General features: G+C 40.3%; 106 protein-coding genes and 1 other annotated feature (1 of these 107 running past the window's edge). Of the genes, 6 read left to right on the top strand and 100 right to left on the bottom strand.

The genetic code is table 11. The features are described from left to right. The 33 genes from DWV68_RS00530 to DWV68_RS00370 form a co-directional block, all read right to left on the bottom strand. Positions 1 to 1,109, bottom strand: the 5' portion of a protein-coding gene (locus DWV68_RS00530) for an MATE family efflux transporter (protein ID WP_330419920.1). It extends 241 nt beyond the left edge of the window; the window shows 1,109 of its 1,350 coding nt (coding positions 1-1,109); the start codon lies at positions 1,107 to 1,109; its stop codon lies off the left edge, out of view. Between the two features lie 15 nt (positions 1,110 to 1,124). Beyond that, positions 1,125 to 1,652: a hypothetical protein gene (locus DWV68_RS00525; RefSeq protein WP_117946103.1), complete on the bottom strand. Its 528-nt coding sequence runs from the start codon at positions 1,650 to 1,652 to the stop codon at positions 1,125 to 1,127. A 51-nt stretch (positions 1,653 to 1,703) separates the two neighbouring features. Continuing rightward, positions 1,704 to 2,237, bottom strand: a complete 534-nt coding sequence (locus DWV68_RS00520) for a hypothetical protein (RefSeq protein WP_147404524.1) — start codon at positions 2,235 to 2,237, stop codon at positions 1,704 to 1,706. A 214-nt stretch (positions 2,238 to 2,451) separates the two neighbouring features. Next, positions 2,452 to 4,746 carry a hypothetical protein gene (locus tag DWV68_RS00515; RefSeq protein ID WP_147404523.1) on the bottom strand — a complete coding sequence of 765 codons (2,295 nt, stop codon included), beginning with the start codon at positions 4,744 to 4,746 and terminating at the stop codon, positions 2,452 to 2,454. 4 nt (positions 4,747 to 4,750) lie between these two features. Next, complete coding sequence (locus tag DWV68_RS00510) at positions 4,751 to 7,378, bottom strand: GH36-type glycosyl hydrolase domain-containing protein (protein ID WP_197420786.1); 2,628 nt, start codon at positions 7,376 to 7,378, stop codon at positions 4,751 to 4,753. 124 nt (positions 7,379 to 7,502) lie between these two features. Further along, complete coding sequence (locus DWV68_RS00505; RefSeq protein WP_022243665.1) at positions 7,503 to 8,360, bottom strand: carbohydrate ABC transporter permease; 858 nt, start codon at positions 8,358 to 8,360, stop codon at positions 7,503 to 7,505. Positions 8,361 to 8,363: 3 nt separating this feature from the next. Beyond that, positions 8,364 to 8,714, bottom strand: a complete 351-nt coding sequence (locus tag DWV68_RS00500; RefSeq protein ID WP_243089423.1) for a carbohydrate ABC transporter permease — start codon at positions 8,712 to 8,714, stop codon at positions 8,364 to 8,366. After that, positions 8,657 to 9,049 carry a carbohydrate ABC transporter permease gene (locus DWV68_RS14505; RefSeq protein ID WP_197420803.1) on the bottom strand — a complete coding sequence of 131 codons (393 nt, stop codon included), beginning with the start codon at positions 9,047 to 9,049 and terminating at the stop codon, positions 8,657 to 8,659. Before DWV68_RS14505 ends, DWV68_RS00500 begins: the two co-directional genes overlap by 58 nt. A 55-nt stretch (positions 9,050 to 9,104) precedes the next feature. After that, positions 9,105 to 10,382 carry an extracellular solute-binding protein gene (locus tag DWV68_RS00495; protein WP_117697217.1) on the bottom strand — a complete coding sequence of 426 codons (1,278 nt, stop codon included), beginning with the start codon at positions 10,380 to 10,382 and terminating at the stop codon, positions 9,105 to 9,107. A gap of 227 nt (positions 10,383 to 10,609) precedes the next feature. Continuing rightward, positions 10,610 to 11,551, bottom strand: a complete 942-nt coding sequence (locus DWV68_RS00490; protein ID WP_117697219.1) for a helix-turn-helix domain-containing protein — start codon at positions 11,549 to 11,551, stop codon at positions 10,610 to 10,612. A gap of 28 nt (positions 11,552 to 11,579) precedes the next feature. Beyond that, complete coding sequence (locus tag DWV68_RS00485) at positions 11,580 to 12,287, bottom strand: YjjG family noncanonical pyrimidine nucleotidase (protein WP_022243669.1); 708 nt, start codon at positions 12,285 to 12,287, stop codon at positions 11,580 to 11,582. A 32-nt stretch (positions 12,288 to 12,319) separates the two neighbouring features. Then, complete coding sequence (gene mgtE, locus DWV68_RS00480; RefSeq protein ID WP_118664695.1) at positions 12,320 to 13,711, bottom strand: magnesium transporter; 1,392 nt, start codon at positions 13,709 to 13,711, stop codon at positions 12,320 to 12,322. An 873-nt stretch (positions 13,712 to 14,584) separates the two neighbouring features. After that, on the bottom strand, positions 14,585 to 15,148 hold the full coding sequence (locus DWV68_RS00470) for a helix-turn-helix domain-containing protein (RefSeq protein WP_022243671.1): 564 nt from the start codon (positions 15,146 to 15,148) through the stop codon (positions 14,585 to 14,587). Between the two features lie 109 nt (positions 15,149 to 15,257). Beyond that, positions 15,258 to 16,442 (bottom strand): iron-containing alcohol dehydrogenase, encoded by a 1,185-nt coding sequence (locus tag DWV68_RS00465; protein WP_118664693.1) that lies wholly within the window; start codon positions 16,440 to 16,442, stop codon positions 15,258 to 15,260. Positions 16,443 to 16,528: 86 nt separating this feature from the next. Beyond that, entirely contained in the window at positions 16,529 to 18,052 is a 1,524-nt protein-coding gene (locus DWV68_RS00460) for an APC family permease (protein WP_118664691.1), read from the bottom strand. A gap of 12 nt (positions 18,053 to 18,064) precedes the next feature. Further along, the gene (locus tag DWV68_RS00455) at positions 18,065 to 18,670 is read right to left on the bottom strand and encodes a cytidylate kinase-like family protein (protein ID WP_022243674.1); all 606 of its coding nucleotides are present in this window, start codon (positions 18,668 to 18,670) and stop codon (positions 18,065 to 18,067) included. Between the two features lie 215 nt (positions 18,671 to 18,885). Then, a complete protein-coding gene (locus DWV68_RS00450) occupies positions 18,886 to 20,103 on the bottom strand; it encodes an aspartate aminotransferase family protein (protein ID WP_117697227.1) in 1,218 nt (405 codons plus the stop codon). A gap of 443 nt (positions 20,104 to 20,546) precedes the next feature. Next, positions 20,547 to 21,491, bottom strand: a complete 945-nt coding sequence (locus DWV68_RS00445) for a GTP-binding protein (RefSeq protein ID WP_118664689.1) — start codon at positions 21,489 to 21,491, stop codon at positions 20,547 to 20,549. 17 nt (positions 21,492 to 21,508) lie between these two features. Further along, the gene (locus tag DWV68_RS00440; RefSeq protein ID WP_118664687.1) at positions 21,509 to 24,172 is read right to left on the bottom strand and encodes an ATP-binding protein; all 2,664 of its coding nucleotides are present in this window, start codon (positions 24,170 to 24,172) and stop codon (positions 21,509 to 21,511) included. A 232-nt stretch (positions 24,173 to 24,404) separates the two neighbouring features. Further along, a complete protein-coding gene (locus tag DWV68_RS00435) occupies positions 24,405 to 25,070 on the bottom strand; it encodes a cytidylate kinase-like family protein (RefSeq protein ID WP_118056661.1) in 666 nt (221 codons plus the stop codon). 15 nt (positions 25,071 to 25,085) lie between these two features. Continuing rightward, positions 25,086 to 25,826 (bottom strand): amino acid ABC transporter ATP-binding protein, encoded by a 741-nt coding sequence (locus tag DWV68_RS00430; RefSeq protein ID WP_022243679.1) that lies wholly within the window; start codon positions 25,824 to 25,826, stop codon positions 25,086 to 25,088. Positions 25,827 to 25,837: 11 nt separating this feature from the next. Further along, entirely contained in the window at positions 25,838 to 26,593 is a 756-nt protein-coding gene (locus tag DWV68_RS00425; RefSeq protein ID WP_117841442.1) for an amino acid ABC transporter permease, read from the bottom strand. Between the two features lie 49 nt (positions 26,594 to 26,642). After that, the gene (locus DWV68_RS00420) at positions 26,643 to 27,548 is read right to left on the bottom strand and encodes a transporter substrate-binding domain-containing protein (protein ID WP_197420785.1); all 906 of its coding nucleotides are present in this window, start codon (positions 27,546 to 27,548) and stop codon (positions 26,643 to 26,645) included. 181 nt (positions 27,549 to 27,729) lie between these two features. Then, a complete protein-coding gene (locus DWV68_RS00415; RefSeq protein ID WP_242988671.1) occupies positions 27,730 to 28,926 on the bottom strand; it encodes a helix-turn-helix domain-containing protein in 1,197 nt (398 codons plus the stop codon). 107 nt (positions 28,927 to 29,033) lie between these two features. After that, entirely contained in the window at positions 29,034 to 30,221 is a 1,188-nt protein-coding gene (gene tuf, locus DWV68_RS00410; RefSeq protein ID WP_117697235.1) for an elongation factor Tu, read from the bottom strand. A gap of 116 nt (positions 30,222 to 30,337) precedes the next feature. Beyond that, positions 30,338 to 32,455 (bottom strand): elongation factor G, encoded by a 2,118-nt coding sequence (gene fusA / locus DWV68_RS00405; protein ID WP_117841443.1) that lies wholly within the window; start codon positions 32,453 to 32,455, stop codon positions 30,338 to 30,340. A gap of 50 nt (positions 32,456 to 32,505) precedes the next feature. Then, positions 32,506 to 32,976 carry a 30S ribosomal protein S7 gene (gene rpsG / locus DWV68_RS00400; protein ID WP_207659146.1) on the bottom strand — a complete coding sequence of 157 codons (471 nt, stop codon included), beginning with the start codon at positions 32,974 to 32,976 and terminating at the stop codon, positions 32,506 to 32,508. Between the two features lie 191 nt (positions 32,977 to 33,167). Then, positions 33,168 to 33,587: a 30S ribosomal protein S12 gene (gene rpsL / locus DWV68_RS00395; protein WP_022242941.1), complete on the bottom strand. Its 420-nt coding sequence runs from the start codon at positions 33,585 to 33,587 to the stop codon at positions 33,168 to 33,170. Between the two features lie 697 nt (positions 33,588 to 34,284). Next, positions 34,285 to 34,839 carry an acyltransferase gene (locus DWV68_RS00390; protein ID WP_117697243.1) on the bottom strand — a complete coding sequence of 185 codons (555 nt, stop codon included), beginning with the start codon at positions 34,837 to 34,839 and terminating at the stop codon, positions 34,285 to 34,287. Between the two features lie 36 nt (positions 34,840 to 34,875). Then, positions 34,876 to 35,577: a DNA/RNA nuclease SfsA gene (gene sfsA / locus DWV68_RS00385; RefSeq protein ID WP_117841444.1), complete on the bottom strand. Its 702-nt coding sequence runs from the start codon at positions 35,575 to 35,577 to the stop codon at positions 34,876 to 34,878. 28 nt (positions 35,578 to 35,605) lie between these two features. Beyond that, positions 35,606 to 36,094, bottom strand: coding sequence for a GNAT family N-acetyltransferase (locus DWV68_RS00380; RefSeq protein ID WP_118056662.1), 489 nt, complete (start codon positions 36,092 to 36,094; stop codon positions 35,606 to 35,608). A 238-nt stretch (positions 36,095 to 36,332) separates the two neighbouring features. Then, positions 36,333 to 37,097, bottom strand: a complete 765-nt coding sequence (locus tag DWV68_RS00375) for a hypothetical protein (protein WP_118056663.1) — start codon at positions 37,095 to 37,097, stop codon at positions 36,333 to 36,335. A 139-nt stretch (positions 37,098 to 37,236) separates the two neighbouring features. Beyond that, positions 37,237 to 38,322, bottom strand: a complete 1,086-nt coding sequence (locus tag DWV68_RS00370; protein ID WP_118056664.1) for a serine/threonine-protein kinase — start codon at positions 38,320 to 38,322, stop codon at positions 37,237 to 37,239. A 91-nt stretch (positions 38,323 to 38,413) separates the two neighbouring features. Between DWV68_RS00370 and DWV68_RS00365 the strand changes: the two genes are divergently transcribed. Continuing rightward, positions 38,414 to 38,836, top strand: a complete 423-nt coding sequence (locus DWV68_RS00365; RefSeq protein WP_118056665.1) for a hypothetical protein — start codon at positions 38,414 to 38,416, stop codon at positions 38,834 to 38,836. Between the two features lie 2 nt (positions 38,837 to 38,838). On the opposite strand, the gene DWV68_RS00360 is transcribed toward DWV68_RS00365, so the two are convergent. The 28 genes from DWV68_RS00360 to rpmG form a co-directional block, all read right to left on the bottom strand. Beyond that, entirely contained in the window at positions 38,839 to 39,315 is a 477-nt protein-coding gene (locus tag DWV68_RS00360) for a PTS sugar transporter subunit IIA (RefSeq protein ID WP_117841448.1), read from the bottom strand. Beyond that, a complete protein-coding gene (locus tag DWV68_RS00355) occupies positions 39,315 to 40,184 on the bottom strand; it encodes a PRD domain-containing protein (protein WP_117697257.1) in 870 nt (289 codons plus the stop codon). Before DWV68_RS00355 ends, DWV68_RS00360 begins: the two co-directional genes overlap by 1 nt. Positions 40,185 to 40,223: 39 nt before the next feature. Next, positions 40,224 to 41,174, bottom strand: a complete 951-nt coding sequence (locus tag DWV68_RS00350) for a nuclear transport factor 2 family protein (protein ID WP_118056666.1) — start codon at positions 41,172 to 41,174, stop codon at positions 40,224 to 40,226. Further along, positions 41,158 to 42,624, bottom strand: coding sequence for a glycoside hydrolase family 1 protein (locus DWV68_RS00345; protein WP_118664685.1), 1,467 nt, complete (start codon positions 42,622 to 42,624; stop codon positions 41,158 to 41,160). The genes DWV68_RS00350 and DWV68_RS00345 overlap by 17 nt, the downstream gene beginning before the upstream one ends. Further along, positions 42,611 to 43,990, bottom strand: coding sequence for a PTS transporter subunit EIIC (locus DWV68_RS00340; protein WP_118056668.1), 1,380 nt, complete (start codon positions 43,988 to 43,990; stop codon positions 42,611 to 42,613). Before DWV68_RS00340 ends, DWV68_RS00345 begins: the two co-directional genes overlap by 14 nt. 306 nt (positions 43,991 to 44,296) lie before the next feature. Beyond that, positions 44,297 to 45,445, bottom strand: coding sequence for a glycerate kinase family protein (locus tag DWV68_RS00335; protein ID WP_118056669.1), 1,149 nt, complete (start codon positions 45,443 to 45,445; stop codon positions 44,297 to 44,299). 18 nt (positions 45,446 to 45,463) lie between these two features. Beyond that, entirely contained in the window at positions 45,464 to 46,096 is a 633-nt protein-coding gene (gene pgmB / locus DWV68_RS00330) for a beta-phosphoglucomutase (RefSeq protein ID WP_118056670.1), read from the bottom strand. Positions 46,097 to 46,100: 4 nt separating this feature from the next. Continuing rightward, positions 46,101 to 48,407, bottom strand: a complete 2,307-nt coding sequence (locus tag DWV68_RS00325; protein WP_118056671.1) for a glycosyl hydrolase family 65 protein — start codon at positions 48,405 to 48,407, stop codon at positions 46,101 to 46,103. Positions 48,408 to 48,416: 9 nt separating this feature from the next. Then, complete coding sequence (locus tag DWV68_RS00320) at positions 48,417 to 49,463, bottom strand: Gfo/Idh/MocA family protein (RefSeq protein ID WP_118664683.1); 1,047 nt, start codon at positions 49,461 to 49,463, stop codon at positions 48,417 to 48,419. Positions 49,464 to 49,497: 34 nt separating this feature from the next. Beyond that, positions 49,498 to 50,289, bottom strand: a complete 792-nt coding sequence (locus tag DWV68_RS00315; RefSeq protein ID WP_117697271.1) for a sugar phosphate isomerase/epimerase family protein — start codon at positions 50,287 to 50,289, stop codon at positions 49,498 to 49,500. Between the two features lie 32 nt (positions 50,290 to 50,321). Beyond that, complete coding sequence (locus DWV68_RS00310; RefSeq protein ID WP_118056673.1) at positions 50,322 to 51,377, bottom strand: zinc-dependent alcohol dehydrogenase; 1,056 nt, start codon at positions 51,375 to 51,377, stop codon at positions 50,322 to 50,324. A gap of 23 nt (positions 51,378 to 51,400) precedes the next feature. Further along, entirely contained in the window at positions 51,401 to 52,255 is an 855-nt protein-coding gene (locus DWV68_RS00305; protein ID WP_242986059.1) for a carbohydrate ABC transporter permease, read from the bottom strand. Then, positions 52,239 to 53,120 carry a carbohydrate ABC transporter permease gene (locus DWV68_RS00300; RefSeq protein ID WP_118056728.1) on the bottom strand — a complete coding sequence of 294 codons (882 nt, stop codon included), beginning with the start codon at positions 53,118 to 53,120 and terminating at the stop codon, positions 52,239 to 52,241. Before DWV68_RS00300 ends, DWV68_RS00305 begins: the two co-directional genes overlap by 17 nt. Positions 53,121 to 53,199: 79 nt before the next feature. Continuing rightward, entirely contained in the window at positions 53,200 to 54,534 is a 1,335-nt protein-coding gene (locus DWV68_RS00295; RefSeq protein ID WP_118056674.1) for an ABC transporter substrate-binding protein, read from the bottom strand. Beyond that, a complete protein-coding gene (locus DWV68_RS00290; protein WP_118056675.1) occupies positions 54,531 to 56,240 on the bottom strand; it encodes a sugar phosphorylase in 1,710 nt (569 codons plus the stop codon). Before DWV68_RS00290 ends, DWV68_RS00295 begins: the two co-directional genes overlap by 4 nt. 113 nt (positions 56,241 to 56,353) lie before the next feature. Continuing rightward, entirely contained in the window at positions 56,354 to 57,382 is a 1,029-nt protein-coding gene (locus DWV68_RS00285) for a LacI family DNA-binding transcriptional regulator (protein ID WP_117841460.1), read from the bottom strand. A gap of 242 nt (positions 57,383 to 57,624) precedes the next feature. Then, on the bottom strand, positions 57,625 to 61,296 hold the full coding sequence (rpoC, locus tag DWV68_RS00280) for a DNA-directed RNA polymerase subunit beta' (protein ID WP_117697278.1): 3,672 nt from the start codon (positions 61,294 to 61,296) through the stop codon (positions 57,625 to 57,627). Positions 61,297 to 61,316: 20 nt separating this feature from the next. Beyond that, positions 61,317 to 65,174, bottom strand: coding sequence for a DNA-directed RNA polymerase subunit beta (gene rpoB / locus DWV68_RS00275; RefSeq protein WP_118056676.1), 3,858 nt, complete (start codon positions 65,172 to 65,174; stop codon positions 61,317 to 61,319). A 378-nt stretch (positions 65,175 to 65,552) separates the two neighbouring features. After that, positions 65,553 to 66,707, bottom strand: coding sequence for a DUF4179 domain-containing protein (locus tag DWV68_RS00270; RefSeq protein ID WP_118056677.1), 1,155 nt, complete (start codon positions 66,705 to 66,707; stop codon positions 65,553 to 65,555). A 4-nt stretch (positions 66,708 to 66,711) separates the two neighbouring features. Further along, positions 66,712 to 67,263 (bottom strand): sigma-70 family RNA polymerase sigma factor, encoded by a 552-nt coding sequence (locus DWV68_RS00265; RefSeq protein WP_117697282.1) that lies wholly within the window; start codon positions 67,261 to 67,263, stop codon positions 66,712 to 66,714. Positions 67,264 to 67,429: 166 nt separating this feature from the next. Beyond that, the gene (locus DWV68_RS00260) at positions 67,430 to 67,750 is read right to left on the bottom strand and encodes a hypothetical protein (RefSeq protein WP_118056678.1); all 321 of its coding nucleotides are present in this window, start codon (positions 67,748 to 67,750) and stop codon (positions 67,430 to 67,432) included. Positions 67,751 to 67,912: 162 nt separating this feature from the next. Next, the gene (gene rplL / locus DWV68_RS00255) at positions 67,913 to 68,287 is read right to left on the bottom strand and encodes a 50S ribosomal protein L7/L12 (RefSeq protein WP_117697286.1); all 375 of its coding nucleotides are present in this window, start codon (positions 68,285 to 68,287) and stop codon (positions 67,913 to 67,915) included. Between the two features lie 54 nt (positions 68,288 to 68,341). After that, the gene (gene rplJ, locus DWV68_RS00250; protein ID WP_118056679.1) at positions 68,342 to 68,917 is read right to left on the bottom strand and encodes a 50S ribosomal protein L10; all 576 of its coding nucleotides are present in this window, start codon (positions 68,915 to 68,917) and stop codon (positions 68,342 to 68,344) included. A 47-nt stretch (positions 68,918 to 68,964) separates the two neighbouring features. Then, positions 68,965 to 69,110 (bottom strand) — a sequence feature (ribosomal protein L10 leader region). A 34-nt stretch (positions 69,111 to 69,144) separates the two neighbouring features. After that, positions 69,145 to 69,837, bottom strand: a complete 693-nt coding sequence (gene rplA / locus DWV68_RS00245) for a 50S ribosomal protein L1 (protein ID WP_022242926.1) — start codon at positions 69,835 to 69,837, stop codon at positions 69,145 to 69,147. A gap of 65 nt (positions 69,838 to 69,902) precedes the next feature. Beyond that, positions 69,903 to 70,328 carry a 50S ribosomal protein L11 gene (gene rplK / locus DWV68_RS00240; protein ID WP_117841463.1) on the bottom strand — a complete coding sequence of 142 codons (426 nt, stop codon included), beginning with the start codon at positions 70,326 to 70,328 and terminating at the stop codon, positions 69,903 to 69,905. A 15-nt stretch (positions 70,329 to 70,343) separates the two neighbouring features. After that, a complete protein-coding gene (gene nusG / locus DWV68_RS00235) occupies positions 70,344 to 70,862 on the bottom strand; it encodes a transcription termination/antitermination protein NusG (RefSeq protein WP_022242924.1) in 519 nt (172 codons plus the stop codon). Between the two features lie 17 nt (positions 70,863 to 70,879). Next, positions 70,880 to 71,089 carry a preprotein translocase subunit SecE gene (gene secE, locus DWV68_RS00230; RefSeq protein ID WP_022242923.1) on the bottom strand — a complete coding sequence of 70 codons (210 nt, stop codon included), beginning with the start codon at positions 71,087 to 71,089 and terminating at the stop codon, positions 70,880 to 70,882. Between the two features lie 45 nt (positions 71,090 to 71,134). Further along, positions 71,135 to 71,284 (bottom strand): 50S ribosomal protein L33, encoded by a 150-nt coding sequence (gene rpmG, locus DWV68_RS00225; protein WP_117697288.1) that lies wholly within the window; start codon positions 71,282 to 71,284, stop codon positions 71,135 to 71,137. 309 nt (positions 71,285 to 71,593) lie between these two features. Here rpmG and fliD (DWV68_RS00220) point away from each other — a divergent pair, with 309 nt between their 5' ends. Next, positions 71,594 to 72,895: a flagellar filament capping protein FliD gene (gene fliD, locus DWV68_RS00220; protein WP_118664681.1), complete on the top strand. Its 1,302-nt coding sequence runs from the start codon at positions 71,594 to 71,596 to the stop codon at positions 72,893 to 72,895. Between the two features lie 67 nt (positions 72,896 to 72,962). Here the strand turns inward: fliD (DWV68_RS00220) and DWV68_RS00215 are convergent, their stop codons facing one another. The 4 genes from DWV68_RS00215 to DWV68_RS15135 form a co-directional block, all read right to left on the bottom strand. Then, positions 72,963 to 73,208 carry a DUF2442 domain-containing protein gene (locus tag DWV68_RS00215; RefSeq protein WP_022242921.1) on the bottom strand — a complete coding sequence of 82 codons (246 nt, stop codon included), beginning with the start codon at positions 73,206 to 73,208 and terminating at the stop codon, positions 72,963 to 72,965. Positions 73,209 to 73,234: 26 nt separating this feature from the next. After that, positions 73,235 to 73,501: a DUF4160 domain-containing protein gene (locus tag DWV68_RS00210; protein ID WP_118664679.1), complete on the bottom strand. Its 267-nt coding sequence runs from the start codon at positions 73,499 to 73,501 to the stop codon at positions 73,235 to 73,237. 271 nt (positions 73,502 to 73,772) lie between these two features. After that, positions 73,773 to 74,987, bottom strand: coding sequence for a CgeB family protein (locus tag DWV68_RS00205; protein ID WP_118664677.1), 1,215 nt, complete (start codon positions 74,985 to 74,987; stop codon positions 73,773 to 73,775). A gap of 116 nt (positions 74,988 to 75,103) precedes the next feature. Then, positions 75,104 to 75,217 carry a hypothetical protein gene (locus DWV68_RS15135; RefSeq protein WP_442970094.1) on the bottom strand — a complete coding sequence of 38 codons (114 nt, stop codon included), beginning with the start codon at positions 75,215 to 75,217 and terminating at the stop codon, positions 75,104 to 75,106. 33 nt (positions 75,218 to 75,250) lie between these two features. Here DWV68_RS15135 and DWV68_RS00200 point away from each other — a divergent pair, with 33 nt between their 5' ends. Beyond that, positions 75,251 to 75,466, top strand: a complete 216-nt coding sequence (locus DWV68_RS00200; protein WP_147404522.1) for a hypothetical protein — start codon at positions 75,251 to 75,253, stop codon at positions 75,464 to 75,466. Positions 75,467 to 75,525: 59 nt separating this feature from the next. Here DWV68_RS00200 and DWV68_RS00195 read toward each other — a convergent pair whose 3' ends face one another. From DWV68_RS00195 to DWV68_RS00140, 12 genes are all read right to left on the bottom strand, one after another. After that, on the bottom strand, positions 75,526 to 77,274 hold the full coding sequence (locus DWV68_RS00195) for a 1-deoxy-D-xylulose-5-phosphate synthase (RefSeq protein WP_022242917.1): 1,749 nt from the start codon (positions 77,272 to 77,274) through the stop codon (positions 75,526 to 75,528). Positions 77,275 to 77,289: 15 nt separating this feature from the next. Further along, positions 77,290 to 78,336, bottom strand: a complete 1,047-nt coding sequence (locus DWV68_RS00190) for an NAD-dependent epimerase/dehydratase family protein (protein WP_118664673.1) — start codon at positions 78,334 to 78,336, stop codon at positions 77,290 to 77,292. Continuing rightward, a complete protein-coding gene (locus DWV68_RS00185) occupies positions 78,337 to 79,053 on the bottom strand; it encodes an IspD/TarI family cytidylyltransferase (RefSeq protein ID WP_117697299.1) in 717 nt (238 codons plus the stop codon). 47 nt (positions 79,054 to 79,100) lie between these two features. Next, positions 79,101 to 81,074, bottom strand: coding sequence for a CDP-glycerol glycerophosphotransferase family protein (locus tag DWV68_RS00180; RefSeq protein WP_117697301.1), 1,974 nt, complete (start codon positions 81,072 to 81,074; stop codon positions 79,101 to 79,103). Positions 81,075 to 81,076: 2 nt separating this feature from the next. Further along, positions 81,077 to 82,210, bottom strand: a complete 1,134-nt coding sequence (locus DWV68_RS00175) for an FkbM family methyltransferase (RefSeq protein WP_118173123.1) — start codon at positions 82,208 to 82,210, stop codon at positions 81,077 to 81,079. Between the two features lie 19 nt (positions 82,211 to 82,229). Further along, positions 82,230 to 83,264 carry an FkbM family methyltransferase gene (locus DWV68_RS00170; RefSeq protein ID WP_117697305.1) on the bottom strand — a complete coding sequence of 345 codons (1,035 nt, stop codon included), beginning with the start codon at positions 83,262 to 83,264 and terminating at the stop codon, positions 82,230 to 82,232. Between the two features lie 3 nt (positions 83,265 to 83,267). Next, entirely contained in the window at positions 83,268 to 84,791 is a 1,524-nt protein-coding gene (locus DWV68_RS00165) for a hypothetical protein (protein ID WP_117697307.1), read from the bottom strand. After that, the gene (locus DWV68_RS00160) at positions 84,781 to 85,836 is read right to left on the bottom strand and encodes a glycosyltransferase (RefSeq protein ID WP_117946030.1); all 1,056 of its coding nucleotides are present in this window, start codon (positions 85,834 to 85,836) and stop codon (positions 84,781 to 84,783) included. Before DWV68_RS00160 ends, DWV68_RS00165 begins: the two co-directional genes overlap by 11 nt. A gap of 1 nt (position 85,837) precedes the next feature. Next, positions 85,838 to 86,980, bottom strand: a complete 1,143-nt coding sequence (locus DWV68_RS00155) for a CgeB family protein (RefSeq protein ID WP_117697311.1) — start codon at positions 86,978 to 86,980, stop codon at positions 85,838 to 85,840. A gap of 56 nt (positions 86,981 to 87,036) precedes the next feature. Then, the gene (locus DWV68_RS00150) at positions 87,037 to 87,423 is read right to left on the bottom strand and encodes a molecular chaperone (protein ID WP_242988670.1); all 387 of its coding nucleotides are present in this window, start codon (positions 87,421 to 87,423) and stop codon (positions 87,037 to 87,039) included. 61 nt (positions 87,424 to 87,484) lie between these two features. After that, complete coding sequence (locus DWV68_RS00145) at positions 87,485 to 88,744, bottom strand: glycosyltransferase family protein (RefSeq protein WP_117841483.1); 1,260 nt, start codon at positions 88,742 to 88,744, stop codon at positions 87,485 to 87,487. Between the two features lies 1 nt (position 88,745). Next, on the bottom strand, positions 88,746 to 90,323 hold the full coding sequence (locus DWV68_RS00140) for a glycosyltransferase (protein WP_118664671.1): 1,578 nt from the start codon (positions 90,321 to 90,323) through the stop codon (positions 88,746 to 88,748). A 118-nt stretch (positions 90,324 to 90,441) separates the two neighbouring features. On the opposite strand from DWV68_RS00140, the gene DWV68_RS00135 reads away from it, so the two are divergent. Both DWV68_RS00135 and DWV68_RS00130 read left to right on the top strand, forming a co-directional pair. Next, entirely contained in the window at positions 90,442 to 91,608 is a 1,167-nt protein-coding gene (locus tag DWV68_RS00135) for a CgeB family protein (RefSeq protein ID WP_118664669.1), read from the top strand. Between the two features lie 13 nt (positions 91,609 to 91,621). Beyond that, positions 91,622 to 92,791, top strand: coding sequence for a CgeB family protein (locus DWV68_RS00130; protein WP_117697317.1), 1,170 nt, complete (start codon positions 91,622 to 91,624; stop codon positions 92,789 to 92,791). On the opposite strand, the gene DWV68_RS00125 is transcribed toward DWV68_RS00130, so the two are convergent. From DWV68_RS00125 to DWV68_RS00015, 23 genes are all read right to left on the bottom strand, one after another. Further along, positions 92,775 to 94,607, bottom strand: a complete 1,833-nt coding sequence (locus DWV68_RS00125; protein WP_197420784.1) for a motility associated factor glycosyltransferase family protein — start codon at positions 94,605 to 94,607, stop codon at positions 92,775 to 92,777. The genes DWV68_RS00130 and DWV68_RS00125 overlap by 17 nt on opposite strands. Before the next feature lies 1 nt (position 94,608). Continuing rightward, positions 94,609 to 94,908, bottom strand: coding sequence for a hypothetical protein (locus DWV68_RS00120; protein WP_022242370.1), 300 nt, complete (start codon positions 94,906 to 94,908; stop codon positions 94,609 to 94,611). 260 nt (positions 94,909 to 95,168) lie between these two features. Further along, entirely contained in the window at positions 95,169 to 95,996 is an 828-nt protein-coding gene (locus DWV68_RS00115; protein WP_117946013.1) for a flagellin N-terminal helical domain-containing protein, read from the bottom strand. A gap of 188 nt (positions 95,997 to 96,184) precedes the next feature. After that, the gene (gene flgN / locus DWV68_RS00110) at positions 96,185 to 96,670 is read right to left on the bottom strand and encodes a flagellar export chaperone FlgN (RefSeq protein WP_118664665.1); all 486 of its coding nucleotides are present in this window, start codon (positions 96,668 to 96,670) and stop codon (positions 96,185 to 96,187) included. After that, the gene (fliS, locus tag DWV68_RS00105) at positions 96,654 to 97,031 is read right to left on the bottom strand and encodes a flagellar export chaperone FliS (protein WP_118664663.1); all 378 of its coding nucleotides are present in this window, start codon (positions 97,029 to 97,031) and stop codon (positions 96,654 to 96,656) included. The genes flgN and fliS overlap by 17 nt, the downstream gene beginning before the upstream one ends. Positions 97,032 to 97,096: 65 nt before the next feature. Further along, positions 97,097 to 99,409 carry a flagellar filament capping protein FliD gene (fliD, locus tag DWV68_RS00100; protein ID WP_118664661.1) on the bottom strand — a complete coding sequence of 771 codons (2,313 nt, stop codon included), beginning with the start codon at positions 99,407 to 99,409 and terminating at the stop codon, positions 97,097 to 97,099. A 12-nt stretch (positions 99,410 to 99,421) separates the two neighbouring features. After that, entirely contained in the window at positions 99,422 to 99,844 is a 423-nt protein-coding gene (locus DWV68_RS00095; protein WP_118664659.1) for a flagellar protein FlaG, read from the bottom strand. Between the two features lie 87 nt (positions 99,845 to 99,931). Next, positions 99,932 to 100,147: a carbon storage regulator CsrA gene (csrA, locus tag DWV68_RS00090; RefSeq protein ID WP_022242364.1), complete on the bottom strand. Its 216-nt coding sequence runs from the start codon at positions 100,145 to 100,147 to the stop codon at positions 99,932 to 99,934. 1 nt (position 100,148) lies between these two features. Further along, entirely contained in the window at positions 100,149 to 100,610 is a 462-nt protein-coding gene (fliW, locus tag DWV68_RS00085) for a flagellar assembly protein FliW (protein ID WP_117841491.1), read from the bottom strand. A gap of 16 nt (positions 100,611 to 100,626) precedes the next feature. After that, positions 100,627 to 102,138, bottom strand: a complete 1,512-nt coding sequence (locus DWV68_RS00080) for a flagellin N-terminal helical domain-containing protein (protein ID WP_118088067.1) — start codon at positions 102,136 to 102,138, stop codon at positions 100,627 to 100,629. Between the two features lie 14 nt (positions 102,139 to 102,152). Beyond that, positions 102,153 to 104,003, bottom strand: a complete 1,851-nt coding sequence (gene flgK / locus DWV68_RS00075; RefSeq protein WP_118088066.1) for a flagellar hook-associated protein FlgK — start codon at positions 104,001 to 104,003, stop codon at positions 102,153 to 102,155. A gap of 18 nt (positions 104,004 to 104,021) precedes the next feature. Further along, positions 104,022 to 105,764 (bottom strand): flagellar hook-associated protein FlgK, encoded by a 1,743-nt coding sequence (flgK, locus tag DWV68_RS00070; protein ID WP_117841494.1) that lies wholly within the window; start codon positions 105,762 to 105,764, stop codon positions 104,022 to 104,024. A 17-nt stretch (positions 105,765 to 105,781) separates the two neighbouring features. Then, positions 105,782 to 106,294, bottom strand: a complete 513-nt coding sequence (locus DWV68_RS00065) for a flagellar protein FlgN (protein ID WP_022242359.1) — start codon at positions 106,292 to 106,294, stop codon at positions 105,782 to 105,784. Positions 106,295 to 106,310: 16 nt separating this feature from the next. Beyond that, positions 106,311 to 106,592, bottom strand: a complete 282-nt coding sequence (flgM, locus tag DWV68_RS00060; RefSeq protein WP_117841495.1) for a flagellar biosynthesis anti-sigma factor FlgM — start codon at positions 106,590 to 106,592, stop codon at positions 106,311 to 106,313. A 204-nt stretch (positions 106,593 to 106,796) separates the two neighbouring features. Continuing rightward, positions 106,797 to 107,861 (bottom strand): polysaccharide pyruvyl transferase family protein, encoded by a 1,065-nt coding sequence (locus DWV68_RS00055; protein WP_117841952.1) that lies wholly within the window; start codon positions 107,859 to 107,861, stop codon positions 106,797 to 106,799. A gap of 36 nt (positions 107,862 to 107,897) precedes the next feature. After that, on the bottom strand, positions 107,898 to 108,617 hold the full coding sequence (locus tag DWV68_RS00050) for a DUF4190 domain-containing protein (RefSeq protein WP_118664657.1): 720 nt from the start codon (positions 108,615 to 108,617) through the stop codon (positions 107,898 to 107,900). 33 nt (positions 108,618 to 108,650) lie between these two features. Then, positions 108,651 to 108,881: a hypothetical protein gene (locus DWV68_RS00045; protein ID WP_022244117.1), complete on the bottom strand. Its 231-nt coding sequence runs from the start codon at positions 108,879 to 108,881 to the stop codon at positions 108,651 to 108,653. A gap of 24 nt (positions 108,882 to 108,905) precedes the next feature. Continuing rightward, positions 108,906 to 110,393, bottom strand: coding sequence for an AAA family ATPase (locus DWV68_RS00040; protein WP_118664655.1), 1,488 nt, complete (start codon positions 110,391 to 110,393; stop codon positions 108,906 to 108,908). Positions 110,394 to 110,506: 113 nt separating this feature from the next. Then, positions 110,507 to 111,061, bottom strand: a complete 555-nt coding sequence (locus DWV68_RS00035; protein WP_118664653.1) for an ABC transporter permease — start codon at positions 111,059 to 111,061, stop codon at positions 110,507 to 110,509. Between the two features lie 104 nt (positions 111,062 to 111,165). Further along, positions 111,166 to 112,038 (bottom strand): FtsX-like permease family protein, encoded by an 873-nt coding sequence (locus DWV68_RS00030; RefSeq protein ID WP_118639811.1) that lies wholly within the window; start codon positions 112,036 to 112,038, stop codon positions 111,166 to 111,168. After that, positions 112,028 to 112,120 (bottom strand): ATP-binding cassette domain-containing protein, encoded by a 93-nt coding sequence (locus tag DWV68_RS15030; protein WP_197420783.1) that lies wholly within the window; start codon positions 112,118 to 112,120, stop codon positions 112,028 to 112,030. The genes DWV68_RS00030 and DWV68_RS15030 overlap by 11 nt, the downstream gene beginning before the upstream one ends. 139 nt (positions 112,121 to 112,259) lie before the next feature. Beyond that, on the bottom strand, positions 112,260 to 113,123 hold the full coding sequence (locus DWV68_RS00020) for a hypothetical protein (RefSeq protein WP_118664651.1): 864 nt from the start codon (positions 113,121 to 113,123) through the stop codon (positions 112,260 to 112,262). 257 nt (positions 113,124 to 113,380) lie between these two features. Beyond that, positions 113,381 to 114,100, bottom strand: a complete 720-nt coding sequence (locus DWV68_RS00015) for a hypothetical protein (RefSeq protein WP_330419919.1) — start codon at positions 114,098 to 114,100, stop codon at positions 113,381 to 113,383. A gap of 164 nt (positions 114,101 to 114,264) precedes the next feature. On the opposite strand from DWV68_RS00015, the gene bioB reads away from it, so the two are divergent. Continuing rightward, positions 114,265 to 115,248, top strand: coding sequence for a biotin synthase BioB (gene bioB, locus DWV68_RS00005; RefSeq protein ID WP_118664649.1), 984 nt, complete (start codon positions 114,265 to 114,267; stop codon positions 115,246 to 115,248). Positions 115,249 to 115,343: the final 95 nt, after the last annotated feature.

Genomic DNA, 115,343 nt, shown 5'->3' with positions numbered 1-115,343 from the left:
ATGCAATCCCAGACATATCCCCTTAAGTATTGACCTCCCAGACGTACCACTTCCGCTCCTGATGCATCCGATGCATCTGTAAATAACGCCACCACCGGACTGGCGAAGAACTGCATGAAGATTCCTACGATAATTCCAAAGCCCACTGTAATCATCACAGCATAGCGCAGTGTTTCATTGGCACGCTGCCTCTTTCCCGCTCCGATATTCTGTGCACCAAGTGCAGATACTGTTGATAACATGGAGGACGGAATCAGGAACAGGAAGCTTATTATCTTTTCCACGATTCCCACAGCCGCTGCATCATTTAATCCACGCTGGTTCGCAATGATGGTGATAATCATAAATGCCACCTGAATGAAACCGTCCTGCAACGCAATGGGAATACCGATTTTTAAAATCTGTCCCATTACATTTCGGTTCGGTCTGAAATCTTTTCTGCTAAAAGAGAATTCTTTCCGCTGTCTGATAATCATACACAGGGAAATAACTACACTGATTGCCTGGGCACAAGTGGTTCCAAGAGCTGCACCTGCCGGTCCAAGATGCAGACCGCCGATAAATACATAATCCAAGACAATATTTGCCGCACATGCAATGGCAATAAAGTACATCGGACTCTTGCTGTCACCCATACCACGGAAAATTGCACTGATAATATTATATGCTGTAATAAAAGGAATCCCGATAAAGCAGATGGTAAGATAGGATATCGTTCCCATTACTGCTTCCTGTGGTGTAGACATTACTGTTACAATTGGTTTTGTCAGCAAGAGCAGCACCGTCATCAGCACAAGGGCAACTCCCATAAATAGGATTACCGTGTTTCCAATTCCTTCTGCCACCCGTTTCTTATCTTTGCTTCCAATCGCCTGTCCGATGCTGACCGTTGTTCCCATGGCAAGTCCCACCAGCATAACTGTTATCATATGCATGACCTGTGAGCCAATGGATACCGCCGTAGTGCTGGCAACTCCTTCAAACTGCCCGATGATAAATAAATCTGCCATTCCATACAATGTCTGTAAAAAATAAGATAAAAGGTATGGTAGCGAAAATATAATTACATTTTTAAATACACTTCCTGTAGTAAGATTCCGTTCCACCATTTCATTCTGCTTCCTCTAAGCCAGCGCTGCGCCCAGATGACGGGTCAGCAAATCCACCAGCCATGCATGGTCTTCTGCTGACAGCTCGCTCTGCCTTACCAGAATCACCTGATTGGACAGATTTCTGATATAAATATAATTTTCATAGAATCCCCAGTCCTTATAGGCAGTCCACAGATTCACACCCTCCGCTATTTCTGATTTTATGCTGATGCTTTCTTCACTGAAAATATACTTGCGGTGGCCACTTACCAGTGCCTTCTGTGCATTTGCATAAAATCTCTTAAGTCTTGCTCTCTGCTGTACCTTTTTCCCGCCGCATGCAAAATATAGAAAAGCTGCCCAAAGAATCATAAAAAGTGAACCCATTTCTGCCCTGCCAAGCATAAAGCTTAACATTCCGGACGGCAGACAGATTATGCACATAATCACAGAAGTAATCGTTACCACTTTTCTTCTCTTCCGGTATCCATCCGATTGCAAAGTTATTTCCAACAGCGCGTCTCGCTCTTCTTTTCCGATTTCAATTTCATATTCTAACATCTCTGTTCCCCCATTTTCTTTTCGTCTATTTTTTATTTATTTTCTTTCCATTCATTTCTCATTTACTGCTTTTCCCAGATGACGGGTCAGTAAATCAATCAGCCATGTCCTCTCTTCTGCCGACAATTTATCCTGTTTTACAAGAACATTTTCATTCGACAGATTCCTGATGCAGATGTAATTTCCATAGATTTCCCAATCCTTATAAAGTGTCCAAGCAGTATTTCCTTCTGAAACTTCTGATTTTAAAAGAATTCCATCTTCACTGAAAGTATACTTCCGATAACCGGATTTTAGTTCTTTATCCATTGCTGTAACAGATTTCTTTAATACCGTCTTCTGCATCAGCTTGCTTCCTCCGCATATCATAAAAAGACTATATGCAGCCAGGAGTGAGCAAAGTACAACAAGCCTTGTATCGCTATTTGTTACTCTCCATATTATAATCAAAATACAAGCTACAATCAGAATTGAAAATTTTATTGCTTCCACTTTTCTTTTCTTTCGATACTCCTTCGAATTCAAAGCGATTTCAAGCAGCGCATCCTGCTCTTCTTTTCCGATTTCAATTTCACATTCCAACATCTCTGTTCCCCCATTTCTTTTTTCTAAAAACATTGTAATGAACACTGCTTATTCTGTCAAACACTATCGGTTGTTATCTTTGCTGTTCTGCTTTTGCACGAAACTCTGACTCCTTTTGAAATTCCGGGAGCACTGCTGATACTAATCGGCACGATACCGACTTCTATAGAAAATGCCTCATAGACGCATAAAATGTCTATGAGGCATTATAACTTTACTCGGCAAATATCTGCTCAATTATTTTATCAAACTCTAATGTGTGATATCTTCTTTTTAATGAATCGAGATTGTAAAGTGCCTGACCATTTATCAGTCCATTACAAGTATCATTATCATCTCCTTTATTTTTTGCTACAGCTCCCGAAAATTCCAAATCATCTGTATCAGAAAGCCATAAGGATGTCAGAAATCCTTCACACTGAATTCCAGGCATTGTATATCCATACATTCTTTGTGGCATAGATAAACCGTGCTGCATTCCTAATGTTACAATTTTTCCCAATATAGCCAGTTTTTTATTCCCGCTATACTCTGCAATTCGCATTAAATCTGGTACGAATTCTACAAATTCATCGTCCACATAGCTACATCCCGGAATAACATCACACCCTGCCCAGCCAGTTGTTCCAAAATCATTCTTTCCAAGAAGTGTATTTTCATCAAACGGAATATCCCAAAGATAAGTCCATGATGCAAGAATCTGTGCTGCTGATTTTGCGCCATACAAATATCGTTCTTTTTTGGTAGTTTCATATGCCAACAACAATGTCCGCATATTATACATTACTCCAACAGCATCTATCTTTACAGACTTTTTATGTGTTGTATCATTTAATCCTCCCAGATATAAAACATCTTCTACATAATGTTCCATAATAAAATCAGTAGCTTTACACAATGCACTTCTATATTTCTCATTACCGGTGTATTCATGTACTAATGCTAATACTTCTCCCGGAAAAATTGTTCCTGACCCCTGCTCTATCACATTACTTCCAAACCATTCTTCCGGATATGTCATTGGAGTACCTTCCATCGTATATGCCCGATACCAGGAGCCATCTGTATTCTGAATTTCAATCATTTTATCACAAAATGCAACCACTACATCCAGCCAGTCTTTATGTAATGTTCCATTTTCCTTTTCCTCCAGAAAACAGAGCATTAAATAATACATAGCCTCCGTCATAGTCCGGCAATAATTTCCTTTTGTTCCTTTTAATTTTTCTGCAATTCCCATCATTGCACCTACGACCTGATTTCCCAGAAATTTTTCTAATTCTTTCCTGTTTTCCGAATACTGAAATGGCATTAATACGCCAGTCCACCAATAAACAAATTCTTCTTTTTCTACACTGTACATTGCATTCGGCAAACCACTTTCTGCAATACAGTGTTCCACAAAAAATTGTATTGTTTTTAATGCCCGTTCCCTATATTCTTCCTTTCCTGTTTCTTCTGCAGCCCGAAGCATTTCATAGCAAACCATAGTCTGATTTCCAGAAAATCCATATTCCAGTACATTCTGATTTCCATATTTTTCTCTTGGTGAGAAATGGCACACATAACCACAAGGATGATTTTTCTTTTCTGGAAAATCTCTAAAGCTATTGTGTAATAAGTCTCTTCTGTATGGTATTGTTTCTTCCAGACTAAATGGATGTCTGATATCATCATTAAGAATTCGTTCCATCTGAAATACGCTCGTCTTCCACGATGCTTCTGTCAGATTTTCAGCTTCTCCAAACTGCAGGATATATGAAACTTCCAATTCATCTCCCTGTTTTATCTTTCGATATGCAGCCCACTCCGATCCATCTACATTTAAGCAAAATGAATTTCTCTCATAAAATGGATAATCACAACGTAACAAAAATTCTTCCATTCTATTTGCAGATGGTGCAATTCCCAGGGATCCAATATCTGTATTATGAACAAAATGCCTTTCTGCTATCTGTTTTCTGGTTATTGTAGTATCCACCTTTGGAATATCTGCCCGAATTAGTGAAATAAATTGCTTGTCATTTTTTGCAAATCCTGTCACTGACAAATTTGGATTTCTATCATCCTTATAATCCTGCTCAAAAGTTCCAAGATAATCATCCTGTCCATTCTGATCTGTATCATTCTTATTATAAAAAGCACCCGGTATTACAAATTGATAATCGTCAAAATTTTTTGCATGTTTTGATTTACAATGGAATTCCGTAGATATCCGGATAGCAGTCTCTTTTTCTGCTGAAATACAGGCCACCTTTCTACTCAGTTTTATATTATTTGTATTTTGTTCCCACATATCAATAATATGAAATCTATTTTCTTTATTTACTTCTACGTCTGCTTCTGCAATATGAATGTTTTTTTCACTTCTTATAACATCATACTTTGCTTTCTTATTTCTTTCCTTTAAAATCTGAATCTGAACCGGCCACGGTACTTCTATTTTTATTCCGTCCCTTTCTATTAAAACTTCATTTTTTTCTAATCCCACCGGAAATTTAAGTTCCATCACATCATCCCTTCCTTTCCACTAATTCGATACAAATTTGATTTTTCCTACCTGCTATAAGCTTTTCTTCCAGTTCAGCCTGATGTAGCACAACAGAGGTACTATTTATCTGATTCTTCCATACTTCTCCATTTATGCTAAGTTCTCCCAACTGATATTCTCCATAATCCAAATATTTTCTGTTATAAAAAGAAACACATACTTCTTTTTCCGCAAATAATGTGTCTACTGTTAAAACTTCACCGGAATCATACTGCTCCTTTACTAGTTTTGGTTCAATTAATAAGTCTCCAAGCTTTCCCCTCACACCATATACCTGTGTCAGCATTAGAAAAATTGTCCAGCTTCCTGCACCAGTAACATAAGAATACATTCCCCTTCCTCTGCTACTGATATACTCCGGCACACCAGGATATATTTGTGCTATTTGTGTATTTGTAGAAAGTTCATAAATAGATTTTATAATCTGATAACCTTCCCTTACATACCCTCTGCTATATAACGCATAAGCATACATAGTTGTCATATGGCTAAACATGCCACCATTTTCTTTTTCTCCATAAATAAGTGCAAATCCTCTTCCAAAATTCCAGGTATTATCTCCCAATGGTAACGTCAGCCTGATTCCTCCGGTATTTTTATCCGGAAGATAATTATTTACAGCATGTATTGTTTTTTGAACCTGTTCATCCGTCGCCGCCCCTGACATAATAGAAAAGGTCTGGGCTGTCAATCCAAATCGCAATTTTCCATCTCCAAGAATTCCATCAACTGCATTTCCATTATTATTATAATAACCATTAAAAAAGCCTTCTTTTGATGATAATTCAATCCATTCATTTTCTCGGACCTGCTGTAATAATTGTTTTCCTTTCCAGCGCAACATATCTTCTAATTCTAAAACCGGTATTTTTTTCTTTTTTCCGCTTATTCCAAATCTTATGTGTTCATAATATTTCTTTAATACTTCCACTTCTTTTTGGGGTTCCTTTTCCTTTAATCCCTCAAGCAGTATTTCCATTTCTTCAAATACAGAAATCGTTTTTCGGTCTTCTTTCTCTATTTGAATCTCAAGTAAATCTGCTATATCACATATATTTTTTCCATAAAAAGCCGTAAATGGTATTGTTTCCCCTTTATCCGGAGCCATATCCAACTGATCATTCCAATCTCCATCTTCAAGCTTTATATTCCCGTGTTCTCCAATATTTAAGCTGCAAATTAAATTTTCTAAAAGTAAATGCTCTAATATTGTTCCGGTATAACATTCACCATCCTTTGTCTTTTGACTATTTCCATCTTCTTTTTTCCAATTTGTGTCAATCCTTTTCGCTCTTTCAATTTGTGCATCTTTCCAGTAAGACACTTCTTCATCTAAAATAGAAATATCTCCAGTTTGATTCATATATAACAACAGTGTAAATAATGGCCAGACACCATGATCCATCCAAACTCTGGATATTTTGTTTCTGTCTGCCTGAAAATTGCCCTCACCGTCCAAAATAATAGTTGCATTACTTCCATCCAGTCTGACACCTTTCATGTTATGAACAAAAACACTTCGAACCCGCATTGGATTTTGTAATAATAATGTCAGATAATCCTGCCACAAATCTCTCCACCCGCGACCACCTCTTCCATAATCATGATATGGAAGAAATGAACAACCATATATTTTTCTTAAAACAGGCTGTATACTTACCCACCTTAACCAGCCATCAAACTTATCTGAATTGCCTTGAAATTTTATCTTGTCAGCTTCTCCATTCCAATGCTCTTCATTTTGTTTCCACGCAGCTTCAACCTTTTCTTTACTGTTATACTTTTCAAACTCCTTGTTAAAATTTTCTTTTTCAGTAATTCCAGCGCAGATAATATATTCTTTTTTCTCGCCTGGTGCTAACCGTACCTTTGCAAAACGCATTGCGCCAATGCATTCCATACCATCTTTCCGATATGTCATATCATGTTCTGGTATACTATTTTCTACTACTGTTCCAGGCCAGTCCAATGTTCCTCCCTTTCCAATAAACTCCTCTACTGTAGGGAACATTTCTACTGCTGCCTGCCCGCTTTCATCTGATCCATATACAAAATAACTTGTATCATTCGGTTCATGACCTCTTTCATCATGGTGTATCGTTGGCTTTACAACAATCCCGTTTTCTTCCAATGTTATCCTCTGCATCAGTGATGTTGCATGTCTATGATCTCTTAAATTATCTGCCGATCGTCCAAAAATAGGAAATGCCGCTGTTGGCACAAATTCCAGAATTTCTGACCCGTAATTTTCCAGAATAACCCTGTTAATTTCTACTACATCCTCATTTGCCGGACAAAACGTTGTAAAAATACAGTTTAATTTCAATTCAGGGATTGCATAATACAAGCTGTGATATAGCAAACCGCACTCTATTTTATTCCATTTTTCTTCATCTTTAAAGCAATGCTCCGCTCTCTGTCTTGCAGAATTTCCCACCACAGAAAATGCTCCCTGCTCTTTTGTATAAACCCAGAAATTTCTTCCAGAACGATTATTATGTAAGTCCTCTACTGAAACTGGCAGATACAAAAATTCATTTTGATTCTTTTTGGCATCTCCATTTAAGCAGGGTGTCACCGATGCTTTCATTCCAGCCTCATTGCATATAGGAAAGTATAATTGATTTACTTCCCGGGCATTTTCACAAACAAAAGTCCCTTTTTTGTCAATAAAATTCCACTTAAATCCGTGTTCCATTCTTTACTCCTTTTTCTTAACCCTTAACCGCTCCTGCCGTTAATCCTCCTACAATATATCTTTGGAAAATTAGTGCTAATACCATTGGTACAACTGTAGCCAGCAATCCTGCAGTCATCATCATTCCATAATCAATTCCATACTTTGTTCCAAACTCTGATACCGCAACCGTTAATGTCTTCGAAGTTTTTGATGTAGTAAAAATTAATGCATACAGAAATTCATCCCATGCCATAAGGAATGCAAGAACACCTACTGCAACATATCCCGGCAATGCTGTCGGCATAATAATTTTCCAAAACACCTGATTCCAACTACAACCATCTACCCGTCCTGCTTCTTCAAGTTCAAATGGAACCGATTTAAAATATCCGTTCAAGACCCAGATTACATAGGCAAGAACTGCATTTGTATTAATTAATATTAATGTTCCCAAATGATCCAGCAACCCCATCCGGCTAATCATGATATAATACGGTATTACCAATGCAATTGGTGGTAGCAGCTGAAAAAACATTACTCCAAATAACATTGGTTTTTTCATTCGAAAGCGTAATCTTGCAAACGCATAGGATGCCACTGCACCTAATACAAGACTAATTACTGTTGTTGTACCCGCAACAATGCAACTGTTTTTTATTGCCATTCGGAATACTTCAACTTGTTTTGTTGGATTTTTATCCCACAATAACATTTTGTATCGTTCCCAGGTAATTGATGTAGGCAGTATTTTGTCACTACTTAACAATTCATTTTCTGATATGATACTGGATATAAACATCCAGATAATTGGCAATAGCGTCCAAAGAACCAATAATATCACTGCCAAATATAATAATATCCTTCCTATTCTTCTCTTTACCGTTCGATTCATATCTTAATCCTCCGTTTTTCCTGCTTTCAGGTAAAGAAGGCTCAATAACAATATAACAACTGCTATAATTACGCATATTGCCGAACCTTTACCATAATGTAAGTAATCAAAGATTTCATGATACGCATAAAAGCTTACTACCTGTGTACTGTCATTTGGTCCACCTGACGTCAACGAATATACAATATCAAAAACTCGAATCGTCTGAATTGTACGCAAAACAAGAACCACTATATACATTGGCCTTAATGCAGGAAAATACACTACTTTAAATCTCTGCCATGCATTTGCCCCGTCTATAATTGATGCCTCCTTTGCATCATTAGACACGGTCTGGAGTCCTGCAAGCAGCATAATGATAACAAGTGGAAGCATCTTCCCTTAAAATTTTGATTCAGCAATAATGCTGTAAGTGTTCCCAATATAATCTGAATTATCACTGATACAACTGAAAAATATAAAGTAATTTTTAAAGAATTCCAAAATGCATGGGTACTCATAACTTCTGCATAATTCTTTAATCCAACAAATTTCGTTGCAAGACTACCTGGATTTACATCATTTAAGCTGAACCACAATGTAAACAAAACAGGAAATAATCCTAATCCCATGATAATCAGCATGGCCGGAGTAATCATTCCATAAGCAGTTCTTGCTTGTGATATACTTGATTTATTCTTCCTCTTCATATTCTTACCCTCATATTAAAAATGGCAGGCAGTTTACCTACCTGCCATTCTCTATTTAATTCACAAAACTTTCTGATACTTCTTCTGCCTGATTTAGTGCATCCTCTATTGAAGTTGAACCTGACAGTGCTGCTGAAAATAATGGTTGTACTGTATTAGACCACTCACTATAATCAGCAAGCTGAGGTCTTGGATGTGCTGTTGCAAACTGCGGATAAAACTTAGCCAGCTCTTCATGTTCAGCCACCAGATTCTCATCTTTATATAATGCATCAATTGTCGGCAGTACATTATAATTCTCATAAGCATATTTCTGAATATCCTCACTCGTAAATAACTCAATATATTTATATGCATACTCCGGATATTTTGAGGTAGATAATACTCCGAAGCCACCGCCACCAGTCACTGAAGCACTTTCTGCTTTATCAGTTCCAGGCATTAAACATACATCTACATTTCCTGCAACAGTAGAATTTTCCGGATTATTTGCATATCCATACACATAAGCCCAATTCATAACAAATGCTGTGTCTCCCGCCATGAACGGATCCAAACAATCTCTGTCCGTATAGGTAATTGATGCCGGATCTGCCCATCCATCCTGCATAGAATCATACATGAACTGTACTGCATTATTTGCACTTTCACTGTTAACGTCAAATGAACCGTCTTCTTTCTGCCACGTTCCACCAAAACTGTATATCATGGTTGTCAAATCGCAAATTAAACCTTCTGCCTGGGATGCTCCCCATGCAATACCATACTTGCAAATGCCTTTATCCATCATATCCTGAGACATTTCTTTTAATTCATCCCATGTTTTTGGTGGCTCCTCATATCCAGCATCCGCTAACATCTGCTTATTATAAAACATCCATTTTCCACCATTTGCAAACGGAATTGCTTCTGTTTTTCCATTATAAATCATCTGATTTAACGAACTCTCAATCAAACTGTTTTTTACATCTTCATCCATATATTCACTTAAGTCTATGGTTACTCCCTTACTTTCAAATTCTGCAACCCATGGAATATCTACATAGCAAACATCCGCATTGCCTCCACCGGTCCATGTTGTAGTAATTTTTTCGTGTGTACTATCATAGGACTGACAAATCAGATTTACTTTTACACCATACATTTCTTCGTACTTCTTTCCAGCATACTCATAAAGTCCTTCTTCGTCGGTTGTACAAATAACGCTAATGCTTTCCGGTTTATCTCCGGCTTCTGTTCCTGCTACTTTGTTATTTTCTGTTTCAGAGTTACCACAAGCTGTAATTGATACTGCCATTGTCATACACAAAAGTACTGCAACTAATCTCTTCATTCTTTTTCCTCCTTTTACACTAATACTTTTTTGTTCTTCTCCCCTGGCGCCTTTTACTTTATTCTCCTTGCTTTTTGTAGTTTTAATATAACGATTTTATATTCATGATTCAATTTCATTCTTGCTTTATTTTTGCACTATTTTGCGTGAGACATTTTTAATTAAAAAAAGACGAAATATACTAATCACATTTTGTATATTTCGTCTCCTTTATATACTACTATATTTTAAATTCTGGAATGATGATAACCCTCACAGTTTAATTCTTCATTTCCACTTATTTTACGGTATCTGCTTGGTCCCATAGAATATACTTCCTTAAACTTCCGGTTAAAATAGCTCAATCCTGAGAAACCAGATTCATATGCCACTTCACTGATGGGGAGTTTTGTGGAAAGCAATAATTTTTCTGCAGATTTTAATCGGATATGATTTAAATACTCTACAAATGTATAATCTGTTGCCTGTTTAAACACTCTGCAAAATGTATACATACTCATGCAACACAATTCTGCTACATTTTGTAACTCTATATGATTTTGATAATTTTCTTCTATGTAAGACAACGCAGGTCTGATTTTTTCCAAGGCTATCATAACTTCTGTCGCAGGTCTTCTGGCACAAATATAATCATTTCGCATAAAGTATACCATTAGTTCCATAATATACGCAGGTATCCGAATCTCATATCCCAAAATCTTCTTTTTATATTCTCCCTCTATTTTCCACATAATGGATTCTACTTTTTTACTTCTCAAATTAAAATGTCCAACTTTTCGAAACGGATCTAATAATATACTTGGAATGTGTTGATATTCCTTTGCCACAGAAAAATAGGGTAAAACAGGTTCCATTTGAAACTGTAACAACAATATTTTATGTCGCTTTGTAATTTTTTCCGTTTCATGTGGTTCTTCCCCAGAAATGACCGTGATGTCGCCTGGTCTTGAAATAATCTTCTCCCCACCAAATCTTACATATGCTTCACCCTCTAACTGGCACAAAATTTCCCATGAATGATGCCAGTGCATCGCACACCCCGCTAAAGTATAAATTCCTGCTGAGAACGGTAATTTTGCCTCTTCAATATAAAAAAGCTCCGAAGAGTGAAACTTATTTGCAGTTGATATGGGCTCTTTGATTTTTATAATTTCTTTCCTGTCTTCCATTTTCTCCTGTTAATCTCTCCCATCCAAGCTATAATTTTTTTGTCAAATCCACCAATTTTTCTACTCTGTAATCTGCCTGCTGCTCTAACTCTCTTAATTTTTCATTGGTTATGGCATCTTCCGGATGATACCAACAGGTTTTAAGTCCTGCAGCATGCCCTCCTGCAATATCTGCTGTCAGGGAATCACCTATCATCAGGCATTCTTCCGGTTCAATTCCAGGCAATTCTTCCATACATTTTTCAAAAAAACGAAGGCTCGGTTTCTCTACGCCAACCTTTTCCGAAACAAAGCAATGTGTAAAATATTTACGCATGCCGCCTCGTTCCAGGCGGTTTAGCTGCTGCTCATACGGTCCGTTGCTTGCTGCACAGAATATGTATTTTCCTGCTAAAGCTTCCAATGTTTCCAATGCACCGCTCACCGGCACTGCACTATTATGAAGATAGCTTCGGAACACATGCTCCATTGCCACACCATCGGCTTTTAATCCCAGCCGTTTTAATATAATCTGCCAGCGGACATAGGGAAGGTCTTCCCTTGATAATTCACCCTTTTCGATTTTGTCCCAGATAATATGATTTTCTTCCTGAAAAACATTAAACATTTCCGGTTTAAACTCCAGCCCCAAATCTGCAAATGCCTGTTTCATGGAATCTTCTGCTCCCGCATCAAAATCAAGCAGTGTATTATCAATATCCCAAAAAAGGACTTTTATATTCTGGATTTTATTCATCCTTTATTTCCTCATCATCCTAAGGTTTTATGCTATGCAAAATGCAATACATCTATCAACAGCAGCCAGACTAATCCATAATAGGTTACTACTGCTACCAGGTCATTAATTGTGGTAATCAATGGGCCGGATGCCACTGCCGGATCAATCTTAATCTTATGAAAAAGCATTGGAATCAATGTTCCCACAAGGCTTGATATTACCATTGCTATCATCAGTGCAAGACCCACGCATCCTGAAATAATAAACGCATGAATCACCGGATTATTCTTTAACAGCCAGACATATAATCCGATAAAGGAAAATGCCAGTATCCCCAGAAAAAGTCCGTTCATAAATCCAACACGCATTTCCTTTCCTACCAGATGACGCTTCTGTTTTGACGTAAGATTTTCATCTACCAGTACACGAATGGTTACAGCCAGCGACTGTGTTCCGACATTTCCTGCCATGTCAAGTATCAGCGACTGGAAACACATGACAATTGGAATTACGGCTACAACGGTCTCAAAAATTCCAACTACAGAAGATACGCCCATGCCAAGTACCAGCAAGATAATCAGCCATGGCAGACGTTTCTTCATACTCTCTATCAGCGTTTCCTGTAAATCTTCTTCGGCGGTCAGACCTGCTAACTTTGCGTAGTCATCACCCATCTCATCATCCACAACTTCTACGATATCCTGAGATGTGATAACACCTAAGATTTCATCATTTTCATCCAGTACCGGAATGGAGTCCTCTGCATAGTCCTTCATTCGCTCAATACATTCACTAATCTGTTCATGATCACGCAAATACGGATAGGATGTGCTGATGATATCTTCCAGTGCATTATTTTCACGGGCAATGATTAAGTCCTTTAAATCGATGGCTCCATAGAATTTGCCTGCTTCATCAGTAACATAAACTGTCAAAATGTTATCATTTTCTCCCGCCTGACGAATCAGCTCCCGCATAGCCTGCCGGATGGTAAGATCATTCTTAATCACAATGAAGTTCGTGGTCATCTTGCTACCGACTTCATCATCCTCATAAGACTGAATCATCTTAATGTCATGACTGGATTCCTCGTCCAGCAACTCTACCAGCTGTGCCTGCTTGGAATCATCCAGTTCGTCTAAGACATCTACCGCATCATCGGAGTCCATGTAGGAAATAACCCGTGCCGCTTTATCCAGATCCAATTCATTCAGATATAAATCCGGGTCATCAATATAAGTAAAGATTTCCGCAACCTGTTCCGCTCCCAGGATTGGGTACAATCTCTTTCGTTCTTCTTCATCCAGACGCACAAATGCATCCGCAATATCATTTTCATGATAATCGGATAATTTATCCCGCAATTCCTCATTACTCTTTGTACTGCGGATAATCTCTATTAACTCTTCTACATAATTCTGCTCTTTTAATTTCTCGTCCACTGCTTCTGCCTCCTTACATCATTTTCCTGCAGCAGCAGCACAGATGATACCCTCACAATTACAGGAAACACACAGCGCATTTCCAGCGTAAAAAGAGCAATTGTCCTGTCTGGATTCTTATCAGAAATCCATGGCCAATTGCGCCAAAATCATCTTCTGTCTGCTACCGCAGATACTACTTCGCCCAGTACTATCGCAACTGTCCATGCATTTCACCTCCTGATTCATTCTCTTTTTCCATTCTAATCCTCGGAATGAATCAAGTCAAGTTTTGCTTTGTCTGATATTTGTATAATCTTTGTAAAATATATATTCTTTATTCTATTTCTTCCATAAATATTCCAGGCAATTGTGAATGAGGGATTGAGAAGAGTTGCCACAATAATATTACGTTGATTCGCAGTGGATTTTCTTTCGCTACGAAATACCACAGTTCTAAAATGCGGGGTTTTCTTTTGGTTATAAAAACAGTCTTTCCAATGTTTGTCAGAATCGCTGTACGGTTCGTCGAAGTACAGATGCCTGATAAGGGCTGTTAGGGGCACTTGGAATTTCGTCTGGCAACAGGCAACGCTGGTACAGGGATGTACCAGCGAGGTGCAATTGAACATGGATGTGAATTTGTGCCGGTTGCCAGATGAAATTATAATTATATCGAAATTCCCAGTGCCCCTTGCAGGCTTTATGTGGCATCTGCTCTCGACGGACAGTGCAGCGATTCTGACAAAGCAAGCGGAAAGACAGTTTACAAGCAAGAAAACCCCACATTCTAAGAACTGTTGGCATTTCATATCGGATAAAGATAATCCTCTGTGAATCAACGTAATATTTTCCGTGCAAAATCTATCTCTCTTTCGCAATTGCCTGCTATATTTATCGAATATTTGTATAGTCTAAGAAAAAGCACATACAGCTTGCCCGCTCACTTCCTTCATTCCGGTAAATGTGCGGCTGGTCTGTTTCAAATTTGTAGACCTGACTCTTTTCCACCTTCTGGCTGTGGTCATGGCATTCTATGGTCAGCGCGCCGTCAATTACCGTAATATATTCTCTCGTCCGCTCGCCGTGGCTTCCACTGGTGTATACACCGCCCGGCTCTACGTCAATCCGGTAGATTTCTACGGACTGGGAGTCCTCAAATGGAAAGCAGGTAAAGACCTTATACTGTCCCTCCAGTTCCTTGGTTGGAATCATTTCTTCCGGCTTCACCAGACAGAAATCCACACGGGGAGCTTCAATCAAAGTCTGAAATTCAATCCGCAGTCCGCTTGTAATCTTTCCAAGCACACCTAATGATGGATTTGCCGTTCCCTTTTCAATCTGTGCCAGCATACTCTTACTTACACCGGTCTGCTCTGCCACCTGATCAAGACTCATCCCCTTGGACTGACGCAGTCTCTTTAAATTTTCCGATACATTGTGTGACAGGTAATCCATACATTTTCCTCTCTTTCCATTTGAAACTTCCACTTCAAATTTTTTACATCAAACTTTTCGCATCAAATTTTTATGATATTAACCGATGTTTTTGATAAAGATATCTGTTTTACAATGCCTTGCGGTATAACATTTCTATATCACACTGACGGGATGACCGTGGATTCACTGCAATATTGCCGCTCTTCATGGCATCTGCTGCCATTGCTTCTATTTTCTCTTCGATGGTCTCCCGGCTGATGCTTCCTGTTTTGCCTGCCCGATTGATGGCTTCCGTAAGATTTGCCGGAATTCCGATGGCTTTGCATAAGGAACGGATGGCATCCACTAACATCATCGGTTCAAATTCATCTTCATAGGCCGGAATTTCACTGATGTAATTATAAATTTTATAATATCTTCCATGGTCAGCTAAGGCATTATACTCCGCTACTACCGGAAGTAATACTGCATTTGCAACTCCGTGCGGCACATCAAAGAATGCGCTGACCGGATGGCTCATGGCATGTACATTTCCAAGTCTTGCAAAAGAAAATGCAATTCCAGCAAACAGTGAGCCTACCATCATTGCCTCTGCCGCCTCCACATCGGTGCGGTTTGCCACAAATCTCCGGATATTTTCTCCGATGAGCTCCATTGCTTTTTCTGCCATGGCATCGGAAAATGGAGAAGCCGCAGTTGAAATATACGCCTCTTCTGCATGGATAAATGCATCAATTCCGCAGGCTGCCGCCACACTGGCTGGTGCCGTTGTAATCAGGTCTGCGTCCAGAATAGCATATGCCGGCAGCAGTTCATAAGAAAATACCGTCAGTTTATAGTCTCTGCTGTGGTCAGTAATTACAGAAAATGCTGTTACCTCAGAACCGGTTCCTGCTGTAGTCGGTAGTGCCACCAATGGAATAATTTTGCCCGGCACTTTATGTGCCCCTTCGTATTCGGTAATGCTTCCACCGTATTTTGCTACTACACCGACTGCCTTTGCTACATCCATCGGAGAACCGCCGCCAAAAGCTACGATAAAGTCTGCCCCGGAAGCCTGAAATGCTTCTGTCGCTGCTTCCACGGTTGTAACGGAAGGATTTCCTTCGATATCCGTAAAGTCATCCACCAAAATTCCTTCGGCTCTTAAAGATTCTGCAGCTTTCTCCACCAGTCCCATCTTCTTAAGATGCGGTCCGGATATGATAAACGCATGCTTTCCACCCATTTTTTTTGCAACTTCCGGAAGTTTTGCCATAGAGCCTCTTCCTACGATAATATTCTGTGGTACTGAAAAATTAAATTCGTTCATAGCTTTTCCTCTCATTTTCTGTCGGTATTTTCAGAACTTACTACTCGACTTTTCTATATTCTGCTTTCTTCACTCTATACATTCCATTATCCTGCCATCCGCGCCAATACACGGTCGATTGCCACATCGATTACCTGATCCAGCTCCACATCATCTGCCTCCGGCATCAATGTTGCTGCATCTTCATCTGAAATAAGCTGTACCAGACTGCCAAAGGACTCTTTGTATTTCTTTTTACAGATTACAAAGAATACAACTCCAAGCAAGCTCCAGGCTCCAACCATCAACCACTCCGGAAGAATCAGGCTGCCGCCGGTTCCCGGAATGCAGTACATGCATACCATAAATCCTGACATTAAGACTGCCATTACACCCACAAATTTATAACCAGTCACTTTATACGGACGAGGCATATCCGGTTCTTTCTTTCTTAAAATCAGAAATGAAATGGATACCATACAATAGGCAAGACAGCATCCAAAGTTACCTGCATCACAAATCCATACCATCATGACACGTCCCGCAAACGGTGCTAACATCGTAAGAATTCCCATCAGGATTAATGCATTTAACGGGGTCTTATGCTTTGAATGAAGTTTTGCAAAAGTTCTTGGAATCATATAGGATTCTGCCATGGAATATAAAGCACGGGAACCACCAATCATAAAGGAATTCCAGGAAGTAATGATTCCGCACATTCCACCAACAATAATTACTTTTGCCATGACCGATGTTTTAAACGCTACTGCCATGGCATCTGCGGTTACAAGACCGGTTCCTGTCTGTGATGCTGCAATGGCATCCGGCTTTAATACCAGACCTACTGCAATGATAACCAGCGAGTAAAACAGCACTGCCAGTACAACAGATAATATCAGCATTTTTCCAATTTTCTTCGGTGGAACATTGATTTCCTCTGCCGCCTGTGGGATAACATCAAATCCGATAAAATAAAATGGAGATAACACCGCAACACTGAGTACTGCCTTGATTCCACCTCCGGTTGATGTGCCGGCAAACATCTGTCCGTTAAGATTATCCACACTTCCGTTGATGACGGATGCAACAATCAATAAAATTCCTGCTCCACCAATGATAATAGTAAGAATGGTCTGTAAAATAGCTGCTGTTTTGGCTCCAAAAATGTTTATTATCATAATTAAAAATGCAACGATAATTGCTACAATCAGCCAGGAAGCATAGATATCAAATCCAGCTACCGTATAAAGATATCCCTTTAAAAATCCCGGCCAGAGATAAGTCAGAATCGTTGGAAATGCACATGCTTCAAAGCAGGTAACTCCGACATATCCCAGGACGATTGCCCATGTACAGATAAAGGAACCATTTGAGCCCATTGCACGGTAACTGAACACATGCTCACCACCGCACTGTGGCATGGCTGCTGTAAGTTCTGCATAAGTCAATCCCACAAAGAATATCATGATTCCACCAAGAACAAATCCGATAGCCGCTCCAAGAACTCCGCCTTTCTGAATCCAGCCACCGGAGGATACGACCCAGCCCCATCCAATCATGGCACCAAATGCAATGACAAGAATATCCCAGGCATTAAATACTTTATTGAATTCTGTTTTCTTCTGTTCCATATTTACTACCTCCTATTCCTGAAATACTTTTCCAGCTACTTCTTCAATCAACTGTGCAGTTCCATCCACACCCAGCAAATCGCTGTTAATCAGCATATCCCTGTTATGTCTGTCTCCACGATTGCTTCCGGTCAGTGCCATATGTCTTTTGTGATAACGTTTATCTTTTTCCACAATCAGCAATTTTGCATCATCTGCCGAAAGATTGTGACTTTCCATTACATTCTTTATCCGGATTTCGTCCGGTGCATAAATGAAAATGCGTAATATTGGTTTCTGTTCTTTTAAAATATAATCAGCAGAACGTCCTATAATCACACAGGACTCTCTTGCTGCGAGTTTTCGAATAATTGTTTTCTGGACGTGAATTGCACGTTCTGTCAAATCAGCGTATTTGGAGAAAGAACCCCTGACATCACCTTCTGCTCCTTTACCGGCAATGGTCACTCCTTCTTCTACCTTTTCCATAATATCCTTGGGAATTCCTACTTCTTTGATAATCTCATCTACCGTTTCACGGTCATAAAACTTGATGCCCAAATCCTGTGCAACCTTTTTCCCAATCTGATTTCCTTTTGCGCCATATTCGCATCCTATTGTAATAACAAGATGTTCCATTTTGCTTCCCTTCCTTAATGTATATACATGCGTTTTTTCTCATCCATACGAACCTGCCACTGGCAGCTTCGTATGGATGCCTGACAACTATCTGCATAAAAAAGACGAGGGCGCACTTATTTTCTGTGACATCCTCGTCTTTTCTGTTTCTTATTTTTTTATTTTTCTTTTATTCTTCCAGTGCCCGGTTTGAAGGACACGGATTCCTAAATTTCTTACTTTTCCAGTGATTTTACCGTTTCTTCAATGATTGCATATGCCTTGTCGCATTCTTCTGCGGATACGATAAGTGGCGGCACCATACGAATGACATGTGCACCGATAGCTGTAATCAGAAGCTTTCTGTCTAAGCAGCCATGTTTTACATCTACACCGGAAATGGTATCATCAAATTCTACACCAACTAATAAGCCCTGATGTCTTACTTCTTTGACATGTGGTAATTTTTCTAATTTTGCTGAGAAATAATCTCCCATCTTCTTTGCATTTCCGGCTAAGTCATTGTCTAAGAGCTCTCCTACCTCAGCTAAAGCTGCTGCACAGCTGATTGGATGTCCACCAAAGGTTGTTCCATGGGAACCAGGAGTAAATGCTTTGGCGACCTCTTCCGTTGCACAGATTGCACCGATTGGCATTCCGCCGCCAAGACCTTTTGCCATAGATACGATATCCGGTTTTACGCCATAATTCATATAAGACATTACTGCTCCGGTTCTGCACCATCCGGTCTGTACCTCATCTAATAATAAGAGCATTCCTTTTTCATCACAGAATTCTCTTAAGCCTTTCATAAATTCCATGGTTGCCGGATGTACTCCGCCTTCACCCTGTACCGGTTCAATCATGATTGCGATTGTATTTTCGGTACATGCATTTTTAAATGCCTCCAGGTCATTGTATGGTGCATAGGAGAATCCGTAAGTCATTGGTCCGAATCCTACCTGGCAGCCATTTCCCGGCTGACCGGTTGCTGACATTGCTCCAAATGTTCTTCCGTGGAATCCCATTTTAGCAGTTACGATATGATATTTATTTGGACCGTATTTTTCAATTCCATATTTACGAGCCATTTTAATCATTGCTTCGTTTGCTTCTGTTCCGGAGTTCTGATAAAAAATTTTATCCATGCCAATGGTCTTACAAACTTTTTCTGCTAACAGTGCCTGTGGAATGGTATATGGATAGTTGAAGGTATGCATGATATCATCTACCTGATCTTTGACTGCTGCTACTACCTTCGGGTTACGGTTTCCTGCATTGTTAACAGCGATTCCTGCATAGAAGTCAAGATATGGTGTTCCTTTCTCATCATAGAGGTACATGCCCTCTGCTGTCTCAGCCAGAAAATCAAAACGCTCATATGTTTCAATCATATATTTATTTACTTTATCTTTAATGTCCTGTACGCTTAATCCTGTGTCTTTTAATTTCATAATTGAATCCTCCTTGACATATTCTTTACTCTTTTTTTGTTTTCTCTTTAAACCGGTTTGTTTTGTTCAATCGACGGAACAATGAATGTGCCCCGGCACATTCTCGCGCCTGCGTCGGTCGCTTGCGACATCTACCTTATACGCCGCAGTGCGCATCCTCGCGGAGCGTTTTTTACTTTACAGGAAAGCAATTTCCTGTAAAGTAAAAAAGGCACTTACCGATTGGTAAGCGCCTTCGCTTTTGTTTGTCTATTATTTTGAACAGTTATACAATATCACGTCTTTTTTGCCCTGTCAATATTTTTTTACAAAAAGTCGCATTTTCCTGTTTTTTCTGCTTTTTTCAGTCTGTTCGTTAGAATTAATAGAATATATTGTGTTACTTTGTGTATTATATTGTACATTTGTATTATTCATTCGTACACTATAGTATCGTTTTATCTTTATACACTCTCCGCTCCGATATATGCTTCGATTCTATCCCGCTGCAAATGCTCTCCGATTACAATAATGACTTCCTGACCTTCCTGAATCGGTTCCATCCGCACTCCGTTGTGGGTAGCATTGAGTTGTATCCAAGAATTATCTTCTGCTTTTATAAATCCCTTAATCCGAAATACTGCTCCGCAGGAGCTGTCTTCTAAGATTTCTTTTGCGACCTTCTGCAATTTTTCTGCCGTCATAGGTACATTCATAAAATACTGTGACTCAAAGCCGGAGTGTTCCTCCAGATCCATTTTCTCATAATTTTCCATTACATAGCCACTGCTCATAATCCGATGCAAATCTTCCGAAGTAAGCTGCGGTGTACTCTTACGCAGAATCTCTTTTCCCAGTCTTCTCTTACAGTGAATCTTCTCCAAGGCTTCGTTGATGTGTGCAACCGTTGCATCCATTTCTTCTTCTGTAGCTTCATCGGCATGGCTTAATAGAATGCAGCCTGCATCTGCCACCTCTGATGCCAGAATAAAATCTGCCTCATCGGACAGCTCTTTTTCCAGCTTGGCATCTACGATTGCAATTACATTTCCAATCTCATACCACTGATTCAGCGGTTCTTCCCGCAATGCATCAAAGAATTCGTCCACATCAAAAATTCCGGATGGCTCCACCAGCACCCTGTCATATCCGCACATGCCCATGGCGATTAGCTTTGTCTTAAAACGTCTTCTGTGGCAGTCCTTATCACAGCCTCCGGCTACCATTTCCAGCTCACAGTTATCTCCCATCAAATCCTGCAGCAGCATCATGTCCACATTTACTGCGCCATAGTCATTCTCCAAGATTCCAATATTCATGCCCTGTTTCATCAGATACCGGGCATATTTTCTTATAAATGTTGTTTTACCGGAACCTAAAAAGCCGGTAATTAAGTCGATTTTTACCATGTTTGTCTTCCTCCTTCTCAGACATCCCGCTCCAGCCGCCGCAAGAGCTCCTGGTATGCCTCCATTACTTTATCATGATGACTTCGGATATAATCCGTATCCGGAATGTCATGATTCTTGATGGCATACTCTAATCCCTTAAACTGTTCGGACAACTCCATGGCACCGATATTTGCGGACGTATTTTTCAGTCCATGCACATGAATCTGATACTGCACCCAGTCTTTTTCTTCATAATCCTGCTGTAGGGTATCCACCATCTCATCTTTCAGATAAACTTTTAATATCTTAAAATAAAAATCTTCGTCTTCCATGCATACGGACATTCCCTGCTCGGTGTCAAGGTATGGAAAACGCTCCTGTAATGATTCCCTATCCCAAAGCTCTTCTGTTTCGAGATTCTCTTCTGTTTCAAGACTTTCTTCTGTTTCGATGCTTTCTTCTGCTGCAATCTTATGCTCTGCCTTTATATCTGTCTGCTTATCCGCCAGAAAACGTTCCAGTATCTTCCACATCTTCTCTTCGAAAATCGGTTTGGAAATATAATCTGCAAATCCATGCTGCAGATACATTTCTTTTGCTCCTTTTACCGCATTGGCTGTCATGGCAATTACCGGTGTAGTTTTATTCTGATGATTCATTCGCTTCATTTCTTCAAAGGTAGCAATGCCATCCATATCCGGCATCATCTGATCCATGAAAATAAGGTCATAGTGCTGCTCTTTCATCAGAGTCAGACCTTCTTCTCCACTGCCTGCCACATCCACGATTGCACCGGTCTGCAGCAGCATCTCTTTTGCCACAATGCGGTTCATTTCCATATCATCCACCACAAGGATATTCACACCGGAAAACTGAGGTACCGGCATCATAGCACCGACAGAAAGCTCATATTTTTCGAAAATCTGTTTCATATCGCCAATGTCATCTTCACAGATGACCTTCTGCGGTATGATTGCGGTAAACGTTGAGCCTTCTCCATACTGGCTTTCTACCAGCACTTTTCCGTGCATCATATTTACCAGACGTTTCGTCAGGCTCAGTCCCAGTCCGGTTCCCTGAATATTCCGGTTCTTATGTTCCTCCAGCCGGGTAAAATTCTGGAAAAGATTCTCCATATCTTTCTTCCGGATTCCCATTCCACTGTCCTTTACATCGATACGCAGATTAATATTTTCCTCATCTATCCTGCTATAAGAAATTTTTAAAATTACATGACCACGCTTGGTATATTTTACCGCATTGGACAGAAAATTATTTACAATCTGGCGGATACGGACATCATCTCCATATAAAATGGATGGAAGATTTTCATCAATTTCCATATACAGATCCAGATTCTTTTTCTTGCAGTTAGAGGCAACTATCGTATAACAGTCGTTAATGAGAGAAGCCAGCTCATAACCCTCGCAAAGCAGCTCCATCTTTCCGGATTCAATTTTGGAAATGTCCAAAATGTCATTTACAATAGCAAGCAGGGTTCTGCTGGCCCGCTGCATATTTCCTGCATACTCTGCAATCTTCTCTCTTGGCAGCGTATCAATCTGCCGGAGCAGGAGACTGTTCATTCCCATAATACCGTTGATTGGCGTACGGATTTCATGGGACATATTCGTAAGGAAATCGGTCTTCGCCCGGTCTGACACCCGTAGCCGCTCTAAAAGTCCTTCTTCGTAAGTAATATCCACCAGTGTTACGATAGTGTTCTGCATCTCGCCATATTCATCGCAGACCATCGAAGACGTTACCGATAAAATCTGATTGCCCTGCAGGCATTTCACCTTGCAGTGCTCTAATTTCCCCTGATAAAGCTGTTCTGCAAATTCTTCCTTTTTGCCCTCGCAGGCTACCAGTTCTTCAAAAGGCTGTTCCACTTCTGCTCCAAACAACACTTCTGCATTTGTATTATGTAAAATATGTGTTCTCTGATAATCATATACCATCACACCATAGTCAATCTGATTAAACAGATAATCTGAAACTGTTAATTTTGATATTCCAAAAGTATCATACCGGATACTAAAAAATACAGTCATTAAAAACGAAACTGTTACGCCATAAACCGAACTGGGATAAGATTTAATTCCATAAAATGGCAGAACCGTATCCGGAATTGCCGAAAGAAGCATAATTGTATTTCCCAGAATGATATATGCCACATATTTTCTCTGACTTTTACGCATAATTTTCTTCGACCAATATAGTACAATATAGATGCAGCACAAAAAGCAAAGCATAATATACATCCAGTGATAAAACACGCTGCCATGAAATTCTGTGGTAAAGCAGGTTCTTCCATTGACCCTGTAAAAATGGCGGATCCGCATACTTCCAAAAGAAACACCATCCACCAGAGATGTCAGTATTCCTAATCCAACCATCAGACCATATCCCTTTATTTTTACACCAGTCAGACACGCCACATAAATTACAATCGCAATGACATATAAATTAAAGCCCACAATTGTCATGCAAAAGAAATTCTGTGCCAATCTGTCATCTGTACAATTTCCATACAATGCTGAACCCAGTGCCCAGATTCCTCCTCCTATTCCCAGAAGCAGGATACAAATCCGCCCCTTGTTTTTCGTATTATTAATAAAAAAATAAAAGATGCCAACGCCAATACATATAGTTGCACATGCCACCAAAAGCACTGTTGTAATCATTCCTGCTTCCATCAATTTTTCTCCCGAGTTGTTTTACTTCATTATATATAAAATCCAATTTGTTCGCAATAAAACAATCCCTGCAGAAGCTGCCACCAGCATTTTCTTATTGCCGCAAAAAAGCAGGAGCTCCGTTCCAGTTTCGGTGTTCCTGCTTTTCTCTGTCTTTTTCTATTTTTTCAACTCTGTTCTTATTGTGAACTTTTCATTTCAAACTTTCATTTCGAACCCTTCTCAAAAACTCTTATTTTAATTCTCCTGCCGGATGTATCATATCCGGTGTAATCAGCCCTTTGATAATCAGGTACTGCTCAATGGTTTTTACACAGTTCTGCACGCCGACCCGCTCACTGTTTAATGTCATGTCATAATTGACCGGGTTTGTCCAGCAATTTCCGTGTGTGTAATATTCATAATAATCTGCCCGGAATTTATCCGTCCGCTCTATGGTTGCATTAGCGACCTCTTCGCTCACACCCATATTTTCCATGGTACGGTTCACACAGAATGCTCTCGGTGCTTCAATATAGATACTCACCACATTTGGCTTGCCCTTCAGTACATAGTCGGCACATTTTCCGACAATAACGCAGGACTCTTTTTCTGCCAGATCTTTGATAATTTCACTCTGATATTCAAACAGCTTGTCATCCGATACGAATTTTTCATTTCTGGAAATGTAACGTCTTGATCGTGGCAGCCCTCTTAAAAAGCTGGAAAATCCACTGGTCTCCCTCATTTTTTCATTTACTTCCTGAAAAATATTCTCATCCAGTCCACTGAGCTGGCTTGCCAGCGTTAAGATTCGGTTTTCATAACAGTGAATACCTAACTCCTTTGCCAGCTGGGAAGCAATCGCCTTTCCGCCTGTTCCGAATCCTCTTGCAAAGGTTATTACAAAATTCTCCATATTTTCTGTCCTCCTTTAACCTGCTAAATAACGACTTAAGAATTCCCGTGTTCTCGGATTTTTCGGATTGGTAAACAGTTCGGATGGAGCTGCATCCTCCGCCACATAGCCGGAATCCATGAAAATGGTTCTGGTGGACACATCCCTTGCAAATGCCATCTCATGAGTAACAATAATCATTGTAAGTCCCGTCTTGGCAAGCTCTTTCATAACATTTAATACTTCTCCTACCATTTCCGGGTCCAGTGCAGAAGTCGGCTCATCGAAAAGAAGTACTTCCGGATTCATGCAAAGAGACCTTGCAATGGCAACCCTCTGTTTCTGTCCTCCGGAAAGCTGTGATGGTTTTGCATTGATATAAGGAGCCATTCCTACATCCTTTAAATGTGTGATTGCCCGGTTAAATGCCTCTTCTTTGGAAATATGAAGCACCTTTCTGGTGCAGAGCATGCAGTTCTGCAATACAGTCATATTGTTAAATAGGTTAAAGGACTGAAATACCATTCCCACCCTGGAGCGGTATTCATTGATGTCCTTCTGTACATTCCGGACTTCCTTATCATGGTAAAGGATTTTACCGGAGGTCTGCCGCTCCAGTTTATTGATACACCGCAGCAGCGTTGACTTTCCGGAACCGGAAGAACCAACTATACAGATAATTTCTCCTGCTTCTATATCAATATCTATTTTTCTTAAAACCTCATGATTCCCAAATGATTTGCTCAAATCCTTGATTGAAATTACTGTCTCTCCCATATCCGTTCCTCCTACTGATTATCCATATACTCAATTGCCAGTGCATAATCTGTCTTGCCCTGCATTTTCTTTTCAATGAATTTGAAAATCTTATCAAAGACAAAGCACAATACAAAGTAAATCACTGCAATTACCAGGTATGACTCGAAGTATTTGTAATAATTTCCTCCGACTGTTTTTGCAGCCATGAAAAGTTCCTGTACTGCAATTACATTTAATACGGATGTCATCTTCAGGTTTGTCAGGAAAGTATTTGCCATCTCCGGGATAATATTTTTAAATGCCTGTGGCAATACCACATACAACATTGTCTTAAATGGCGACATTCCCATTGCCCATGCGCCTTCACGCTGGCCCATATCAATGGAGCCGATTCCGGCACGTACTGTCTCACCCATGTAAGCTCCGGTATTTAATACCGTTACCACAATACCTGCAAATACCGGTGTCATTTCTACTCCCAGCATTTTTATTCCATAGTATACAATCATTGCCTGAACAATCATTGGAGTGTCACGGAAGATTTCCACATATACGGTAAAAATGATTTTCAAAAGCCGCATCAGAAGCTTCTTGAAAACATTATCACCCTCGCTGATTTTTGCATCATTTACAAGTCCGACAATATAACCTAACACAAAACCAACCAGCGTTCCGATTACAGCAATTTCCAGCGTAAGCCAGGTTCCTTTGATAAACATACTTGCATATTTCTGGGCTAAAAATATCATCCACTCTAACGAATTACTCGGATTTTCTATTAACATATTTCTCTACCTCACTTTATCTGTTACTCAGCTCACGCTGGAAATATTTCTAGTTTGCTGCCGGCTGCTGTGTCAGAACAGTATCCATCAGCTCATCCATTTTGGCTTTATCATTCCAGCCAATGGCATCCATTGCATCCTGGATTTTATCTCTTAATGCGGTATCATCTTTTCTGGTAGCGATACATACATTTACCATTTCATCATCACCGGTGAAAGAATCATCTTCATCTAACTGGATAATCACAAGGTCATCATTGGTAAGTGCTGCTGACTGTGCGGTTGGCAAATCTACGACACATACATCTGCAACACCATTGGATATTGCCATGAAGCATTCGGATGTTGTCTCATAATTTCCTGACTGCTCTGCACCTTCAATCTGATCCAAAAGAGGTACCCAGCCGGTTCCTAACTGTGTTGTTACTTTACATCCGGTTCCTGCCAGATCAGAAAGTCCTTTTACATTTTCATAAGCACTTCCCTTTTTTACTACGATACAGTTATCTCTGTAATAATATGGTTCTGTAAATGAATAAGAAGCTTCTCTTTCTGCTGTTTTTCCCATTCCTGCAATGATTACATCATAATCTCCTGCATCTAATGAGATTCCAATGGAAGACCATTCTACTTTATGAACTTCTAAATCCATTCCCATCTCATCAGCAAGCTTCTGGGCTACTGCCACATCATATCCATATGCATAATAGTCAGATCCATAAATCGGAACCGCCTTGCTTCCATCCGGTGTTGTATCACTGTCCTGTGTCCAGTTAAATGGTGCATATGCACATTCCATTCCAACTCTTAATACATTCTTATCAGATGTCTCTGCTGTCTCTGAGGTTTTCACATCTGTATCGGATGTTTTTGTATCTGATGAACCACATCCTGCCAATGTAGATATTGCCATAACTCCTGTCAGTACCAATGCTAATAATTTTCTTTTATTCATAATATGTTCCTCCTTAAATGCAAATGTGAAGCCGACTTTTTGTTTCTCTAGAGTATCAAAAAAGACGCTTGAGATTTCTTTCTCTCAAAGCGTCTTTGCTGATAGACAGTATAGTATACTTTCTTTTTCTTCTTTTCAACTTTCAAATTGCACAATTTGATTGTGCAATTTGCACAGCATCTTAATTAAACATCAATCTTTTTACCAGAATACAGTTTACAATATCGAGATATTCCATGGAATCTTCCAGGTCAACCTCCAGTATTTCTTCTATCTTCTTCAGGCGGTACTGCAGAGAATTCCGATGGATATACAAAGCCTCTGCTGTCTTTCCCACATTAAATCCACTCATATAATATGTCAGCAGTGTCTCCACCAGAAATGCCCCATTGGTCTGGTCATACATCTCAAGCTTCTTTAATTTGTCATTGCAGTAGTCCAGTATCTCCTGCTGATTTCCATTGTTAAACATATATTTATAAATGCCCATGGAACTGGCACTAAGCACTTTTTTATTAGTAGGATTCGGCAGATAATCTTTCTTTGGAATCAGATTTTTTGCTTCCTGATAGCTCTTGCCAAATTCAGACGGATCCGTATAAGCTGCGCCTAAAATACAGGTACTGTGTATCAGCCCGGCAAACTGCGGGCGGCTGTCCAGCTTCTTTAGCAATTGTTCAATCTGCCGTTCTGTCTCCTTATCCTCCGTTGCCTCAAACAGCAGCACAAATTTATTTAAGAAACGCATATACATCGGACGATTTTCCATATGCATTACTTCCCGGTTCAGACAGTCCGTATAATAGAGATAAGTATGCTCATCCTGCTCCAGGTTAATTCCATATTTCCGGTCAATTACAATGATTCCAACCCGGTACGCCCGGTCGAAAGCCAGTCCAAACTGGCTGGATATTTTTTCAATATATTTATCATTTACTTCATATCCAAACAGTAGATTATATAAATAGTCCCCGGTACGCTTATTTGTAATATTGGTTTCCAGTATCAGCTGCCCGATACTCTGTGCAATATCCACGAAGGTTGCGCCTTCCCAGCGGACATAGAACAGTGGCAATTTCAATTCAACCGCCTTGTCTATCATTTTCTGTGGAATCTTCTCCCGGTCATCCACAATCGATATTGCAAGCCCGGAAATTCCCAGTGCATTCAATTCTACCATTGTTTCAAAGGTCTTCTCGATGTCAAACCGCAGATAATCCACTACAATCAGTGCGAAGTTGCCAGGATTCATATGCTCTTCATAGGGCTTCGTCTGCACAAAATATGTCCAGGACACCACTCTGTCCAGTCCTACTTCCCCTGTCAGCAGTTCTACTCCATCCAGATCCAAATTATTGACGTCTCTACAAGTAACCATAATGTCTCCCTCTGTTGGTTGTGTGCAAGTTGCAAAAAACCCGGAGAAGTGCGAACACTCTCCGGGTTAATTTTACTTATTTTAGCAATTCATTGCAAGAGCAAAGATTACTCGATAACTGTAGCAACACGTCCTGAACCTACAGTACGTCCACCTTCACGAATAGCGAAAGTAAGACCCTGCTCCATAGCTACTGGATGGATCAGTTCGATAGTCATTTCTACGTTATCACCAGGCATGCACATCTCTGTACCTGCTGGTAATTCACAAACACCAGTTACGTCAGTTGTTCTGAAGTAGAACTGTGGTCTGTAGTTATTGAAGAAAGGTGTATGACGTCCACCTTCATCTTTTGTTAAAACGTAAACCTGAGCTGTAAATTTTCTGTGGCAAGTAACAGTACCTGGTTTAGCAAGAACCTGTCCACGAACGATCTGGTCACGGTTAACACCACGAAGAAGTGCACCGATGTTATCACCAGCCTGAGCCTCGTCTAACTGTTTACGGAACATCTCGATACCAGTTACAACTGTCTTCTGAACATCTTCCTTAACACCAAGGATTTCAAGTTCGTCATTCAGATGTAATGTTCCTCTTTCTACTCTACCTGTTGCAACAGTACCACGACCTGTGATTGTGAATACGTCCTCAACTGGCATTAAGAAAGGTTTATCTGTATCACGCTGTGGATCTGGGATATAGCTATCTACAGTATCCATTAATTCCATGATCTTGTCGCCCCATGGTCCGTTAGGATCTTCAAGAGCTTTAAGAGCAGAACCCTGGATGATTGGGCAGCCTTCAAAACCATATTCCTCTAACTGCTCTGTAACTTCCATTTCTACTAACTCGATTAACTCTGGGTCGTCTACCATATCACATTTGTTTAAGAAAACAACGATGTAAGGTACACCTACCTGACGAGACAGAAGGATGTGCTCCTTTGTCTGAGCCATAACACCATCAGTTGCAGCAACAACAAGGATAGCGCCGTCCATCTGAGCTGCTCCGGTAATCATGTTCTTTACGTAGTCAGCATGTCCAGGACAGTCAACGTGTGCGTAATGTCTCTTCTCTGTTTCATACTCAACGTGAGCTGTAGAGATAGTGATACCTCTTTCTCTCTCTTCTGGAGCTTTATCGATGTTAGCGAAATCTGTAGCTGTATTACCTGCAACTCTTGCTGCTAAAACTGCTGTAATAGCTGCTGTTAAAGTTGTTTTACCATGGTCTACGTGACCAATGGTTCCGATATTACAATGTGGTTTGGTTCTTTCAAACTTAGCTTTTGCCATTTTAAAACGTCCTCCTTAATTTTATGCCCTTTCTGGGCGCTTATTTTTACATTTTAATAAGTCACTCGGCTATTTCTGATTATATAAAAAACTTGCGAGTTTTTCAAGCATTTTTATTATTTTGCTTTAGATGCAACAATCTTATCCTGTACAGACTTCGGAACCTGCTCATATTTCTCGAAGAACATTGAGTAGTTACCACGTCCCTGAGTTCTGGAACGTAAGTCTGTTGAGTATCCAAACATCTCAGCAAGTGGAACATATGCTTTAACCATTTTTCCACCACCGATGTCATCCATACCTTCGATACGTCCACGACGAGAGTTAATGTCACCAATAACATCTCCCATGTACTCTTCCGGCATAGTAACTTCAACTTTCATGATTGGCTCAAGAATTACAGGAGCTGCTTTTGCCATAGCCTCTTTGAAAGCCATGGATCCGGCAATGTGGAATGCCATCTCAGATGAATCGACCTCATGGTAAGATCCATCATATACGGTAGCATGAACACCTACTACTGGGAATCCTGCAAGGATACCAGCTTTGGTAGCTTCTTCGATACCTTCGCCTACTGCAGGGATGTATTCCTTAGGAATAGCACCACCAACAACTGCAGAATCAAACTTGAAGAGTTCATCTCCGTTGGCATCCATCGGCTCGAATTTAACTTTACAGTGTCCGTACTGTCCACGTCCACCAGACTGTTTTGCATATTTGTATTCCTGATCAACTGGCTTTGTAAATGTCTCTTTGTAAGCAACCTGTGGAGCACCTACGTTTGCTTCTACGTGGAATTCACGAAGCAGACGGTCAACAATGATTTCCAGATGGAGCTCACCCATACCAGCGATGATGGTCTGTCCTGTTTCTGTATTTGTATGAGCACGGAAAGTAGGATCTTCTTCTGCAAGTTTTGCAAGAGCTTCACCCATCTTACCCTGTCCAGCTTTTGTCTTAGGCTCGATAGCAAGCTCGATAACTGGCTCTGGGAATTCCATGGACTCTAAGATAACCGGATGCTGTTCATCACAGATGGTATCACCAGTAGTTGTAAACTTAAATCCAACGGCTGCTGCAATATCTCCAGAGTAAACTTTTTCAAGCTCTGCTCTCTTGTTTGCATGCATCTGAAGGATACGGCCTACACGTTCTTTTTTATCTTTTGTTGCATTCAGTACGTAAGATCCGGAGTTCATTACACCAGAGTAAACACGGAAGAATGCAAGTTTTCCTACGAATGGGTCAGTCATAATCTTGAATGCAAGAGCGGAGAATGGTTCATCATCAGATGAATGTCTCTCTACTTCATTTCCTTCAAGGTCAACACCCTTAATAGCTGGGATGTCTGTTGGAGCTGGCATATATTCTACGATAGCATCCAATAATTTCTGAACACCCTTGTTACGGTAAGCAGAACCACAACATACCGGAACTGCTGTACACTCGCAGGTACCTTTTCTGAGGGCAGCCTTCATATCATCAACAGATGGCTCTTCTCCCTCTAAATACTGCATCATAAGGTCATCATCTAACTCGCAGATTTTCTCAACCAGTTCGGTATGATATAATTCTGCGTCGTCTTTCATATCATCCGGGATGTCTGTTACAGAGATATCATCTCCCTTATCATCATTGTAGATGTAAGCTTTCATCTCAAATAAATCAATAATTCCCTTAAAATCATCTTCTTTACCGATTGGTAACTGAAGAACAATTGCATTTTTACCTAATCTTGTACGAATCTGATCAACAGCTCCGTAGAAGTTTGCACCCAAGATATCCATTTTGTTAATGAATGCCATTCTAGGTACGTTGTATGTGTCAGCCTGACGCCATACATTTTCTGACTGAGGCTCTACTCCACCTTTTGCACAGAACACGCCGACAGCGCCGTCCAGTACACGAAGTGAACGCTCAACCTCAACCGTAAAGTCTACGTGTCCAGGAGTATCAATGATATTGATACGATGCTCTAAAGCACCTTTCTTTGGCTTTGTAAACTCTTCCAAAGTCCAGTGACATGTCGTAGCGGCTGAAGTAATGGTAATACCTCTTTCCTGCTCCTGCTCCATCCAGTCCATGGTAGCAGTACCTTCATGAGTATCACCAATCTTATAGTTAACACCGGTATAATAAAGGATACGCTCTGTCAACGTTGTTTTACCAGCATCGATGTGCGCCATAATACCAATGTTTCTGGTTCTCTCTAACGGATATTCTCTTCCAGCCAAGGTTTTTTCCTCCTAATTTTCTTAACCGAAAAAATATGCTCTCGTTCTGATTAGAAACGATAGTGTGCGAAAGCTTTGTTTGCTTCTGCCATCTTGTGCATATCTTCTTTTTTCTTTACAGATGCACCAGTATTGTTTGCTGCATCCATGATCTCATTTGCCAGTCTTTCTTCCATTGTCTTCTCGCCTCTCTTGCGTGAAAACAGTGTAAGCCAACGAAGAGCCAGAGCCTGACGACGGTCCGGTCTAACTTCGATAGGTACCTGGTAAGTTGCTCCACCGATACGTCTAGCCTTTACCTCAAGTACTGGCATAACGTTGTTCATAGCTTCCTCGAATACTTCAAGAGCTGGTCTCTCAGTCTTCTCTGCAACTCTGTCAAATGCACCGTATACAATCTTCTGTGCAATACCTTTCTTACCATCTAACATAATGTTGTTGATAAGCTTGGTAACCACTTTGTTATTGTACATCGGATCTGCTAATACGTCTCTTTTCTGAGTATGTCCTTTACGTGGCACGTTACTTCCCTCCTTAATCATGTTTTGCATCACAGGTCATTGTGCCTGTCATGTAGTATTTGTTTCGATTAATTCAACGGTACTCACATGTGTCTCTCTAAAATGTGTTCGTGCGGAAATATATCGTATGTGACAATAATTCCAACACTTACCTTTAGCTCTGTTTGTGATACTATTGGTGTGCGCTAAGCTTATTTAGCGTCTTTTGGTCTCTTAGCGCCGTATTTGGAACGAGCCTGTTTTCTGTTAGCGACTCCTGCTGTATCAAGAGTTCCACGGATAATATGGTATCTTGTACCTGGTAAGTCCTTAACACGACCACCACGGATAAGAACAACGCTATGTTCCTGTAAGTTGTGTCCCTCTCCTGGAATGTAGCTTGTTACTTCGATTCCGTTGGAAAGACGTACTCTGGCGATCTTTCTAAGAGCTGAGTTAGGTTTTTTAGGTGTAGCTGTCTTAACAGCGGTACAAACACCTCTCTTCTGAGGAGCAGAAGTATCAGTTGCTTTCTTCTTTAAAGAATTGTAGCCCTTCTGAAGTGCAGGTGCAGTAGACTTCTTAACAGATGTCTGACGTCCTTTTCTTACTAACTGGTTAAATGTTGGCATTATTTTCACCTCCTGTGCTATTATTTGATAAATGTGCATTTGTATGCACACTAATTCAGTATATAAGCCGATTCGCCACTTGTCAAGCAAATTTTTCGTGCAAGCTACGAGCCAGAGAAAAAAAGAAGGCTTTCAGCTGTTCAAATTTATTTGATAACGGCTGAAAGCTTTCTTTTTGATGTGGCGACAGCCACGACTGAGATGGAGCGCAGCGGAATCGAAGTTGCGGTTCTCGTTCTTATGCCTGAATCTTTCCGTTCATGTGGCGACAGCCACGACTGAGATGGAGCGCAGCGGAATTGAAGTGGCATCTTTTCACACTAAATGCAGCAACATATTCCTTTTAGTATGATTTTTCCGCAACTTTTCTTACTTTTCTCATACTAAATCTGTCTTTATCTTCTTTTAAGTATGATTTTTCTGCTTTATAGCTTACTTTTCAAGAGATTTTCCCTCATTTTTCATACCATTTCTTCTATATTATTAGCGTTAGTATGATATTTCTGTTAACCAACTATTTTTCAGCTATCATTCTTCCTCCTAATTATGCTGCTTCTCAGTAAAAAATGTCATCGAAGCGTAGTACCCTTTTCCCGACTATGTAGCCCGGTTGCGATGGGAACCCACCATTACAATATTGAATCGCAGCACTCTTTTCCTGGCTATATATTGCCTGCCATCCCATAAAATCTATTCCTTATATCTCTTCGAAACGGCTGGCATCCAGATACTTTATTACCCTTGCCGGATTTCCGACTGCGACTGCATAGTCCGGCACATCTTTTGTCACTACTGATGCTGCCCCGACGATGGCATGTTTTCCAATGCTTACCCCCGGCAGGATGCTTGCGCCCGCGCCAATCCATGCGGCTTTTTTAATTAGCACCGGCTTGCAGGTCAGTATCGACAAATCATAAGGATCATGATTATTCGAAATCAGCTGGACATTAGCTGCAATCTGCACGCCATCCTCTATGGCGATTCCACCACGTGCCATTGCCAGCAGCCCAGAATTAATATAAACATTTTTTCCAATTTTCATGGTACTGACACAGGCACCACTGATTGGTGCTGCAACGTAGCTTCCCTCTCCAAGGTTCTCTCCAAACAATTCTTTTAAAAGCGTCTGATATTCTTCCGTAAAAGGCATCGTATGGTTCATTTGAAACATAATCTGCGCCGCCCTTACATTTTCTTCCCGGTCTTTTGGATTTGGTATCCTCATATCAACTCTTACTTCTTTGCAATCCATTCGCTGTATTCTCCTTAATTATTCTTCCTTTGGCAATTAACCATTTGAATGCAATCGTGTTTCCGCTGTTTCTGCACGCTGAGCCCAGTCTTTCACGCTGAGGCCGTCCTTTTCTACTTTACACATAAGAAACCATATCTTTACGCCTGCTGCGCCTGCCTCTTCCAATGCTTTTCCAAACTCAGGATGGGTCATTACATTTGCCCGCACTTCTTCCACACCTTCCATCTGAATTACAAATGCCAATATACATTCATAGCCAGCCTTCCTTGCTTCTGCCAGCTCCCGCAAATGTTTCACGCCACGTTCCGTCGGTGCATCCGGGAAATAACCAATGCCATCACGTTCCAAAGTACAGCCCTTTACTTCCATTAAATATTCCTGCTGTCCTTTTTTCATATAAAAATCTATCCTGGAATTTCCATATTTATATTCCGGTCTGATCAAATCAAACGATTGTGTCTCAAGCCATTCTTTTGCCACCTTGTTAGGCGCCTGACTATCTATATTAATAAGCCCGAAATTTTCTTTATATACAGCAATCAGATCATATGCTGTCTTTCGTTTTGGATTGTCTGCCACTTCCAGATAGACTGCTGCATCCGGAAGCAGCAGTTCCCTGCAGCGCCCGGTATTTTTTACATGCACCGTCTGAAGTTCTCCATCAATTTTAACATGCGCAATAAAACGGTTGGGACGGTCTACAAATTTTCCCTCTATCACTTTTTGATATTTCAATTTCTATATCCTCTGATTCCTGTTTATCTTATTTCTGAAAAGTCAGACGCATCTGGTTCCACACCGCGTCTCCATGGGCAGACTCTGATACGCCTTCATTTTCAAATCCAAATTTCGCATAGTAATGTATCAGCTTATCCTTGCAGGTCAGCACCAGTCCTTTTTTTCCCTGGGCTTTTGCATCTGCAATAGCTCTTTTTAATAGCTGCTCTGCCAGACCACGTCTTCGGTATGCCGGAATGGTATTCACGCCGAAAATCATCTGCCAGTCCCCCTGCTCCTCATGCAGTTCTGCTTTTTCATACATTTCATCCGTAAGGTCTTTCTGACTGGTCACCATGCCATCAACAAATGCCACCAGATGTCCCCCATCGAACATCAGCCAGAAATGGTCTTTATAATATTTTAAACGTTCTGCGAATTCTTCCCTCGTTGCTGCTTCTGCCGGTGGAAAACATTCTGTCTCCACGGCTGTAATTGCATCAATATCTTCCATCTGCGCGGTACGGATTGTCATTTTGTGTACTCCTTTTATAACTCTTTATAACTTTTTAATTCTTTTATAACCTTTTATAACTTTCTCCTATTGTATAACCCCTTATGATTTTTCTCAAGAGACGAATTCCAGTTCTCGTAGTATTTCCTGTGAAACGGGAAAAGCACAACAGCCTTGTTCTTTATCAAAGACAATTTCTGTCGTGCTTTTCTATTCTGTTTTTTATTATATTTTTCTGTTCTGCTTTCTGAAATCCAAACTATTCTTTCACTGGCACCAGGCGAATGTTTACTCCGCTTACCTTCAATTCCACGCCATCACTCAGTTCCACATTTTTCACTTCTGGTGTATAAAGACCATTTCCATCGTCTACTCCAAACATCTCATTCATTCCACCATCATATAAATTTGATGTGCTGACGTTTCCGGTTCCATCCACAGCTGTTACGGTATAAGTTCCTGCCGGGAAATCTGTGCCTGCCGTATAATTGCCACTGCCTAATTCCACTGCCGCTGATTCATCATATTCTCTTCCACTCATGCCTCCGGTTACTTCTGTATAGCTGACCTGTACTACTACATCTCCTGAAATCTTAAGTTCCACGTTTTCCTTCATTTTCAATCCGTTAAAAGAGGATTCATAAAGTCCGTTCCCATCATCCACGCCAAACATTGCATTGATGCCGCCATTAAACATATTACTGCTGCTGACATTTCCATTTCCGCTTACTGCTGTCAGATTGCACTTACCAACAGGAAGGTCAACACCTGCTGTGTAATGTCCTGCTCCAAGCGTATAGTCCGTCTCGATTTGTGATAAATCTTCTTCCGGAGCATCTTCCTTCCCAGCATCTTTATCAGTATCTTTGCTCTTGCCGCTCTCTGCCTGTTCTGTGTCTGTAACAGAATTCTTATCCGAATCCTTCTTGCTGCTTCCACCGCCTGCTGCAATTGCAAATACGACTACAACGATAATTACCCAGAACCACCATTTCTTATAAATTGGTTTCTTTACTTTTTCCATCTTATGCCTCCCGTTTTCATAAATCTTATGTATGAGACAATCATATATGAGTCGGAAGGTTTTGTGGTATGCTGACGGCATACATTTTTAAATCGTTTTTATGTCAATCATTTTCCTGTCTCTTCCTGCCAGGCAATTTCTATTGTGATGTCAGCCCAAGCAGCGTAAATTTTACATAATTTTCCAGTAGCATTCCAAAATAGAAAAGGATAAGTGCCAGGATAATCCGGATGATTATCCGTACCGGTTTCTGAAGCGAACGGATTCCCGGAACTTTGGTATCCCACAGCAGGAAATTGAATCCCACCGCGCAGGACAGCCATGCATAGATAAGTACCGCAATTGCTTCCAGTCCAAAAGCGGCCGGCGTTTTACCATACATCATCATAAACTGTATACTGCCTATAATCAGAAACAGATAAATAAAAACTGCCAGTATCTCTTTCCAGACAACTCCGGTCCGGAAGCCCGGAAGAATCGTCTGCTTCCCCTGGGGCATTTGTCTCTCCGGTTTAAATGCCAGCCTGAGTTCACTGACACTCTGGTAGCGGTTCTGTGGGTCAATCTCTATGCACTTTTTTATGATACCCTGGAATGGTTTTTTCCCTGTCAGCCGTACATTCGGCAGCACGCCCTCTAACATCACATTCATCAGGACACCCACTGCATAAATATCTGCCGTTGCATCTGTCTGAAGGAAACCATACTGTTCCGGAGATGCAAAGCCAACCGTTCCAAGAATCGTTGTGTCTGCATTCCGGTTCATTTTCCATTGCCGAGAAATGTCAAAATCCAGTAATTTTACAACTCCATCTGTGGAAATCAATATATTTTTCGGTGAAATATCCCGATGTACAATTCCCTGTGCATGAATCTGCTCCAGCACCTCCAACAGCTGCTGTGCATAATTTCCGACAAGTTCCGGCGGCATTGTCCCATATCGCCGCAATTTTTCATCCAGTGTTTCTCCGCTGATATATTCTTCTAATATCACGCCCACATCCTGCTGCTCTTTGCAGCTTATGATTCTTACAAGATGTGGACTTTGCAGGTTCTGTAATTTACAATAAATGGGAATATTTTCTTTCTTTATAATTTTTTGAACCAGAATCCTTCCCGTGGAAGTGTCCTGCACCAGCTGCGTCTGATAAGGCATCTTACCTCCCAATATCGTCAATGGCACCTGCTGTTTTCTTTGAAACTCCTGGTATAATTTTTCGCTCATTGCTGTCAGACTCCCTTTTTCTCTTGCATTTTTATCTTCTACATTCTATGATAATCAATATCACTATAGCAGAAATGGGTGGATTCGCCAAATGAAAAAATCAACGCAGGAACTTTTAGATATTTTAAAAAATACGCCTTCCTTCTCCGATTATACCGAGCAAGAAGAACCAGAGCTGGTACAGGTCTCTGTTTCCGATTATCTCAATCAGCTGATTCATACAAAAAATCAAGACCTGCCTTCTCTCATTCGGAAAAGCGGTCTTGACCGTAACTACTGTTATCAGATTTTTGATGGACGCAAGCGTCCTTCCAGAGACAAAGTGCTTGCTCTCTGCTTTGCCATGCATTTATCCTTTACGGAAGTACAGAATCTTTTAAAAGCCACCGGATATCCCATTCTCTATGCCCGTATAGAACGGGACAGCGCGATTATCTTTTCCCTGCAGCGGAACTGTGCACTCTCAGATGTAAATGATTTACTGTATGAATTAGGATATAAGGAACTCGCCTGAAATTATTTTCTTACTTCGCCCAGCAAAGCTGTGGCAGGAAATGTTTTTCCTGTTTCAAAATGAATTTCATTAAATTCAGCAGCATTGGTGACAACCAATGCGGTAACTGTAGAAAATCCTTTTAATTTCACAAATTCCAGATCACAGCTTATAAGTTTCTGTCCCTTTGTTACCTTGTCCCCTTCTTTTGCAAATACTTCAAAGCCCTGTCCATTCAGTTCCACTGTATCCATACCTATATGAATCAGCAGTTCTGCACCCTTTGGTGTCTCTATTCCAATGGCATGTCCAGTTTCTGCCACAGAAACGATTTTACCATCTGCCGGTGCATAAACGGTGCCATCTTCCGGGCAGATACCACATCCTGTTCCCAGCATTCCTTCTGCAAATATTGCATCCGGAATCTGTGCCTGTTCGATATATTTTCCATTCATCGGAGCAAATATTTCTTCTCCACTTTCTTTTTTCTTAAAAAACATTATCTATTTCCTTTCCCATCCTCTGTTTCTTCTGCACATTTTTCCTTACTGCAAATCCGGTTTACATGCAGAATCAGATACATTTTTTCCTCTTCTGTTACTTCACAATCTAATTTCTGATTCAGATATTCTATAATACAGTCCACACATCTGGAAATATCCGCAAACTCTTCCCTGAGATTCTGATACAGTGTGATATTATCCGTATCAATATATTGTTTGCTGCAAATCCGGTCCAAAAGATATTTTATATGAGTTGCAAATCTGGCATAATCAAAGGATTCTTTATTTACCACGATATGAAGCTCCTTTTCTATAATCCGGCCGATATCCTTCAATACGCCTTCGAAGTCAATCTTATCCGTTCCATTTGTCTTCTGCTCGGATGTAATCTTTGCACTTATGATAGACATGGCAATTCCTGATAATTCATTTCTTTTTAATTTCACATGAAATACTTTGTCCATTTGTGCCACAATATACCGGCTCAATTTCATTTCCATGGGATACTGCTGCTCCATGTCATAAATAAGCGGCATCTCAATATAAATTTTCTTCCTCTCCCGCTCCATTGCAAATGCCAGATGGTCCGCCAGTGTCAGCACAAGATTTGGATTTAAATCATAATCCAGCTTGCTCTGTACCACCGGCAGTATTTTCATTGTAAATTCTATGATATCCATCGGCAGTTCATTCATCAGTCCCATGTACTGTGCGCTGATATTGTAAAATGTCCTGTCTATATTTTCCAGTTTTATCTCATATGGCATCTGTGGAAATCCAATTCCCTTTCCAAAAGCAATTAATTCACAACCATTCCCATCTTTACATACTGCTACATTATTATTGATTTTCTTAATTGCAAGCATCGCTTTTTCCTCCACATGAGTTTTCTCTATTATACTACGTTACTGATAGTATCTTCCATCATCTTTTTCACCAAATACACCAATATTATAATCGATTCCTGTTACCAACCACCTGCCATCCTCTTTTTTCAGGTGCCACAGGTAGTCTACCGAATAAAACATAGTATCAATATTACCAGCATGGGTAAATTTTGTGCCGATTCTGTGCGGTTCATACCGCCATACCACCATTTCTGCTTCATTGCCGGTTTGCTTTATCGACACAATCTTTCCCACATGCGACATACTGTTTTCCTTTTTCCGCTTTCCCTGCAGCATAGTGAGCAGTTCCTTTTTTTCTTCAAAGGAGTTTCCCGGTATATTCGACTGAATCGTCTCTGTCATAACCGATGCTGTAATCTCAAAGTCATCCTCATCAATCCCCCATGCATACCGGCAGAACAGATCTGCAATCTTTTCTTCCTCTGTCCAGTCTTCCCCATTGTCCATTACCCGCCATGGTGCTTCCTCTTTTGAAATAACAGGATGTTTTTTATAGCCGGTCCAGATATCATAATCAATTAACTTCCACCATCCACGGACAAAGGATGTATTTCCGCATTCCATATCATGGCAGTATTTCAGACTACTCATTTTCCATATCGCATCTTCCTTTATCCAGTTTATCAGATAGTGTCCGCCAAATGTAAACCAGTGTAAATAATAATCTTCCTTCACTCCCACTGTTGCAATCACATATGCCGACTGCACCGCCTGATCCTTTTCCTGAAAAATACATGTATTGTAAATCCGGTACCGGCTGAAATCCAGCTTTGGTCCTCTCCAGACCAATTTCTCTTTGACTGCATCAAATCCCTCCGCATCTCCAACCGTTTCCGACTGCATTCTGCAATCTTTGGCAATGACCACCTCCCAGAACTTCGCATCATTCTTTTCCAGACCCTGGACAAAATATTCAAACTGTTGCTTTATTTTATCTCTTTCTCTCATATGATAAACTCTCTTTCCCCCCGCTTTCTATAACCTGACGGTACCAGTAATAAGATTCTTTTGGAATTCTCTTTCCACTTCCATTTCCTTTGTTATCAAAGTCTACATAAATAATTCCATAGCGTTTATCCATTTCACCTGTACTCACACCTACTAAATCTATACATCCCCACGCCGTATAAGCCTTCACATCCGCACCATCTTCCAGTGCTTCTTTTACGGCATTTATATGTTCCTTTAAATAGGCAATGCGGTAGGTATCCTGAATTTTTCCATTTTCTATATGGTCTCGTGCTCCCAGACCATTTTCCAATACCATAAGCGGGACTTCATACCTTCCATACAATTCATTCAAAGCAATCCGAAGTCCCTCTGCATCAATCTGCCAGCCCCACTCACTTTGTTTTAAATATGGATTCTTCACTCCTGCCATCAGGTTTCCCATGGAGGACTCCAATCCCTGCTGTCCACTGATACAGTTCGAAAAATAATAGCTGAATCCACAAAAATCGGCTGTTCCTTTCTGCAAAAGTTCTTTCTCTTCTTTACTGCATGTTATCGAAATCTTATTTTCCCGGAAAAATTTTTTCATATACCATGGATACTTTCCTTTTAACCGCACATCCAGGCAAAAGAGATTGTGAATCTTATGATGCTCCTGTGCCATTCTTACATCCTCCGGTCTGCAGGAATAAGGATAGGTACAGTAATAGGCAATCATTGTACCAACCCTGATATGTGGATATTTTTCATGGGCATATGCACTTACCCATGCTGCCGCAAGAAACTGGTGATGCAAACACCGATATCTTCTTTCCATGTCATCCTGTTCCGGCAAAATATTGCATCCTTCTTTTTCAATTATTCCACCGCCAAATACTGTTCCAAGCGGCAGTGTCAGGCCGTTTATCTCATTAAAAGGAATCCAGTAAACCACCAGATCTGCATATTCATCGATTATGGTTTTTGCATATTTTTCATATAGCGGAATCAGCTTTGGATTACTCCAGCCTTCATATTTCATTGCAAGTGCCAATGGCAGATCATAATGCAGAATTGTAACTATCGGCTCCATCTTATATTTTCTGCAGGTTTCAAACACGCTTCTATAGTAGTCTAAGCCTGCCTGATTCGGAGTTTCTTCCTCTCCCGTTGGGAATATTCTTGTCCACGCAACAGACATCCGGAAACATCGAAATCCTGCTTCTGCAAATAATTTGATATCTTCTTCATAATGCTCATAAAAATGATTTCCATAATGAGATGGATAAATATATTTTTTATCTAAGGAGGGGAAGCATTTTCTCCCCTCCTCCTTATCTCCCAATGCCATACAGTCTGCTATGCTGGCTCCTTTTCCATTTACATTCCAGCTGCCTTCTGTCTGACACGCTGAAACAGCACCACCCCACAGAAAATCATCTGGAAAGCTTCCTTTATCTTGCTGCATCCTTTCTCTCTCCTTTACCAAATCCAAACACTGCCATCAAAATAAATCCTGCGACCATACTTACTGCTGCTGCCAGTAAATAGAATCCAAATGTATCTGAAAAATATCCGGATAATCCTAAAATTCCTGCATTGACAAATCCCATTGCCTTACATCCGAAAATTCCCATTATCATACCGCCCAGGGCTCCGGCAATACCAATCACTGCATAAGAACGTTTATATTTCATACATACGCCAAAGAGAATCGGCTCTGTCACTCCGGCAAGTAATGCGGTAATTCCGCTTGCTCCTGCAAGAGATTTTACTTCCTTGTCTTTGCTTCTGAACCAGATAGCAAATGCCACTCCAATCTGTGCATAACAGGTTGCACTCATAAATGCCAATACCGGGTCAGCTCCCATATTTGTAAAATTCAACATAACAATAGGTACCAGTGCCATATGTACACCAAGAATAGTCAGATATCCAACAGTTCCACCTACCAGAATTCCAAATAAAACTGCATTGGTATCATTCAGCCAGTTGCTTGCCTTTCCAATCAGATTGGACAATTCACTGGATGCCGGGCCAATTACCAATACACTCAATACCACCATAACAAAAATGGTAATCAGTGGCACAAATAATAACTGGATTGATTTGGGAATAAACCTCTTCAGTAATTTTTCCAGCTGAGCCTGTATAGGTACTATAATTAATGCTGGTATAATCATGGAAGAATATGTTATTACCGTTAGCGGCAGTCCAAATAATGTTAATGGGTCTTCTGCTCCTGCCAGTGCCGTAAAATTCGGTTCCATCAACGCTCCCATGATAACCATTGCAACAACAATATTTGCTTTTAAATATTTTGCTGTATTATATGCAATTAAAAGTGGTATAAAATAAAATACTGCATTTCCTGCTGCTGACAATACAGCATACGTTGCGCTGGTTGCATCCAGCCAGCCTAAATAAGTAAGCAAGGACAGGAATCCCTTTAACATACCGGAACCAACCAGTGCCGGAACCAATGGTATGAATGCATTGCTGATATAATCTAATATCTGCTGTCCGATTTTTTTCTTTTCTCCAGCCTCTTCTCCATCTGTAATATCTAATTCTGTAGTTTTGATATTTGCAATTTTGCAGACACAGTCATAGACATCATTCACATCTTTTCCAATGATTACCTGAAATTGTCCTCCTGCATTTTTTATGCCCAGTACTCCCTGTAATGCCTCTATTTCCTCTGCTTTCACCAGGCTGGTATCTTTTAATGTAAACCGCAGTCTGGTCATACAATGTGTGCAATTACTTATATTTGCTGCTCCCCCTATTCTTTCCAGTATTTCTTCCGCTATTTTTTCAAATTTACTCTGCATATGAAACACTCTCCTTTCTGCTGCCTCGTTTTATAACAATCATTTTTAACAAAAAATACCCAAAACACATAGCACGCGCTTTACTATGTCCTTTGGGTAATGCTCCTGTTTCCAGGATAACAATCCTCTCGGAAATTTCCATTTGCTGCAACAAAAAAGCTCCTCTTTGGCACCATACAACGAAAAGCTGTACAAGTAATGCCTCCAAGGAGTTACAATCTTGTTCTCAATTGATATATTTATGGTACCATGCAAATCCAGCAATTACAAGCCGTAATATTTGCCAAATTATACCGGAAAATTTCGTCACTTCTGACAATTTCCAATCACCCGGAATACCTGCTCTGCCGTATAGCTCATATTCTCATATGCCACAGTCTTCTGCATGGCTTCTTCCAATGTCATCACACCCGGCAAAATTGGAAATGCTCCATCGATAAGCTGCATTTCATCCTGCACTTTCCGGACGCCCTGCGGTTCAATGCTTCCGGCAAATACCAGTACCATGCAGCCCTTTTCTTTTGCCCGCTTTGCAATTCCAACCGGCGCTTTTCCCATAGCAGTCTGTCCGTCAAATCTTCCTTCTCCGGTCACTACGATATCAGCTTCACTTAATTCTTTCTCCGGCAATACCGCATCTAATACTATCTCTACGCCCGGACGTAAATCCCCGCCCAGATAAGATGCAAATGCGAAGCCCAGTCCGCCTGCTGCTCCGGCTCCCGGCATGTTCCGGTTGTCTACTCCTAAAGCCTTTTCTGATACATCAGCAAAATGAGATAACGCCTCATCCAGTTTTACCAGCATTGCTTCATCTGCACCCTTCTGTGGTGCAAACACAGCGCTGGCACCTGTTGTGCCACATAATGGATTTGTCACATCACAGGCTATTTCAAAGGTACATTCTTTCAGCCTCTTATCCAACGCCTCCGTATCTATCGTTTCCAGGTCTTTCAGTTCTTTTGCTCCAAATCCTATTTCGATTCCATCTTTTTTATAAAAATGACAGCCTAATGCCTGCAGCATTCCGGCACCGCCATCATTGGTGGCACTGCCGCCAATTCCAACGATAAACTTACGGCAGCCTCTGTCCATGGCATGGCTTATCAGTTCCCCCACACCATAAGTAGTGGTTTCCATTGGATTTCGTTTATCCACCGGCACCAGTGGCAGTCCGGCGGCTTCTGCCATTTCAATGACTGCTGTTTTATCCGGCAGGATACCATACGCTGCCTCGACCTTCTGTCCAAGGGGACCTGTTACCGCTACCTTTTCCAGACTGCCCTGCAATCCAGTGGTCAGGGCTGTTACTGTTCCTTCTCCACCATCTGCAACCGGCTTTATCATAACTTCTGCTGTTGGTATTGCTTTTTTAATACCATCTTCCACTGCTTTTCCCGCCTCTAAGGAACTTAAACTGCCTTTTAATGAATCTATTGCTACGATTACTTTCATTGGATTTTCCTCATTTGCTTATTCTACTACCTGAAGTATGTCACAAAAATCATGAATTGAAAAGTCTGAAATATTACATTTCGCAGCACTGCCTATGGCAATTGCCACCATTCCGGCTGCTTTTGCTGCCTGTATACCAGCCTCTGCATCTTCTACCACATAACAGAGTTCCGGTCTCACCAACAGCATATCTGCTGCCTTCAAAAAAACTTCCGGATTCGGTTTGGAATGCTGTAATCCATTTCCGTCTGAAATTGCATCAAAATATCCCGTCAATGCCGTTCTCTCCAGAATATATTTTGCATTTTTGCTGGAGGAACCGACCGCAAGAAGATAACCCATACTTTTTAACCGTGATAACGCTTCCCTTACTTCAGCTTTCACATCCTGTGGAGTCATCTGTGATAATAACCGGCGGTATATTTCATTTTTCTTTTCTGCCATATGCTCCTTCTCTTCATTGGTGTAAGTCTTATCTGAGTCTTCTAATACAATCTCAAGACTCTCCATACGGCTGATTCCACGCAGTCTGTCATTTTTCTTTTCATCAAACGGAAGATTTAATTCATCTGCAAGACTTTTCCATGCCTGATAATGATACTGGTCTGTATGCACCAATACTCCATCCAGATCAAATATGATTGCCTTCATATCCTTATTCCTTTCCATATTTCAAATGCAGGTCATCTTTCAGAATATATTTTTTTCCCTGGACTTTTATGGTTACCGGTTCCTTGCTTTTTCCGCTGTTACATAAATGGAGCGAAATATTTTCTTTATCCATAAAGCAGTCCATTTTTTGTCCTTGCACCATAACAGAAAATTTTATGGAATTCCAGTGTCCCAAAAGATGTGGAGCTAATATAATACCATCTTCATCACAGGATACTCCTGCAAATCCTGCAATAACACATTTCCAGATTCCGCCTAAGGATGCTGCATGAATACCATCTACAGAATCCTGCGGGTTGTCGCATAAATCCGTTTCCAATGCCTTGGCAAAAAATCTTTCTGCCATCTCCATCTCCCCTATTTCTGCGCAAATCTGTGCATGGGCGCAATAACTTAAGGAGGAATCATGCAAAGTCCTTTTTTCATAAAACAGAACATTTTTCTTTACAACATCTGCTGGAAACAGTCCCGGAAAAAGTGTAAACAGCATTACTAAATCTGCCTGTTTCAATACCTGCATATCTACCACTTCATCTCTGGAATAATCCAGCAAAACGGATTGTTTCACAGGTGATTGTCTGTATTTTTCAATATCCTTTAATTCTTCTTTGCCAAGAAATGCATCATCTTGCGGAATAATTCCATTTTTATCCGGCTTTGGAAGGTAAATGTGTTCCAGAAAATACTGCCACTTTTCCTGCATGACTTTCAGGGTTCCATTTTCCTTCATCTTTTTAACATATGGACTATCCAATGTTTCCTTGGATGCTTTCAGGGCAAGTTTTACATTATATGCCGCCATATAATTGGTATAAGCATTATTATCAATATGCTCATTATATTCATCCGGTCCGATGATATTGAGAATTTCCAGTCTTTCATTCCGTTCTTCTGCTCTGGACACCCAGAAATTTGCTGTTTCACAAAGTATTTCTGTTCCATACTGATTCAAAAACTCCCTGTCATTACTCCAATAATAATAACGGCTTATTGCAAATGCAATATCTGCGGTTACATGATGCTCTTTGATACCCGACCATACTTTATTTGCCTTACCGGTATGTATATTTAACGCTGCATAAAGCGGTGTTTCTTCAAAGCCATCCTTTGCACATTCCCAGGGATACATAAATCCCTGAAAGCCATAATCTTCTGCTTTTCTTTTTGCACCGGCTTTTCCTCTATAGCGGTACTCCAATAACTTTCTTGCCGCCTCCGGAAACTCAGCGACAAAAAATGGCAGGATGAACAATTCTGTATCCCAGAATACATGTCCTTTATAACCTTCACCGGTTAACCCTTTTGCCCCTATGCTATACCGGTTGGTATAAGCCGGATCCATGCCATACATCTGATACTGTGCAAATGCAATTCCTGCCTTTTCCTGCAGACTGGCTCCATCAATTTCAATTGCAGCTCTTTGGCAGAACCCTTCCATACTTTTTTTCTGGTTTGCTATTGCCTGCTCATATCCACGCTTTAACTGCTGCTGTATTTTTTCTAATTTTTCTTCCAGAACATCTTTACATTCTGCGGAATCTTCCTGTATATGAGAAATTCGAAACAGAGTTATCGCATCTCCCTTTTCCATTAAGATGCTGTTTTTGGCGTAGATACTGCGTCTCTTTAAATGATAGGAGCAGTCCTGCTGTTCCTGATTTTTTTCAAAACAGGTTCCTGTCAGTATTTCCAGTCCATCATCCTGCAGTGCGCCATGATATGCCATAATCTCTTTTCCATAGACTCTGCATTCTGTTTTTTGAAAATGAGAAGTTCCGGAATTGGTTATCTGTCCATTAATTCCATATTCAAATGTAACTGTTGTCTTATTTCCATCCAGCAATGTTACTTCTGTCTTATGGTAAAACAGGGTTTTTTCAAAATCTGCTGCAAAACGTTTTGACCGGAGTAGAAAACGTAGTCCGTTTTGTGTCCGGAACAGAATATTTATCCACAGTTCCCCGGTATAAAGATTTAATTTTCTTTGAAATTCCTCTACCCGGACATTGTCAAGGTTCACTGACTCTCCCTGTATATACATGCCTAATTCTACCACATCAGGACAGTTCACAAGTTCTGTTACTTCACCATCCTGTGCTTTCTGGTATAATCCGCTCACAAACATACCGGGAGTTGCATCAATGCCTCTCAACTCCAGCATTGCCCTGACTCCAAAGTGACCATTGCTCTGTGCAAATACTGATTCTGTTTTTGCTATGTAACGTCTGTTATAATGCTCTTCCGCCAGCCAAAGCCCCTCTTTATTTTTGATTGGTTGATAATAGAACATACTCCACTCCTATTCTTCCAGCATGACAGGTTCTCCACTCTCCGCTGAACGATACAATGCATCGATTAATCTCTGCACATAATAGCCTTGTTCTGCTGTTACCAGCAATTTTTCTTCACCTCTTACCGCCTTTATAAAATTATATAAAGCCTTTGTATGAAGTTCCATATCTTCAATAAACGGAAATGCTGTATTGCTCATTTCTGCACCCTGATAAATCTCCAGTGGAAAAAGTGATAGTCCACTCTTTTCTCCACAAAGTTCAACATTCCGCTTATCCTTTTCTTTTATATTTAATGCAAAAGCTGTCTCCAGCTGCATAACTCTTCCGTCAGTAAAACTGATGAATCCAAACAAACTGTCTTCCACACTATATTTATCCGGATTCCATTCTCCCATAATTCCTTTTCTTCCAGTCTTTCCGATTTTGTCAAAGCTGCCGGCACACACATATGCTATTTCCGGATAATCCAGAAGATAACATGCAAGATCTAACATATGGGCTCCAATATCAATGAGCGGCCCACCGCCCTGCATTTCACGATTGGTAAAACATCCCCATCCCGGGATTCCTCTTCTGCGCACCCAGGAAGCTTTGGTATAATACACTGTTCCCAAGTCACCTTTATCAATTTTCTCTTTGGCAATTGCTGTATTTCTTCCTTGCCGGAAATGAAAATCGTAGGTAAGAAGCAATCCATTCTTTTCTGCAAGCTGGCACATTTCCAAAGCTTCCTTTGGGTTCATTGCAGGAGGTTTCTCACAAAATACATGACAGCCGGCATTTAAAGCTTCTATTGTCAGTGGATAGTGAAATTTATTTGGAACACAAATGCTCACTACATCCGGTTTTACTTCCCGAAGCATTCTGGTGCTGTCCTGATAATATGCAGGAATATCAAAATCCTCTGCAAGCCTTTGTGCAGCTGCCTCATTTGCATCACTTACTGCCACGATTTCCACATTTTCCATTGAACGGTATGCCGGAATATGGGAAGTTCTTGCAATCTGACCTGATCCTATAATTGCGGCTCGAATTACTTTCTTTTCTTCCATTCTCTTTCTTCCCTTCTGTCATGTATATCTGTCTTTAAATAAACTGTTTCATATAAGTTACTGATTTCTGATATGCTTCCAGTGGATTCTCTCCACGGATTCTTCCTTCATTTACTACAGCACCATCAAATCCGATTTCTTTTAATGTCTGCATATGACGTTTAAAATCAATAGAACCGGTACCCGGCTGATAACGATGATTTTCTGCAATATGTACATGACCGATATAATCTTTGTATTTTCTTAAGGTCTCAGAAATATCATCCTCTTCAATGGACATATGATAAAAATCTGCTGTAATCTGGACATTTTTGAAATGTCCCATGTCAATCATGTCTACACCGTCTTTGGTCGTATTTAACATATGATCCTGGTAACGGTTTAACGGTTCAAGATAAATTTTCACACCATATTCTCCGGCTACCGGATCCAGTTCTTTCAGGGAATCCTGGATGGCTTTTACATCACCTTCATGACTTCTTGGTGAAACCATAGGTGGCAGACGATAGGTAAACATACCCCATGCTGCCGGAACAACAACGCCTGTTCCACCTACTTCTGCAATATTCTTTAAAATAACTTTCAAATCTGCAATTCCATTGAGACGACGCTCTTCTATAAAGTCACCAATCCAGCCACGATATCCACCGCATGCAGAAGATACCGGAAGTCCTGACTCTTTGATTGCCTCTTTTAATTCATCCTTCTGTTCCATCAGAACTTTTCCATCGATTTCAAAGCATTCGAATCCCATTTCTTTTGCAAATGTAAGTTTCCCAACTAAATCTTCTGGAAAAAAGTCTCTATCCTGTGTTCCAAGTAACATATTCTGTTCCTCCTTTTCAATAAAGCCCTTTGTTATTTAAATGTTACACCAAGCTTGATGCTCTTATCCGGTTCTCTGTCTACATATCTGCAGAATCCTTCTGCACTTTCTTCAAATGAAATAATCGGATATACAATATCACGGCAATCTAAATATCCATTCATCAGCATATTCCATACCACATCTTCAATTCTCTTTCTTGTCCATCTTGGATATTCTGGCAATGGCTCTGAGCAGGCTCTGGAAAATACAATTTTTGCCTGATTAAAATGACCTTCCTGTCCTAACCAGAGACCTGCCGGAAATGGTTTTGCAAATGCTGCATAGGCAATGGTTCCATTGTATGCAACTCCTTTTAATGCGGACTGTAATGCCTGCATGCTTCCACTGGTTTCAATAATTCCATCTGCACCCATTTTTCCGGTTGCTTTTTTAATTTCATAACCAACATCACACTGTGTCGGATCAAAGGTGAAATGAGCGCCCATTTTCTTTGCTACTTCTCTACGATGTTCAATCGGGTCTACACCAATTACAACTGCTGCACCAGCTTTTACTGCAAGCTGTAATGCAATCAGACCAATGGCGCCAAGACCAATAACTGCTACACAGTCTCCCGGTCTTACTTCCGCATCACGGACCGATGCCAAAGCAAACTGAGCAGGGTCATAGCATACTGCATTTGCTGCAGAATCTGTCGGTTTCATTTTACGGAGCTTATAATTATTGACTGCTTTTACAATCTGGGTCTCCTTAATCTGTCCATAAGAACATACTCTGTCACCTACTTTATATTCAGTAACATCTGCTCCTGCTTCGATAATGGTTCCAACAAACATATTTCCAAGTGGTAAATCCCCAAAGACAATTCCTCTAGGTTCCTCTTTATCTCTTTGTACAAACATTCTCCACTCATCATCAAATTTTCCATCAATAAAAGGAGTGGTTCCACGAAAATCTGCCAGCTCTGTTCCATGCTTTGGGGCTGCAAACTCAACCTTTACCTTTACTTCGTCTGATGCGATTGGTCTGTCTTCATACTCTACCAGTTTTGCCTCTCTTGGGGCTGTTGCGACTAATTTTTTCATATTAATATTCTCCTTTTCCTATATTAACCTTTCACGCCGCCTTCGGTTGCGCCGCTCTTTATGAGGTTCTGACTAAATGCATACATAATTACAATCGGCAGTGAAGTTACAAGCGATGCTGCCATCATTCTGCCCCAGATATAATCCGGTGTATTAAACAGTGAATTCAATCCGATTGTAATCGTCAATTTATCCGGTGAATCTAAGAATATGGATGCAAATAATACATCATTCCATGCAATCATAAACGCATATACAAATACGGAAATCAGACCCGGAATGGATAACGGTGTCATAATGCGGAAAATAATGCCCATTCGCGACAAACCATCTACCCTTCCTGCCTCTTCCAGCTCATATGGCACAGTTTCAAAATAACTTCGTGTCATGTAAATAGCTGTCGGCAATGTCTGGATAATCATACAGATAATTACCGCTTCCCTTGTATTTCGTAATCCGATAGATGCAAGCATCTTATATAATGGTACAATCAATAAAATTCCGGAAAACATATATACAAAGAAAAACATTTCTGTCATTACATTTTTCCCTTTAAAGCGAAGTCTTGCCAGTGCATAGCCTCCTAAGATTCCAAGGAACACTACCAGCACTGATGTAATCAACGCTATGTACATACTGTTTTTAAAATACTTCATAAACGGAAAAATACTCTCATTAAATATGTCTGCAAAATGCTTTAATGTAAAACTTCTTGGTATTATTGTCGGTGGATATCCAATTGTCTCTGAAGTTTCTTTCAGAGAGATGCTCAGCATCATAATCATTGGAAATACTAATACCGCCAGAACTGCAATGAGTATTACATAAAAGACGATATTCTTACGAATTTTTCTCGCATTCCTATTCCTCTTTCTCACTGCGGAGCACCACCTTTCTAACCATTATTACACATGCAAATATCAGTACAAACAACAGTAATGATATTGCAGCTGCCTTTCCAAAATCATGTGTTGCAAATGCCATGTCATACAGATATACACCGATAACATCTACCTGTTTCGTCAACAGATATACTTCTGCATAAATATAGAAAACCCAGATGATACGCAGGCTTACTACGGTAACCATTGTTGATTTTAATGCCGGGTATGTTACCACCTTAAACTTCTGCCATGCTGTTGCTCCATCTATATCTGCTGCTTCATACAATGATTTATCAATGGTCTGAAGAATTGCAGTAAAAGAAAGATATGCATATGAGAAGAAGCGCCAGATACAAAACAGTGCAGCCAGTATAAAAGCACTGACCGGCTGGTCAAACCAAAGCGGCACCTCTTTTGCAAGATGTAACACATCCACCACAATATAATTTATAATTCCATAAATATTATTGAACATATAACGCCAGGCAAAAATCAGACACACCGACGGAATTACATAAGACAATATTATTAAAGAATTTACCAGTTTTTTACCTACAAATTTACGGTTCAAAAAGCACGCCATTGCAAGTCCAACTACCGTACTAAGTACAACTACTACAAATGTAAACACAAGTGTTGTAATTACACTGTGATAAAAGGATGGATCCGTTAATACAGATATATAATTATCTAATCCCACAAATACAGAAGGCTTACGTGGGTTTACCGGAACGTCCAGAACACTGATATAAATGTTATAAAGCATTGGATAGCCAATTAATGCTGCCAGCAGAATCAAACTTGGGGCTAACAGCAGATATGCAAATTTTGTATCGCTTAATGCTCTTCTTTTCCTCATCTTTTCTACCTCATTTATCGGGAAAGTGTTGACATTTCCGGGGCACATAATAACCTGTGCCCCTTCCATGTCTTTCTTCTTATTTCAGCATTGTTTCAACTTCTGCCTGAGCATTTGTCAGCTCTGTCTGAGAGTCACTTCCCTGTACTACTACGTTATTAATCATCTTGCTTAAAATTCCTTTGTTGGTAACATCACCCATTACCATGTAATTTTTACCATCTACACATCCAAATAACTGAAGATTATCAAATGCTACTCCAACTTCATCTAAGAGATGTGCCAGTGGGACAATTGCTTCGTTCTCTTTGTATGCTGCATCTTCTGCTACTTCACTTAATACCGGCTGGATTCCGCCAGGAGCCATCAGAAGCCAGGATTCATTGTTTTCTTTTTCCAGCATAAAGGATACAAATTTCTCTGCTGCTGCTTTCTCTGCATCACTTAATCCGGAAGCAATGGATAATACGATAACACAACCATATGCTGCCTGCTGTGTCTTATTTGGTAATGCCAGTTCTACATCATCCAGGAAACCTGCTTCCTGAACAGCACTTAAAATATAAGTAGAATACAGGCATAATGGTGCATTCTGATTTATAAATGCATCTTTTACATCTGCAACTTCAGTAGAACCCGGCATAGAATAAGATGAAAGCTCTTTATAGAAATCTAATGCTTCTTTCATTTCCGGTGTATCAATGGTTACATTTCCATCTGCATCAAATACATTTGCTCCATTGGAAATTGCGAACTGTGAAAATACCTGTTCACTAAATGCAGATTCTGATGTAGGTAATGCAATTCCGTACTGTTTGTTGTCCGGATTATAAAATGCTTTTGCAATTTCTAATACATCATCCCAGTTCTGAGGTACATCAAATCCTTTTTCCTTTAACATTGCTGTATTACACCAGATTCCCTGTACCCATCCGGAAACAGGAACTCCAACATAGTCATTTCCATCTTCTGTTTTAATTACGTTTAATGCTCCATCAAAGAAAGCATCTTCACCTTTTCCGTCAATAACCTCTTTATTTGCTTCCAAATCAATAAAATCATTCGTTACACTTGTCTTTGCCTGATCCTGTGAGAATTCCATAACTGCCGGAAGTACACCGGTTCCACCAAGGGATGTGATTTTTGTATCATAATCATCCTCATTTGTAGGCATCTGTTCTACTTTAATTCCAGGATTCTCTGCTTCAAACTCTTCAATCAGTTTTGCAATTACATCCTGTCTTTCCTGCTCTACCTGCATATGCATAAACTGGATAGTAACCTCTTCTCCTGCATCTGCTGTCGTATCTGTTCCTTTTTCAGAATTTCCATTTCCTGAATTGCTGCCGCAGCCAGCCAATGTTCCAACGGTCATTGCTGCTACTAACATCATGCTTAAAATTTTCTTCTTCATATTCCTTCTCCTTTTCCTTTATTGTGTGAGTTATTTTCCAGAATCCATGCTGCTTCATAGCCAGAAAGTACAAGTGTTCCTTTTATCTCCTTACCGGTCAGAAGATTTTTTCCACTCACTTCATTCTCACCACTCTGCCACACTTCCTCTGAAATATTAATATATATGGTAAGCCGTTCTTCCTCCGTAAATCTTCTGATGTGAAAGACCTTGGAAGAAGTCTGGATTACTTCCTGTTTTGCCTCCGGCGCAAATGCCGGATGTTCTTTCCGGATATTAATTCTCCGGATTAGTTCTTCGAATATTTTCTTCCGGTTTGTTTCTTCTGTAAGCTGTCTCTCCAGCCTGCTTACGTCCAGCTGTTCCCGGTTTATTCTTCTGTAAATTCCAGATACTGCCTTATCATAATAATCATTTCTGGAACCCAGAAGACTATGAATATAAATTGCAGGAAGTCCCTGCATACTAAGTAAAATTGTTTCTGCTGCAAGAAATCTTTTTATTCTGATCTCATCCGAATCTTCCGGGGAGGCAAGTGCATCCTGATAATTGATATTTAATTCATATGGACTTTTTGTTCCGTCTCCATTATCTTTATAAGAGACTTCTCCGCCATTCCGAAGAGTTGCATCAACCATAAGCTGAATTTCTTCCTTCGTTAATATTCCCTCTACCGGACGGACACCAATTCCATCATGGGAACTCAAGAAATTAAAATAAGTGCATCCCACCGGTGGTTCCGATAAATTTTTTGCCCATTCTATTAATTTTTCAGAGTTCCCTGTAAGAATCGAAAACATAACCAATGGTGGCAGTGGAAACTGGTATACCATATGTGCTTCTTTTTCGCCCTCACCAAAATAACTGATATTTTCTTTATGAGGCACATTTGTCTCCGTAATAATCAATGTTCCCGGTGCTGCTTCATCTAAAATTTTGCGGAAACTCTGCACCACCTTATGTGTCTGTGGCAGATGCATACATGTTGTTCCAAGTTCTTTCCACAAAAAACCAATTGCATCCAGCCGAATCATTCTTGCACCATTCTGTGTATAGTACAAAAGAATAGATAAGATTTCTTTGTATAAATCAATACTCTGATAATTTAAGTCAATCTGATCTGTGCTAAATGTTGTCCAATAGCTCTTTTTCCCTTCCTTAGTGTCAAATTCTGTCAGCAAAGGAAGTGCTCTTGGTCTGGTCACTTTGCTGTAATCAGCTTTTGGATCTGCTTCTATAAAAAAGTCTTTATATGGTTTTTCTCCTTTTAAACATTTTTGAAACCATTCATTTGATTTTGAACAGTGATTAATTACTGCATCAAACATTAAATCATACGATTCACCAAGTCTGTTTACATCTTCCCAGTCACCCAGTGCCGGATTTACTTTTCTGTAATCGCTCACCGAAAAGCCATCATCTGATGTATAGGGAAACATCGGCAGAATATGTACTATACTGATAGCATCCGCTACATGCTTTTTCAAAAAATCATTTAATGCTTTAAGTCCCGCTTCTTCTTTATCTATGATAGAATCACCATAAGTAATCAGAACTGCGTCTTTCTGTGTAAGCCATTGCTTTGTATTCTTCTGCGGACTATTTTTTATCAATTCATCCACATCCTTCAACAGCTGTTCTGCTTCCTTTTCTCCATATATCTGTCTATATAATTCTCTTAATTCTTTTTCCAGTTCCTGTCGCATAATTTTCTCCTATGTATCAGGTTATTGAACAATTTTGTTATTTGTTGACAACGTTGTCATTTTGTGGTAAAAAAATATATTGTGTGTGCCGGAGATTTTTCTCCGGCCTTTCATTATGTTGACTCCCTTTCTAATACTTCAGGCTGGAACTCTATCACTTTTCCACCTTCTATTTTTTCACCTCTAATTAATTTTACCAGCCGGTCAATACACTCTTTTGCCAATTGTTCAAAGTTCTGATCAATTGTTGATATTCTTGGATAATAATATTTTCCAATCGGAATATTGTCTACACCTAATACCGCAACATCTTCTGGAATCCTCAGCCCATGTTCATGTATTGCCTGATAAACACCGAGTGCTCTTTCATCTCCTGATATGAAGAAAGCGTCCACATTTCCCTCTGCCAGCAATTCATTGGCTTTTTCATACGCAAGCTGTATGGAATTTACACCAGAATAAACTCTGTATTTTCCCTCTTTTCCTTTTACGGAATCTTCAAATCCTTTTATACGGTTCTGTGTAGATAAGAACTTTGCTTCTCCGACCAAAAATGCTATATTGCGGTATCTGCAGCCAGTCAGATATTCACCGCCTTTATATCCTACCTGATAGTTATCCAGACTGACGGCGTAGGTCTCATCATCATCCGGTTCTCCAAACATTACATACGGAATATTGTGTTCCCGGAAATATACTGCCCTCGGGTCACTGTGTACATTTTCCAGCAGGATTGCGCCATCTGCCATTCCATTTGCCAGCAGAGTAAATCCGTCTGTATCATCATCAATACACCTTGTACTGTTAGATGGTGACATCACAACCTTCATTCCACTTTCTTTTGCATAGCGGAAAAGGTATTTCAGCATCAAAGTATGCCAGTTGCTCAAATGTTCTTCTCCATGCCGGTCGGTAAATATCATGATTATATTGGTTTTCTGTCCTTTCAATCCCCGGGCAAACATATTTACCTGATATCCCGTTTCCTTAATTGCATCTAATACTTTTTTTCGGGTGCGCTCCGATACATTAGAGTCCTGATTTACAACTCTTGATACTGTTTTTACGGAAACTCCACACATATCCGCCACATCCACTATTGTTACATTACTTGATTTCTTCTTATTGTCTTTCGTTGTCATATGCACTTTTCACAACCCATCTTTCTTTGTCTTACGTTGTCATTATACATAATGTTAGTGATTTCGTCAACATCTCTCTTCATGAAATTATACACAAAATGTATTTTTTATTTTTGTTCAATCTATCCAATTTTATATCTTCATCCGGTGAATCTATTCTTATATATGTCAGAAAGGGAAACTCCGGCCTATTAAGCCAGAGCTTCCCTTCCATTAGCTCTGCCAGTTCACAGAACTGACTCTTATTCTTCTGTAGAAGCAGTTACTTCTTCTTTTGCTTCTGTCTCTTCGATTTCATCTGTCACAGGTGCTTCATCGAATCCGTCAAAATCATCAAAGGAGAGTTCTTCCTCTTCGTTTACATCTGTGTTCAGTTTGATGTTACGATAACGCTTCATACCAGTACCAGCCGGAATCAGCTTACCGATAATTACGTTCTCTTTCAGACCAATCAATGGGTCAATCTTGCCCTTGATAGCTGCTTCTGTCAGAACCTTAGTTGTCTCCTGGAAGGATGCTGCTGATAAGAAGGAGTTGGTTGCCAAAGATGCTTTGGTAATACCAAGTAATACCTGTTTACCTTCTGCCGGCTCTTTGCCTTCTTCCTCTAACTGCTCATTCATCTCTTCGTAATCCAGATTATCTACTAATGTTCCTGGCAGGAACTCAGAATCTCCGTTATTTTCAATACGAATCTTCTTTAACATCTGACGAACGATAACCTCGATATGTTTATCATTAATCTCAACACCCTGCAGACGGTATACACGCTGTACTTCCTGAATCAGGTAATCCTGTACGGCACGTACGCCCTTAATCTTAAGGATATCGTGTGGATTTACAGAACCTTCGGTCAGTTCATCACCAGCCTCTAATACTGCGCCATCCATAATCTTAATTCTGGAACCGTAAGGAATCAGATAAGTCTTAGTCTCACCTGTTTCATTGTTTGTTACAATGATCTCACGTTTCTTCTTGGTATCTTTAATGGTTGCAACACCACCAAATTCTGTGATAATTGCAAGTCCCTTAGGCTTTCTTGCCTCAAACAGCTCCTCGACACGAGGAAGACCCTGTGTAATATCGTCACCGGCAACACCACCGTTGTGGAATGTTCTCATGGTAAGCTGTGTACCAGGTTCTCCGATAGACTGAGCTGCGATAATACCAACTGCTTCACCAACCTGTACTGCCTGACCGGTAGCCATATTGCTTCCATAACATTTTGCACAAACTCCGATGTGGGAACGGCAGGTAAGAATGGTACGGATTTTAACCTTGGTTAATGGCTCTCCATTCTCATCTACACCCTTGCTCATAATTGCTGCAGCACGTTTTGGTGTAATCATATGGTTTGCTTTTACAAGCACATTACCATCTTTATCGCAAATTGTCTCACAGGAGAATCTTCCTGTAATACGCTCTTCGAGACTTTCGATTTCTTCTTTTCCATCCATGAATGCTTTGACATACATACCAGGAATCTCTCTTCCTGTGCCTGCACAGCAATCAGATTCACGGACAATCAGATCCTGTGATACGTCTACCAGACGTCTGGTTAAGTAACCGGAATCGGCGGTACGTAACGCAGTATCGGACATACCTTTTCGTGCTCCATGCGCAGACATGAAGTACTCCAATACTTCAAGACCTTCACGGAAGTTTGATTTGATAGGCAGCTCGATTGTTCTACCGGTTGTATCCGCCATCAAACCACGCATACCTGCTAACTGTTTAATCTGTTTATCAGAACCACGGGCTCCGGAATCAGCCATCATGAAGATGTTATTGTATTTGTCCAGACCGGAAAGCAGTGCTTCTGTCAGCTCATCATCAGTCTCTTTCCATGTTTCAACAACTTCTTTGTAACGCTCTTCCTCTGTAATAAGACCACGTTTGTACTGTCTTGAAATGCGGTCTACCGTATCCTGAGCCTTTGCAATCATTTCCGGTTTCTGAGGCGGTACCGTCATATCTGAAATAGATACGGTCATAGCTGCTCTTGTAGAGTACTTGTAACCCATGGACTTAATATCGTCTAATACCTCAGCGGTCTTGGTTGCTCCGTGTGTATTAATAACTTTTTCCAGAATCTGTTTTAACTGTTTCTTTGCTACATGGAAATCGATTTCCAGTACCAGTTCATTTTCAGGCTTGCTTCTGTCTACGAAACCTAAATCCTGAGGAATGATTTCATTGAAGATAAATCTTCCCAGTGTTGACTCAACGACACCAGTCTTAACAGTTCCATCCGGCATTGTCTTATGAACACGCACATGGATTCTGGAATGCAGTGTAAGTGCCTGATTCTCATATGCCAGAATTGCTTCGTTTACGCTCTTATAGTATCCACCTTCTCCTAAGGAACCTGGTCTTTCCTGTGTCAGATAGTAGATACCAAGAACCATATCCTGTGAAGGAACGGCTACAGGGCCTCCATCAGAAGGTTTTAACAGGTTGTTCGGTGAAAGCAGCATAAAACGGCATTCTGCCTGTGCTTCCTGTGACAGTGGTAAATGGGCAGCCATCTGGTCTCCGTCGAAGTCGGCGTTGTATGCGGTACATACCAATGGGTGAAGCTTAATTGCTTTACCTTCTACCAGGATTGGCTCAAATGCCTGAATACCGAGTCTGTGCAGTGTAGGAGCACGATTCAGCATAACCGGATGCTCTTTGATGACGTCTTCTAAGACATCCCAGACTTCCGGCTGTAATCTTTCAACCATCTTCTTTGCACTCTTAATATTGTGTGCAGTTCCGTTTGCAACCAGCTCTTTCATAACAAACGGTTTAAACAGCTCGATTGCCATTTCTTTTGGCAGACCACACTGATAAATCTTAAGTTCCGGTCCTACGACGATAACGGAACGTCCAGAGTAGTCTACACGTTTTCCAAGAAGGTTCTGACGGAAACGTCCAGATTTACCTTTCAGCATATCGGACAGAGATTTCAGAGCACGGTTACCAGGTCCGGTTACCGGTCTTCCTCTTCTACCGTTGTCAATCAGGGCATCTACTGCTTCCTGCAGCATTCTCTTCTCGTTACGAACGATGATATCAGGTGCACCTAACTCTAACAATCTTCTCAGACGGTTGTTTCTATTGATAATTCTACGATATAAATCATTTAAATCAGATGTTGCAAAACGTCCACCATCCAGCTGTACCATAGGACGTAAGTCTGGTGGAATAACCGGGATAACGGTCATAATCATCCACTCCGGTTTATTTCCGGATTCACGGAAGGATTCTACCACTTCCAGTCTCTTGATGATTCTTGCACGTTTCTGGCCGGTAGCATCTTTTAATTCTGCTTTCAGCTCTGCTGCATCTTTCTCCAGGTCAATTGCCTGTAATAACTCAAGAATGGCTTCTGCACCCATTCCAACACGGAAAGAGCTGCCATATTTTTCCCTTGCATCCTGATATTCCTGCTCGGATAATACCTGCTTTACAGATAAATCTGTAGAACCTGCATCCAGTACGATATAGGAAGCAAAGTACAGAACCTTCTCCAATGTTCTTGGAGAAAGATCTAAGATTAATCCCATACGGGATGGAATTCCTTTGAAGTACCAGATATGGGATACCGGAGCTGCAAGCTCGATATGTCCCATACGCTCTCTACGAACGCTGGCTTTGGTGATTTCAACACCACAGCGGTCGCAGACAACACCTTTATAACGAATCTTTTTGTACTTACCACAATGACATTCCCAGTCTTTGCTCGGTCCAAAAATCTTCTCACAGAATAATCCGTCTTTTTCCGGTTTCAAAGTTCTATAGTTAATGGTCTCAGGTTTCTTAACTTCTCCTCTGGACCACTCTCTGATTTTCTCAGGTGATGCCAGACCAATCTGAATTGCATCAAACTGTATCGGCTGGTAAGTTTCCTGTTTTACTGTTCCTGGCATTAATGACACTCCCTTCCTATTTATTCTTCGTCAAGAACTTCATCGGCAGCATCGTCAAAATCGAAGCCTGCGTCATCATCCTCTTCCTCTTCTTCTACGTTGTTGAGTTCTCCACTCTCAGAATCAAATTCCTGTTTGGTAAAGCCCATCTTTCCGAAGGACTCGCTGTCTTCAAACGCGAAATCTTTATCGCCTGAGATAATGGAATTCAAATCTGTGTTACCATATTCGCTGGTCTCCATCAGTTCAACTTCGTTACGGTCTTCGTCTAATACTCTGACATCAAGACCAAGGGACTGAAGTTCTTTGAGAAGTACCTTGAAGGATTCTGGGATTCCCGGTTCAGGGATATTGTCACCCTTAATGATTGCTTCGTATGTCTTCACACGGCCAACCACGTCGTCGGACTTCACAGTCAGAATCTCCTGTAATGTGTAAGATGCACCATAAGCTTCCAGTGCCCAAACCTCCATCTCTCCGAAACGCTGTCCACCAAACTGAGCTTTACCACCCAGAGGCTGCTGTGTTACTAAGGAGTAAGGACCGGTAGAACGTGCATGAATCTTATCATCTACCAGATGATGCAGTTTCAGGTAATGCATGTGGCCAATGGTAACCGGTGAGTCAAATTCTTCTCCGGTACGTCCGTCACGAAGCTGAACCTTTCCGTCACGGGAAATCGGAACGCCCTTCCATAATTCTCTGTGGTCTCTGTTATCGGAAAGATACTGCATTACATCTTCACGCAATGTATCTTTATATTTTGCTTCAAATTCTTCCCAGGTGGAGTTGACATAATCATTTGCCAGTTCCAGGGTATCCTGAATATCAATCTCTCGTGCACCGTCAAATACAGGAGTCTCAATGTTAAATCCAAGTGCTTTCGCTGCAAGACTTAAGTGAATCTCCAGGACCTGACCGATATTCATACGGGAAGGTACACCCAATGGGTTCAATACAATATCCAGCGGACGGCCGTTCGGCAGGAATGGCATATCTTCTACCGGAAGTACACGGGAAACGACACCCTTGTTACCATGACGTCCAGCCATCTTATCTCCAACGGAGATTTTTCTCTTCTGTGCAATGTAAATACGAACTGCCTGATTTACACCAGGGGATAATTCGTCACCATTTTCTCTTGTAAATACTTTCGCCTCTACAATGATACCATATTCACCATGTGGTACTTTCAGGGAAGTGTCTCTTACTTCTCTTGCTTTCTCACCGAAGATGGCACGTAACAGTCTTTCTTCTGCGGTAAGCTCTGTCTCTCCCTTTGGAGTAACCTTACCTACCAGAATATCACCGGCACGAACTTCTGCACCGATACGTATGATTCCTCTTTCGTCAAGGTCTTTCAATGCATCATCGCCGACACCTGGAACGTCTCTTGTAATTTCTTCCGGTCCTAATTTGGTATCACGGGCTTCTGCTTCGTACTCTTCAATATGAACAGATGTATAAACATCATCCTGTACTAATCTTTCACTCAGAAGAACAGCGTCCTCGTAGTTGTAACCTTCCCATGTCATGAATCCGATTAACGGGTTCTTTCCAAGAGCAAGCTCACCATTAGCAGTAGATGGTCCGTCAGCAATTACTTCGCCAGCTTCTACATGATCACCTTTGAACACGATTGGTCTCTGGTTGTAGCAGTTGGACTGGTTACTTCGTGAGAACTTGGTCAGTTTGTATACGTCTCTTGTTCCATCATCATTCTTCATGGTAATCTGGTTTGACTCAGATTTCTCAATAGTACCGGATTTCTTTGCAACTACACATACACCGGAGTCTACTGCAGTCTTGGTTTCCATACCGGTTCCTACTACAGGAGCTTCTGTGGTAAGAAGAGGTACTGCCTGACGCTGCATGTTAGATCCCATCAGCGCACGGTTCGCATCATCGTTCTGCAAGAACGGAATCAATGCGGTAGCAACAGAGAATACCATCTTAGGAGATACATCCATATAATCAAACATCTGCTTGTCATATTCCTGTGTCTCATCTAAGTAACGGCCGGAAACGGAATTTCTTACGAAATGTCCTTCTTCATCCAGTTTTTCATTCGCCTGTGCTACATGGTAATTATCCTCTTCATCTGCGGTCATGTATACAACATCTTCTGTAACACGCGGATTCTTAGGATCTGTTTTATCAATCTTACGATATGGTGCCTCAATGAAACCATATTCGTTAATTCTTGCATAACATGCCAGTGAGTTGATAAGTCCGATGTTCGGTCCTTCAGGAGTCTCAATAGGGCACATTCTTCCGTAATGGGAGTAGTGTACGTCTCGAACCTCGAATCCAGCACGGTCTCTGGATAAACCACCTGGTCCTAATGCGGATAAACGTCTCTTATGTGTCAGCTCACCCAGCGGGTTGTTCTGATCCATGAACTGTGACAGCTGGGAAGATCCGAAGAACTCTTTCACTGCTGCGGTTACCGGTTTGATATTAATCAGGCTCTGTGGAGAAATTCCTTCCTGATCCTGGGTGGTCATACGCTCACGAACCACACGTTCCATTCTGGAAAGTCCGATTCTGTACTGGTTCTGTAATAACTCACCTACGGCACGGATACGACGGTTACCTAAGTGGTCGATATCATCGTCATTTCCAATGCCCCACTCCAAGTGCATATTGTAGTTAACGGATGCAAAAATATCTTCCTTGGTAATATGCTTCGGAACCAGTTCAGATACGTTTTTACGAATTGCTTCCTTGATATCTTCCAAGGATTCATTTTCATCCAGGATTTTCTTTAATGCCGGATAATATACCAGCTCAGTAATACCAACTTCCTTCGGTACTACGTCTACATAGGTAGTGAGGTCTACCATCATATTGGAAAGAACTTTTTCATTTCTTTCTTCTGTAGCAATATATACTGCCGGAACAGCTGCGTTCTGAATCTCTTCTGCAAGCTCTCTGGTCAGCTCTGTTCCTTTTTCGATTACCTCTCCGGTAGTCTCAAGAACAACATCTTCAGCCAGTACTTTCCCACGTAAACGGTTCTTAAATGCCAGCTTCTTGTTAAATTTATAACGACCTACTTTTGCCAGGTCATAACGTCTTGGGTCGAAGAACATTGCAGTAATCAGACTCTCTGCACTGTCAACAGAAAGAGGCTCGCCCGGACGGATCTTCTTATATAATTCCAGAAGACCTTCCTCGTAGCTTGTAGCAACGTCTTTTCCAAAAGATGCTAAAATCTTTGGCTCTTCGCCAAATAAATCTATAATTTCCTGGTTGGTTCCCAGTCCTAATGCACGCAGTAATACTGTGATTGGCACTTTTCTGGTACGGTCAACACGTACATAGAAAATATCATTAGAGTCTGTTTCATACTCTAACCATGCTCCACGGTTCGGGATTACGGTACAGGAATAGAGTTCCTTACCTACTTTATCATGCGCAATGCCATAGTAAATACCAGGGGAACGAACCAACTGGCTTACGATAACACGCTCTGCTCCATTGATAACGAAGGTTCCGGTCTCTGTCATGAGAGGTAAATCGCCCATAAAAATCTCATGTTCATTAATTTCATCTGTTTCTTTGTTATACAGTCTGACTTTTACCTTCAAAGGAGCTGCATAAGTTGCGTCTCTCTGTTTACACTCCGGAATTGTATACTTCACATCATCCTCACATAATGTGAAATCCACAAATTCCAAGCTAAGATGTCCGCTATAATCCTCAATCGGAGAGATATCTGCAAACACTTCTTTCAGGCCCTCGTCTAAGAACCACTGATAAGAATCCTTCTGGACCTCAATCAGGTTTGGCATTTCCAATACCTCTTTTTGTCTTGAGTAACTCATACGTATGCCTTTTCCAGCCTTCACCGGACGTATTCTGTTTTTCTCCATTGACGTTTCACCTCTCGTTTTTTATTCTCAATCCACTAAATTTCAGCAAATTATATTCTTTGGGCTTCATTTCCTAAAAAAGGATATAGTAAAGCCACCTCACCACAATAGTGCAACGTATATGATACCACAAGTAGTTTTCTAAAGTCAAGCATTATTTTCGCACAATATGCATATATTTTTCAATATTGGGGAATAATTTTCATTCTCGCAGTGATGCAGCCTGCCATCTGCGTTTTTTTATAGCTGTCTAATATCAGAAAAAGCAGCCATGAAATGCTTTTTCTTTGCATCCCATAGCTGCTTTTTTCTTTACCCTTTTTTCTTTATTTTTCTATTCTATTACATATTTCATTATCTATTTTATTGATTCCGGTTTTATTTTAAGTCCACATCCAGTTCTGCAATACTTTCACCTGCACCATTTTTGTTGGTTACGGATATATGGATTGTACTCTCTCCATTATAAAGCAGCATAATCCGTTCACTCTGGCTTCCATCCTCATTTGGGGTAAACCGGCCGCCTAACCACCACATTGCATTGCCTGCTTCGTCGGTAATAAATATATCCGGGTCATTATATGGGTCATTGTACGGTGCGCCGGTAATATCCGGGAGCTGCATGTCAACGATCAAGACGGCACCGGTTTTGATCACCTGATTTACTGCAACACCATTATCTTCTTTATTTACTGCGATGGTCTCATTCTTGGAAGTATCCACATGCACCGGGAAGGAGAGCTGCCAGTCTCCGCTTACTTTTGTGGTGGTCTGATATTCTCCATTTTCATCCCATGCATCGGAAAGATAGCCTTCTAATGTGTCTATGCTCCAGGTTACGGTAAAATCTTTCAAGTCCGAAATATCAATCGGATTATCATTTTCATCAGTCAATGTTGATAAATCAATTTGTTCCATCTTCACATAGCTTCCGTCCTCTGCCTTTTCAAAAGGCTGCCCGATTGCCGACTGAATCAGGGTTTCATTGATAGAAACATTTTCCATCACCTTATCACTCTGCGGTCCCATAATCCAGTCTGATTCATTCAGTTCTGCATTGTCTGTGCTAAGGGTGGTTGTGTAGTAAAGCAGGTAGCCATCGCAATACACATCCGAAACGCTTATCTTTACTCCACTCCGGTCTGTTTCCAGCACACACTGATCATCCGAAACCAATTCCGTGGACTCTTTTCCAATGGTAGAATAGATATCCGAAAGTTCCTTTTCATCTTTATCTCCCTGTGTTGCGCCAATCAGTTTTCCGATTGTGTTGCTGTAGATGCTGTCTGCCAGTGCAGAATTAGAAAATCCCGCCACTCCCACTGCGACCGCGCAGGCTGCTGCCATTCCTGCCGCAATTTTTCTTATATTTTTATTTTTCTTATTCCTTGTTTCCCTATTCATACGTTTTACCTCCATCCGGATTCTCGTTTTATACCGTTCCTTTTCTTCGGAGGATAACTCTTCTACTTCATATTCATTCAAATCAATTTCCGCATCATTTAACATTTCATAGATTTTATCGTCTTTCATCTCTTCATGCCTCCTTCTGTTTCAAATACATGTTTCTCATTTTCCGCTTTCCTCTGGATACCCGGTTGTAAATGACATCTCTCGGAAGTCCGGTATCTTCGCTTATCTGCTCTACAGATTCTTCCTCTACAAATAATTTCATAAATATTTTCCGGTCAAGAGGTTTCAGGCACAAAAGCAATTGTTCTACTTCATGGCTTAATTCCCCTTCTATCAGTTGTTCTAACATCCTGTCATTTTCCGCCGCTGTCACATCATCCATACAAAGCTGTTCCAAGTCCCGCTTATATTTTCTAAGATAGTCGATGGCTTCGTACCGGGCAATGGCTGCCGCCCAGTTCTTGAAGCTGTTCTTCTTATCATCAAAGGATGCTGCGTGTTCCCAGATGGAAAGCAGCACATCGTTCATGCATTCTTCCTGTTTCTGTGGCATGGTAAATAAGTGTTTTCGGATGACCGCCTTAAGCAATCCACCATACATATCTATGACATAAATCAATGCTTCTTCATTATGCAATTGTAATTGCTGAATATAATTCTTCTCTGTTATCTTCATTGTTATCCTGCCTTTTGCTTCATGCACCATGGTTTGCATTTTTGCAGCTACACTTATTATTACGAATCTGATGTCTTAAATCTATCACTTTTATAAAAATATTTTCTATAAAGCAAAGAACCTTCCAGCATTTCTGCCAGAAGGTTCTTTTTGTTGATGTCTCATTCTACCGGAAGCTGTCCCAGTCTTTCTGCATAAATAAATATGTAATTAGTGGGCACAATACTGCGCTGATGATACTTTTTACCACTCCAACCCCGCCAAAGATGTTGATTACCAGACCGATTGCTGCACATGCAATCATCAGATAGAATCCAACCTTCTTCTGTGCAAACAAAATCAGGCCGGCACCTACGATAATAAGCACTTCTGCAATGAGGCTGACAATCAGCAGTGGCTGAATGAGCATTAACGGAATCATCATTACTCCGGAAATGATATTGATTACAAATACAATCCAGAGCCATACCTTAAGTCCTGTGTTCATAACTAATCTCCTATTCTTATATTGTTTTCAAGTTACGCTACTATTATTACATATTTTCTTTTTACGTCAATAGGTCTAAAGTCCTATAAACTACAAGAAAATCGGATCCATATTTCTATGAATCCGATTCCTATCATTTCTAATTCAGTTGTGAATCAAAAATTATTTTAATGTTACTTTAGCACCTTCAGCTTCTAATTTAGCTTTGATGTCATCAGCTGTAGCTTTGTCAGCCTGCTCTTTAACGATCTTAGGAGCGCCATCTACTAAGTCTTTTGCTTCTTTTAAGCCTAAGCCAGTAGCTTCACGAACTACTTTGATAACCTTAACTTTGTTTGGTCCAACTTCTGTTAACTCTACGTCAAACTCAGTCTTCTCTTCTGCTGCTGCTGCGTCTCCACCTGCTGCTGCAACTACAACGCCTGCTGCTGCGGATACACCGAACTCTTCTTCACAAGCTTTTACTAATTCATTTAACTCTAATACGCTTAACTCTTTGATAGCGTCAATCATCTCAGCTGTTGTTAATTTAGCCATTTTAATTTACCTCCGTTTTTGGTTTTGTTTTCAATAAATTGATTGGTTTGCAGATTATTCTGCTGCTGGAGCTTCCTCTGCAGGAGCTTCTACTGGAGCTTCTTCTGCAGGTGCTGCCTCTTCTGCCTTAACTTCTACGTCTGCTGCGCCGCCTTTTTCAGCGATCTGATTAATAACACGAGCGAAGTTTGCAATAGGAGACTGAATACTTCCAAGGAATTTGGAAAGTAATTCTTCTCTGGATGGGATTGTAGCGATTGCTTTCATTCCATCTGCATCATAGAAGGTTCCTTCTACTACGCCGGCTTTAATCTCAAGTGCAGGAGCTGTCTTTGCAAATTTAGCAATTACTCTTGCAGGTGCTGTTGCATCTGTTGTTGAAATTGCGAATGCGTTTGGTCCTTCCAATACGTCGGAAAGGCTTTCGAAATCAGTTCCTTTGATTGCAAAATTAACTAATGTATTCTTATATACTTTATAAGCAACACCAGCTTCTCTTAACTGCTTACGCAGCTGAGTATCTTCTGCAACGGTAAGTCCACGGTAGTCAACGACTACTACTGACTGTGCATCTTTAATCTGCTCAGAAATTTCCTGTACGATAGGCTGTTTAAGTTCTACTTTTGCCACGAATCGTGCACCTCCTTCTTTATTTTTCATCTTGCGAAAGACAGGTACATTACCTAAAAAAATCCTCTCTGTGGAAGACAGAGAGGATTTAAAATCTCATTTACAAATACATAAGTATCTGCATTTCCTCGGTAGGTTCTCTACGGTTACGCCTTACGGCACCTACTGTCTTCGGCAATATGCTTTGCTATTATAGCAATTAATATCTTGGATGTCAATAACAAAAACTAAACAAGCTTCAGTGGGTTGATTTTTACACCCGGTCCCATGGTAGGAGCTACAGAAACGCTCTTCATGTACTGACCTTTTAATGTAGCCGGTTTTGCTTTGTTTACGGCATCAATAAGAGTCTGGAAGTTGTCCGCTAATTGTTCTTCACTAAAGGATGCTTTTCCAATTGGCACATGGATAATATTTGCTTTGTCTAATCTATACTCGATTTTTCCGGCTTTGATATCGTTTACTGCCTTGGTAACGTCCATAGTAACAGTTCCAGCTTTTGGGTTTGGCATTAAGCCCTTCGGTCCAAGTACACGACCAAGACGTCCAACAACGCCCATCATATCAGGAGTTGCAACAACAACGTCGAAGTCAAGCCATCCTTCGTTCTGGATCTTCGGAATTAATTCCTCTCCACCAACGAAATCAGCACCTGCTGCCTGAGCCTCGTCTAATTTGGTTCCCTTTGCGAATACTAATACTTTTACAGCTTTACCAGTTCCGTGTGGTAATACAACTGCACCACGAATCTGCTGATCTGCGTGACGTCCGTCACATCCGGTACGAATGTGAACTTCGATAGTCTCATCAAATTTTGCAACGGCTGCTTTCTTTGCAAGTCCGATTGCTTCTGCCGGATCATATAAAGTTGCTCTATCAATTGATTTTGCAGCTTCTAAATATTTCTTTCCTCTTTTCATTCTAAATAACCTCCTGTGGTATTATCGGGAGTGGAACCCTCCCACGTATTTTCGTTTCTTCTGGGTTACTCTTCTACTTCAATACCCATACTTCTTGCTGTACCAGCGATCATGCTCATTGCAGCTTCAACAGATGCAGCATTTAAGTCTGGCATTTTCAGCTCAGCGATTTCCTGAAGCTTAGCTTTAGAAATTTTTGCAACTTTTGTCTTGTTAGGAGTTGCTGATGCACTCTTTAAGTTGCAGGCCTTCTTCAGCAGTACTGCTGCTGGAGGAGTTTTTGTAATGAAGCTGAAGCTTCTGTCTGCGTAAACAGTGATAACTACAGGAACGATTGTGTCTCCCATATCTGCTGTTTTTGCATTAAACTGTTTTGTGAATTCCACAATATTCACACCGTGCTGACCTAAAGCAGGTCCAACAGGTGGTGCCGGAGTTGCTTTGCCGGCAGGAATCTGCAATTTGATATATCCTTCTACTTTCTTTGCCATTTGAGGTTGCCTCCTTTAATTCATCTTCTTTACATCTGAAAAACTAATCTCGACCGGAGTCTCCCGGCCAAATAAATCCACATTAATCGTACAAATCTGTTTTCCGTGATCCATACGCTGGATAACACCGATGGTGTCCTTCCACACACCACCGATTACAACGACAGTATCGCCTTCATCGAAATCTACGACAATGTTGTCTGACTTGATTCCCAGTGGTCTCATTTCAGCGTCAGTGAGTGGTACCGGCTTAGATCCCGGTCCAACAAATCCGGTTACGCCTCTGGTATTTCTTACCACATACCAGGTATCATCATTCATGACCATATTGATAAGCACATATCCCGGGAACATTTTCTTCTGAACCTGCTTTTTCGCACCGTTCTTAAGCTCGACAACATCCTGCATCGGTACTCTGACTTCGAGTATCTGCTCTTCTAAATGCCGGTTCTCGATTGCCTTATCGATGTTCGCTTTGACCTTATTCTCATAACCTGAATAGGTATGAACTACATACCAGTGTGCCTCTGCCATAATCACCTATGCCTCCATTATAAATTCACTAGAAAATTCACACCGTACTGGATGATTGTATCCAGAAGTGTAATTATCAGACCAAGTACAACTGACACAATAACAACTGCTGTTGTCTGACGGGCAAGTGATTCTTTTGTAGGCCAAATGATTTTTTTGAATTCAGCCTTAAGACCGGCGAACCAGCTCTCTTTTACTGCTGTGTTCTTGTTTTCGGTTTCTCCCATTTTGTCACTTCCTTTTCTTTTTGCTCATTGTCACGCATTCACAAATTATTTTGTTTCTTTGTGTAATGTATGAGTCTTGCAGAATCTACAATACTTCTTTGTCTCCATTCTGTCTGGATGAGCTTTCTTGTCTTTTGTCATGTTGTAATTACGCTGCTTGCATTCTGTGCATGCTAATGTAATCTTTGTGCGCACAACTTCCACCTCCATTACTTTCTTTGTGTTTTCTATGCCTATTTTTAGGCATAAAAAAAAGACTTACTTCCAAGCTAGTCTATGATAGCACAAACCACATGGAGCGTCAACTCTTTTTTCACATTCTCTGTAAACTTGTAATCTAGTACATATATTACCACAAAATCTAGCGTTTTTGCAACATTTTTTGTATATCTTGTAGATGACTTTTTCTTATTTTTATGCTATATTAGATATGTATAAATGGATTTTACTATACCCCGGTATCAGGAAGATGCACATTTCATGGAAGAAAGGAGGGGGTTATTTATGGCATCTGCTATTCTTGATAATATGTATAATTATTATCTTACAACTTATGGCAAGTCTACCGTTTCCCGGTATGATTCCCACAAGAAGAGTGAGTTGCGCTCTGTTTACAATAATATTGTAAAAATCAATAAAGAATCCCCTCTTTACAAAATAAAAGATTCTGCTGATGCACAGAAGTTTGCTATCGATATCAAAGAGCATGCCCGTGATTTAAAAAATGTCATTGCTTCTTTATCTACCGGTGACAGTCTTGCAGAGGCTTTTCAGAAAAAAATTGCCGTTTCTGATCAGGATGATATTGTTGATGCAGATTATATTGGAAACGGAGATTCCGGCGAGAATACCAACAGCTTTCAGATGGAAATCAAGAAGCTTGCTTCTCCGCAGTTAAACTACGGTAATTACTTAAAGGATGACCAGCTTGCTTTTAAACCAGGCAGTTATTCCTTTGATCTGAATACCAGCAGTGCTTCCTATGAGTTCCAGTTCAATGTAAATCCGGATGATACCAACCGGAGTGTCCAGGATAAGCTGGCAAGGCTTTTCAATACTGCCAGCATTGGCATTCATGCAGATGTTAAAGAAGATGACTCCGGCCACAGTGCCCTGGTCTTAACTTCCAGACAGACCGGTCTTAAGGATGACGAAGATTTTCTGTTCCAGATTCTGCCGGGAACTTCCAACGAATCCATACAGGCAATGGATAAGCTTGGTATTAACAAGGTTACGGATGCAGCTTCCAATTCCGTTTTTCTGTTAAACGGTACGGAACACAGTTCCTATTCCAATACGTTTACCATCAACAATACTTTTGAAGTACACCTGAAAGCGGTCAGCCCGGAAGGCAGACCTGCTACCCTTGGTTTTAAAGCAAATGTGGATGCCGTTGCCGATAATATTCAGGAACTGGTGGATTCCTATAATTCCATGGTGGATACCGCTAATGAATACCGCGAGTCGCAGCCGACCAGCCAGAAGCTGCTTTCTGATATGAGCGGTGTTGCACAGCATTTTAAAAATGATTTTGAAGCCATCGGACTTATTATAAATTCTGATTCTACTATTTCCGTTGACCGGGATTTACTGGCGGACGCTGTCGAATCGGATGATGCCACCGAGAGTTTCCATGTATTAAACCGCTTTAAGAATGCTTTAAGCGTAAAAGCCAACCAGGCTTCCTTAAATCCGATGCAGTACGTGGACAAAGTAATTGTTGCTTACAAGAACCCGGGCAAGAATTTTGCCACACCTTATATTACGTCTATGTACTCTGGTTTGATGTTGGATAAATATTTATAAGACCTGACTTTTACATGTGGGAAAAATCAGGTCTTATTTTTTTGCTGCCGGTGGCAGGTTATGTTCTTTATTTTGCGAAGCTGGTGCTTTGTGTATACAATTCATCCGGACAGATATCCTGACCTTCCGGCCATACAACAGTATATCCATCTGTTCTTACCCTTCTAAAGTAATCCGGGTTCTCCAATTTCCCATACCACGAACCTTTTATATATGGTTTAACATCAAACCGTTTTCTTTCTCCATTATCAAATTCAACATCAAGAATATAACCTTCTTCCGCCCGAACGCTTGTAGCCGTTGGTCTAAGCATCTTCATATCCTCCTTGTTCTGTTCCATTATTTTAATGGAGCTATCCGGAAATAGCCTTCTCCCTCACTTAGCATTTTCCAATTGGCATATAATTCATCTTCATGGATTGTCATCCATGCCAATAGCATTTTTAACTGCCGATTAGGGAACTTGCCTTCCAATACTTCTCCATTCAGCGAAACTACAATTTCCTCTTCTCCATGCAACGCATGAATATGTGGTTTACTATGTTTTCCACCTTTTTCACTCTGCATGCGTACAATAATTCCATAAAACATTGATAATGCGGGCATTTCATTCTTCCTCCTATGCAATTTTTCACAGGAGTTTTCTAAAAAAATCCTGCTTTTTCTGTGAGTTTAAAGCATGAATTTTTCAAGAAATATAAGATGTGTTCATTGATTCTATGAAATGAGGCATTATACGGATTCCTTTTTGCATATTGCCAAAATTATGAAAAAATATGTTTCGTAGCTATTGTAACATAACCGTCGAAGCATATACAATACAAGTTTCTAAAAACACTGTAAAGCGTCTCTAATTTTTTTATAAATCCACTATCTTCTACTCCTCCCCAATCTTTTCCAACATAAACTTCAGACGTTTCCGATAGCTGCAGCAGTTCTTCACTTTCTCATAACCGTTCTTTGCTATCTGCTGCCGTTCTTCCTCATGGGTAAGATAGTAGCTGCACTTCTCTACCAGTTCTGCTTCGGATTCAAAGCAAGCCAAATCTTTTCCGATTTCAAAATAGTCCGGCAGTTCCGCCTGGTAATTTGTCATCAGAAAACCACCTGCACCAAGCACATCAAATATCCGCAGCGGCAGACCGCTCTTGATATTTGGTATTGTAAAATTAAGATTAATCTTTGAATAGCGAAATACCTTCGGCATCTCCGACCAATAATCTACTGAGCCGCAATTCTTTACCCGAAGCAAAGTATCTCCGCCTGTATTTGTATAAAGGTTTACCGGGAATTTAGCCGCCAGTGCCAGCAATGCACGCTGTCTCTGCAAAGAAGCAGTTTTAAACCCAAGCACCGTTGTTGCAAATACCAGCCCCAGATCAGAAAAAGAATCCTTCGATTTCTTCAGTTCAAAATATTCCGATACACGCTCTAAGATATCCGCAGTCAACATCGGTTCGATTATATTGCCGCCGCTGATATTAAGCTGTGCCTCCATGACAGCATCAAAATAACCCCGCAAATATTCCGGGAACCTTGTTTCCAGTTCATCATAGCTGTTCTTCTCATATAAATTTCCTACAAAAGAAATCCCGCCTGCAAAATCCCGCACCGAATGTTTTGAGGCATTCCCACTATCTGTTTCTGCTAACTGCATTTTATCCATAGTATCCTGTGCAAATAGCTCATCCAGCCGGTTCGTATCCACTGCCAGCGGCAGATGCCAGATATGTTTTACGCCCATTCCCTTGAATTCCAGATAATTGGTCTTATCAAAGAGAAAGAAATAATTGCAGTCCAAGAATACATTCTTGTGATACATGCTAAGCAGCGGGCTGTCACAACTCCAGGATACATACTTTATCCCCATCTGCTGGCATACTCCGGAAATCACTGCAAAATAATTCACCGTAAAAACAAAGTCATAGTTTTTCTGCTGCAAGATACCATGCAAACGTGCCGCAAACACTTCATCCTCATCATAGCTTTCCAGTTCCTGCTCAATTACATCCACCTGATGTCCCATGGATTGGAATGTTGCAATGATGTCTATGTAGTTGTAGGAATTCCAGCGGTAAACCAAAATATTCATGGGATGGCTCCTTTTATTTTCATTGCCTTTTTATTTATAATTAGTATATAACATTTTTTCTTCTTGTCCAAATCTTTTTGCTATGTTAAAATGTGAAAAAGCATATATTATACAATCTATATGGCACTTTCTATGTTGCAAAGGTTCGTTCCTTTGCAGAACAGATGCCTTTGGATGATGCCGTGCAAAAGGCTGTCACCGAATGCATTCAGGAAAATATTCTGGCAGATTTTCTTAGGAAGAATCAGGCGGAGGTAATTGCTATGAGTATTTTTGAATATGATAAAGTTGAAGAAGAGAAAAAACTGAGAAAAGCCGAATTTGACGCCGGTGTTGAGCAGGGATTAAAGCAAGCTTCTACCGATACTGCCCTTCGTCTTTTAAAAACAGGAAAGTTTGATGCAAAGGAAATCGCAAAACTTTGCAATCTTTCGATAGAATCGATAGAAGAAGTAAATCAATTAAATAATCAGAAGTGATAAAAAACAGCTCCTGCGTTACACAGGAGCTGCATTTTATGATATGCCTTCCAATGAATCTACCGGTGAAATATTTTTTCAACGATTTTTTCTTCCGTCAACGAATTTTCAGCCATGAGTTCAGCCGGCTCATATGTCCTTGGTATATCCATGGAAAATCCAAAATTATAAACCTTAATATCTTTGTCCGAATAATACTGCGCAATTTTTGAACCGAAACCACCGCTTAGTATTCCATCTTCTATGGTTACAACAATCTTGTGATTCTCAAGTACCCAGTCAAGTCTGTTCTCATCCAGGCCTGTAATAAATCTTGGATTTATAATTGTCGGCTGTATATTCTTTGTTTCTTTTATCAATGCCGCCGTCTTAACACCCAGCTCATAAAATCCGCCAAGTGCAAGGATACATACATCCTGCCCTTTTTGCATAACCATATAGGACACTTTATCATACTCTTCTGCCACATCATAATCGCTGTGCTTAACTCCGGTCCATGGCACTCTTATGGCTACCGGCTTCTCCTTCTGGTCGATGCTCCAATCCAGCATAGCAAGATATTCTTCCTTATTCACAGGTGCCAAATAAGTTAAATTCGGAATATTGGCAAGTAATGGAATATCCAAAATTCCAATATGTGTGTCATTGTGGTGTCCGAAAACAGACGCATGGGTTACAATCATCGTTGCCGGTATCTGATTGATACACATTTCCTGTTCAATCTGGTCATATGCTCTTTGGATAAAAGTACCATTCGTTGCAAATACCGGTTTACAGCCTCTTTTTGCCATTCCCACCGCCATTGTAACCGCATTCTGCTCTGCAATTCCTACATCGATATATTGTTTTCCCGCAAGTTCTCTTCTTGTTTTATCAAAGCCAATACATATGGGAGTGGATGCTGCTATTACTGCAACTTCCGGATCGTTTTGGATTCTGTTCAGTAAATGTTCTCCGACAATATTTCCATAGTTTTCGCCTATTCCGGCATTCTTATTTTTTCCGGTCTCTTTGTCAAAAGGTCTTGCCCAATGCCAGTTTTCACTATTTTCTTCCGCCGGCTTATAGCCTTTTCCCTTTTGGGTGCAAACGTGGACAACCACAGGAACTTTGGTGTCTTTTACGCTTTCCAATTCTTTTATAACGGATTCCAGGTCATTTCCGTTTTCAATCAGATGATATTCAAATCCCAAGGCTTTAAAGAAATTATCTTTCTGCTTTCCAGCGGATTCTTTCAACTGTTTTAAGTGCCGTCCCAACGCTCCGTGGTTTTCCGGAATAGACATTTCATTATCATTAATTACCACAATCAGGTTACTGTTGATTTCCGCTGCACAATTAAGTGCTTCAAATGCTTCTCCGCCATCCAATGAAGCATCTCCTATAACGGCAATCACATTTTCCGAATCGTGTTTTAAATCTCTTGCTTTTGCCAGTCCACACGCAAGACTAACGGAAGTAGAAGTATGTCCAAGGGCAAATAAATCATACTCGCTTTCTTTTGGATTACTGAATCCTGTGACATCTTTATAATTTTCTTTTTTAATAAAAGCGGCTTTTCTTCCGGTAAGCATTTTATGGCAGTAGGTCTGATGGGAAACATCAAACACAAACTTATCCTTTGGTGCATCAAAAACATAATGAAGGGCTATGGTCAGCTCTACAATGCCAAGGTTGGAAGCAAGATGTCCGCCGCAATCACTCACCTTATTTATGATTGCTTCTCTTAATTCTTGTGCCAATACTTCTAATTCATTTATGTTATATTTTTTTATATCTTCCGGAGTATTTATCTTTTCAATATACACAGGCAAATCCTTTCTTTACTTTTCTCCCCAGGAAAAATTCCATCTCTTCAGGTCGATTTCATAAATCCTGTACAAGTCTGTAATCGGTTTCCATCCCAGTTTTAATATTTTCTCTGTATCCTGAAGAATTTCCAAATGCGGCAGATATCCTGTTTCACTCTCTGAGCCTATGTCAAATTCTATATGCACTTTGTCATTAAATTTTCCAAATATCTTTTCCGCAAATTCATTTACTGTTAAAAAGGTATCCGGGTTGGTTAGATTATAGACCTCTCCCTTTTCACCTTCAAACAAGGTTTTAAAAATTCCGGAAACCGCATCCAAGGTATAAATAATACTCTTCTTGCTTTTTCCATCAGACTTCATAATCAGATTTTTATTTTCCATGATGCATCTTGTTATTTCATTATAGATGCGCAGTTCATTGTATGGCTGGTAAAGTCCCTGAATTGCAGAAATTCTGACAATTTTCGCATTGCAGCCATATTCTTTGCAATAAGAATAGGTTAAAAATTCTGCTCCTTTTTTCCCCAGAGGATAACCACTTCGAATATTCAGGCTGTCAACCGCTCCGACCTTTTTTTCATCAATTGCTTCCTTACTGTTGTATGCACCATACACTTCTACTGACGAAAGCAGTATAAAGGACGCTTTCTTCTTCTCACACAGTTCCAGCATATGTGCTGTTCCATCCACAATAACCTTATAGGTCTCAACCGGGTATTTTAGAAAAAAATCTCTCTCTGTCGGCGAAGCCGCATGGATGATATAATCAACCTTCTCGTCTCCAATAGTTTCTTCTTCTTTTCCAAACTCACACATTACAAGGTTTTCCGAACCATCAATATAGTCCGGGATGTGTTTTGGATTACGGGTTGAAGCAAATATTTTTGCATTTGTCTGAAATTTACTATTCAGATATAAAATCCACTTTATCATTGCCTGTCCCGTCATTCCGCCACTTCCAGTTATTAGAAATGTTTTATCTCTTACATATTTTGAAAAATCAAATGCCTCTATGTATCTTTTATACTCCTGTTCTTCCAGTAAACTTAATACCATTTAATTCTCCTCACCTTCGGCATTGTTGATATAATAAAGCAGTGCACGGAACAATGCGATATCATCCTTGGTTGTAATTTTAATATTGTTATTTGTTCCTTTGGAAAAATAAATCTCTACGCCATAGTTCATCGCAAGAATATTGGCATAAACAAAGTCTTCCCGATTATCCTTGTCTGCTTTTTCGTAGAGTGATTTTATCAGTCCGTAGTTGTAGCATTGCGGTGTCTGAACTCTTACGATCCGGTTACGGTCTATCTGTTCTTTGCCTGATGTCCGGTTTTCTGTCAGGACAACCGTTTCGTAACAGGAGACAGCACTGCAGGCATTTCCATTGGCTTTTGCTTTTTCAATCAAATCATCGATAATATCCTGATATACAATTGGTCTGGCCGCATCATGGATAATTACATAGTCATCCTCCGACAATCTGTTTTTCAAAAAATAGACTCCATTTCTGGTGGAGATATGTCCTGTTTCTCCTCCCGGAACAACATCCGTCACTTTATCAAGATGATATTTCTTTACAATTTCTTTCGTATACTCTATCCATTTTTCCAGGCAGACAATTATAATATGATCAATATTTGCATTGTCCTGAAAATTTTTTATCGTATGTACAATAATCGGACAGCCATCTATCTCTATAAACTGTTTTGGTATCGCCGACTTTAATCTGCTGCCGATTCCTCCGGCAAGTATAATCACATCTGTCATTTTTCCCTCCATACACATATTCAAACAATACTTATCTGCATTTATCCTTATTTCGTAAAGCTGTAATTGTATTTATCCTCTGTCATATCTTTGGCAACTTTCTTCCAGTCATACTCCAATGCAACCGTCCTTGCTGCTTCCACGTTCTTCTCCTGTAAATCACCCGACAGTATAAGTCTTATATTATCTATCACTTCAGATGTTGATTTTCCTGTAAAAACAGCCTCACATTCTGGCAGATTTTCTATCTCTGATGCTACTACATTTTTTCCACAGGCAAGATACTGATACAATTCTATTGGCACAGTTTTTTTATGGCCTCCAAAGATGGGAAGAATTGTCACATCAAACGAACTGATAATCTCAGGTAATTTATCATATTCCGCTTCGATATAAGTAAGATTGTCAAAACCACCAAGCCACGCCGGGTAATCTCCTATAATCGTTCCTGCAAATACAACCTCGCAATCAGAAAACTCCTCGCAGATACACTGAACCATTGAAAAATATATCCGGTTATCAATAGTTCCTGCAAAACCGATTCTCTTCTTTTTATTCTCAGCAGTTGTACTTTCCACACAGAACTTTTCGTAATCCACACCACCCATAATATGTGCAATATTCACCTTCGGATTATTTTTCATTTCCTCGAATAATTCAATGTCAACAATCCGGTATGAATTTTTCGCACTCACGCTTCTGAATTCCGGGGGTATTTCTGAAGTAATATAATATACTTTTTCTGCGCTGTTAATTTCATCCAGAAGCTTTTCTTTATCGTCATATTTTTTTCTGCTATCGATAAGATAATACTTACTGCTGTCAACATATTTTGCAATCTGTTCCGCAACGGTTGGCGGCACAGTCTTTGCATCGCTCTGGTATGGGATATACTCATCATTTAGCTTTTTAAAGTTCATAATCTGCTGAAAACAGCGTTCTGCCGAACCATCATCAGTATAATCAAATCTGTTCAGAAGAACATTATTTCTTAAATCAATATATTTATCCGGATTTACAAACGCTTCATCCAATGCACTCAGAAGATTTTTAAAATCATATACCTTCTCACCCGGCATATAAAGAGATATGTTATGAAATACAAATCCTTTTGCATTTTTATATTCTTCAAAATCAGGAAGAAGATATACAACAGGTCGGTTCAGCAAAAGATAATCATATACTATGGAGGAATAATCACTTACCATAACATCAAAGCTATTTAATATTTCATCATATCTGACATCCTTTTTAAACAACATTTCATCCGTCAGCTCGTAACAATGCTCTGACATTTCAAAACTCCTGCCTAAGAATGCTGTCTGTTCAATCGGATGAAGCTTATATACAAGCGCCGCATGATTGCGGGTTAAAAATTCATCCAACGCCTGATTGTCAAAATCATCCAGTCGAAAAATGTTGTCAGAAAAAATCTTTCCGGCATGGCAGCTCATGTTGGAACGATAGGATGGTGCAAAAAAGATGAGATGTTCATATCGCGATATCTTTTCTCCCAACACTTTTTTTAATATCCCTTTTCCATCTGACTTTTTCACGCAGTCCAGGCGGGGCTGCCCTGTAACATAAATTTTTCGTAAGTCAAAGTTTAGCATTGCCGCAAGCTTAAACCGGTCATCCAGGCTGTGTACACACATAAGGTCAACTTTTCCAAAATAATTTTTCAGTTTTATCAGATGACGTGGATTTAAATTATGGTCATAATAATCATGGGCTTTTACGCCACTTCCATGCCACACATTCACAAGCAACTGGTCTTCTCTTTTATTTACGTTAAGAAATGTATACGAATTGGCAATGAGGACATTTGCTTTCTCTATTATTTTATTAGCCTCTACCGTATCATAAACAGCACATCTTATTCCACGTTCTTTCAATATTTCATAATATGCCGGTTTCTTTATAATCCAGGCTGTTTCAAAGTCTGTGTGCTGTTTAACATATTTCCATAACGCATGACAATTACATGCGAAATCCGGCTGTGACATAAATACCATTAACATTTTTAATCCTCCACCCATGCATATAAAACAGTATCTAAATGGTTATTCTGATGGTGTCTTACTGCAAATTTATACTCACTCGAAAACTCATGGATTAATTCATAAATTCTCCAATAATCACTCGGATTGTGATATATGGATATTGCTAATCTTGGTTTATCTTTCTTTATGGTTTTCTCCGCACCCTTTAATGCATCATACTCTGCACCTTCAATATCCATCTTTATCAGGGTAACTTTTTCATCCTCCGGTATAAAACCATCGATTGTTCTTGTTTCAACTTCAATTGTTTTAATCGGTGCTAATTTTTCATTATACTGCACCGTCAAACGGCTGTCCGGTAAATAACCGCTGTCCGGATTTCCAATATCATTAAAAATAATTTTATCCGTTTTATCGGACACTGCATAAGACGCAACAACCAGTTCTCCCGACCAGCCTTCTTTTTTCAGAGTCTGTCCCATTTCCTTTATCTTTAAAATATTATCTTCAAAGCATTCAAAAGAATATATTTTTTTAACTTTATTGCCAAAAGCCAAGACAAATTTCTCCACACTATCTCCAATATAACCGCCGCAATCAACAATGATTTCATTCCCGCTTACATTCTTATACATATCCTGATAAAGGTATTGCGGGTCTATTCTTGTTTTTAATTTATTATATTCTCCGGTTGCACCGATTATCCTGCGTCTTACCACTTCCCGATATATTTTCTTCGACCGGTCATCATACAGTGCTGCTTCCATTTTTCTGATTTTATCATAGTTATTATAAAGTTCATTGGAAAAAAATCCAAAAAACTTATCCGCAATAACATTGAGATAAAAAATATTAAAAGTATCAACTTCTTTGACTGCATTTGTAACGGAATACACACCACCGGTGCGGGCAGTTACAAGAATTATATGTGTGTCCGGACTAAGTGCATAAAGATGTTCATATGAATAAATCGGCAAGCCTTCATACCGCAAGCCACAACGTTCTGTATCGCCATCAATAATACACTCAATGTTGTCAAAAAGAGACATTGCTTTTTTCACATTCTCATTGACCAGTCCTACCAGCACAATCTTTCTATTTTCAGACATTCTGTTAAAATTTTCAATTGTCTGTTTACTGATTCCCTCTATCATTTTCCGCTTCCTCTTTATATTATTCTAACAAACCTGCATCAAAAACATCTGTTTTAAAGAAAAGAAAATCCTTTCCTGCTCCAATTCCTCTATATCTTGAGGTATATCCCAGTTCATATAATTTCATATAAAGTTTTCTTGACTCTTCCTTCTCGAAGTCCATTTCCAAAAGGATTACATCGATATCATACCAGTTAAAGTCAATTGCATTCACAATACGCGCACCCATGCCTTCCACATCAACCGACATAAAATCAATATGTCCGTCCTTAAAATTCTCTTCCAGAATGTCACCAATGTACTTCATTGGAATCTTTATCTCCTGAACTTCCAGCCCTCTGCCTTCATATGTATCAGCCACTTCCTTTACAAAGGTATTATATCCGGCATGCTTGGTCTTATAATAAGTCCATTCTTCCTCACTTCTTACATCAGAGCAGCCACACATAATCGCATTATCTCTCGGACGGTTCCTCTTAATCTCATCCACAAAATCAGGATTTGCTTCTACCAGCACACCATTTGAGCCAGCACGATAAAACATATATGAATTGTTGTAAAGAAGCCATGTATTAGAACCAATATCCAAATATCTTATTTTTGAAATATCTCTTCCAATGCTGTCAAACAAAGTTTTTACTTTCTTATCCATTCCATTCTGCGAAAAATAATCTGCTGAAACATTTAACAGCTTCTCTGCCAATGGTCTTATATGAATAATCTGCTCTCTCTTTAAACCCAATTCCATTAAATTATTTGTAATATTATCGAACCGGTATGGATATATGCAGGAAACCAGTACTACTGCATTATCTGGAAATGGTACTACGCTTTCAGCCAGTTCATATTTATGTCCTGAGTACTCATAACCGATAAATCTGAGATCCTGATGAATCAGTGTTATATCAAGTTCATCCTCAAAATTTAAAATACCACCACATATCTGCAGTTCATGACCATAGATATATATTTTTAAATTTTCCGCATTCTGTTTGAAGTTTTCCTTTAAATATTCTCTGAAAATCTCTTTTACTTTGTTTTTTGTATCGCTCATATTCTATCCTCGCCTTTCTTTATTTAGCATATCTTTTACTTGTAACATAATTTTATTTCCGGTTGTTCCGTCAATGCTGTCTACTATCTTCGAAAGAAATTCAAACCGTTTCTCCTTATAGCTGGTCAGCAAATCAATATTATCTAAAAACAAATCCAGAAAATTTTCATATCGTTCCGAGAAAAACATACTTCTCTCTGTCTGCTTAAGCAGCATCTCTATCGTAGCCTGCTGGCTGCTGATATTGTCCGGATATTTATATGCCGTTATTAAAATCGGTTTTCCGGTTACTGCATAGATTGGTGCCAGCGAACCACCTGAACCAAAATAGCAGTCCGAAAAATAAATTGCCTCATATGCTTCCGAATTCGTATCGATTACTCCCAAGCCATCCTTCACAAAATCTGACCTGATTTCATAATAGGCATCTCTGATTTCCGGCTTCATGGATTTTAAGGTTGCCTCCGTCAAAGGATGCTCTCTCCATATTACAAACACATCTCCCCGACGCTTAAATATGTCAAATATTCTTCTTAAATTATCAATAAATTTATCTTTATTATTCAATATCAGGCTGATATTGGTATTCATAAATACTTTCTTTTTATTTACAGACACTTCTTTCCAGATATCCGGAACAGGAATTCCGTCTTTGCATATTTCACAGATTTTATCAATCTTTGGTGAACCTACTGCAAATACCTTTTCTAACACCTTTTCATTACCGACTATTTTCGCCTGATTCACATATGCTTCTTTTACTTCTTCATTTTGTACAAAGATGCTGTCCACATTTTCCAGTGCAAAAGTATCGATTAAGTGCGTCTGCGGTTCTTTTGGAAATAAAAAATATGGTATGTATATCAATAAGTTCGTGTAATTTTTTAATATATTAGAATAAAATTTCGGTTCCACGCTTGTAACCAGATTTCCCAGGTCATATGGATTATGTATAAAAATTGCATCCGGCATCCGTTCCGCAAAATTATAATCCTCATAATGTGTTATCGGTACATCAGCAGGGAACAGTTTTCCCTCATAATGGTATTCGCCAAAGGTTCGGTCCGGATTTCTGTCATAATAAGGAATCGGCACCACATATGTATCAAAATCATCATCTTCAAAAGCCCGTTTCCATATACTTTCCAACGAATCCCACATGGACACTTTATATGGCAGAAATACAATTTCCCATTTGCCTTTTATATCATCCCTTACACTATCTTCTATGACATGAAGCTGTGCATTTAAGTTTTCTTTTATCTTCTCATATATTCCATTTGAAATATTTACAGAGGTCGTATAAAGCAATTCACAATACGCTTCTAAATATTTCACCGTGATAAAATTCTCACCTTCTGACTGCTCAATGCTTTCTCCGATATGTATTGCTGCATTCTGACAATCCTCTAAAAGTGCACAAACACTCTGATTATCTTTTTCTTTTATCAGTGCTTCCGCATTGCTGTGTGCTTCATAGAGAGTCTGTATTAATTCAAGTATATTTTCTTTTATATTATTTCTCATATGCCCTGATTCTCTCCTGTGCTTTTGCATAATCTCCGCATTTCCGATAATATTCCAGTGCCTGTCCGATGTCTCCGAGGCACTCCCGGATTACGCCTGCATTGTAATATGCCAGATAAGAATTTGTTCCTGTCATCCGTGCGCTCTTATACTCCGTTGCCTTTAAGAACTCAGCTACTGCTTCTTCGTAACGTTCACTATTCATATAGATGAGTCCCATCAGAAACTTGAAATCTGCACAGTCTCCAAACTCTTCATAAATCCCCTGAAACTGCAATGCCGTTTCAACCCGCCCGGTATTCAAAAGTGCGTATCCATAGCTTTCTACCATGTCAATTACATATTCCAGCTTTGGATTCAAGTCATAGCCCAATGCTTTTTCAAAATACCGGATTGCTTCTTCATAATCCTCTGCCATATAATAGCTTTTTCCAATCTGATACATGAAATAAGTATCATCCGGATGGTTCTCCAACTCTTTTAACAATAACTTCAGATTACGTTCTGCTTTTTTCCTCCGCTCCTCTTCGGTGCCTTCATAACCATCATGCAAGATAACAACCGGAGCAAGGTAAGTTTCATACTCTTCTTTATTTTTCGCTGTAACCTGTTCGTGGATACTGCCCGAATATTCATATTGCTGTCTGGAGAATATCCGGTTAATCCGTTCTATGTATTCTGTTTCCTGCTCTCCTACGGAAACGCGGTTAATTCTTTTGATTCGCCCTACCATAGAAGGATGCTGCTTTAACAGTTTTTCCAGCTCGCCTGTATCTATTTCCTGTAAATATTCATCACTGTCTATCATCATAACAATGTCATTGGACGCCTGAGTCAATGCATAATTCCGTGCTGCGGAGAAATCATTGCACCAGCTGAAATAACATACTTTATCTGCATATTTTTTCGCCATGACAACCGTATCATCCGTAGAACCGGTATCTACTACAATAATTTCAAAGCCATACCCCATCAGTTGTTTCAGGCACTTTTTCAATTTTTCTGATTCATTTTTCGTGATGATACATACAGAAATTTTTCTCATGCTATAAGTCCTCAAGTATTACTTTCATCCGTTCTTCAAATCGAAAATCTTCTTTTACCCTCTGTAATCCTCTATCCGCAATTTCTTTCCGTTCTTCTTCATGCTGCAAATAGTAATTTACCAGATAATAAAGCTCTTCTATATCTCCATAAGTGATGATTTCTTCACCCAGCCGGAAGTACTCTGCCAACTCTTCCTGGAAGTTTGAAATCACAAATCCGCCACTGGCAAGAATGTCAAGTACACGCAGCGGAATTCCTGTCCGGATTGTTTTCAGCGAAATATTAAGATTCACTTTAGAGCATTTAAATACTTTTGGCATCTGGGTATAATAATCGATATAATTCTTCTTTCTTATCTTTGGTATGGCTACATTCTGTTCTCCGGAATAGAGCGCTACATCAAAATGATTGGAAAGAAGCGTTAATATTTCCTGCCGCTCTCTTCGTGTAATCTCACTGGCCAGCAGAAATTCAATTTCACGATGATTTACCGTAATCTCTCCATTCCACTGCTTCTGATAAACTGCATTCATTCTCTCTATCAAATCATCCGTTATAAAATCCGGCAGGAAATAGCCGCCATATACTTTTTTCTGAGCCGCAATCACACCTTCCAAATATCCTCTGTCATACTCTTTCAAAGGTGCCATATACTGTGGATAGACAGTCTGATATAATTTTCCTACCAGTGAAATCTCTGCTCCATATTCCTTTTTATCTGCTTCTGTAACTGTAATCGGATAAAATGTTTCCACGTCTGCTGCCAGCGGTAAATATCCGGCATCAATTCCCTGTCTTCGATATTCTTCTGCCTGTCCCCTGTCAAAAAAATATACCTTCGTATAAGAATTCTTCAACGCCTTTGTATTACGGATATGAATCGGAGAATCATAGACCCACGCACGATAAGGCAGTTTATGATTCTGGCATACGTCTGATATAATTGGATTAAAATTAATAGAAAATACTACGTCATAATCCTGTTGCTGAATCTTTTTTTCCAGCTGTTCTGCAAATCTGTCATCTTTTTCCCAGTCATTCATCTGATAAAAGAATGTATCATATGCAACACCCAGTCTGTGTAATGCACGTTCGATTCCTTTTCCCATAAAAGAATGCCATTGCCAGAATAATATTTCCATCGTTCTCTCCTGCTTTGCAACGAAAAACACTGATACCTTTCGATATCAGTAGTTTTTTAATTCATTTTAACTTTGGCTGCTTCTTCCAGTTTTTCAAAAAATGGTATCATTTCCTTCTCAAAGGCTTCTGCAAGCTTCGCATCATCTTTTTCCTGATATATTTTGCTGAAATTTACAAACAGATTATTTGCCGCCTGCTTATCAATAAGCTGCTCTGTTTCATTGAGATAGTCCATTGTTCCATTTAAGACCTGAATTTCCCAGTTCATACCTTTGATAATGCTCAAAAGATATTCATCGGTATCCGGCTGACGATTTCCATGTAATTCTTCCATTACATTTCTCATAGATTTTAATAATTTCGGGCTGTACTCCGTCAATACTTTTAACGCTTCTTTTTCTTCTCTTCTATTATCTTCCATGATATTTTCACCCTGGCACATCCTGTGCCGCCTTTCTATAGAATGTATATCGGTTCATTCCTTCATTTTCACAAGAGTATTTTCACTTTTCACTGCATTTTCTTTCCTGGGCATCTATTTCATCAATAAATGCAAGAAGCTTTTTTGCGCTCTGCTCCCAGGTATAATTTTCCTTTGCTTTCCTATAAGCATTCTCTGCAATCATCTGCAGGTTATCTCTTCCTGCCCCTTTCAGATAATCCGCAAGCAGTTCCGGAATCTTATAAAGTTCATTCAACCGGTACATGAGAATATCTTTCCCATCTGTAAACTGCTCTTTCAGATAAGTGCTTTCATCGGTAAGCACCACGCTATGCTGTAACATGCTGTTTGCAATCCGCTCCGTAAATCCATCCTTATGCCAGGCCATCACATTAAAAGATATAAGGCTTTTTTCCATGACTTCAAGGCTTTCTCTCATATCCACCGCTTCATGAATACGAAGATATGGTGAATCCCCAAACGGGCTCTTCTTCCAACTGTCCCCAAATACTTCCAGTGTAATGCCTGCTTCTAAAATTACCTTTACTGCTTTTTCCCGGTAATAGGACATGATGCAATAAATCATTGGCTTGACACCATCTAATACTTCTAAAAATTCTTCATCCGATAGTACAATTCCATCTTTTCGTAAGGATTCTTCCAATGCTTTCTCCGCAGTCTCTTCCGGGTGCTGTTTCATCTGAAACAGAAAATGGGCTGCTATCTTTTTAATGATTCCCTGGCTATTTCTGATCAGTGGCAGATAACTCCGATAGTCCGTATAGGTGCCAATAAAGGATATCTGATATTCCTTTTTATCCTGCACCCCCCTCAAATTCCGCTCTGCTTCCTGTTTTCCATTCTCTCCTGCTGACTTCTCACAACCTCCCGGAAAGATAATGGAACTTCCTGCAATTCTCGGATAATACTTTTCTATAAATGCCGCATAATTTCTGTCATGGGTTGCACTATAGCAATGCTCCGGCATTCTGATATAATGATTCTTCATCCAGATTGGATGGTCAAACTGGAAATTTATTTTTGGTCCCTTTATCAAGTCATGTAAATAAATGCCTGCCTTCGGAAGATAAATATCAAAAAGATAACTCTGAAAGCCAATTACCGCCTGATATGTTTTTCCTGCATAAGCTGCCAGAGCAGCTTCGCCGCTCTGCTTCACATCAAAATATTCTACCTCTTCTCCAAGCCTCTGTAACGCTTCTCCCAGCTGCTCTGCAAATGTATTTAAAATGTTATAGCAGATTGGTTCTCCCTTATAGATTAAAATTGTCCCTTTTGCTTCTCTTATTCTATGCTCCATGTTATCTCCCGTCCGGATGCTGTACCTGCTTTTCCTGCCTTATCGTATAAGTTTCCACAAATTCACATAACCTTCGATAGTTTTCTTTTTCATCTACTGCAAGAATTTCCTCTGCTTTTCTGCGGCATGCTTCCTTCTTCTTCTCCATGAATCCTTTATCTTCACAATATTGATGTACCAGATTTACCATCGACTCAATAGAATCACAGGTGAATACCTTGCCCACATTTACCTGCACATCGCAGTTGTCCAGTGTCACTACCGGAATTTCCTGTAAAATTGCATACATGGCTCCGGTACCGCCGCCCTGTCTTGGCGGGTTCAAAAACAAATCTCCTATGGTCATGGTTTTCTGTAATTCTTCGGTATATCCAAGGAAATAAAAACGCTCCCGATATGCTTCTGCTATCCTTTTTTCCAGTGCCTCGCAATTTCCAATAACCGCCAGTACTGCTTTTGGATTTTCCTCTAGCATCGTATAAATCGTCTTAAGGAAATCCTCTGTTACTTCCTGCACCAGCCGGTTTCCCACCAGTAAAATTACGAACTTGTCTTCTGGGATGCCATAATTTTCTTTCTTCTCTTTTTCCACAACCACTGTATTTCCCACAATGGAATGTTTTACTTCCACAAACTGCTGGTACGGTTTCAGCCAGCTCTGATATCGTCTTTCTTCCGCCATGGTATAATCCGAAGCCAGTACGATAATCGGTGCATTGGTTACCGGAATTGTCTTAACACACCTTCTGGTCAATACGGTGGTAAACTGCCGGCATAAATCTGCCAATATTGTTTTATCACCGATTTCAAGCACCCACTCAGGTGCTTCCTGCCATATCATTTCCGCCGCATCATAAAGCTGTTCCGGATAATTTTCCTGTGTAAAAAGCAGATTATAACCCTTCAGTTCCTCTCCTTCTATCTCTCCCTGAAATGTTCCTGCTGTATTCATAAAATTATTCCACAGACACTGCTTATACCACAACGGTGCTGTATTCCGATTTGGCATATAGGCGACATATAATACCACTTCGTAACCCAGTTCCTTTAAATAACGGTTCATCTGCAATGTTATTTCCGTCGGTGCATGCTGTCTTCCGATAAACTGTTTTGTTATCAGAACAATTTTTTTATTCCGTTTTTCCCACGGCAGATAGGAAAATTCCTTTTTATTCCGCTGTCTGATTTCATCCATCAATGCAGTATAAGCGTCACTGTTTCTCTTATATTCTGCCTCGTCATCCTTTATCATTTCACTGGCAAAAATTGTCCGCTGCAACTGATTCATTAATTCCACTTTCTGCCATAAATTCAAAGAGTCATCTGCCGTTAATTCTCCCATATAAGGAATGATTTTTTCATCCCGAAGAACCGCCAGCAGGGATGACCAGATGTAAATCTGCAATGTTATTGGAAACTTTGCCAATGACTGTTCTATTACGCGCAGCATATTCTGCTGCATCGCTGCATCAAATTTCTGGTAGCTTTCCTTTAACTCCCGCAGCGTTCCTTCTTCATATTCCCCTGTTGCATCCAGCTGCCCCAGTCCTCTTTGTAAAATCATAAAAAACTGTTCCATATATTTTCTTTTCGTCCTGCGACGATTTCTCCTTATTCTAACCTTGTTTCTTTCTTTCGATTTCGTTACAATAGTTATAGTTATTATACTCTATATCCAAGGAAGAGGAAAGTTTATCATGAAAATACTATTCTACCGTTATGGAAGCATTTGCGAACCGGATATTATCGAAGCCATGAAGCATTTAGGGCATGAAGTATTCTGTATTAATCTTGAAATTACCGATAAAAATATTCCCACACAGACAGTCATCAAGCATGTTTCTGATACACTGTTATCATCTTCCTTCGACTGCATTTTCTCGATAAACTTTTATCCTGTTTTATCGGAAATCTGTAATATCATGAAGCTTCCTTATATCTGCTGGACGGTAGACAGTCCTGTCATGGAATTATATTCGGATTCCTATTCGAATGAGTGGAACCGTATTTTTCTCTTTGATTCCATGCAATATCAGGACTTTGCGCCATATAACCCGGCTCATACCTTTTTCCTGCCGCTGGCAACCAATGTAAACCGTTGGAATTCCGTTCTTACTGATGTCAATCCCGATTCCTACAAAAGTGATATTTCCTTTGTAGGCTCGCTTTATACAGAGAAATGTCCTTATGATTCCATCAAGAATCCTTCCCCTTATCTCGAAGGTTATCTGAATGGAATTATGGATGCACAGGAACAGATTTACGGTGCGTTTCTTTTAAATGAATTGCTGCCGGATTCTATTGTCAAAGAATTTATTGACTGTATGCCGGATTATTATATTCCGCCGGAAAAAGCCAGACGGGTTGACCGGGATATCATTGCACAGCAGTACCTTGGCATGAAGGTAACTGCCAATGAGCGGAAGCACCTATTGTCCCTTCTTGGCTCCCATTTTTCAGTAGACTTATACACCGGAAGTGATGCAGACGCTCTTCCTGTCCACAATCGTGGACGGGTTAAGACTTTAACAGAAATGCCTCAGGTCTTTGCCCACAGCAAAATTAATCTGAACATGACCTGCAAATCCATCCGGAATGGTATTCCCCTTCGTGTCTTTGATGTTCTTGGATGCGGTGGCTTCTTACTGACAAATTATCAGAATGATTTAAGTGAATGTTTTACCATTGGAGAAGATTTAGACATCTTTACCAGTCCTGATGACCTTCTGTCTAAATGCGAATACTATCTTTCCCATGAAAAAGAACGGAAAGAAATTGCTGCAAACGGCTATCAAAAAGTATTAAATCATTATACTTATGAGAAGCAGCTTCAGAAAATGTTATCATCTGCGATTTCTCTTTAATGAAAGGAACTCTATGAAAATATTATTTCTTGATTCACCGGCTTTTGCCAAAAAAGATATGTTAGAAGCATTTCATAACTGTAACATTGAAACGGATTTATTTATGCACGAGGATTATAATGTCCGCAAAAGTGCTGCCTATGATGCGGCTTTTGATGCCGCTGTAGAAAATACTTCCTACGACTTTGTATTTTCCTTTAACTATTATCCGATTCTTGCCACCTGCACTCATCGGCATAATCTCCGTTATGTTTCCTATGTTTATGACAGTCCGCTGGTGGCTTTGTATTCCTTTACGATTACTTATCCCACCAATTATATTTTTCTTTTCGATTATCCGATTTACGAAGAGTTAAAGCAGGGGGGCATTGACCGGGTATTCTATCTGCCGCTTGCTGCAAATGCAAAAAGACTTTCCACCATGCAGGCAGCAGATTCTATCCTTGATAAAATCTCTTCCGAGATTTCTTTTGTCGGTTCTCTTTATAACGAAGACCACCTGCTTTATGACCGCTTATATCAGAAGCTTCCTGCCTTTACGAAGGGATACCTCGATGCAATTATTGCCGCCCAGCAGCAGGTATATGGTGAATTCCTAATTCCCGGTTTATTAAATGATACCATCTTAAGTGATATGCAAAAATCCGTTCCATATGCGCCAAATGAAGACGGCATCGAAACACCGCGCTATATTTATGCCAACTATTTCCTTGCCAGGAAACTGGCAGAATTAGACCGCACTGCAATCCTAAAAAAGCTTTCCGCAGTGCATCAGGTGAAGCTTTATACCAACAATCCTACTCCGCAGCTTCCCAAAGTAGAAAATATGGGAGCCATTGACTATTATGAAATTATGCCTCTGGTTTTCCAACATTCAAAGATTAATCTTAACATTACATTGCGCAGTATCCAAAAGGGCATTCCTCTGCGGGCATTCGATATTATGGGAAGCGGTGGTTTCCTGCTGACCAATTATCAGGAAGATTTTCTGAATTACTTTGTTCCGGGAGAAGATTTCATTTATTATTCTTCCTATGAGGAAGCAGAAACTTATGCCGACTATTATCTTTCCCACGAAAAAGAACGTCAGCAGATTGCTGCCAACGCCCTTGGTAAAATTTTAGATGCCCACACCTTTGAGCACCGGATTCAAACCATGTTATCTGTTATAGACGGTCAATAAATTTTTCATGTAAATCTGCTATGAGTCGATCTACCGCAGATTCATAGCCTTTGTACCAGGCTTTTGCACGATTGCATAAGTCTGGTATTGTTAAATCTGCAGATAATACATCATCCCCAATGGAAAATTCTATTTCACTGTTATAATATAGTAACAAATCCTGCACCGGTTCCTTCTGGATTTCTTCATTGAGATTCCCAAATTCTGTCAGCATTTTCTTCTGCTCCTCTACATCGCCATCTTTGGATGCTTGTTCTAACTGCTCTGCCACTTCTGTTGCTTTCTTAATATTTTCCTTTACTTCTTCCAGACGCTTCGGCTCTTCCTTTATCTCATCGATAATATCCTGCCGTTCTTCTTCTGTAAATGCCAGTGGTACTTCCTGCAATAATTTTTCGAAATCAATTTCTTTCGTGCAGGAATCAATGACTTCTTTTAATGTCATCACTTTTGCGCCTTCTATTTTTGCACCGCCCTCTGTTGCATTGATTACCGTAATATCCTCCGGCAATTTTAAAATTTCATTTTCAATCCATTTCCGGTACATATCCATCTGATAGTCTGTATCCAGCATGGTTCCATCATTGCCCTTTACCTGCACAATGACACGTTTCTTCTGATGCTGCTCATTCTCTTTTTCATCCATTTTCAGACCGCTGTTATAGCTCTGTCCTCCGGTAAAAGCAAGGTCCTGGCCGATAAATACAATTTTCTTAAAACCCAGTGCCTTTACCAGCGAAAATGCGCTGGTAGAAATAGAACCTCCGGTTAAAATATCATCCAAGACATAGCCTTTTCTTTCTATTACAGCCTTTGCAAACATATTACACGGAAATTCATCATAGAAATGTTTGCCGGTATGTCTCTTTACGATTTCTTCTCTGGATATTGCCTCAAATACAAACGGAAATGTGCTGATATCAATTCCTTCAAAAAAGCGGTCTGCAACTCTTGCGTCTACCGTCATTCCCAAATCTGGTGTAATTCCGGCATTTACTACTGCCCGGAGTGCTGCATCCACCACAAGAATCAATGCTTTTCCTTTCGCCCGCTTCAGTTCCTGCACATTTTTATTTAAGGATGGTCCTGCCGCCACAATAATTGCCGGTACATCGCTCAAGTCCTCCTCCGCAAGACATTCTTTCAGATAATGGGTATCTGTCTGCCAGAGATAATCATACATATTACTGAGAGCATGTGCCGCAAACTCATCCCGGAAATTATAGATGGTATTTCGATATGTTTTCGTCTTATTCATGAAATATATCATAGTCTCTAACATATGTTTACATTCCTTCGGATAAATGGAATCATAATTCGGAAGAATACCAAGACGCAGCATCCGGATATTGTTGAAGCTGATACCGGATTCTAAATAATCCTGCAGCATGTTCTCTGACTCTACTATCAAATACACATTTTTCTTCTTTAAAAGTTCAGTATAATCAAAGGTCTCTAATGTTTTTTGGAAAATAGCAATGGATGGTTCATATACAATAAGTGTCATGGTCTCATCCAGCGTCTGCGCCAATGCTTCTATACTTCTTCCGTCTCCAAATCCCAAAAGAAAGAACACACTGTAGGAGCCTTCTTTTTCAAACTGGCTGACATACTGCATGGATGCTTCCTTTGGATTATATTTACTATTTAACCGGTATTCCAATCCGCCCTTTGTCACAATCGGATAAAGCATTTCATCTTCCGCTGCTTCATAGCGTATCTCTACTGATTGCTCCGGCTGTGCCGTTTCCAGATATTCATAAAGTCTTACATGATGTTCCCGGATTGCCTGCATATTCTTTTCGTATATCGTCATATTATATCTCCCATCCCATATATCTGCCATATTCATAGTTCAGGCAATCTGCCAGTTCCATGATCTGATGATTCTGATATGCATGAATCAAATGTTCCAATATAGTAACTGCCTGTTCCTGTATTGCTACGTCGGTTTCACCTTTTTCTGTATAATATGTAATTTGTTCTAACAGGCTATCCTTTATCTCCTGAATATGTGCACCAATCCATGGATAAGTTTCCTCCTGCTGGTTCTGATACAGCTTCCGGATTACTGCTTTCATTTCCTCTTGTAATTGACTATACTTTCCTGCTTCCACTTTAGAGTACCTCGTCTTATCTCTTTTCTTCTATTCTACATGATACTAATCTTTTCGTCACTAAGAAAATAATTATCACTACCCGTGTAACAAAGAATGTGCCTTAGCACATTCTCGCGCCTGCGCCATCTAGCTTATACGCCGCAGTGCGCATCCTCGCAGAGCGTTTTTTTACTTTACAGGAAAGCAATTTCCTGTAAAGTAAAAAATAAAGCCGACCCTTTCGGGTCAGCTTTACTTTTATGGTTGAGTACTTATGATTACTGAAGTAAGGATAATACACCCTGAGTAGACTGATTAGCCTGTGCTAACATAGACTGACCTGCCTGAGCAAGGATGTTATTCTTGCTGTATGTAACCATTTCAGAAGCCATATCTGTATCACGGATACGGGATTCTGCTGACTGAGTATTCTCAGATGTGGTATCCAGGTTGGCAATTGTATGCTCCAGACGGTTCTGGATAGCACCCATTGCTGAACGCTGTTTAGAAACAACTTCGATTGCATCCTGAACTGATTTCATGTAAGAACCAGCTTTTGTAAATGTACTTACACTTAAAGCAGCCTTAAGACCAATCTTTGATGCGCACATATTAGCAATTGAGAAGTCGATAGACTGTCCGGAAAGGGCACCTACCTGTAATTTCATCTTGTTTGTTGCTCCAGAGAAAGTACCATCTAACAGGTTCATTGTGTTGAACTGTGTGGTAGACTGGATACGGTCGATTTCAGATGTTAACTGATCCAACTCAGCTTTGATAGCACTTCTATCAACAGTTGTGTTAGTTCCGTTAGCTGCCTGTGTAGCAAGTTCGTTCATACGCTGTAAGATAGAATGTGTTTCATTTAATGCACCCTCAGCGGTCTGTACTAAAGATACACCATCCTGTGCGTTTGAAGAAGCTTTGTTAAGACCACGGATCTGGCTTCTCATTTTCTCAGAAATGGAAAGTCCTGCTGCGTCATCTGCTGCACGGTTGATTTTGTAACCAGAAGATAATTTCTCAGTTGATTTTGCCTGTGCGCTTGTTGTGATACCTAACTGTCTGTTTGTGTTTGCTGCCTGTAAATTGTGCTGTACTACCATAATTAATTCCTCCTTGAATTTAACGTCGCTTCCTTGCGACTACTTGTTTTTTGTTGCAGATATCTTATCGGCCGTACGCTCCTCAAATCCATCTGCTAAGTAACAATATCTTGTTTACTTGTTATATATATCGGACGGTCGTCTCGATACTTTATAGTAAATGGAAAATTTTTTTAAATTTTTCCAGTCTACTTCTTATCATCCAGAAATGTGGAACCCGGAGTTTCCATTTTCATCATATTTCTGTAATAGGAATTCACCGCCTGTCTGGATTTCTTTACTTCCTTAATCTGTTTCTTCACGGAAGTAAATTTCTGCTGCATCAATACCTGATTGCGTTTTTCCTGGCTCTGGATTGCAGTGCTCTTGTCCATGATTGCGGTAATATCCCGCTTCATCTGAGCAATGTCTTCCGAATATGCCCCACGGTTCTCTGTCAAATCAGCTCGGACCCGGTCATAAATCTGGCTGAATCCGTCATCTAACTTTGATAACTGCTCTACCAGATCTGCCTTACGGTTCAGATTTTCTTCCAGTTCATCCGGATCTAAATCCGGATTTTCCAGCATATCTTTCTGCAATACATTTAATGCCATAATTGTATCCAGCAGTTCTATTTTTTTCGTAAGGCTCTGTTTTAAGATTTCAATATAGCTGTTATTTGCTGTGTGCAAGCTTCATTACCTCTTTCCAAGTATCACGCATGGTGCGAAGGTGTACCAGTACTTCCTCTAAGATTTCTTTATCTTTTTTCATGTTTGCTTCAACCAGGCGTTCCTGTAAGTACCTATACACATTTTCAAAGTCCTTTGCAACCGGATACTTATGATTTAAGGTTGCCTGAAACTCTTCTATGATATTTTCTACTTTTACAATATTTGTATGGGCTTTCTGGATATTATTCTCCTCAATTCCCATGATTGCAATATTACAGAATTTGATGGCGCCTTCATAAAGCATCAGTGTCAATTCTGCCGGAGAAGCAGTCATAATCTTACTGTTCTGATATGCTGCATATCCATTGTTCATTGTCATCGTGTTACCTCCATGTATTTTCACATTATCACAGGTCTATGCCTGTGACTGACATTTATCGGCTCTTATGAACCCAAAAGACCTGACAGTGAAGAGGTAGACTGCTGTAATTTTGCCAGTGCAGTTTCCATTGCTGCAAATTTCTTATAATAAGAATCTTCCATCGAAGTAATCTTATCTTCCCACTTCTTAATGGTGGTAGTATAATTGCTATACTCTTTTGCCATCTGCTTATCATTATAAACAGTCATTGCACTGCTCAGAGAATTAGAGCGCATCTTGGTATCAATCTCATTGTATACACCGGTAACAAGCTGCTGCATGAATGCCGTAACTGTATCCGGGTCTTTCTCTATCATCTGTTTGAGCTTATTGGTCTTAGAGGAAACTGCAGAATCATCTGCATCACCGTCAATATGATAAGCATTTTCCTCATTCTCATCTGCATTGAGATATCCCAGGGTTGAAATACCAAAGCTGGAAAGGCTATAACTCTTGCCATTCACAGTATATCCCTTATACATGGCACTGGTCATGGAATTTAAAAGATTACCTAAACTGTCATCCCGGCGAAGCAATGCACTCTTTACCTTCTTCTCCCATTCCTCGACTTCAGAATCTGTCATGGCATCTTTTTCTTCCGTTGTCAACGGCTCATATCCTTTGGCAGAATCTGCGTTATAAAGAGAAGTCATCTCATTAATCAGGGAATTATATTCTTTTAAGAAATCTTTTATTTTCTTGTATACACCGTCTACGTCATTCTTTACCGTCACATTAATCTCACTGCCTTCTGTTGAAGCCAGCGCCTCAATCTTCAGTCCGTTAATGCTGAAGGAGTTAGAGGATGACGTATATTTTGCATTATTTACATAAATCTCTGCATCCTGGCCATCTACGCGGGTTGCATCCGTATTGTACTGTGTCTTGTCAGCTGCATTGGCAAGCTGTTTTACCGCATAGGAAATACGTGCCTCTAGCGTCGCCTGATCTTCCCCGTTATCTAACAGGGCATATTTTTCAAGAACAGCCTTATTGTCACTGATAATCTGATTCTGGGCAGTAATACTGTCCTGCTCTTTCGTAATCTTATCATTGTATGCATTGGTAAGTTCTTCTATGGATGCATATTCTGAATCTGCTGCCCCCTTATAAGCATGCTGTACACTGGTGATAAAATCATTCATATCCGCTTTTTCATCAGCTGTCAGGGTGTCATCAGCTGCCTGGGCATCATACTTGTCTACTGCTGCCTTTGCCGCCGCAAATTCTGCAATGGTAACCTGTTTTGCATCTTCTCCGGCATTTTCATCCTTCTTCTCAACAAGACCTGCTTTGGCTGCAAGGGCATTCAGGCGGTCTGTACCGGTTGCTTTTTTATCATCTGCGACTGTATCGTCTGCTACAATCAGCTTTCCTTCTGAATCTCTTTTAAAGTTTCCATCATCATCCAATTCATATGTTTTGGATAAATCAGCTTTGGACATAGCTGCCAGTTCATCCAAATCACGGATTTCTCCTGCATTATCAAGTCCCTTATATGCATTCATCATGGTCTCATAGGAAGATGCATAATTTACCTTTGTTGTATAACTGGAAATCTTAGAGCGCGACTGTGTAATGCTGTTATTGGCTGCTGAGATTGCATCCTTGGAATTCTGCAGATCCGCAAGAATCTGCGCTATATCCTGTCCATCATACGCTGCCCATGACTTATAATTCTCTGTATTGCTCTTGGAAGCTACCCTCAAGCCCAGTGCCTTTAATGCTGTGCTTCCATTGTCATCTACTCCTGACAGGCTGAAATCATTGGCTGCTCCCGTACCGGATGCTGCCACATAAATTCTCTGATTTATCGAATCATAAGATGCCTTTACTCCTGCTTTGTTTAATTTTGATACAAAATCACTGATTGTTGTATCTGCCGTCACTTCGATTGTGCTGGTCTTTCCGGCAGATGTCACTTCAATCTTTCCACCGGTAAAGCTGTCATCACCCAATAACTCGCTGAGCTTGGTTGCTCCGGTTGTAGAGGCTGCTAACTGGCCGCCGGTAAGATAACCGGACTTTGCCACCTGATTAATCTTTAAGCTGTAGCTTCCGTTTACAGCAGTACCCTCTGCACTGACACTTGCCTTAGTAGTATCTGACACCGACGCCATCTTGGTCTTATACGCAGAACTGTACTTTAAGCTTGTCATGTTACTGTAAAGACTCTTTACCTTTTTATTTAATGTCTTCCATGCATCCTGCTTCCAGGAAAGCTTGGTCTGTGCTTTTACATATGTATTTTTCTTTACATTATATGCAGATACGAGCTGTGTAACAATCGACTCGGTATCCATTCCTGACGCTAATCCTGATACTCGAATTGCCATCTTAAGTACCTCCTATCTCTTCTCGTCTACCATCAGCCCTGCCATCTCCCAGAGCTTCTGTATCATGTCAAGTGTCTTCTCCGGCGGATATTCTTTAATCACTTTCTTGCTCTCTTTGTCCACAATCTTAATAGTGACACGATTGGTTCCTTCGTGGATACCAAAGATTGCTTCTGTATGAGCCTGGCTGCGATTGATGCTCTCCACCGCCTTCTTAACCTGTTCCGAGGAAGAGGCAGTTGCTTTTTCTTCTTCTGCTGGATTCTGACCCTGTGCTGCTGCATTTTCTAATACGCTGGCATTTTCCTGCTGTATTTCATCTGCACTTGTCTGTAATCCTTCTGTTGTTACTGCGGAACTTTCTCTTATTGTTCCCTGAACCGGAGAACTTCCCTGATACACCGATCCACTGTTTCTGATTGATTCAATTGACATTGCTTACACCTCCATGTGCTTCTTGTCATTTCCGTTTACCATTGTTCTAACTCTTATATCGGTAGAACCCGTAAATTTATTTAGCGGTTACAGTAAATTTTTCAAAGCTTCTAACCCATCAGCTTTAAGAGAAGCTTCATTTTCCTTCTGAATCTGTAAATATACTTCTTTCCGGTATACCGGCACATTTTTCGGTGCTGAGATGCCGATTTTAATCTGGTCTCCTCTGATTTCCAGTACTGTTATCTCAATATTGTTATTGACAACAAGGGATTCTCCCTTTTTTCTTGTTAATGCCAGCATCTTATTCACCTGCCTTCTTCTTTGCTTCTTCTAAAATTTCATAAATTCTGTATCTTACCGGCAGGTCATCCTCTACGATTATCTGACTCGCTTTTCTTGTGTCTGTATTAATTACAATCGGTGCTTTTAAGTTCACTGCAAGTTCTTTGATATTCTGTGGCACGGTAACTGTTACCAGTACATAAAGGTTATCCTCTTTTATGGTTCCAAGGTTCTTTAACAATTCATCTTCCACACTTGGATTATATGTTTCACAAACGAACAGCGGATCCATTACCGGAAATGCTATCTCCGGCTCGTCCATGGACTGTAACCAGGAAATGGATGGTCTGCCTTCTTTTTCTTCATCGAAGATTAAGGTAAACTTCTTCATATCCGGAAATCCAATGATTCCGTCCTCAAATGTTATGATTTTGCTTTCGTCTATTTCTATTTCCCCAAACAATCTTGTTGCTGCTTTCATGCCAGTTTCTCCTTTCTTACAGATAATCCAGTAAAGTCTGTCTTTCTAATTTAGCGGCCGCCTGTAAAGATGCCTGATATGCAGTATAGGAAGAAGTATAGTCAATGATAATCTCTGATAAATCCTTATCCTCATTGTCTGATTTTAACGCTTCTACTGTCTGCTGTTGATTAGACATGCGGTTCTTTGTAATATCAAGCTGCTGTCCCTTGCTTCCCACATCCGTGATTGCAAGGTTTACATCTGACATATAGCCTTCGAATTTCGTCAGTCCCCTGTTAAATACTGTCTGCAGCTGATGGTCTGCATAATCTGCCTGTTTCTGGGCAGCAGCCAGACAGCTTTCCAAATATTCCTGGTCGTCCTTTGAAGAATACTGGCTTAAGCCTTTCATTTCCTTAATGTTGTCCACTACACTATGTGCGTCAATAGCCGACTGCACAATGGAAGTAAGATTATCTAAATCTCTTGCAATATCAGAGTTAAACACTGTGCTTGCCTGTGTATTTACCACCAGAGTCTGATTCGATGCAATGGTATATTCAATATCCTGCCGGACTCTCTTTCCGTTTTCAAAATTAGTATATTGGATTGGATTAGCCGCATCTGTATTATTGGTACAGTCAAAATAATTCTCCGGTCTTAATTCTCCTTTGGAAAATCCGGTCTTATCATAATTCACAGAAACCGTTGCTCCTAATGATTTCAGATTGGATGCAAGTGTTTTTCCCATCAGAAATTCACCGGTGTCTTTATTAAATACGATGTCATTATCTGCTATTGCATAAGAAGACGCTTCCAGATCACTAGTGGTAACAGTGGTAACATTCAGCTCCTTCATGGTCATCTGTCCGGTTGCTTTGTCTGTATAACTGTAACTGATTTTTCCACCAGTAATATCGGTAATATTGTCATAGGAAAGGCGCAATCTGTGCAGTGTAGTATTCTCCGGTGTACCCGGTGCTGTCTTTGCAGCTACGTCTGCAGCTGTCGGTGTCTTAACATTTCCATAGGAATAATTATATTCTTCTATTTTATCTGCGGATAAATACTCGCTGATATTATATGTCTCTTTGCTGTCTGCCTGGAATGTCAAGGTTGAATTCGTCTTATAACCGGTAAATACTGTTCTTCCTGCATAATCTGCATCACCTTCAGAATAAATCTGGTCACTTAAGGACTGTAACTGCTTTAAAATAGTCTTACGGTTTTCTTCCGTCAGTGTTCCATTGGCTCCTGCATCACACTGGGTGTGAATGGTAGTCAGCAGCTTTTTCATGTTAGTAAGAGAGGTTTCGGTAACATCTAACCATGCCTCTGCATCCGGAATATTTTTTTCATAATACTGATTAATCTGGCTTAAACTGCTGCGCAGCCGAAGTGCACGGATAGCAATAACCGGGTCATCGGATGGCCTGCTGATTTTCTTCTGTGAAGTCATCTGATTATTCAATGTATTCACATTGGTCTTGTTTCCATTGATATTTATTTTGGTATTGCTCATGATCATGTTATTGGTTACTCTCATTCTAACAAACCTCCTTATACTCCGGTCTCTAAGATTAATCTGTCATACATCTCTGCCATAACAGAAACCATCTTGGATGCCAGATTATATGCATTCTGGAATTTTACTAAGTCCAGTGCTTCTTCATCTTCATCTACACCGGATACAGACTGTCTCTGCATATCGATAGTCGACTCTATATTGGAATAATTCTTGCTGAAAAGCTCCGCTTCTTCTGTATCTACAGAAATATCCGAAAGCAGACACTGTAAGAAATCATCTGCCCCCGTTCCACGGTAAAGCTTGGTATCACTCTCTAATTTCTTCAAGCTATCCAGCAATGTATATTTATCCACACCATCGGTGTACTCTGACCTGGTTACTGCTGCAAATCTTCCCGGGTCTGTTATGGACTCTGAATTTACAGCAAAGTTTAATGCTGTCAGCTGATAATAGGTATTGGAACCGGAGGATATCTGTGTATCTGTAAAATCATATTCTCCGCCTAAAGCTTTCTTTCCCACAAAAAAACTTCCCATTTCTTTTCCATTTAAATCCACTGCCGGATCAGCTGCGTCTCCACGTTCAATATCATTAAATGCTTTGGTAAAGCTTCTTAAGAACTGGTTCATCTGGGACATATAGTACGGGATTCCCATGGCATCCACACTCTTTCCAATGCTGACACTTTCTCCTAAGAACTTGCTTCTCTGGGATGCATTTAACTCCTGCTTTAATGTAAAAGTATAACTTCCATCTGCATTCATGGTAAAATCGGAATAAAGATAATCATTGTTTAATACGGTTATGATTCCCTGTTCTGCAATGGATAATTTCTCTACATCCGTCATAGATGGATTCTTTACGGTAATCTGCGTTACGGTTCTTCCATCTACCACAGTATTCCGGATACTTCCGGCTTCTGTTCCTATTTTACCGGTAAAGTTTTCTGCATTATTTCCATCCCGCATTTCAAACAAAGCTCTTAAACTTCCACCCATGGATGCACTGGCTGCATTGAATTTTACTCCGGTATCTGACCAGGTCAGGTCGTACAATCCATCAATATCAGTCTGGTTAATCTTCTGCTCTCTCGCTTCATAAGAGAGGGTACGGTAATCGTATCCGTCCACCATGGTCTGTCCATTAATTTTCACGGTGTATTTATTAATTCCAAGATCCATATCCGGATAGTTACTGTTGGTAATCGGCACTTCTGATATTTCAACCGGAACAATTGCGGAAAGTTCATCCACCAAAAGTGCTCTCTTATCTCTCAGCTCATTGGCATGTCCACCATTGATTTCCACCTGATTAATCTGCTTATTAATCAATGCAATTTTCTCTGCAATGGAGTTTACATTATCTACAGTAGACTTAATCTCATTGTTTAAGGTTCCCTGTAATTCCTGAAGGTTCGTAGCAACTCCGTTAAAATAGGTAGCAAGACTCTGGGCACTTCCGATAAACTGCTTTCTTACATTTTCATCAAAGTTCGTATGCTGTGTGGTATCCAGATTGTTAAACATGGTTTTTAACAATGTGGAAAAACCCTTTTCCGTATCATCATCTGTAAAATATGTCTGAATCTGTTCCATATAGTAAAGACGTTTCTGATACAATCCAAGGTTTCCATTATTATTCCAGTATTTCGTGTCATAATAGCTGTCCCGGAGCTGTGTGACAGAAACCGCATTTACTCCGGTTCCGGTGGTTCCGTATTTTGCATTGACACGCATTCCTTCACCGGCTTCTTTATTCGTTACCTGTTTACTGTAACCCTTGGTCTGTACATTAGATACGTTATTGGCAGCAGTATTTACAGATGCCTGAAATGCATTTAATGCAGATGCTGCTATATTTAATCCAAAAAATTGTGACGGCATATTCCCACCTCTTCTATATTACAATCCGTTAATTAATGTCTCTATCATGTCACTTACCACATTCATAAAACGGCTGGCTGCATTGTAAGCATTCTGGAACTGAATCATACTGGTCAGTTCCTCGTCAGAAGAAACTCCGATTACCTGCTGACGCTTATTATCAACGGTATTTACCGTGTTATTCAGTGTCTCTGACATGGTATTGTAAACAGAACCTGCTGTTCCTGTTTCACCAATCATCTGTGCATAATATTCCATAAAGGTACATTTACTGGTAGCATTTGGATTCAAAGAAATCTCACTCTTCTTCCACATCTCTGTAAATGCGGTACCAAGCTGCTGCGCTACCTGTTTATTATTACTATCCTGTGTCAGATGCGGGATGTAAGATGGCTGGCTGATAATTTCATCATTTACCTTAAGGCTGGACAAGGTATACATTTTAGAAATATCTGTTGCACTTTCCTCATTGTATACATAGTATGTCCTGGTATTTCCAGCCGCATCCGTTACATTCACCTCTGTATAGCGATCCGTTCCTACCCTGGAAAATAGCTCCTGTGGCGGAAGCTTTCCATCACTTCCTACTGCGCAGTTATCTGTATCTAAAACTTTCATCCCCTGTGTAATGGTAAACGCATTTCCATCTGCTGTTGTTCCGGTTAAATCTGTGCCGGCATATTCTACATTCGGACAGAAGATATCATTGATTGCTGTAACCAGTTTATGTACCAGCTGGTCTAATTCTGCTTCTGTAGAAAGCATTACAGACATTCCTGCACCATCATTATATTCCTGACGGGATTTTCCTTCTATATCACGGTAATCTGCCACATAATTTCCACGCTGCATTACCAGTGCCTTCAATTCTCCGATGTCAGTGTTATAAGCAGACGAAATATCTACATTAAAGTTAAATACATCGGCTGTCTGTCCACGATTCGTATCTGACATCTGCGGCCAGTATGGTGTAATATAACCGGTCTCATCATCTACGCTTTTTCCCATCTCATATACCTGGGCACGATTTACGAAATCAACACCTTCTATTGAAACAAATACAGTTCCATCGTATTTCTCATCATAGTCGATATGAACCAGACCTGCCAGTTCGTCCAGTGCGTTATCCCGCTGGTCCCTTAATTCCATTGCAGTCTCGACTCCACCAGCCTCGATTTTTACAATGTTCTCATTTAAATCATAGATTTTCTTTCCCAGTTCATTGATCCGGTCAATGTCCTTGGAAATTTTTGTATTTAAATTATTCTGATAGTTCTGTAAACTTGTGTAAACGGCTTTCGCCCGGCTGATAAACAGACTCGATTTCTGCATTACAAGGTTCTGGTTTACAGAATCAGAAGGATCTTTGGAGAACTCTTCAAATGCAGTATATAAAGATGAGATACTATCCTGGAATGCTTCTCCCTCCAGCTCCTGAAAATAAGTATAGATTTCATTTGTTGCAGAGTAGCATGCGGAATAAAAAGACTGTCTTCCAGTCTCTGTCCGATATGATTTATCTAAAAATATATCTCTTGAATGAATGACATCTGCAATACTTACACCAAGTCCGGACTGCTGATTACTGATTGCTGCATTTTTATCAAATGTATTGTAATGGCGGTCCGCCTGAATGACCTGCTGGCGCACATATCCGGTTGTGTCAACATTCGCAAGGTTATTTGCTGTCGTATTCAAGGCATTCTGGCTTGTCCGAAGTCCAGAAGAACCAATATATAAACTTCCCATTCCATTTGCCATGGTACTTTTCCTCCTGCCTACTGTTTCGTGTCAAAAGCACTGCTTCCTAACAAATCTCCGGTATTGTATGCAGATTTGTTATAATTTGCCGTTTCCGGTGCCTGCCGCAGGCTCTTAAACAAGGTCAGGTCAAACTCCACCATCTCTAAGGACTGTTTAATCAGTGCCTGATTCTGTGTGTTTAGCTGTGCCATTTCCTTTAACGTCCTGTGAAGTTTATCCCGAAGTGAAATAAGGCGGCTTTGTTCTTTTGGCTGTGATTCCAGTATCTGTATCATGGTCTCAATGGTAAAATCATCCTTTGATTTACCCAGTACATCTGCCATATCCTGTAAGATGGTTCTGCGGCGCACTTCATATCCATGAAGCACATCTGTCATTTCCTGCTCCATTGCAGTAATTTCTTCCAATCTCTTTACATTTCCGGCAACCAGTACATCTGTCTTCTCTTTTGAAAGAACAATCAACTCCTGATATTGTTTATCTTCCTGCAGAAGTACATCTGCCAAATCCTCCATCAAACTAGCCACGGCTTATCCTCACTTCTTACTTCTTCATTTCGTTATATTTTGCCAGTAACATACTTGCAAAATCTCCGGAATCCACATCATATTTTCCTGACTGGACACTTGTTTTCAGTTCTGCTACTTTATCTTCCCTGATATCCGAAGCTTCTGCGACTGCCTGTTTTGCGATCTGGTAATCTCTTCCCAACTGGGAAATCTGCACTTCATCCCTGCCTGTGCTTACACCATATGGCTGCTGTACTTTACCAGTCTTACTTGTTTTATATATGGATGCGATCTGGTTATAAGCTTCTATACGCATAACGGCATCTCCTTTCTTCCTTGAAATGATTCGCATTTCTGTTGTCTAATCTATTTATCGGACGTTTCTTTGGAAAACTTAGTGCAATTTTAAGAAAATATTTTTTCCTCCTGTTACCGGTCTGTAGTGCCTGCCTGCAACAGCTTCTTGCGTAAAATAGCCCCGGCATCACTGACACCGGGGTTATCTCTTTTATTTTCATTCTTATATAATATCTTTAATGGATAAAATGTGACGTTTCATATTTTCAAAATACTGATTCATCATGCGATATGCATTTTCCATGCTGCAATAATGATTCTCTGCAAGATTAAGAAGTGCATCCTCCACCTGGTAAATCATCTTATCATTGATATGGTACTGTAATGCTCCTTTTTCTACCTGAAGATACTTTGTCTTAATCTCAGGCAGTCCCAATGTTTCATTGAGGCTGCTTCCTCTTGCATCTTCTTCCAGTAATATGGAGAGGTTTCTTCTGGAAAGGTTATAGATATGAGCATGTACACGAAATCCGATATGCAAATCGCAGTCATCATATACTTTAAATCCTTCATCACTGCCTGATATATCCATAAAATGCACATTCAGTTCCTTCATAATTGGTTCTATTCCAAGCCTTGCATCCGGGAAGCCTCTATGGCAGACAAAATATATTTCACAGTTTCCAAAGAATCTTCTTACAAACTGGGTCAATTCTACTGCCAGACCCCAATTCGCCATGTTTCCGCAATCCGAAATACAGATTTTTCTACTGGATGTCAGCCCTTTTCCGGTATATCTTGTAATTCCAATATGTTCCAAATCATACCATGCCGGACAACCTGTCATCGCTATATTATCGTAACCATTGTTGCGCAATACATTCACGGTTGCAATATCCCTGCATCCCATCTTCAGGCCTTTTTCCATTGCTTTCTGAAACAGTGCCCTCATAGGTTCTTCAAATTGATAACTATACTGGCTGACCACATCTGAATTGTGTTCCCACCATCCCATGCCAAGGAGCATAACTGGGATTTTAATTTTATTTAAATCATCTGTAACTGGTGCCATCCTTGGATAAAATCCATTACAATATCCAGGTCCACCGGCAAACACTAAAATATCGCAGGCATTTATTTCTGGAAGTTTTTCTTCCAGACTCTGATTTCGATAATATTCCACGATTTCACTGTCTGGATAAAAATATTTCAGTAATGAAATTGCCCGGTTCTTTATCAAAAAATCGCCGGCATTAATAATCGCTCCGTGTAATACAGCTATTTTCATCTCCGTCACCTCTCTTCTTTTATTTTACATTTCCTTTTAATAATACCTGTAACTTCTCACCGGATGGCTTGCAGTATACACGATTGACAGGATTAAAAGCAGCACGCTGATTCCAGCCAGCACAATGGTTGCAATTGCAAGTCCTTTTTTCTTCGTCTGTAAGCCCTGGAATCCACACCAGAATTCCAGCACAATTATAATTGCTCCGTATGTAATACCAAAGAAGGATAACAGCAGTCCCACCAAGCTGATTACAAAACCTGCAATCGTCCAGTTCTCCCTTGTCTTTCTGGATTTCTCCACAAACTGATTGGCACTGTTCTGTGGCGGGATATACCCCTGCTGTGGTGGCATGCCCTGCTGCATCGGTGCTCCCTGCTGCATTGGCATTCCCTGCTGCATTGGCATTCCCTGCTGTGGTGCCATACCCATCATATCAATGCGATGCAGTTCTACAAACAGCGGTTCTAAATCATCCCGGAAAGATTTCTTTGGAATGGCACCTACAAAGCCTTCCAGCCCTCTTGGTTTCTCAAAAGTTCCCATATATGCCAGCACAATCACTTCTGTTCCATGAATGTAATATTCTATAGAACGTTTTCCCTTCATCCACGGGTCATTGAAGAAATAATAATTGGCATTTGGCTTTGGTATCTGTACATACTGGTTGGCTGTCAGATAATTCTGAATCACCTGGTTAATCACTGCCGGTGCCGCATGCACGTTAAATCTGTATTCTGTTTTTTCTTTGCTCATTTTTCCTTCTCCTTTATATTATGTAAACCGCCTTTATTCCATCGGGCATCCCCGGCGTTCCGGTCCTTCCATGCCGCTTACATACCGGGCATTGAATTCCATATTAATCTCCCGGAGTTCCTTCTCTCCATCAATGTATGCCTGATACATTTCCACGATTCCGGCACTGCATCCATCGCAGGTTGCAGAAATATTTCCCAAGGATTCTGCAACAATTGCCTCACGTTCTTCTTTTGTTGTATCTTTGATTAAATATCCGCTCATCCTTATTCTCCTTACCAATCACTTTTACACAAACAGCTTCTTCACATTTTCAGCATCAAAGGTTACGGATGGCACATGGTCTACTTCGATCTGATAAAGGGCATTGGCTGCTAAATGTTCCGCTGCCTGTTCTAAATCACGGATACCGGAAGTATGCTTAAACTGCTCTACAATTGCATCCAGTCCATCCTCTGTTACAACACATTCACCCTGATGCAGGCCGATTCGTTTTAATACCTTCGGCAGTGCAAACCGGGAGAAGATAATCTTCTTTTCTTCTGATGTATAATCCGGGATATCAATTACTGCAAAACGGGATAAAATCGGTGCACTGATATCGGCTTTATTGTTAGCAGTAGCAATCGGATAAACTCCCACGGTCGGAACCATACATTCCATATAATTGTCGGTAAATCCAAGGTTATCCAACAAGGTTAACAGCACATCTGCCGGGTTTCCGTTTCCTTTGCCGGATGCTGCTTTATCCAACTCATTGATAATAAATACCAGATTGGATTCTCCCGCCATGGAAAATGCTTCCATAATAATTCCCGGCTTTGCATTGGCATAAATGCGGGAGCTTCCGGTCAGCTGCTCCGGGTCATTGATGGAACTCATATCCAGCGTTGTCCAAGGCAGCTTTAAGATTCTTGCTACCGCATAGGCTATCTGGGATTTTCCGGTTCCTGCCGGTCCCACCAGAAGCAGTCCATATGCCGGCAGGGTATGGGTTCTGTTAATCTGAATGATAGTTTCCATGATACGCTGTTTTACTTTCTCCATGCCATATAGCTCTTCATCCAGAATCTTTCTTGCTTCTACCGGATCAATTGCCTCAAAATAATTGCTCTTCCACTGGATATTCATCATAATGGACAATGCTCTCTGGGCATGACGGCGTTCCTCCGGTGATACCTCATGGGAGCGTGCTACTGCAAGATTTCTTCTCGCCCAGAGACGGATATTATCCGGCATGGTTCTGCCGGCGCAGGTCATAAAATCGGAAATGCTCTGTAAGCTGGTCAGCTTCATATCATCTCCATTTTCATCCTCTTCTTCCTCGTCCATTTCCTCTGTCGGTGCACTGCTGGCAAGAAGTCTCTCTATCATAAACTGTAAAAATCCATCCTCTGCAGACAATTTGGTTCCTGCGCCAAAGGTTGTCTCCCGAATCTTGTATACAGCATACCCCTCTTCCCGGTTCTCTCCCGAAAGGCGCACACTGATATGATTTTCTCCCAGCCATTTAATCAGGCTGACGAAACGTGCATCTATTTTTAAAATATCTGCGCTGTAAGTCTCGCTTTCCTCTTTAAATTCAAAAGCAGTCTGCTGGCTCTGGTTTGCAAACACTCCTCCGGAATGATGTTTCCACTGACGTTTTTTATTATCTAATACAAGAATCGGCTCATCCGCCGTCTTCTCCTTCTCATTGGACTGAAACGTTGTATAAGTGCATACGGACTCTGTTTTCTTCTCACCCGGTGCATTGCTAAAGTCAAAAACTGGCATTTTTCTCTCTCCTGTATCTTTTCATAGGTTCTTTCCATATACAAAGACCTTTTCTCTCAGAATACCACAAGGGTTCTGAAAAGAAAAGGTCTATTCATCCACTTATTCTCCGCTTACTCTACACCTTTTAAGGTTTCTACCATATTGAGACTGCGGATTCGTTTTGAGAACATAAAGCTTACCAACATCGAAATTATCATAACCAGAATACCGGCTATGATATAATCCACCGGTGCCAGTGACAGATTATAATCGAAATTCTCTCCATTGGTATTTATCATTGCATTTAATGACACATTTCCAAGCGGTGCTCCAATAAGGATTCCGATGATGCTCAGCCACAGATTCTGTATGCTCAGTATTTTTCTTATTTTAGAAGATTGTAAACCCAGTACCTTTAATGTTGCAAATTCTTTTACTCTTTCATTAAAGGAAAGGACTCCGGAATTATACAATACCACAACTATCATAAGTATTGAAAATACCGCCATCATAACAACCATCATATTGATTACCGACATGCTGTTTTCATACGCCGCCTGCATCTCACTTTTACTGTTCACCCCGGTTACATAACTAAGGTCAGCTTTATCTTCTGCCGCTCCTTCATTCGTCATCAGAAATCCCGGTGTATATTCTGCCCCTGTTTTCTCATAGTCTTCTCTCAAATATGTGATTCCCTGGGATTCAAGGCTTCGGTAAATGGTTCCAACCTTTGCTTCATACCAGGTATTTTTCGTATAAAGATGCCAGTATACGGTATCTCCTACCTTTACATCAAGGTCGGCTGCCAGCTTACGGCTGATGCATTTTTCTTCTTTGCCACTTCTACCTGATTTACCATTACCACTTCGCCATCCAGTTCCTCTGCCATATCGTCTACATCTTCCGTCTTGGCATCTTCTGAAAATTTAATCTGGTACTCACCTACGGTTACGCGATTAAAGTTAATCTCTATCATACTGCCTAAGAGTTCATTACAGCCGACTGCATATATCATCAGCAACATACCGACTGCCGTTCCAATTACACACATAAAGCTTCTTAACTTGGCTCTGGAAATATCCCTGAGATTGTACTGGCTGGTAAAGGAAAGTTTTTTCCAGAATGGCAGTCTCTCAAAAATGCATTTCTTTCCCTTCTTCGGTGCTGCCGGCCGCAATGCCTCTGCCGGCTTAATATGAAGCAGTTTCCGGCAGCTGATATAGGAAGCAAGTACGCATACTGCCACAATGCCTGCTGCAATGATAAAATACATCGGATGGAATACCGAATGCAGACCCGGCACGATATACCAGTTTGCAAACATACCAATGACTGCCGGGCTTCCCCACAAAGTTTCTGCCAACAGTCCAAGAACGACTCCAACTACCGAAACAACAAGACTGAAACTGATATAATGCAGCATGATTTTATGCCGTTTCAAACCAAGGGCATTCATGGTTCCTATCTGGGTACGCTGCTGTTCTACCATTCTTCCCATGGATGTTGCAATTACTAAGATTGCGATTCCCACAAAAATGATCACAAACAGATAGGAAAATGACTGATGCTGCTCTAACTCACTGTCTAACCGCGCCAGTCCCGGAATAGATTTTCTGTCTACAATGGCTGAATAATCACGGTCGATGCTTTTATCTATCATCTGACCTAACTACCGTCGATTTTCCTGCTCCTGACTGTCCTAAAATCACCACAAATTCTCCCTCGTTAATGGTAAAGTTCACATGATTGACTGCATATTGTAGCGCTTCTCCTTCTTTCGTGCAAGTTAGTCGTGTCTAATCGGAATTATAGCACAAAAATAAGGATAACCAAGTTCCGGTTATCCTGTTGAGAAATATTATTATTAATTTTCAAAAAAATTTATTCTGTTAATCCTTTGATTTCATCCACAGATAATCCTGAAATTTCTGCTATCTGCTCCAAAGAAAAGCTGCCCATCCTGAGCATCCGGGTTGCTGCTTTAACAGATGCCTGTTTTTCACCTTGTTCTACCCCTGCCTCAAACTCCGCTTTGCGAAGTTTCTTTTCTTCTTCCACTTTATCATATTCGAAAATACTCATCGCAACTACCTCCGCACGATTCTTTTTCAGGAAATCAGCAAGTATATTCTCCCGGATGCATTCTGTAACCGCTCGTTCCACAGCATCCTCCAGCGGAAGCTGCTCTGCATACTTTCTGACTTTCGCCACATACTGCGCATACTCCTTTAATTTTCGGCAATGCTGCATTAATTCGCAATTATGTCCTTCATTGATATTTAATGTTGTCACAATCAGTTCCAATGCCGGTTCTGCTCCGGTATGTAAAAAAGCATCTGACAACCGGCTGATGCAACAGTCCTCTAACGGCTCTATTCCATTATAAAAAACAAAAAAGCCGGGAGTCGGAATCTTTTGAATTGCAGATGAATATAACGATTTCCGGTCGATGAGTTTCTGGTATTCCGCTGCAATATAAAACAAGTCCCGAAGAGGAATATTGGGATTTACTGTAGACTGATGTTCATAAAGATAGAGATTCATGTCTAAAATAAATGCCAGATCATTTTTCATTCCCATATAAATAGCATTTTCCAATGTTACAATTTCCAAGTCATCGGGATTGGTATAATTCCGTTTGTTTACCGCATTATAGAGTGATAGAAGTGACTCCCTGTCTGAAAAAATCATACGAAAAATCGTATCCTTATAATTGCGGTTTGCTGCTGGTACTTTCTTTGTCATATGTAGTTCCTCCTTTGATTTGCAGGAAGCTGCTACATACTCCTTTTCCTGTAACTTCTCCTGCTTTTTATTTAATAGATGGTATAAAAAGCATAGATCGATACAGAAATGTCATAACGCTTAAGACTGCCAGAATGGAATAAAAGAAAATGCTATCTGGATTGTATTTTATGCTTTGGATTATTGTATCACAAAGATTTTGTCCCCGGCAATCCTTTTATGAATATTTTAGATTTCTAAGAATCTCTTAAGTCTTATTAATGGGTCTGTGCATATTCTAAGAATTCTTTTGTCTTAGACCAGTACTTGATTCCCCAGTTTTCAAAATTCCATTCTTCCATATAGGCATTACACTCATAATCCACATAATAGAGGACATTTTGCCACAGGATAAAATTTGTAGGGAAATAATCAATATTTGTATGTGCAGCATATAACTTTGTGCACATTTCTTTTACCTGTTGCAGGCAGATTTCCGGCAGTGCGTCCTTTTCCACCTGCTGATAGACAGTGTCTCCCGGAATGTATTCCTTTAAAATGCGTTCCTGTGTCTCATCGATATCAAGCAGCTTTGGCATAGTAATTCCAATTTCCATAAGCCGTTTATAATCCCTTTTTTCAGCCTCTAACTTATTATCAAACTGATAATAACTGCATGGTTCATGGTGAATCTGTTTCAGGACATATTCCTTCTCCCCATCTGTCACAAGATAGGAATAGCCGCCTTTCCCCTTTCCAAGCAGTTTTTTCACTTTATATTCTTTTCCGTTTAATGTCATTATCTCTTCTTCCGGCAGCTCCATTTCCGCTCCGATATCCAGTTTCTTTTCATAAGCCAGCTTATCCGCCATACGGATGCTGCGCTGTTTTCCGGTGTCATCCACCAGAAGAATCGTAACCATCGGTTCTTCCCCCTCCGGCCGTCCTTCACAGCCGAATTCATCCTCAATAATATCTGTGATTTTGTATTTTTTCATCTGCCATTCCTTTCTCTTTACTTTTTCATCTCATTATCTTTCATTATACCAGTTTTTCCTGTTTTTGTATTGTCAACTTATGTATTATTGTAGGTTGACATTCTATTGATTTTTGTTTATCATAAAGAACTGTAAAATTCATACAGATACAAAGGAGACAAACCATGGATGCACTGACACTGGCACAGGAAATTATTGACGGACGACGCATTACGAGAGAGGATGATTTATCCTTTTTTCTTACCTGCGATTTAAAGGAATTATGCGAAGGAGCCGACGAAATCCGTGCTGCAAGAATTGGAGATAAAGTAGATTTATGTTCTATCATAAACGGACGAAGCGGACGCTGTCCGGAAGACTGTAAATATTGTGCCCAGTCTGCACATAACCATACCAACTGCGAAGTATATGACTTCCTGCCGGAAGAAGATATCATCAAAGCCTGCAAAATGAACGAAAGCGAAGGCGTTGACCGATTTTCTATCGTAACTGCGGGAAAAGCACTGACCGGTTCGGAGTTTGAAAAAGCCATTCACGCCTTTGAATCCATGCATCGGGAATGCAAAATCGATTTATGTGCTTCCATGGGATTTTTAGACGAAGAACAACTGCACCGCCTTCATGAGGCAGGCGTTACCAGCTATCATCATAATATAGAAACATCACGCCGGAATTTTCCAAATATCTGCACCACCCATACCTACGATATGAAAATTGAAACTTTAAAGAAAGTAAAAGCGGAAGGCATGTGCGCCTGCTCCGGTGGTATTATCGGAATGGGCGAAACCTGGGAAGACCGTCTGGATATGGCAGTAAGTTTAGCTGAACTGGGAATTGATTCTATTCCAATCAATGCTTTAATGCCAATCCCGGGAACTCCTTTAGAAAATCTGCCGCAGTTAAGTGAAGATGATATTCTGCGTACCATCGCATTCTTCCGTTATATCAATCCGGATGCAAATATCCGTCTGGCTGCCGGCCGTGCGCTGCTTACCAACGATGGTGAAACTGCTTTTCAGGCTGGTGCATCTGCAACCATTACCGGAAATATGCTGACTACCGTTGCCTGCGCTACCATAAGAAGTGACCGGAAATTGTTAGAAGATTTAGGCAGGGATGTAACACCTGACTATTGGAAAGAAGCATAATAGATTCTTATGGACCTTTGATAGAAAAAAGGAAGCCGTTCCATGATGTGACCCCAAAAAGTTAGACTTTTAAGCGTAGCAGTTTTATTGGCTGC

It is taken from the genome of Roseburia sp. AF12-17LB (genome assembly GCF_003479605.1).
GTDB classification, from domain to species: Bacteria; Bacillota; Clostridia; order Lachnospirales; family Lachnospiraceae; genus Roseburia_C; species Roseburia_C amylophila.
Note: the sequence above shows the minus strand (reverse complement) of the source record. Positions and strands in the feature narration are given on the sequence as shown.

Coding starts and splice junctions, on each gene's coding strand:
- DWV68_RS00525 (WP_117946103.1), bottom strand. CDS start 1,652: ATGTTAGAATATGAAATTGAAATCGGAAAAGAAGAGCGAGACGCGCTG.
- DWV68_RS00520 (WP_147404524.1), bottom strand. CDS start 2,237: ATGTTGGAATGTGAAATTGAAATCGGAAAAGAAGAGCAGGATGCGCTG.
- DWV68_RS00515 (WP_147404523.1), bottom strand. CDS start 4,746: ATGGAACTTAAATTTCCGGTGGGATTAGAAAAAAATGAAGTTTTAATA.
- DWV68_RS00510 (WP_197420786.1), bottom strand. CDS start 7,378: ATGAAAGCATCGGTGACACCCTGCTTAAATGGAGATGCCAAAAAGAAT.
- DWV68_RS00505 (WP_022243665.1), bottom strand. CDS start 8,360: ATGAATCGAACGGTAAAGAGAAGAATAGGAAGGATATTATTATATTTG.
- DWV68_RS00500 (WP_243089423.1), bottom strand. CDS start 8,714: ATGCTGCTTGCAGGACTCCAGACCGTGTCTAATGATGCAAAGGAGGCA.
- DWV68_RS14505 (WP_197420803.1), bottom strand. CDS start 9,049: ATGAAGAGGAAGAATAAATCAAGTATATCACAAGCAAGAACTGCTTAT.
- DWV68_RS00495 (WP_117697217.1), bottom strand. CDS start 10,382: ATGAAGAGATTAGTTGCAGTACTTTTGTGTATGACAATGGCAGTATCA.
- DWV68_RS00490 (WP_117697219.1), bottom strand. CDS start 11,551: ATGGAAGACAGGAAAGAAATTATAAAAATCAAAGAGCCCATATCAACT.
- DWV68_RS00485 (WP_022243669.1), bottom strand. CDS start 12,287: ATGAATAAAATCCAGAATATAAAAGTCCTTTTTTGGGATATTGATAAT.
- DWV68_RS00470 (WP_022243671.1), bottom strand. CDS start 15,148: ATGGATTACCTGTCACACAATGTATCGGAAAATTTAAAGAGACTGCGT.
- DWV68_RS00465 (WP_118664693.1), bottom strand. CDS start 16,442: ATGAACGAATTTAATTTTTCAGTACCACAGAATATTATCGTAGGAAGA.
- DWV68_RS00460 (WP_118664691.1), bottom strand. CDS start 18,052: ATGGAACAGAAGAAAACAGAATTCAATAAAGTATTTAATGCCTGGGAT.
- DWV68_RS00455 (WP_022243674.1), bottom strand. CDS start 18,670: ATGGAACATCTTGTTATTACAATAGGATGCGAATATGGCGCAAAAGGA.
- DWV68_RS00450 (WP_117697227.1), bottom strand. CDS start 20,103: ATGAAATTAAAAGACACAGGATTAAGCGTACAGGACATTAAAGATAAA.
- DWV68_RS00445 (WP_118664689.1), bottom strand. CDS start 21,491: ATGGTAAAAATCGACTTAATTACCGGCTTTTTAGGTTCCGGTAAAACA.
- DWV68_RS00440 (WP_118664687.1), bottom strand. CDS start 24,172: ATGGAAGCAGGAATGATTACAACAGTGCTTTTGGTGGCATGTGCAACT.
- DWV68_RS00435 (WP_118056661.1), bottom strand. CDS start 25,070: ATGGAGAATTTTGTAATAACCTTTGCAAGAGGATTCGGAACAGGCGGA.
- DWV68_RS00430 (WP_022243679.1), bottom strand. CDS start 25,826: ATGGGAGAGACAGTAATTTCAATCAAGGATTTGAGCAAATCATTTGGG.
- DWV68_RS00425 (WP_117841442.1), bottom strand. CDS start 26,593: ATGTTAATAGAAAATCCGAGTAATTCGTTAGAGTGGATGATATTTTTA.
- DWV68_RS00420 (WP_197420785.1), bottom strand. CDS start 27,548: ATGAATAAAAGAAAATTATTAGCATTGGTACTGACAGGAGTTATGGCA.
- DWV68_RS00415 (WP_242988671.1), bottom strand. CDS start 28,926: ATGGTTACTTGTAGAGACGTCAATAATTTGGATCTGGATGGAGTAGAA.
- tuf (WP_117697235.1), bottom strand. CDS start 30,221: ATGGCAAAAGCTAAGTTTGAAAGAACCAAACCACATTGTAATATCGGA.
- rpsL (WP_022242941.1), bottom strand. CDS start 33,587: ATGCCAACATTTAACCAGTTAGTAAGAAAAGGACGTCAGACATCTGTT.
- DWV68_RS00390 (WP_117697243.1), bottom strand. CDS start 34,839: ATGGATTGCAAAGAAGTAAGAGTTGATATGAGGATACCAAATCCAAAA.
- DWV68_RS00380 (WP_118056662.1), bottom strand. CDS start 36,094: ATGACAATCCGTACCGCGCAGATGGAAGATATTGATGCAATTACAGCC.
- DWV68_RS00375 (WP_118056663.1), bottom strand. CDS start 37,097: ATGGAAAAAGTAAAGAAACCAATTTATAAGAAATGGTGGTTCTGGGTA.
- DWV68_RS00370 (WP_118056664.1), bottom strand. CDS start 38,322: ATGAGCGAAAAATTATACCAGGAGTTTCAAAGAAAACAGCAGGTGCCA.
- DWV68_RS00365 (WP_118056665.1), top strand. CDS start 38,414: ATGAAAAAATCAACGCAGGAACTTTTAGATATTTTAAAAAATACGCCT.
- DWV68_RS00360 (WP_117841448.1), bottom strand. CDS start 39,315: ATGTTTTTTAAGAAAAAAGAAAGTGGAGAAGAAATATTTGCTCCGATG.
- DWV68_RS00355 (WP_117697257.1), bottom strand. CDS start 40,184: ATGCTTGCAATTAAGAAAATCAATAATAATGTAGCAGTATGTAAAGAT.
- DWV68_RS00350 (WP_118056666.1), bottom strand. CDS start 41,174: ATGAGAGAAAGAGATAAAATAAAGCAACAGTTTGAATATTTTGTCCAG.
- DWV68_RS00345 (WP_118664685.1), bottom strand. CDS start 42,624: ATGCAGCAAGATAAAGGAAGCTTTCCAGATGATTTTCTGTGGGGTGGT.
- DWV68_RS00340 (WP_118056668.1), bottom strand. CDS start 43,990: ATGCAGAGTAAATTTGAAAAAATAGCGGAAGAAATACTGGAAAGAATA.
- DWV68_RS00335 (WP_118056669.1), bottom strand. CDS start 45,445: ATGAAAGTAATCGTAGCAATAGATTCATTAAAAGGCAGTTTAAGTTCC.
- pgmB (WP_118056670.1), bottom strand. CDS start 46,096: ATGAAGGCAATCATATTTGATCTGGATGGAGTATTGGTGCATACAGAC.
- DWV68_RS00325 (WP_118056671.1), bottom strand. CDS start 48,407: ATGTTCTATTATCAACCAATCAAAAATAAAGAGGGGCTTTGGCTGGCG.
- DWV68_RS00320 (WP_118664683.1), bottom strand. CDS start 49,463: ATGGAAGAAAAGAAAGTAATTCGAGCCGCAATTATAGGATCAGGTCAG.
- DWV68_RS00315 (WP_117697271.1), bottom strand. CDS start 50,289: ATGTTACTTGGAACACAGGATAGAGACTTTTTTCCAGAAGATTTAGTT.
- DWV68_RS00310 (WP_118056673.1), bottom strand. CDS start 51,377: ATGAAAAAATTAGTCGCAACAGCCCCAAGAGAGGCAAAACTGGTAGAG.
- DWV68_RS00300 (WP_118056728.1), bottom strand. CDS start 53,120: ATGAGGAAAAGAAGAGCATTAAGCGATACAAAATTTGCATATCTGCTG.
- DWV68_RS00295 (WP_118056674.1), bottom strand. CDS start 54,534: ATGAAGAAGAAAATTTTAAGCATGATGTTAGTAGCAGCAATGACCGTT.
- DWV68_RS00290 (WP_118056675.1), bottom strand. CDS start 56,240: ATGCGACAGGAACTGGAAAAAGAATTAAGAGAATTATATAGACAGATA.
- DWV68_RS00285 (WP_117841460.1), bottom strand. CDS start 57,382: ATGACAACGAAAGACAATAAGAAGAAATCAAGTAATGTAACAATAGTG.
- rpoC (WP_117697278.1), bottom strand. CDS start 61,296: ATGCCAGGAACAGTAAAACAGGAAACTTACCAGCCGATACAGTTTGAT.
- rpoB (WP_118056676.1), bottom strand. CDS start 65,174: ATGGAGAAAAACAGAATACGTCCGGTGAAGGCTGGAAAAGGCATACGT.
- DWV68_RS00270 (WP_118056677.1), bottom strand. CDS start 66,707: ATGAAAGACGATAAAATCTATGAAATGTTAAATGATGCGGAAATTGAT.
- DWV68_RS00265 (WP_117697282.1), bottom strand. CDS start 67,263: ATGAAGATAACAGAGAAGAATTATATTCAGCAATTACAATTGCATAAT.
- DWV68_RS00260 (WP_118056678.1), bottom strand. CDS start 67,750: ATGAACACAGGACTTAAGGTATGGCTCTGGATTGTATTTGTAATCAAT.
- rplL (WP_117697286.1), bottom strand. CDS start 68,287: ATGGCTAAATTAACAACAGCTGAGATGATTGACGCTATCAAAGAGTTA.
- rplA (WP_022242926.1), bottom strand. CDS start 69,837: ATGAAAAGAGGAAAGAAATATTTAGAAGCTGCAAAATCAATTGATAGA.
- rplK (WP_117841463.1), bottom strand. CDS start 70,328: ATGGCAAAGAAAGTAGAAGGATATATCAAATTGCAGATTCCTGCCGGC.
- nusG (WP_022242924.1), bottom strand. CDS start 70,862: ATGGCAGAGGCACACTGGTATGTAGTTCATACCTATTCAGGTTATGAG.
- secE (WP_022242923.1), bottom strand. CDS start 71,089: ATGGGAGAAACCGAAAACAAGAACACAGCAGTAAAAGAGAGCTGGTTC.
- fliD (WP_118664681.1), top strand. CDS start 71,594: ATGGCATCTGCTATTCTTGATAATATGTATAATTATTATCTTACAACT.
- DWV68_RS00215 (WP_022242921.1), bottom strand. CDS start 73,208: ATGCTTAGACCAACGGCTACAAGCGTTCGGGCGGAAGAAGGTTATATT.
- DWV68_RS00210 (WP_118664679.1), bottom strand. CDS start 73,501: ATGCCCGCATTATCAATGTTTTATGGAATTATTGTACGCATGCAGAGT.
- DWV68_RS00205 (WP_118664677.1), bottom strand. CDS start 74,987: ATGAATATTTTGGTTTACCGCTGGAATTCCTACAACTACATAGACATC.
- DWV68_RS00200 (WP_147404522.1), top strand. CDS start 75,251: ATGAGTATTTTTGAATATGATAAAGTTGAAGAAGAGAAAAAACTGAGA.
- DWV68_RS00190 (WP_118664673.1), bottom strand. CDS start 78,336: ATGGTATTAAGTTTACTGGAAGAACAGGAGTATAAAAGATACATAGAG.
- DWV68_RS00185 (WP_117697299.1), bottom strand. CDS start 79,053: ATGACAGATGTGATTATACTTGCCGGAGGAATCGGCAGCAGATTAAAG.
- DWV68_RS00180 (WP_117697301.1), bottom strand. CDS start 81,074: ATGTTAATGGTATTTATGTCACAGCCGGATTTCGCATGTAATTGTCAT.
- DWV68_RS00175 (WP_118173123.1), bottom strand. CDS start 82,210: ATGATAGAGGGAATCAGTAAACAGACAATTGAAAATTTTAACAGAATG.
- DWV68_RS00170 (WP_117697305.1), bottom strand. CDS start 83,264: ATGAGCGATACAAAAAACAAAGTAAAAGAGATTTTCAGAGAATATTTA.
- DWV68_RS00165 (WP_117697307.1), bottom strand. CDS start 84,791: ATGAGAAATAATATAAAAGAAAATATACTTGAATTAATACAGACTCTC.
- DWV68_RS00160 (WP_117946030.1), bottom strand. CDS start 85,836: ATGAGAAAAATTTCTGTATGTATCATCACGAAAAATGAATCAGAAAAA.
- DWV68_RS00155 (WP_117697311.1), bottom strand. CDS start 86,980: ATGGAAATATTATTCTGGCAATGGCATTCTTTTATGGGAAAAGGAATC.
- DWV68_RS00150 (WP_242988670.1), bottom strand. CDS start 87,423: ATGTGCCAGGGTGAAAATATCATGGAAGATAATAGAAGAGAAGAAAAA.
- DWV68_RS00145 (WP_117841483.1), bottom strand. CDS start 88,744: ATGGAGCATAGAATAAGAGAAGCAAAAGGGACAATTTTAATCTATAAG.
- DWV68_RS00140 (WP_118664671.1), bottom strand. CDS start 90,323: ATGGAACAGTTTTTTATGATTTTACAAAGAGGACTGGGGCAGCTGGAT.
- DWV68_RS00135 (WP_118664669.1), top strand. CDS start 90,442: ATGAAAATACTATTCTACCGTTATGGAAGCATTTGCGAACCGGATATT.
- DWV68_RS00130 (WP_117697317.1), top strand. CDS start 91,622: ATGAAAATATTATTTCTTGATTCACCGGCTTTTGCCAAAAAAGATATG.
- DWV68_RS00125 (WP_197420784.1), bottom strand. CDS start 94,607: ATGACGATATACGAAAAGAATATGCAGGCAATCCGGGAACATCATGTA.
- DWV68_RS00115 (WP_117946013.1), bottom strand. CDS start 95,996: ATGGTAGTACAGCACAATTTACAGGCAGCAAACACAAACAGACAGTTA.
- fliS (WP_118664663.1), bottom strand. CDS start 97,031: ATGACAATGAACAATGGATATGCAGCATATCAGAACAGTAAGATTATG.
- fliD (WP_118664661.1), bottom strand. CDS start 99,409: ATGGCAATTCGAGTATCAGGATTAGCGTCAGGAATGGATACCGAGTCG.
- DWV68_RS00095 (WP_118664659.1), bottom strand. CDS start 99,844: ATGTCAATTGAATCAATCAGAAACAGTGGATCGGTGTATCAGGGAAGT.
- csrA (WP_022242364.1), bottom strand. CDS start 100,147: ATGCTGGCATTAACAAGAAAAAAGGGAGAATCCCTTGTTGTCAATAAC.
- fliW (WP_117841491.1), bottom strand. CDS start 100,610: ATGAAAGCAGCAACAAGATTGTTTGGGGAAATAGAAATAGACGAAAGC.
- DWV68_RS00080 (WP_118088067.1), bottom strand. CDS start 102,138: ATGAGAGTAACCAATAACATGATCATGAGCAATACCAAAATAAATATC.
- flgK (WP_118088066.1), bottom strand. CDS start 104,003: ATGCCGTCACAATTTTTTGGATTAAATATAGCAGCATCTGCATTAAAT.
- flgK (WP_117841494.1), bottom strand. CDS start 105,764: ATGGCAAATGGAATGGGAAGTTTATATATTGGTTCTTCTGGACTTCGG.
- flgM (WP_117841495.1), bottom strand. CDS start 106,592: ATGCGTATAGAAGCTTATAACCAGATCGCATCCATATATAAAACAAGT.
- DWV68_RS00055 (WP_117841952.1), bottom strand. CDS start 107,861: ATGAAAATAGCTGTATTACACGGAGCGATTATTAATGCCGGCGATTTT.
- DWV68_RS00050 (WP_118664657.1), bottom strand. CDS start 108,617: ATGAGCAAAGAAAAAACAGAATACAGATTTAACGTGCATGCGGCACCG.
- DWV68_RS00045 (WP_022244117.1), bottom strand. CDS start 108,881: ATGAGCGGATATTTAATCAAAGATACAACAAAAGAAGAACGTGAGGCA.
- DWV68_RS00040 (WP_118664655.1), bottom strand. CDS start 110,393: ATGCCAGTTTTTGACTTTAGCAATGCACCGGGTGAGAAGAAAACAGAG.
- DWV68_RS00030 (WP_118639811.1), bottom strand. CDS start 112,038: ATGATAGATAAAAGCATCGACCGTGATTATTCAGCCATTGTAGACAGA.
- DWV68_RS00020 (WP_118664651.1), bottom strand. CDS start 113,123: ATGACAAAGAAAGTACCAGCAGCAAACCGCAATTATAAGGATACGATT.
- DWV68_RS00015 (WP_330419919.1), bottom strand. CDS start 114,100: ATGAAAAAATACAAAATCACAGATATTATTGAGGATGAATTCGGCTGT.
- bioB (WP_118664649.1), top strand. CDS start 114,265: ATGGATGCACTGACACTGGCACAGGAAATTATTGACGGACGACGCATT.